The 115343-nt window shown below is 71.4% G+C and carries 99 protein-coding genes and 2 pseudogenes (2 of these 101 cut by a window edge); 59 read left to right on the top strand and 42 right to left on the bottom strand.

What is annotated here, in order from left to right; translation table 11 throughout:
- Positions 1-6 carry the 5' portion of a stealth family protein gene (locus HCK04_RS08755; RefSeq protein ID WP_142646668.1) on the bottom strand. Its footprint begins 1569 nt before the window's first position, so only the first 6 of its 1575 coding nucleotides appear in the window; the start codon lies at positions 4-6; the stop codon falls past the left edge of the window.
- 155 nt (positions 7-161) lie between these two features.
- Between HCK04_RS08755 and HCK04_RS08750 the strand changes: the two genes are divergently transcribed.
- On the top strand, positions 162-1052 hold the full coding sequence (locus HCK04_RS08750) for a CDP-alcohol phosphatidyltransferase family protein (RefSeq protein ID WP_142646667.1): 891 nt from the start codon (positions 162-164) through the stop codon (positions 1050-1052).
- Between the two features lie 122 nt (positions 1053-1174).
- Positions 1175-2215: a sulfotransferase gene (locus HCK04_RS08745; RefSeq protein WP_142646666.1), complete on the top strand. Its 1041-nt coding sequence runs from the start codon at positions 1175-1177 to the stop codon at positions 2213-2215.
- Between the two features lie 113 nt (positions 2216-2328).
- Here HCK04_RS08745 and HCK04_RS08740 read toward each other — a convergent pair whose 3' ends face one another.
- The 11 genes from HCK04_RS08740 to HCK04_RS08690 form a co-directional block, all read right to left on the bottom strand.
- Positions 2329-4971 carry an FtsX-like permease family protein gene (locus HCK04_RS08740; protein ID WP_142646665.1) on the bottom strand — a complete coding sequence of 881 codons (2643 nt, stop codon included), beginning with the start codon at positions 4969-4971 and terminating at the stop codon, positions 2329-2331.
- Entirely contained in the window at positions 4968-5651 is a 684-nt protein-coding gene (locus HCK04_RS08735; protein WP_142646754.1) for an ABC transporter ATP-binding protein, read from the bottom strand. Before HCK04_RS08735 ends, HCK04_RS08740 begins: the two co-directional genes overlap by 4 nt.
- 56 nt (positions 5652-5707) lie before the next feature.
- A complete protein-coding gene (locus tag HCK04_RS08730; RefSeq protein WP_142646664.1) occupies positions 5708-6244 on the bottom strand; it encodes a PadR family transcriptional regulator in 537 nt (178 codons plus the stop codon).
- Positions 6245-6307: 63 nt separating this feature from the next.
- Positions 6308-7189 carry a pyridoxamine 5'-phosphate oxidase family protein gene (locus HCK04_RS08725; protein ID WP_142646663.1) on the bottom strand — a complete coding sequence of 294 codons (882 nt, stop codon included), beginning with the start codon at positions 7187-7189 and terminating at the stop codon, positions 6308-6310.
- 2 nt (positions 7190-7191) lie between these two features.
- The gene (locus HCK04_RS08720; protein ID WP_142646662.1) at positions 7192-7635 is read right to left on the bottom strand and encodes a VOC family protein; all 444 of its coding nucleotides are present in this window, start codon (positions 7633-7635) and stop codon (positions 7192-7194) included.
- 279 nt (positions 7636-7914) lie between these two features.
- Positions 7915-8502: an ABATE domain-containing protein gene (locus HCK04_RS08715; protein WP_260617168.1), complete on the bottom strand. Its 588-nt coding sequence runs from the start codon at positions 8500-8502 to the stop codon at positions 7915-7917.
- A gap of 84 nt (positions 8503-8586) precedes the next feature.
- Positions 8587-8793, bottom strand: a complete 207-nt coding sequence (locus HCK04_RS08710; RefSeq protein WP_142616461.1) for a hypothetical protein — start codon at positions 8791-8793, stop codon at positions 8587-8589.
- Entirely contained in the window at positions 8783-11131 is a 2349-nt protein-coding gene (locus HCK04_RS08705; protein ID WP_142646661.1) for a PspC domain-containing protein, read from the bottom strand. The genes HCK04_RS08710 and HCK04_RS08705 overlap by 11 nt, the downstream gene beginning before the upstream one ends.
- A gap of 88 nt (positions 11132-11219) precedes the next feature.
- A complete protein-coding gene (locus HCK04_RS08700; protein ID WP_142646660.1) occupies positions 11220-12143 on the bottom strand; it encodes a hypothetical protein in 924 nt (307 codons plus the stop codon).
- A gap of 22 nt (positions 12144-12165) precedes the next feature.
- The gene (locus tag HCK04_RS44105) at positions 12166-13281 is read right to left on the bottom strand and encodes a DUF3696 domain-containing protein (RefSeq protein WP_142646659.1); all 1116 of its coding nucleotides are present in this window, start codon (positions 13279-13281) and stop codon (positions 12166-12168) included.
- Positions 13274-14452: a DUF262 domain-containing protein gene (locus HCK04_RS08690; protein ID WP_142646657.1), complete on the bottom strand. Its 1179-nt coding sequence runs from the start codon at positions 14450-14452 to the stop codon at positions 13274-13276. Before HCK04_RS08690 ends, HCK04_RS44105 begins: the two co-directional genes overlap by 8 nt.
- 251 nt (positions 14453-14703) lie before the next feature.
- Between HCK04_RS08690 and HCK04_RS08685 the strand changes: the two genes are divergently transcribed.
- The 4 genes from HCK04_RS08685 to HCK04_RS08670 all read left to right on the top strand — a co-directional run bounded on the left by HCK04_RS08685 (position 14704) and on the right by HCK04_RS08670 (position 18856).
- Positions 14704-15888 (top strand): ATP-binding protein, encoded by a 1185-nt coding sequence (locus HCK04_RS08685; RefSeq protein ID WP_142646655.1) that lies wholly within the window; start codon positions 14704-14706, stop codon positions 15886-15888.
- Positions 15885-16523 carry a response regulator transcription factor gene (locus HCK04_RS08680; RefSeq protein WP_142616464.1) on the top strand — a complete coding sequence of 213 codons (639 nt, stop codon included), beginning with the start codon at positions 15885-15887 and terminating at the stop codon, positions 16521-16523. The genes HCK04_RS08685 and HCK04_RS08680 overlap by 4 nt, the downstream gene beginning before the upstream one ends.
- 125 nt (positions 16524-16648) lie before the next feature.
- Complete coding sequence (locus HCK04_RS08675; protein ID WP_142646653.1) at positions 16649-18109, top strand: glutamate-cysteine ligase family protein; 1461 nt, start codon at positions 16649-16651, stop codon at positions 18107-18109.
- A gap of 72 nt (positions 18110-18181) precedes the next feature.
- Positions 18182-18856 carry a neutral zinc metallopeptidase gene (locus tag HCK04_RS08670; RefSeq protein ID WP_240971181.1) on the top strand — a complete coding sequence of 225 codons (675 nt, stop codon included), beginning with the start codon at positions 18182-18184 and terminating at the stop codon, positions 18854-18856.
- A gap of 81 nt (positions 18857-18937) precedes the next feature.
- On the opposite strand, the pseudogene HCK04_RS08665 reads toward HCK04_RS08670, so the two are convergent.
- A pseudogene (locus HCK04_RS08665) lies at positions 18938-19402 on the bottom strand (aldo/keto reductase); the annotation flags it as partial.
- A 14-nt stretch (positions 19403-19416) separates the two neighbouring features.
- Complete coding sequence (locus HCK04_RS08660) at positions 19417-20343, bottom strand: NAD-dependent epimerase/dehydratase family protein (protein WP_142646649.1); 927 nt, start codon at positions 20341-20343, stop codon at positions 19417-19419.
- An 80-nt stretch (positions 20344-20423) separates the two neighbouring features.
- Between HCK04_RS08660 and HCK04_RS08655 the strand changes: the two genes are divergently transcribed.
- Entirely contained in the window at positions 20424-21317 is an 894-nt protein-coding gene (locus HCK04_RS08655; protein WP_260617174.1) for a LysR family transcriptional regulator, read from the top strand.
- A complete protein-coding gene (locus tag HCK04_RS44100; RefSeq protein ID WP_142646644.1) occupies positions 21314-22069 on the top strand; it encodes a CPBP family intramembrane glutamic endopeptidase in 756 nt (251 codons plus the stop codon). Before HCK04_RS08655 ends, HCK04_RS44100 begins: the two co-directional genes overlap by 4 nt.
- Here HCK04_RS44100 and HCK04_RS08645 read toward each other — a convergent pair.
- From HCK04_RS08645 to HCK04_RS08630, 4 genes are all read right to left on the bottom strand, one after another.
- Positions 22033-22818, bottom strand: a complete 786-nt coding sequence (locus tag HCK04_RS08645; protein ID WP_142646642.1) for a response regulator transcription factor — start codon at positions 22816-22818, stop codon at positions 22033-22035. The genes HCK04_RS44100 and HCK04_RS08645 overlap by 37 nt on opposite strands.
- Positions 22815-23975, bottom strand: a complete 1161-nt coding sequence (locus HCK04_RS08640; protein WP_142646640.1) for a sensor histidine kinase — start codon at positions 23973-23975, stop codon at positions 22815-22817. Before HCK04_RS08640 ends, HCK04_RS08645 begins: the two co-directional genes overlap by 4 nt.
- A gap of 9 nt (positions 23976-23984) precedes the next feature.
- Complete coding sequence (locus tag HCK04_RS08635; RefSeq protein WP_142646638.1) at positions 23985-24473, bottom strand: hypothetical protein; 489 nt, start codon at positions 24471-24473, stop codon at positions 23985-23987.
- 355 nt (positions 24474-24828) lie between these two features.
- The gene (locus HCK04_RS08630) at positions 24829-25548 is read right to left on the bottom strand and encodes a PIG-L deacetylase family protein (RefSeq protein ID WP_142646637.1); all 720 of its coding nucleotides are present in this window, start codon (positions 25546-25548) and stop codon (positions 24829-24831) included.
- A gap of 65 nt (positions 25549-25613) precedes the next feature.
- On the opposite strand from HCK04_RS08630, the gene pcrA reads away from it, so the two are divergent.
- Positions 25614-27923 carry a DNA helicase PcrA gene (gene pcrA / locus HCK04_RS08625; RefSeq protein ID WP_142646635.1) on the top strand — a complete coding sequence of 770 codons (2310 nt, stop codon included), beginning with the start codon at positions 25614-25616 and terminating at the stop codon, positions 27921-27923.
- A gap of 353 nt (positions 27924-28276) precedes the next feature.
- Here the strand turns inward: pcrA and HCK04_RS08620 are convergent, their stop codons facing one another.
- Positions 28277-29170 (bottom strand): hypothetical protein, encoded by an 894-nt coding sequence (locus HCK04_RS08620; protein ID WP_142646633.1) that lies wholly within the window; start codon positions 29168-29170, stop codon positions 28277-28279.
- 288 nt (positions 29171-29458) lie between these two features.
- Here HCK04_RS08620 and HCK04_RS08615 point away from each other — a divergent pair, with 288 nt between their 5' ends.
- The 4 genes from HCK04_RS08615 (at position 29459) to HCK04_RS08600 (ending at position 33911) form a co-directional block, all read left to right on the top strand.
- On the top strand, positions 29459-29860 hold the full coding sequence (locus HCK04_RS08615) for a cobalamin B12-binding domain-containing protein (RefSeq protein WP_142616475.1): 402 nt from the start codon (positions 29459-29461) through the stop codon (positions 29858-29860).
- 157 nt (positions 29861-30017) lie between these two features.
- Positions 30018-31199: an ADP-forming succinate--CoA ligase subunit beta gene (gene sucC / locus HCK04_RS08610; protein ID WP_142646631.1), complete on the top strand. Its 1182-nt coding sequence runs from the start codon at positions 30018-30020 to the stop codon at positions 31197-31199.
- Positions 31199-32074, top strand: coding sequence for a succinate--CoA ligase subunit alpha (gene sucD / locus HCK04_RS08605; RefSeq protein ID WP_142616477.1), 876 nt, complete (start codon positions 31199-31201; stop codon positions 32072-32074). Before sucC ends, sucD begins: the two co-directional genes overlap by 1 nt.
- Before the next feature lie 175 nt (positions 32075-32249).
- Positions 32250-33911, top strand: a complete 1662-nt coding sequence (locus HCK04_RS08600) for a DUF6350 family protein (protein WP_142646629.1) — start codon at positions 32250-32252, stop codon at positions 33909-33911.
- Here the strand turns inward: HCK04_RS08600 and HCK04_RS08595 are convergent.
- The 3 genes from HCK04_RS08595 to HCK04_RS08585 form a co-directional block, all read right to left on the bottom strand.
- The gene (locus HCK04_RS08595; protein ID WP_142646627.1) at positions 33890-34354 is read right to left on the bottom strand and encodes a MerR family transcriptional regulator; all 465 of its coding nucleotides are present in this window, start codon (positions 34352-34354) and stop codon (positions 33890-33892) included. The genes HCK04_RS08600 and HCK04_RS08595 overlap by 22 nt on opposite strands.
- Positions 34355-34372: 18 nt before the next feature.
- Complete coding sequence (locus HCK04_RS08590) at positions 34373-35431, bottom strand: NADP-dependent oxidoreductase (RefSeq protein WP_142646625.1); 1059 nt, start codon at positions 35429-35431, stop codon at positions 34373-34375.
- Between the two features lie 236 nt (positions 35432-35667).
- Positions 35668-36072, bottom strand: coding sequence for a hypothetical protein (locus HCK04_RS08585; RefSeq protein ID WP_142646623.1), 405 nt, complete (start codon positions 36070-36072; stop codon positions 35668-35670).
- 167 nt (positions 36073-36239) lie between these two features.
- On the opposite strand from HCK04_RS08585, the gene purN reads away from it, so the two are divergent.
- The 5 genes from purN (at position 36240) to HCK04_RS08560 (ending at position 41688) form a co-directional block, all read left to right on the top strand.
- On the top strand, positions 36240-36896 hold the full coding sequence (gene purN / locus HCK04_RS08580; protein ID WP_142646621.1) for a phosphoribosylglycinamide formyltransferase: 657 nt from the start codon (positions 36240-36242) through the stop codon (positions 36894-36896).
- Positions 36893-38434 carry a bifunctional phosphoribosylaminoimidazolecarboxamide formyltransferase/IMP cyclohydrolase gene (purH, locus tag HCK04_RS08575; protein WP_142646619.1) on the top strand — a complete coding sequence of 514 codons (1542 nt, stop codon included), beginning with the start codon at positions 36893-36895 and terminating at the stop codon, positions 38432-38434. The genes purN and purH overlap by 4 nt, the downstream gene beginning before the upstream one ends.
- 127 nt (positions 38435-38561) lie before the next feature.
- Positions 38562-38729: a hypothetical protein gene (locus HCK04_RS08570; RefSeq protein WP_168065741.1), complete on the top strand. Its 168-nt coding sequence runs from the start codon at positions 38562-38564 to the stop codon at positions 38727-38729.
- 25 nt (positions 38730-38754) lie between these two features.
- Positions 38755-39600 carry a bifunctional methylenetetrahydrofolate dehydrogenase/methenyltetrahydrofolate cyclohydrolase gene (locus tag HCK04_RS08565; RefSeq protein ID WP_142646617.1) on the top strand — a complete coding sequence of 282 codons (846 nt, stop codon included), beginning with the start codon at positions 38755-38757 and terminating at the stop codon, positions 39598-39600.
- A 279-nt stretch (positions 39601-39879) separates the two neighbouring features.
- The gene (locus HCK04_RS08560; protein WP_205830013.1) at positions 39880-41688 is read left to right on the top strand and encodes a phosphatidylglycerol lysyltransferase domain-containing protein; all 1809 of its coding nucleotides are present in this window, start codon (positions 39880-39882) and stop codon (positions 41686-41688) included.
- 40 nt (positions 41689-41728) lie between these two features.
- Here the strand turns inward: HCK04_RS08560 and HCK04_RS08555 are convergent, their stop codons facing one another.
- A complete protein-coding gene (locus HCK04_RS08555) occupies positions 41729-42370 on the bottom strand; it encodes a hypothetical protein (RefSeq protein ID WP_142646615.1) in 642 nt (213 codons plus the stop codon).
- A gap of 99 nt (positions 42371-42469) precedes the next feature.
- Complete coding sequence (locus HCK04_RS08550; RefSeq protein WP_142646613.1) at positions 42470-42724, bottom strand: hypothetical protein; 255 nt, start codon at positions 42722-42724, stop codon at positions 42470-42472.
- Between the two features lie 55 nt (positions 42725-42779).
- Between HCK04_RS08550 and HCK04_RS08545 the strand changes: the two genes are divergently transcribed.
- From HCK04_RS08545 to HCK04_RS08525, 5 genes are all read left to right on the top strand, one after another.
- Complete coding sequence (locus HCK04_RS08545) at positions 42780-44150, top strand: PE-PGRS family protein (RefSeq protein ID WP_142646610.1); 1371 nt, start codon at positions 42780-42782, stop codon at positions 44148-44150.
- A 152-nt stretch (positions 44151-44302) separates the two neighbouring features.
- Positions 44303-44998, top strand: coding sequence for a hypothetical protein (locus HCK04_RS08540; RefSeq protein ID WP_142646607.1), 696 nt, complete (start codon positions 44303-44305; stop codon positions 44996-44998).
- A 6-nt stretch (positions 44999-45004) separates the two neighbouring features.
- On the top strand, positions 45005-45574 hold the full coding sequence (locus tag HCK04_RS08535) for a hypothetical protein (protein WP_142646606.1): 570 nt from the start codon (positions 45005-45007) through the stop codon (positions 45572-45574).
- Positions 45575-45720: 146 nt separating this feature from the next.
- Complete coding sequence (locus tag HCK04_RS08530) at positions 45721-46290, top strand: hypothetical protein (RefSeq protein WP_142646604.1); 570 nt, start codon at positions 45721-45723, stop codon at positions 46288-46290.
- Between the two features lie 140 nt (positions 46291-46430).
- Positions 46431-46892 (top strand): hypothetical protein, encoded by a 462-nt coding sequence (locus HCK04_RS08525; protein WP_142646603.1) that lies wholly within the window; start codon positions 46431-46433, stop codon positions 46890-46892.
- 86 nt (positions 46893-46978) lie between these two features.
- Here HCK04_RS08525 and HCK04_RS08520 read toward each other — a convergent pair whose 3' ends face one another.
- The gene (locus HCK04_RS08520; protein ID WP_142616492.1) at positions 46979-47635 is read right to left on the bottom strand and encodes an FHA domain-containing protein; all 657 of its coding nucleotides are present in this window, start codon (positions 47633-47635) and stop codon (positions 46979-46981) included.
- A gap of 181 nt (positions 47636-47816) precedes the next feature.
- On the opposite strand from HCK04_RS08520, the gene HCK04_RS08515 reads away from it, so the two are divergent.
- From HCK04_RS08515 to HCK04_RS08500, 4 genes are all read left to right on the top strand, one after another.
- The gene (locus tag HCK04_RS08515) at positions 47817-48938 is read left to right on the top strand and encodes a citrate/2-methylcitrate synthase (protein WP_142646601.1); all 1122 of its coding nucleotides are present in this window, start codon (positions 47817-47819) and stop codon (positions 48936-48938) included.
- Between the two features lie 45 nt (positions 48939-48983).
- Positions 48984-49268: a DUF3017 domain-containing protein gene (locus HCK04_RS08510; protein WP_142646599.1), complete on the top strand. Its 285-nt coding sequence runs from the start codon at positions 48984-48986 to the stop codon at positions 49266-49268.
- Between the two features lie 107 nt (positions 49269-49375).
- Entirely contained in the window at positions 49376-50593 is a 1218-nt protein-coding gene (locus tag HCK04_RS08505) for an NADP-dependent isocitrate dehydrogenase (RefSeq protein ID WP_142646597.1), read from the top strand.
- 354 nt (positions 50594-50947) lie between these two features.
- Complete coding sequence (locus HCK04_RS08500) at positions 50948-53530, top strand: transporter substrate-binding domain-containing protein (RefSeq protein WP_142646595.1); 2583 nt, start codon at positions 50948-50950, stop codon at positions 53528-53530.
- A gap of 262 nt (positions 53531-53792) precedes the next feature.
- Here the strand turns inward: HCK04_RS08500 and HCK04_RS08495 are convergent, their stop codons facing one another.
- A complete protein-coding gene (locus tag HCK04_RS08495; RefSeq protein ID WP_142646593.1) occupies positions 53793-54356 on the bottom strand; it encodes a PadR family transcriptional regulator in 564 nt (187 codons plus the stop codon).
- A gap of 55 nt (positions 54357-54411) precedes the next feature.
- Here HCK04_RS08495 and HCK04_RS08490 point away from each other — a divergent pair, with 55 nt between their 5' ends.
- Together HCK04_RS08490 and HCK04_RS08485 are read left to right on the top strand one after the other, a co-directional pair.
- Positions 54412-55842 (top strand): MDR family MFS transporter, encoded by a 1431-nt coding sequence (locus HCK04_RS08490; RefSeq protein WP_142646591.1) that lies wholly within the window; start codon positions 54412-54414, stop codon positions 55840-55842.
- A 222-nt stretch (positions 55843-56064) separates the two neighbouring features.
- A complete protein-coding gene (locus tag HCK04_RS08485; protein WP_142646589.1) occupies positions 56065-56811 on the top strand; it encodes a CARDB domain-containing protein in 747 nt (248 codons plus the stop codon).
- 28 nt (positions 56812-56839) lie between these two features.
- Here HCK04_RS08485 and galE read toward each other — a convergent pair whose 3' ends face one another.
- Complete coding sequence (gene galE / locus HCK04_RS08480) at positions 56840-57793, bottom strand: UDP-glucose 4-epimerase GalE (protein WP_142646587.1); 954 nt, start codon at positions 57791-57793, stop codon at positions 56840-56842.
- A 158-nt stretch (positions 57794-57951) separates the two neighbouring features.
- Here galE and HCK04_RS08475 point away from each other — a divergent pair, with 158 nt between their 5' ends.
- The 3 genes from HCK04_RS08475 (at position 57952) to HCK04_RS08465 (ending at position 61666) form a co-directional block, all read left to right on the top strand.
- The gene (locus HCK04_RS08475) at positions 57952-59271 is read left to right on the top strand and encodes a hemolysin family protein (protein WP_205830012.1); all 1320 of its coding nucleotides are present in this window, start codon (positions 57952-57954) and stop codon (positions 59269-59271) included.
- Between the two features lie 251 nt (positions 59272-59522).
- Positions 59523-60536: a tryptophan--tRNA ligase gene (gene trpS / locus HCK04_RS08470; protein ID WP_142646585.1), complete on the top strand. Its 1014-nt coding sequence runs from the start codon at positions 59523-59525 to the stop codon at positions 60534-60536.
- A 161-nt stretch (positions 60537-60697) separates the two neighbouring features.
- Positions 60698-61666 (top strand): YihY/virulence factor BrkB family protein, encoded by a 969-nt coding sequence (locus HCK04_RS08465; RefSeq protein WP_240971177.1) that lies wholly within the window; start codon positions 60698-60700, stop codon positions 61664-61666.
- Between the two features lie 215 nt (positions 61667-61881).
- Here the strand turns inward: HCK04_RS08465 and HCK04_RS08455 are convergent, their stop codons facing one another.
- Positions 61882-63243, bottom strand: a complete 1362-nt coding sequence (locus HCK04_RS08455) for a D-alanyl-D-alanine carboxypeptidase (protein ID WP_142646583.1) — start codon at positions 63241-63243, stop codon at positions 61882-61884.
- Positions 63244-63337: 94 nt separating this feature from the next.
- On the opposite strand from HCK04_RS08455, the gene HCK04_RS08450 reads away from it, so the two are divergent.
- From HCK04_RS08450 to HCK04_RS08400, 11 genes are all read left to right on the top strand, one after another.
- A complete protein-coding gene (locus HCK04_RS08450) occupies positions 63338-63538 on the top strand; it encodes a hypothetical protein (protein WP_205830011.1) in 201 nt (66 codons plus the stop codon).
- Between the two features lie 71 nt (positions 63539-63609).
- Positions 63610-64782 carry a glutamate--cysteine ligase gene (locus HCK04_RS08445; RefSeq protein WP_142646579.1) on the top strand — a complete coding sequence of 391 codons (1173 nt, stop codon included), beginning with the start codon at positions 63610-63612 and terminating at the stop codon, positions 64780-64782.
- A gap of 296 nt (positions 64783-65078) precedes the next feature.
- Positions 65079-66263: an amidohydrolase gene (locus tag HCK04_RS08440; protein WP_142646749.1), complete on the top strand. Its 1185-nt coding sequence runs from the start codon at positions 65079-65081 to the stop codon at positions 66261-66263.
- Positions 66264-66563: 300 nt separating this feature from the next.
- Positions 66564-68363 carry a serine/threonine-protein kinase gene (locus HCK04_RS40960; protein WP_260617173.1) on the top strand — a complete coding sequence of 600 codons (1800 nt, stop codon included), beginning with the start codon at positions 66564-66566 and terminating at the stop codon, positions 68361-68363.
- 87 nt (positions 68364-68450) lie between these two features.
- Positions 68451-69491, top strand: a complete 1041-nt coding sequence (locus tag HCK04_RS08430) for a BMP family ABC transporter substrate-binding protein (protein ID WP_205830010.1) — start codon at positions 68451-68453, stop codon at positions 69489-69491.
- Between the two features lie 207 nt (positions 69492-69698).
- On the top strand, positions 69699-70727 hold the full coding sequence (locus HCK04_RS08425) for a BMP family ABC transporter substrate-binding protein (protein WP_261986007.1): 1029 nt from the start codon (positions 69699-69701) through the stop codon (positions 70725-70727).
- A gap of 100 nt (positions 70728-70827) precedes the next feature.
- Positions 70828-72366: an ABC transporter ATP-binding protein gene (locus tag HCK04_RS08420; protein ID WP_142646578.1), complete on the top strand. Its 1539-nt coding sequence runs from the start codon at positions 70828-70830 to the stop codon at positions 72364-72366.
- Entirely contained in the window at positions 72363-73493 is a 1131-nt protein-coding gene (locus tag HCK04_RS08415) for an ABC transporter permease (RefSeq protein WP_142646576.1), read from the top strand. The genes HCK04_RS08420 and HCK04_RS08415 overlap by 4 nt, the downstream gene beginning before the upstream one ends.
- A 31-nt stretch (positions 73494-73524) precedes the next feature.
- Positions 73525-74796 carry an ABC transporter permease gene (locus HCK04_RS08410; protein ID WP_142646574.1) on the top strand — a complete coding sequence of 424 codons (1272 nt, stop codon included), beginning with the start codon at positions 73525-73527 and terminating at the stop codon, positions 74794-74796.
- Complete coding sequence (locus tag HCK04_RS08405; RefSeq protein ID WP_142646572.1) at positions 74793-75182, top strand: cytidine deaminase; 390 nt, start codon at positions 74793-74795, stop codon at positions 75180-75182. The genes HCK04_RS08410 and HCK04_RS08405 overlap by 4 nt, the downstream gene beginning before the upstream one ends.
- A 9-nt stretch (positions 75183-75191) precedes the next feature.
- Positions 75192-76478 carry a thymidine phosphorylase gene (locus tag HCK04_RS08400; RefSeq protein WP_142646570.1) on the top strand — a complete coding sequence of 429 codons (1287 nt, stop codon included), beginning with the start codon at positions 75192-75194 and terminating at the stop codon, positions 76476-76478.
- A 287-nt stretch (positions 76479-76765) separates the two neighbouring features.
- On the opposite strand, the gene HCK04_RS08395 is transcribed toward HCK04_RS08400, so the two are convergent.
- Positions 76766-77749, bottom strand: a complete 984-nt coding sequence (locus HCK04_RS08395) for a winged helix-turn-helix domain-containing protein (protein WP_142646568.1) — start codon at positions 77747-77749, stop codon at positions 76766-76768.
- A 58-nt stretch (positions 77750-77807) separates the two neighbouring features.
- Here HCK04_RS08395 and HCK04_RS08390 point away from each other — a divergent pair, with 58 nt between their 5' ends.
- On the top strand, positions 77808-79052 hold the full coding sequence (locus tag HCK04_RS08390) for an MFS transporter (RefSeq protein WP_205830008.1): 1245 nt from the start codon (positions 77808-77810) through the stop codon (positions 79050-79052).
- An 11-nt stretch (positions 79053-79063) separates the two neighbouring features.
- Positions 79064-79903 carry a VOC family protein gene (locus tag HCK04_RS44095; protein ID WP_142646566.1) on the top strand — a complete coding sequence of 280 codons (840 nt, stop codon included), beginning with the start codon at positions 79064-79066 and terminating at the stop codon, positions 79901-79903.
- A 62-nt stretch (positions 79904-79965) separates the two neighbouring features.
- Here the strand turns inward: HCK04_RS44095 and HCK04_RS08380 are convergent, their stop codons facing one another.
- Complete coding sequence (locus HCK04_RS08380) at positions 79966-80430, bottom strand: MarR family transcriptional regulator (protein WP_142646564.1); 465 nt, start codon at positions 80428-80430, stop codon at positions 79966-79968.
- A 103-nt stretch (positions 80431-80533) separates the two neighbouring features.
- Between HCK04_RS08380 and HCK04_RS08375 the strand changes: the two genes are divergently transcribed.
- Positions 80534-81952, top strand: a complete 1419-nt coding sequence (locus tag HCK04_RS08375; RefSeq protein WP_142646562.1) for an MFS transporter — start codon at positions 80534-80536, stop codon at positions 81950-81952.
- 300 nt (positions 81953-82252) lie between these two features.
- On the opposite strand, the gene HCK04_RS08370 is transcribed toward HCK04_RS08375, so the two are convergent.
- On the bottom strand, positions 82253-84679 hold the full coding sequence (locus HCK04_RS08370) for a hypothetical protein (protein WP_142646560.1): 2427 nt from the start codon (positions 84677-84679) through the stop codon (positions 82253-82255).
- A gap of 133 nt (positions 84680-84812) precedes the next feature.
- Here HCK04_RS08370 and HCK04_RS08365 point away from each other — a divergent pair, with 133 nt between their 5' ends.
- The 4 genes from HCK04_RS08365 to HCK04_RS08350 all read left to right on the top strand — a co-directional run bounded on the left by HCK04_RS08365 (position 84813) and on the right by HCK04_RS08350 (position 89214).
- The gene (locus HCK04_RS08365; protein WP_142646558.1) at positions 84813-85166 is read left to right on the top strand and encodes a cupin; all 354 of its coding nucleotides are present in this window, start codon (positions 84813-84815) and stop codon (positions 85164-85166) included.
- 49 nt (positions 85167-85215) lie between these two features.
- Complete coding sequence (locus HCK04_RS08360) at positions 85216-86304, top strand: adenosine deaminase (RefSeq protein WP_142646556.1); 1089 nt, start codon at positions 85216-85218, stop codon at positions 86302-86304.
- Positions 86301-86882, top strand: coding sequence for a PH domain-containing protein (locus HCK04_RS08355; RefSeq protein WP_142646554.1), 582 nt, complete (start codon positions 86301-86303; stop codon positions 86880-86882). Before HCK04_RS08360 ends, HCK04_RS08355 begins: the two co-directional genes overlap by 4 nt.
- 73 nt (positions 86883-86955) lie before the next feature.
- Entirely contained in the window at positions 86956-89214 is a 2259-nt protein-coding gene (locus HCK04_RS08350) for a histidine kinase (RefSeq protein ID WP_205830007.1), read from the top strand.
- A 57-nt stretch (positions 89215-89271) separates the two neighbouring features.
- Here HCK04_RS08350 and HCK04_RS08345 read toward each other — a convergent pair.
- Positions 89272-89877: pseudogene (locus tag HCK04_RS08345) on the bottom strand (response regulator transcription factor); the annotation flags it as partial.
- Positions 89878-89975: 98 nt separating this feature from the next.
- On the opposite strand from HCK04_RS08345, the gene HCK04_RS08340 reads away from it, so the two are divergent.
- The 3 genes from HCK04_RS08340 to HCK04_RS08330 are packed head-to-tail and all read left to right on the top strand — an operon-like array spanning position 89976 to position 94608.
- Positions 89976-90710, top strand: coding sequence for an ABC transporter ATP-binding protein (locus tag HCK04_RS08340; RefSeq protein ID WP_142646552.1), 735 nt, complete (start codon positions 89976-89978; stop codon positions 90708-90710).
- Positions 90707-93106 carry an ABC transporter permease gene (locus HCK04_RS08335; RefSeq protein WP_142646550.1) on the top strand — a complete coding sequence of 800 codons (2400 nt, stop codon included), beginning with the start codon at positions 90707-90709 and terminating at the stop codon, positions 93104-93106. The genes HCK04_RS08340 and HCK04_RS08335 overlap by 4 nt, the downstream gene beginning before the upstream one ends.
- A gap of 35 nt (positions 93107-93141) precedes the next feature.
- A complete protein-coding gene (locus HCK04_RS08330) occupies positions 93142-94608 on the top strand; it encodes an alpha/beta hydrolase (RefSeq protein WP_142646548.1) in 1467 nt (488 codons plus the stop codon).
- Positions 94609-94614: 6 nt separating this feature from the next.
- On the opposite strand, the gene HCK04_RS08325 is transcribed toward HCK04_RS08330, so the two are convergent.
- Genes HCK04_RS08325 through HCK04_RS08315 form a run of 3 tightly spaced genes read right to left on the bottom strand, consistent with a single transcriptional unit; the run spans position 94615 to position 97562 of the window.
- Entirely contained in the window at positions 94615-96249 is a 1635-nt protein-coding gene (locus HCK04_RS08325) for a phospho-sugar mutase (protein ID WP_142646546.1), read from the bottom strand.
- Between the two features lie 9 nt (positions 96250-96258).
- Positions 96259-97080 (bottom strand): purine-nucleoside phosphorylase, encoded by an 822-nt coding sequence (locus HCK04_RS08320; protein ID WP_142646544.1) that lies wholly within the window; start codon positions 97078-97080, stop codon positions 96259-96261.
- A 29-nt stretch (positions 97081-97109) separates the two neighbouring features.
- On the bottom strand, positions 97110-97562 hold the full coding sequence (locus tag HCK04_RS08315; protein ID WP_142646542.1) for a gamma-glutamylcyclotransferase: 453 nt from the start codon (positions 97560-97562) through the stop codon (positions 97110-97112).
- 138 nt (positions 97563-97700) lie between these two features.
- Between HCK04_RS08315 and HCK04_RS08310 the strand changes: the two genes are divergently transcribed.
- On the top strand, positions 97701-99092 hold the full coding sequence (locus tag HCK04_RS08310) for an NAD(P)H-quinone dehydrogenase (RefSeq protein WP_142646540.1): 1392 nt from the start codon (positions 97701-97703) through the stop codon (positions 99090-99092).
- Positions 99093-99109: 17 nt separating this feature from the next.
- Here the strand turns inward: HCK04_RS08310 and HCK04_RS08305 are convergent, their stop codons facing one another.
- On the bottom strand, positions 99110-100279 hold the full coding sequence (locus tag HCK04_RS08305) for an MFS transporter (RefSeq protein ID WP_142646538.1): 1170 nt from the start codon (positions 100277-100279) through the stop codon (positions 99110-99112).
- Between the two features lie 46 nt (positions 100280-100325).
- Here HCK04_RS08305 and HCK04_RS08300 point away from each other — a divergent pair, with 46 nt between their 5' ends.
- Positions 100326-101354 (top strand): ROK family transcriptional regulator, encoded by a 1029-nt coding sequence (locus HCK04_RS08300; RefSeq protein WP_142646536.1) that lies wholly within the window; start codon positions 100326-100328, stop codon positions 101352-101354.
- Positions 101355-101407: 53 nt separating this feature from the next.
- On the opposite strand, the gene HCK04_RS08295 is transcribed toward HCK04_RS08300, so the two are convergent.
- The 3 genes from HCK04_RS08295 to HCK04_RS08285 all read right to left on the bottom strand — a co-directional run bounded on the left by HCK04_RS08295 (position 101408) and on the right by HCK04_RS08285 (position 106489).
- Positions 101408-102694, bottom strand: coding sequence for a pentapeptide repeat-containing protein (locus tag HCK04_RS08295; RefSeq protein WP_142646534.1), 1287 nt, complete (start codon positions 102692-102694; stop codon positions 101408-101410).
- A 370-nt stretch (positions 102695-103064) separates the two neighbouring features.
- The gene (locus HCK04_RS08290; protein ID WP_260617172.1) at positions 103065-104459 is read right to left on the bottom strand and encodes a hypothetical protein; all 1395 of its coding nucleotides are present in this window, start codon (positions 104457-104459) and stop codon (positions 103065-103067) included.
- 248 nt (positions 104460-104707) lie between these two features.
- Positions 104708-106489: a biotin carboxylase N-terminal domain-containing protein gene (locus HCK04_RS08285; protein WP_142646530.1), complete on the bottom strand. Its 1782-nt coding sequence runs from the start codon at positions 106487-106489 to the stop codon at positions 104708-104710.
- 211 nt (positions 106490-106700) lie between these two features.
- Here HCK04_RS08285 and mycP point away from each other — a divergent pair, with 211 nt between their 5' ends.
- Both mycP and HCK04_RS08275 read left to right on the top strand, forming a co-directional pair.
- A complete protein-coding gene (mycP, locus tag HCK04_RS08280; protein WP_142646528.1) occupies positions 106701-107855 on the top strand; it encodes a type VII secretion-associated serine protease mycosin in 1155 nt (384 codons plus the stop codon).
- A 117-nt stretch (positions 107856-107972) separates the two neighbouring features.
- Complete coding sequence (locus tag HCK04_RS08275; RefSeq protein WP_168065736.1) at positions 107973-110264, top strand: serine/threonine-protein kinase; 2292 nt, start codon at positions 107973-107975, stop codon at positions 110262-110264.
- A gap of 350 nt (positions 110265-110614) precedes the next feature.
- Here HCK04_RS08275 and HCK04_RS08270 read toward each other — a convergent pair whose 3' ends face one another.
- Entirely contained in the window at positions 110615-111094 is a 480-nt protein-coding gene (locus HCK04_RS08270; protein WP_142646524.1) for a helix-turn-helix domain-containing protein, read from the bottom strand.
- Between the two features lie 291 nt (positions 111095-111385).
- On the opposite strand from HCK04_RS08270, the gene HCK04_RS08265 reads away from it, so the two are divergent.
- Entirely contained in the window at positions 111386-112843 is a 1458-nt protein-coding gene (locus HCK04_RS08265) for an MFS transporter (RefSeq protein WP_205830004.1), read from the top strand.
- 2 nt (positions 112844-112845) lie between these two features.
- Here HCK04_RS08265 and HCK04_RS08260 read toward each other — a convergent pair whose 3' ends face one another.
- A complete protein-coding gene (locus tag HCK04_RS08260) occupies positions 112846-113751 on the bottom strand; it encodes a helix-turn-helix transcriptional regulator (protein WP_142646520.1) in 906 nt (301 codons plus the stop codon).
- Positions 113752-113956: 205 nt separating this feature from the next.
- Here HCK04_RS08260 and HCK04_RS08255 point away from each other — a divergent pair, with 205 nt between their 5' ends.
- Entirely contained in the window at positions 113957-114817 is an 861-nt protein-coding gene (locus HCK04_RS08255; RefSeq protein ID WP_142646518.1) for an SDR family NAD(P)-dependent oxidoreductase, read from the top strand.
- A 56-nt stretch (positions 114818-114873) separates the two neighbouring features.
- On the opposite strand, the gene HCK04_RS08250 is transcribed toward HCK04_RS08255, so the two are convergent.
- Positions 114874-115343 carry the 3' end of a WXG100 family type VII secretion target gene (locus HCK04_RS08250; RefSeq protein ID WP_142646517.1) on the bottom strand. The gene runs 649 nt beyond the window's last position, so the window shows 470 of its 1119 coding nt (coding positions 650-1119); its start codon lies off the right edge, out of view; the stop codon is at positions 114874-114876.

Below are 115343 nucleotides of genomic sequence, written 5' to 3'. Positions count from 1 at the left end.
GGGCATGGTCTCCCCCTCGACCACGGACTGTAACCGATTGGCGACCGGATTGGCGGTTGGTTTACCCAGATGGGGGAGACGGTCAAGAAGCGGCAATGAGATGCCCTGCCTGTTACCGAAGAGCAGGCCAACGGCTACCCGTTGTAGTCATTCTTGCCTGCATGGGAGGCTTCACGCTGGACGACATACTCGCGACGCGCAAGCCGAGAGACTCGTGGTGGACCGTCTTCATGGTCGATCCGCTCGCCTGCCGGCTCGCGCTGCTCGTGGCCAATCACACCTCGATCACGCCGAACGCACTGACACGACTGTCCATGCTGATCGGCTTCGCTTCGGCGGCGGCCTTCACGGAGGGCATGCTCGTCGCCGGTGCGGTGCTGTTCTATCTGAGCTTCACGGTCGACTGCATGGACGGCAAGATCGCCAGGCTCAAGGGCACGGGGACGCCCTTCGGCCTGTGGCTCGACTACGTCGGCGACCGGGTGCGGGTGGTCTGCTGCGCCTTCGGGTGGGGATTCGGGGAGTACACCCGCACGGGCGACACCGACGTGGTGCTCGCCGCCGTCGGCGTCGTGGTGCTCGACCTGTTCCGCTACATCAACGGCCCGCAGCTCAAGCGGGTCAAGGACGCCACCCGCGCGCTGCTGGAGACACGGCTGGAGGGTCAGTACGTCCTCGCCGAGAGCGTCCTGCGCTCCCGGCCGCGAAGCGAGCTGGAGCAGGCCGCCGCGGAGTTCGAGCAGACCGCCGAGGACACCGGCGCCACGGTGGTCGACCTGCAGAAGGCGTTCCACGCGCGCTTCCCTTGGTATGACCGCTTCCGCGTCTTCCTGGTGCGGCACCGCGTGCGCACCCACGTCGTGAGCGGCATCGAGTTTCACGCCGCGGTCTTCGTCGTGGCCCCGCTGTTCGGAGCCGCGGCCCTGGTGCCGGTCGCGGCCGTGGCCGGCACGCTGCTGCTGACGTTCGAGATGTTCCTGGTCTACCGCGTCTGGCTGGCGTCCCGCCAGGTGCCCCGCACCGCCGCCGAGAGAGAGAAGATCCTCGTCTGACCGGCCTTCTCGGCCTGATGATCCACTACTTGTACGGCGTGACGCCGCCCGCGTCACGAGCCGCGCCCGGGGGGCGGGCGGCGGCGTGACGTCCGGAAATTTCACCACGGGGGATAGAACTCATGCATTCGGACAGACCTGTCTTCGTCGTCGGCTGCCCGCGCTCCGGCACCACCATGCTGCAGCTCATGCTGCACTCGCACCCGCGCATCGCGGTCCCGCCCGAGACGCGGTTCCTCGTCCCGGCCTACTTCTCCCGCAGGGCGTACGGCGACATGCGGCTGGCCGACAACAGGCGCAGGCTGGCGACCTGGATCGCCGAGGGCCGCACCACCAAGTTCCACGAGCTCGGGCTGAGCCGCCCCGAGTTCGTCCAGGCGGCCATGCTCGGCCCGGGCAGCTTCGGCTCGGTCATCGGCATGGTCTTCAAGTGCTACGCCGAGCGCTTCGGCAAGCCGCGCTGGGGCGACAAGCGGCCCAGCTACTACCGGCACGTCGAGATGCTGATGCGGATGTTCCCCGACGCGCAGTTCGTCCACCTCGTCAGGGACGGCCGCGACTGCGTGGCCTCGCTCAAGCAGATGCCCTGGTACAAGGCCGACGCCGTGCACGCGATGGCCAACTGGGCCGAGGCGATCGACTTCGGCCGCCGGCACGCGCGCAAGCTGCCCGCCGACAGCTTCTACGAGCTGCGCTACGAGGACCTCACCGCCGACCCGGAGACCGAGCTGAAGAAGCTGTGCGTGTTCCTCGGCGAGGACTACGACCCGGCGATGTGCGAGCCGCGCCACGTGGCCGAGCTCGCCGTGCCCAAGCACAAGGTGTGGCACAGCAACACGCACGAGGAGGTGACCACCGCCCACTCGGGCAAGTGGGCCTCCCGGCTGGAGCCCTGGGAGATCTCGCTGTGCGAGGAGGTGCTCGCCGATCGGCTCACGGCGTACGGCTACGAGCTGAGCGGCGCGCGCAAGGCCGACCGCGAGCACGTCGCGGCGTTCAAGGCGGCGGCGGCCAAGCGCCGCGCGGCGCGCCTGCGCAAGTACAACCGCGACCGGCTCACCCGGCTGCGCGAGCCCGGTCCGATCGCCGCGCTGCTGACGGAGGGCCAGCGGCAGCTCGCGGGTCTGCCCCAGCAGCGCTCCTACGAACTGCTCCCCCGCTGACGACCCCTCTCGACGATCTCAACCGCCCGGCGGGGGGCCGACCGGCGCACGACGAGGCGTGTGCGTCGCTCGGCCTCCCGCCAGATGCCGAGGGGCCCGCCGGGTTCGTGAGGTCAGGTCGCCCTGCGGCGGGGGAGCGGCAGGCGCGACCGGGTGAACGCGGCGCCGCCGAGTGCGGCCAGCAGGGGGAGCCCCACGACGAGCAGGCCGATGAGCGCCCAGGGGATCGCGATCGTCGGCGCCTCCGCGGGCACGATCGTCGTCACCCCGTCGGGGCGCAGGACCATGGTCGGGTGGGGGATGGGCCGCGAGGCCGCGGCGACGCCCGGGGCGAGGCCGGCGAGCACGCCCGTGACCGAGCCCAGCAGCGCGATCACCAGCGCCTGCCCGGCGACGACGGCCCGCTTCACGCGCGGCGCCGCCCCCACGGCCGACATGGTCTCCAGGTCGGGGCGCGCTTCGACGGCGGCCAGCATGGTCGCGACCGACGTCATCCCCAGCACGAGCACGGCCGCGATGATGCCCAGCACGACCAGGAGAAGCGTGTCGCCGGGCGTCTCCAGAGTCTCGAGCCGCACGGCGGCCTTGCCGGTGATCCGTTCCACCTTCGCGGCGATCCGGTCGGCCGTCGCCCGCGGAGTGCGGAAGTCCGCGGGGTCCACCACGAGCATGCAGGTGACCGCGGCATACCCGTTCTTCGCCGCCGCCTCGGGTGAGACGACCACGCGGGCCCAGCCCTGCCCGGTGGGCCGCACGCCGACGGCGGGCAGGGTGAGCGCCAGAGGCTCCCCTCCGGTCGCGGGTGTCAGCCCGATGCGCACCTCGCCCTGACGGATCACATCGGGGTTGAGCACGACCGGCTTCCCCTCGCGGAGCGCCGCCACCGCGGCGGGGTCCTCGCGCCGCAGCACGTAGCGGAGCAGGTCCTCGCCGCCCACCAGGAATCCGCCGGACCCGGTCGCGTCGAGCAGTTCCACCCGGTTGGTCCCCGAGGCGTCGTCCGGCACGAAGGCGAACAGCGGGGCGCCGGAGCGGGTCGCGAGCATCCGCGCCTCGATCAGCGGCACGCGGGCGGGCAGTTCCTCGCGCACGGCGGAGCGCACGCGGTCCCAGAGTTCTGGAGTGAGGTCCGGCCCGGTCACCTGGAGAGCCCCGGCCGGAGCCTGTGCGTAGTCCAGCACCGATCTCTGCGCGGCCACGCTGTGCCCGGCCACTCCCACCGCCACGAGCGCCACGACCGCGGTCATCACCGCCGCGACGGCGGGCGCCGTACGGCCCCTGTTGCGTACGGCGTCCCGGGCGGCGAACCGGAGCGGCAGGGGAAGCCGGGCGGCGAGCCGGGCCGTCGCCGCGAGGAGCACCGGCACCAGGGCGACCAGGCCGAGCTGGGTGACCAGGGCCGAGGTCGCGGTCCAGGCGATGTCGTGGCCCGCGCTCGCGATCGTCGCCGCCGTGCCCGCGACGACGAGCACGGCTCCCAGCAGCGGGCGGCCCGCCCGCTCTCGGCTCCGCTCGCGCCGGCCCGACAGCACGGCGACGGGGTCCGTACGGCTCGCCGCGACGGCCGGGGCGAGCGCGGCCAGCAGTCCCGCGACGACGCCTAGCACGGCGGTCGTCGCGACCTCGGCCCAGGGGACGCGGAACGGGCCGAGCAGGACCCCGGCCCACCACTCCAGCAGCGGCGTCGCGAGCCGGGACGCGACGACGCCCAGCGCCGCGCCGAGTGCGGAGGCGACCACGCCGAACAGCAGGCCGTCGGCGAGCGCGATCGTCCGCAGGTGTGCGGGGGAGCCGCCCTGGACGGCGACCAGCGCGAACTCGCGCGACCTGCGCAGCCGTCCGACGGCGAAGGCCGGCCCTGCCAGCAGGACGACCTCCAGCAGCATGATCGCGACCCACGGCACGGCCCGCACGGGGTCGGACACGCGCGAGGGCGGCTCGTCCGCCGTGAGCCGGTCGGTGACGGCCCGGCTGACGACCACGAGGCCCTGCGCGTTCAGCCGCCGCACGTCCGCCCACGTCACCGGCCGTGGAGAGTCCACGAGCCAGGCACGTGACATCAGCTCGGGGTCGGCCGGCCCGAAGGCGTCGTCCGGCAGGCTGCCGGGGAAGGTCGCGAGCGTGGGCCCGATTCCCGCCAGGGCGAACAGGGCCACGCCGACGACCCGCACCGGGCGGCGTTCGTCGCCGACGAGGAGCGTCACTCCCGGAGCCACCGCCCGCGCGTCGTCCCTCTTCAGCCGGTCGGCGGACACCACCGCCTCGCCGGGGGCAGCGGGCAGCCTGCCCTCGGTCAGCCGGAAGGTGCCCCGGGACATCGGATCGCGGAGATCGACCTGACGGATCTCTCCCGTCTCGTACCCCTGCGGGGTCAGGTAGCGGAAGGTCCCTCGCGCCACCGGGACGACCCGGCTGCCGGGCGCAAGCAGCGCCGTGACCTCGGCCTGCGTGAACGGCACGTCGCCGGGCTGTGGGGAGACGCCGTTGCCCTGTGCGTCCCGGGTGTTGCCCCATGCGTCCTGGGCGAGGCCCGCCCACCCGTGGGCGCCGGTCACCACCGCGTCGGCCTGCCCGATCGGGTAGTGCTCGCGGTCGCTTCCCGCCGCGGGGAAGAGTGCGGTCAGCGCGAGGACGGCGAGGGCGACCGGAAGCCCGATCATCGCGAGGATCAGCGCGCTGCGCCGTTTCGACCGCAGGGCGTTGCGGCGGGAGATCCGCAACGCCGCTCTCACCCCGCTCGCATGGATCGGGCTCATCGGGCGGTCTCCATCCCCGCGGCGGACGATTCGACGACCTGCCCGTCCTTGAGGAAGACGACGCGGTCGGCCCAGGCCGCATAACGGGGCTCGTGGGTGACCAGCAGCACGGCGGCCCCCGCGTCGGCCCGCTGCCGGAGCACCTGGATGATCTCGTCGCCGCCGCGGGTGTCGAGTGCGCCGGTCGGCTCGTCCGCCAGCAGCAGCCTCCGCCGGCCGACGAGGGCCCGGGCGATGGCGGCCCGCTGGCGCTGGCCGCCCGACAGGTCGTCGGGGAACCGGTCGCCGAGGTCCCCGAGGCCGACCTCCTCCAGCACCGCCGTCGCCTCCGCCCTGGCCTTCGCCGTACGGACGCCGTCCAGCTCGCGCGGGAGCGCGACGTTCTCGGCGACGGTCAGCGACGGGATGAGGTTGAGATCCTGGAAGACATATCCGGCGCTCCTGCGGCGCAGCTCCGCCAGGTGTTTCGGGGACAGATCCCGCAGCTCCCGGCCTTCGAGGACGACGGATCCCTCCGTCGGCCGGTCGAGCCCGCCCGCGAGGTTGAGCAGGGTGGACTTGCCGGACCCGGACGGGCCCATCACCGCGACCAGTTCCCCGGCGGCGACGTCCAGGCTGACGCCCCGCAGCGCGTGGACGGCACCCGTCCCCTCGCCGTGGACGCGTACGACGCCGGTCATGCGCACGACCGGCTCGCCGTCCGGCGCGGGCAACCGGTCCGGAGGTCGGGTTTCGGTCACGGGTTCTCCTCGGAGGAACGGGCGAGGACGGCCTCGCAGTGGTCGAGCCAGCGCTGCTCGGCCTCGGCATGGAAGATCATCGAGTCGATGACCAGACGCTGGGCGGCCTCGGTGGACGCGTCGAGGGTCCGCAGGGCGCGGGTGAGCTCCTGCAGGCTCCGCATGGTCGCTGAGCGCTGCGCCCGGATGACCGCCGCGACGTCCACGCCGGGGGTGGTGACCGCCATCGCGAGCTTGATGACGAGCTCGTCACGGGGCCGGTCGGCCCGGGAGACGGGTTTGGCGAACCACCGGTCGAGCTCGTCACGGCCTTCGGGGGTGATGGCGTAGCGGACCCGGCCCTGCTCGTCCTGGCCGCCCTGGTCGTCGCGGGACACCAGGCCGTCGCGTTCGAGGCGGGACAGCGTCGTGTAGACCTGCCCGATGTTCAGGGGCCAGGTCGTCGCCGTGGACGCCTCGAACTCGGCCCTGAGCTGGTAGCCGTAGCGCGGTCCCCGGCTCAGCAGGGCGAGCAGGCCGTGTCGTACTGACATGGATACTCAGTATGCATACTGAGTATGCCCTTGGCTACTCCGAGCCCCTCGGGGGCGCGTCCCTCACGCACCCCTGACGGGCGGGTTGAACCGGGAAAACTCCTCGAACGCCCAGCGCAGCGGGCTCGCGCCGCTGACCTGGAGCACCCGTTCGACGTCGAACTCCACGAGCCGCTGGGCGCCCGGCACCTCGTGCGGGTCCCAGTCGACCCGCGCCTTGCCGGTCAGGTGCAGCGCGTCGCCGGTGGCCCAGTCGAGGAAGAGCAGTCCGGCGGCGGGGTTCAGCTCCAGGTTGCCGAGGGTCATGTACATGAGGTTGCCCGCGTAGTCGGGCCAGACGAGCCGCCGGGCGTCCACCACCTCGACGAACCCGGGGTTGCCGCCCCGGTGCGAGACGTCCGAGCCGAGCCCGGGCGCGTGCGTCGCGACGAAGAAGGTGTCGGCGGCGCCGATCCACTTCTGCTGGGCCTCCGTCAGGCGGTCTCCGGACCACGACGTCCGCTCGCCGGGCTCCAGGTCATCGATGATCGTCCGCTTCTGCAGATATTTGGGGCAGTTCGAATACACCTGCTCGGTCCGTACGACCAGGCGCTCGCCGTCCCGCCGGGCCCGGCCGTTGACCCGCATCCGGCGCCGGGACCAGGGCTCGATGCCCAGCATGCCGATGTCGTGCTCCTCGTCGAACACGCCCGCGAGCGGCGCGCCGGGCACCGCGTCCACGACGATCGTGCGGTCGCCGGCCGCGGCGGCGAAGCCCGCCCGGCCGGCGAGCGGCGCGGCCCACACCCGGCGCTCGTGGTCCTCCGCGCCGATCACGATCATGCGCTGCGACTCCAGGAACCGCGCGGCGGCCTCCGGTATCTCGGCGCGTACGCGGGCCGATCCGTGCCCCTCCAGCCGGACGCCTGTACGGCGCTGGACCGCGATCTCTCCCGGGTGCCGCATCTCTAGAAGAAACCGCAGGTCGGAACGTCGGACCGGGGAGCGGGGCGGTCGTCGGCGCCGCTCGGCGCGTAGATCTCCAGCCGGATCCCGTCCGGGTCCTCGAAGAACAGGCCACCCGAGGGGCCGCCCTCGCGGTGGGGGACGATGCCGCCGTGGTGGATCGTCGCCCCGGTCTCCCGGACGACGGCCTCCGCCCTGCGTACGGCCTCGATGTCCGGCACCTGGAACGACAGGTGGTGCAGCCCCGGCAGGCCGGCGGCGAACGCGCCCTCGCTCTGCTGCCACAGCGTCAGCACCAGCGTGCCGTCCTGGGCGAGGAAGGCGTAGCGGTGCGCCTCGTCGGCCGACTCCGCGGCGAGGTCGAAGCCGAAGACCTTCCGATAGAAGCCGACCGACCTGTCGAGGTCGGAGACGTTCAGCCCGACGTGTCCCGTGGTGAAGCTCATGACCGCTCCTTCGTCCACAAATTCTAACGGGCTATTCCGTTAGAAGATGACGGCAGACTAACGGAAATCGACGTCAAAGTCCATTAGGAGATGGGTTGCTTCCGGAGCGCGGAGTGGCAGGGCGCGGGCGCGGCGATGGAGAACGGGCAGGGAGAACGGGCCCGGTGAGAGCGGGCCCGGTGAGAGCGGGTCCGGTGAGTGGGCCCGGTGAGTGGGCCCGGTGAGTGGGCCCGGTGAGAGCGGGTGGCGGTCCGAGTGGGAGGGCGGAGGCCCGGGGGTTCAGGCGTTCTTGTGCTGCCGGTAGTGACGGGCCGCGCGGGCGCGGTTTCCGCAGGCCACGGAGCACCACTCCTGGCGCGGGTGCTCCCTGACGAAATACAGCACGCACCGGGGCGCCGGGCAGGCGCGCAGGTGCTCCCGCTGCGGCCCGCCCAGCAGCTCGACGGCGGCGGACGCGAGGGCCGCCCGAAGGCGTACGGAGTCGGCGGCGGTCCGCGCGGGCAGGGTCCGGGCGCGGGGCGCCTCGCCCGGCGGCCATTCGAGCCGGGGGGCAACGGGCACCGCCGCCGCGGTGGCGTTCACGAGATCGAGGGAGGGCTCGAAGGCCGGCAGCCGGGCCGCGTCCGCGCCGCTCGCCGGCCCGGGGGCCACGGCCCGGGCGAACAGCGCGCGGATCGCCTGCCGCAGCGCCACGACCTCGTCGCGCATCTCGGCCGTGGCGACGAACGTGGCGGGGTCGATGCCGAGCTCGGACGCGTGGTCGCCGACCCAGGCGGCAAGGCCGCCGACGTCCTCCAGCGCGTCCACGAGTCCTGACCGGTTCGCCCGGACGGTGCTCACGAATTCCAGGACCAGCAGAGAGGACACCGGTTCAGTCTAACGTGACCGGCCGAGTGAATCCGTGAGACTGGAGGCCGGTCGGAGGCGTCGGCGGCGGATGTGCCGGAGGCGTCAGCGGCGGATGGCCTTGGCGAGGATGGCGACGAAGGCCGCGAACCCCAGCCCGCCGACGAGGACGGGCGCCATGACGACGGCGTCGGGCTCCGGCGCGGTGAGATAGCGGATCCCCATGCCGATGAACAGCAGGCCGCACAGCAGGGACATCCAGTTCGTACGGTGCACCCGGCGCGGACGCTCGGGTCGGGACTCAGGCGCCACGGCGCACCTCCACGTCGCCGAGCCCGGCCTTGACGTACAGCTCGATCGTCGGCAGGTCGCCCTCGACGGGCGTCTCCGGTTCGAGGACGCGGTCGAACTGCACGTCGGTGCCGTCCTCGACCTTGTGGTCGATCCTCACCTCGCCCAGCTTGGCGAAGCCGTGCACCTCCACGCGGGCGGTCGACGGCACGACCACCGTGAGCTGCCCCATCGACACCGAGGCATCGAACCTGACCCGGCCGCCCGGCTTGAGCGTCACGTCGCTCAGGTCGAGCTTGCCCTCACCGATGCCCAGTTCGTACGCGCCGGGTGTCTGGACGACGCCGACGGGATGCCAGACGAAGCTGCCGATCTTGCGGGGGATGCCGTTCACCGTCGAGCTTCCCACCAGCACGAGGGCCACGATCGTCCCCGTGGCGATCAGCCCGGCGCCCCGGCCGACCCAGGCCGCGACCAGCAGGCCCACCCCGATCGTGACGAGGACCGCCCCGCCGACGACCGGCAGGCCGACCGAGCCTGAGCCGGTCCGCTGCATGGTGACCATGATCCCTCCAACGATCAGGGCGAGGCAGATGGTGAGGCCGCCGACGAACGACCTGGGCCGCTTGGCCTTCGGCGGCCGCGGGGGCGGCGGCACGGGCGGGCCGTAGAGGCTGGGCGGAGGAGGATAGGGCGTCCCGTAGGGCTGGTGAGGCTCCCGCCGCGAATAGGGGCCGTGCGGGGCGAAGGGCTCACCGGCCCCGAAGCCGTGCCCGCCTGCGCCGTGCCCGCCTGCGCCATGCCCGACTGCTCCGTGCCCGCCTGCCCCCTGCGCCCGGGTGTCCTGTCCCCGCATGCCCTGCCCTCGCAGGCCGTGGCCGCGGGCGCCGCCGTCGCCGTACGCCCCCGCCCGCGCCTCGCGGGCCAGGTCGGACAGCCGCCGATAGCCGGCGCCGGCCGGAGGCGCGGAGACGGAGGGCCCCGGCGCGCCCGGAGCCGTTCCCGGAGCCCAGCCGGCCGGGCCGCCGGGGCCGGGGGCGTCCGGACCGGGGAGATTCGGGTCCGGGGTGTTCGTCGGGTCGGGGGTGTTCGTCGGGTCGGGGGTGTTCGTCGGGTCGGGGGTGTTCGGGTGCGGGGTGAACGTGCCGGGGGCGGGCTCGGCCGCCAGCCGGGCGAGGGGTTCGAAGGGCCGGGTCGGCGGGTCGCCGTCGGCCCGTCCCACCGGTGCCGTCGCGTCCCTGGAGACGGTCTCCTGGATGAGCGTGTCGTCCACGGACTTCGAGGGCGCCGCCACCGGGTACTGCACGATCGTGTCGTGGACCGCCGTGTCGCCCTCGGACGCGGCCGGGACCGTCCTGTCGTGGATGGCGGTCTCGTCGGCGACCTTGTCCACGGTCGTGTCCGCCGTCGTGTCCGCCGTCGTGTCCGTGGTCGTGTCCGTGGCACTGTCTGCGGATCCGTCCTCAGCCAGGCCGGGGTGTGCCGTGGTCTCCGCGCTGTCGGCAGCCGGACCGAGGTCCGTCGCACCGTCCGAGGCCGGGCGCGGAGCCCTGGAGTCCGCCGTGCTCGCCGCGTTGTCCGTGCCAAGGCCGAGGTCGGCCGTGCCCGCCGCGTTCTCCGCGGCCGGGCGAGGGGCTGCGGGGTCCGCCGTCCCGGTGGTGCCGGCGGTGCCCGCCGCGCCCATCGTGTTCGCCGTATTCGCCGTATCCGCCGTGTCCGCGTTGTCCGTCGTGTCGGCTGCGGGCCGCTGGGCCTGGGCCTGCGGCGCCGCGGTCTCCCGCAGCGGCGTCTCCGCCGCGGGCCTTCCCCCCGCGTACGGCTCCCGCGTGGGCGGCTCGGCGAAGGGCGTGAACGGCGCGAAGTTCGTGGTGGCCCGGGTCATGCCACGCCGTCCGGTCGCCCGCTCGGGCATCGACTTGGCCATCGTCAGCAGGTCGACGCCGCGTGCGTGGGCGGCCATCAGCACGATGGCCAGCAGCGTGCCGACCACGATCGTGCCGCGGTTGATCCCTCCGGACGCGACGTTGATGATCAGGCCGAACGCGAAGACGGCGGCCAGCAGCGCCAGCACGGTCTCGGCGTCGAACATCCGCCGGGTCCACTGCTCCAGATGGCCGGGGCCACCGCTCGGCTGGCGCATCAGCAGGAACGCCGCGATGTACAGCAGGACGCCGATGCCGGAGGCGAGGACGAGCACGCCGAAGCCGACCCGGAAGAGCACGGGGTCCATGCCGGTGAACCTGCCGAGGCCCGCGCAGACGCCCGTGATCATGCGCCCGTCCCTGGAGCGGCTGAGCACCTTCTCGGGCTCGGGCGTGCCGGGGGAGTCGGGAGCGGGTGTCGGTGGTGCCTCGGTCATGGTCCCATCCTGGCCTCGCGCGCCATGCCCGTGCCATCGGGGGAACCCCTGACTCGTCCCCGAGCCCTCAGGGGTGGCGTCAGGGCTCTCAGATGCCGAGCTTGCGGCCTATGTAGGCGACCCTGGCCGTACGATCCTCAGTCACCAGACGGAAGTGGAGACGACCCGCTCCCGGAGTGAATCGGGCATGCCATTCGAAGATCCTCGTCGATCCGTCGAGATCCTCGAAGTGGCACAGTTGCTCCCGGCCTTCGAACTCCTGGCTGACCTTCGTGTGCCAAAAGGGTAAGGCGGATGCGTTGGTGCCCCAGTCTGCGATGGATCGTTCCAATTTAAGCAATGCGGTGAAAACAGGTTGTATCCAGTCCTGCCGCAGGTTGTGTAGATCACCCTCGATGCGAGGAAGAAATGTGAGGTGAGGAAAGCGATCTTCTCTGATTTCCCAGATTGCGGACCCTGATGTGATGCCGTCCCGCCCGATCTCCTGGACCCAGTCTTTGTGTTCCAGAGCATGCTGGTGGGTGGTGGCGTGGCGAACCTTGACGGTGTCCTCGTGTAGTTTCACCTCACCGTGGTCGTCCTCCGCGACCATCTTCTGGTGCAGGCCGACCCAGGCGCTGTTCCAGACCGTGTCATAGGAGAGGCTGACCGCCAGACCGTCTGAAAGGTGTGCCGCTCCGAGTCCTCCAGCAAGCCGACCGCCGTGTCGATATTCGACGTCCGCGTCCGCGCCCTCGGGCAGGACGGCTTGAAAGGGGGCACGATTTCGGATCGCCTGGATCAGTCGCCAACGATCTTGGTTGGCGCCGCTGGACGCGATCCACCGCTGAACCGAGTAGCCCGGCGTGAGCTCGATGGACTTGAACGGCGTAGGAGTGACGAGGGCGAGGTCTCTACGCCAGCTATGAATGGCCCTGAGAAGGTCTACGAACTCTGCCATGACCTCGTCGGTCCGGTGGTGGGGCCCTTCCACGGCAGTGGAAAGCTCGTTGAAGAAGAGCAGGACGGTCACGGGGGGTTCCTTCCGGCGCGGGTCAATCCAGGAGACGGTCCAGTGAACGCTCCCACTCGTCGAAGAAGCCTTCGGGCCAATCAGACAGCATCCCGTCGGATCCCACGGTGGGATTCAATATCTCTATCCCGCGAGTGCTTCTGCGAAAGTAGTGCAGAAGGACGTGCTCAGCGGGGAAATGCCGCTCCTTGATGGCGAGCCGGACGCCGTTGAGCACGTGGTCACTGTGGGTTTCGACCACCACCTGAGCTCCGGCGGCCGCGGCCGCGCAGGTGAGCATGGCCATCCCGGTTTGCCCGCGAGGATGCAGGTGGGCCTCGGGGTTTTCGATGAGCAGGAGACCACCGGGCTTCGCGGTGAGGCAGGCCACCACCACTGGCAGGACGTACGTGAGTCCGAAACCGACGTTGGTCGGTCGGTATCGGTTACTGGCGGAGAGGCCGGCAGTGCCGAAACGGAAGCTCAAGCGAACCGAGTCGGTGCCCTCGATCGCGTCTGCCTGAAGGTTGACACCGGGACATATCTCCTGCATCCATGCCTCAGCCTGATCGAGCAGGCGGCGGGACTTTCCTTGAGGATGATGGAGGCGCTCATGCAGAACCGGCTCGTCCTGGAAGTGGCGCAGGAAATTGACCGCATGCTCGCCGCGCGACCCAAGGAATCCGCGCCTGACGGCGATTTCGTGGGATCGGGGGTAACTCACCGCGGGAGCGATGCGGTCGGCGCGAAGGTATTGGAAGCCTGCTCCGGACAGTGCTGGGGGGAGGACGGGGGCAGGACGATCACGCGGCTCATCCAGCCGGAGGAGATCCGCCTCACGTTCATACCGGGCGGACCAGGAGTAGTCGATGCCTTCACAGCGCAAGGCGAGCTGGATTCGTGGTTCCGCGCCGTCCGATGCGACATAGTCCTCGTGGAGAACGTCTTGCCCCACCCCAAGCTCGACCAGATCGCCGTTCAGCAGGAAGCCTCCGTCCTCCTCGTGAAGCGCGTCATGGGACTGTCTCAAGAGGGCCAGGGTTTGAAGCACCGTGCTTTTGCCGCTGGAGTTCAATCCGGAGAGCAAGGTGTAAGGACTGAGAGGGATCTGCGCGTTGGCAAACGCCTTGAAGTTCGTGATGGTGAGCCGGTCAATCACGGGCCAGCCCCTTCAGTATAGATTCAACCGCGCCGAACCGTAGCTTCACCTTCCCGATGTCGCCGGTGGCCAGGGATACGGACCGTTCGAAGGCGGGCTCCTCGAGGAGCGCGGAAAGCTGCCACAACACCTGCTCCCGTCGTTTGCGTAGAATGCCGAGTTCGTGGTCCGTTCGCCGGGCGAGACCGACGGAGACCGCTTCGAAGAGGGCCTTGTTGATTGGCCGCCGTCGGGATTCTCTCAGATTGAATTTGCGGAAGGCGTAGTCTCCGAAGATTTCATGCGCGGCATGCATGCTCCGGGCGAACTCGTTTCGCAGCCGTGATACGTCCCCCTCCCCGAGCCCGTTGACTTTGTGCATCGCATCGCGGAGGAAGTCGTCGAAGTCCTGCCGCAGGTAGTGCTCCGGCCCGGTGAGCCGGAATGCGATGAAGCGAAGCACCATTTCGCGATCATCCATGCGTTCTGGGCGAACCGAGCCAAGCGTGGCCTTCTGGTATGCCTCGGACTCTGTCAGCTCCCGTAGTAGGCCCCGTACGCGACCGGGGATCAGCGCATGCCGCAGTTCTTGGCGACTCAGGGGCCGTCCTCCCGTGTTGATCCGGGCGAAGATATTGAACATGACCGATTCTGGTGTGCCCTGCCGGATGAGGTGGACCACTACTTCGGTCTCAAGCAGCCGGGTCTGGAGCCGGCCGGGAAGGTCGGAAAATCGTTTCTCCTCGTAGTCCTTTCCCAGATACTCCAGCTTCTTCAAGGTCAGAGGCGGCATACCGATGCTGTCCGGATCGACGAAGCGGGCGATCGTGGTGAGCCGCTGCACCCCGTCAATCATGACCCAGCGCTCGTCGTCCGTCTCGGCAGCGTAGAAGGTCGGTAGCGGAATGCGCAGCAGCATGGACTCGATCAGTCGGCTCTGTGCTTGTTGGGTCCAAATACCCGCGAACCGTTGAAAATCCGGCTGTAGATCAAGGACGTTACGCCGGATCCGGGAAAGGAGTAAATCCACCGTGGGGGTCCGTGTCGTGACGTCGATCTTCTCTGGGTCGAACGGCTCCGAGGGGCCCTCCTCGTCCTCCATCTCCCGCTCGACGCCGATGCTGTGCCCGGTCGAATCCAACTCGACCGCAATTTCCGGTTCGTTCTCGCGATCCAGTGGCTCTTCGGACATGCCCCGCCGCTCCTCCAGCAGTGATACGCCATACACGCATTGGCCGCTCCACAGCCGATGGCGTGATCCAACAGTATCCGTAACCATGCGAACGCGAGTGGTTCTGCCGGGGCAAACCTCCAGGTAGAGCACACGAAATGCCGCAAGACGACGGACGCGCTCACCCCTGACTCGTCCCCGAGCCCTCAGGGGTGGCGTCAGGGCATGCCCTGATGCGCTCATGGCCAGTGACGTGTGACGATGCTTCCGAGATGTCTGAGATGCCTAACGCCCCCGCGGCGTATCCCCGGATGGTCCGGCCCGCCTCGGGCCGGGTGGTCGCGGGCGTCGCCCAGGGCGCCGCCGCCCAGCTGCGGCTCGACCCGGTCGTGTTGCGCCTCGCGTTCGTGCTGCTCACCGTCATCGACGGGCTGGGCGTCGTGGCGTACGCCGCGCTGTGGGTGTTCACCCCCAAGGAGGAGGTGAAGGGCCGCGCGCCGGCCCGTGAATGGGGCCAGCTCGCCGCGTACGGCGTGCTGTGGCTGGCGCTGGCGGGCTTCGCGTGGATGACGGGCGCCTCCAGCGGGGGGTTCGGCACGTGGCCGATCGCGGTCGGCGGCATCGGCGCGCTGATCCTGTGGCAGCAGGCCGACCCGGGACGGCGGCAGCGGTGGATGTCGGGCGCGGTCAAGCAGGTCAGCACGACCTGGGTGCGCACCGGTATCGGCGCGCTGCTGGTGGTCGTGGGCGCGATCGGCTTCCTGGCCGCGAGCGGCGAGCTGGCCAAGGCCAGGACCGGGCTCGTGTTCACGGCGGTCGTCGTCGGCGGCATGCTGATGATCGCCGCGCCCTGGCTGGCCACGCTCATGAAGGAGCTGCAGCGGGAGCGCACCGAGCGCATCAGGCAGGAGGAGCGGGCCGAGGTGGCCGCTCACGTCCATGACTCGGTGCTGCACACGCTTACCCTGATCCAGCGCAACGCCCACGACGCGCGGGAGGTCGCCAGGCTCGCCCGGTCGCAGGAGCGCGAGCTGCGCAACTGGCTCTACCAGCCCAAGCAGGACGCCGACGCCACCCTCGCGGCGGCCGTACGGCGGGTCGCGGCCGAGGAGGAGGACGCCCACGGCGTGCAGATCGAGGTGGTCTGCGTGGGCGACTGCGAGCTCGACGAGGGCCTGGTGGCACTGCTGCACGCGGCCCGGCAGGCGATGGTCAACGCGTGCAAATACAGTGGGGCTCCGGTCGTCTCCGTCTACGCCGAGGTCGAGCCCGACGAGGTGACGGTGTTCGTCCGTGACCGGGGCAAGGGCTTCGTGCTCGACGACGTCCCCGGTGACAGGATGGGCATCCGCCAGTCGATCATCGGCAGGATGGAACGCAACGGGGGAAGCGCCCGGGTCAGGACCGAGCCGGGCGACGGAACCGAGGTCATGCTGACCATGAAGAGGGAAAAATGAAGACCGTACGCGTGCTGATCGTTGACGACCACCGGCTGTTCCGGTCCGGCGTACGGGCCGAGCTGGGTCCGTCGATCCAGGTGATCGGCGAGGCCGAGGACGTGGAGTCGGCGGTGACGGCGATCGGCGAGCTGGAGCCCGATGTGGTGCTGCTCGACGTGCACATGCCGGGCGGCGGCGGCCAGGAGGTGCTGCGGCGCGTGCTCGGCTCCGGCTCCCAGGTGCGCTTCCTCGCGCTGTCGGTCTCGGACGCGGCCGAGGACGTGATCGGCGTCATCCGCGGCGGCGCCAGGGGCTACGTGACCAAGACGATCAGCGGCGCCGAGCTGACCGACGCGATCATCCGGGTGTCCGAGGGCGACGCGGTGTTCTCGCCGCGGCTGGCCGGGTTCGTGCTCGACGCGTTCGCTTCGACGGAGGCCCCGCCCATCGACCCGGAGCTCGACTCGCTCACCCAGCGGGAGCGCGAGGTGCTGCGGCTGATCGCCCGGGGTTACGCCTACAAGGAGATCGCCAAGGAGCTGTTCATCTCGGTGAAGACCGTCGAGACGCACGTGTCGAGCGTGCTGCGCAAGCTGCAGCTGTCCAACCGGCACGAGCTGTCGCGCTGGGCCACCGCACGACGTCTGGTCTGACCCCGTACGCGCGACCCGTACGCGCGACCCGTACGCGCGAAGCCGTATGCGCGAAGCCGTATGCGCGAACCCGTCCGCGCCGACCCGTCTGGTGCGATCGCCTACCGGCGTGCGACGCTCAGTGCATGGGCCGTGACGTACCCTCCGTCTCCTTCAGCCGGGAGGACCGCCGTCGCTACCGGGACAAGGTGAAGCTGTCGCTCGACGTGCTGGCCGAGATGCTGCGGGAGTCGCGGTTCGCGTTCGACCGGCCCCAGGCGGGCCTGGAGATCGAGCTGAATCTCGTCGACTCCCGGGGCGAGCCGGCGATGAAGAACGCCGAGGTGCTGGCCGCCATCGCGGAGCCCGACTGGGCGACGGAGCTGGGCCAGTTCAACGTCGAGATCAACATCCCGCCCCAGGTGCTGGCCGGCGAGGGCGGCCGCCTGCTGGAGGAGTCCGTACGGCTGCGCCTCAACCGGGCGCAGGAGCGGGCGGCGCGGGTCGGCGGGCAACTCATGCTGGTCGGCATCCTGCCGACGCTGCGCGAGAGCGACGTCCACGAGGGGACGCTGTCGGCCAACCCCCGCTACGCGCTGCTGAACGAGCAGATCTTCGCCGCCCGGGGTGAGGACCTGCACCTCGTGATCGAGGGGGTGGACCGGCTCGACACCTATGCCGACAGCATCACCCCCGAGGCGGCGTGCACGAGCGTGCAGCTCCACCTGCAGGTCAGCCCGGAGAGGTTCGCCGACCACTGGAATGCGGCACAGGCCATCGCCGGTCCGCAGGTCGCGGTCGCGGCCAACTCGCCGTTCCTGTTCGGCAAGGAGCTGTGGCGCGAGACCAGGATCAGCCTGTTCGAGCAGGCCACCGACACCCGGCCCGAGGAGCTGAAGGTCCAGGGCGTGCGGCCGCGCGTCTGGTTCGGGGAGCGGTGGATCACGTCGGTCTTCGACCTGTTCGAGGAGAACGTCCGATACTTCCCCGCGCTGCTGCCGCTGTGCGACGAGGAGGACCCGAGGCGGGTGCTCGATGACGGCGGGGTGCCCGAGCTGCACGAGCTGCGCCTGCACAACGGCACCGTCTATCGCTGGAACCGGCCCGTGTACGACGTCTCCGACGGCGTCCCCCACCTGCGCGTGGAGAACCGCGTGCTGCCCGCCGGGCCGACGGTGGCCGACATCGCCGCCAACGCCGCGTTCTATTACGGGCTCATGCGGGTGCTCCCGGCGGCCGAGCGGACGGTGTGGACGCGCATGTCCTTCGCCGCGGCCGAGGACAACCTCCGCAACGCCGCGCGGTATGGCCTCGACGCCCGCCTCTACTGGCCCGGCATGGGGGAGGTGCCCGCCGCCGAGCTGATCCTGCGCAGGCTGCTGCCCATGGCCTATCACGGGCTCGACCTGTGGGGGGTCGACCCGGTCCAGCGCGACCGGCTGCTCGGCATCATCGAGCGGCGCTGCGTGACCGGCCGTACGGGGGCGGACTGGCAGGTCAGGACGGCCCGCGCGTTCGGCGGCGACTATGAGGCGCTGCGCCGGATGACCCTGCGCTATCTGGAACACATGCACACCAACGAGCCCGTCCACACCTGGGGCATGTGAAACCTTGCAATTCGGCTACGGTGCCCACTTTTGCGGGCATTGATGGGTATTCGTATGGCAATGACTCGCCGAATGCTCGCCGCGCTTGTGCTCCTGGCGACCCTTGTCGTCTCCTGCGGCACGCTCACCGGTTCTCCGCCCGACCGGGCTGAGCCGGGAGACGTGGCGTCCCAGGGGGCGCCGTGCGAGAGCAACGGTGACGACTTTCCCGGCGACGTCATGCTCGCCCGGTGCCTGACCGAGTGGTTCTGGGCGCAACGCTTCCAGGAGAACGACACGGTATATCGCCCGATCACCCGCTTCGTGGCTTATCAGGGCACGGATGGTCCCGACTGTGGTGGGCAGGCGGCCGTGCCGGAAAACGCCTTCTATTGCCCGATCGGCCATTTCATCGCCTACGACGCGGTCTGGCTCAAGGCGATGTACGACCAGTTGGGCGACGGGGCGGTCTACGTCGTGATTCCGCATGAGCTGGGGCATGCCGTACAGGCCCAGGTCTTGGACAACTTCAGCTTCAACGTGCAGCGGGAGCTCCAGGCCGACTGCTACGCGGGCGCCGCGCTGGGCGGCCTCATCCAGGCGGGAGTGCTGAGAGCGGAGCAGGGCGACGAGGAGGAGCTGCTCATCAACCTCCAGGCGGCGGGCGACCCCACCGACGTCTGGTGGACTCCGGACGCCCACGGCACTCCGGAACAGCGCCAGCGGTCGTTCGCCCAGGGCTACAACCAGGGTTTGGTGACCTGCTGACTTCTCACGGCCGATCGAGTCACGGCCGGTCGAGTCACGGCCGGTCGAGTCACGGCCGCCTAGCTCCCGGTCGGCCTCGCGGATCTGCCGCACGCCGACGTTCGAGATCCCGGCCGTCCGGATCTTGCCTTCGTCGAGCAGGTCGCGGAGCGCGCCGACCGACTCGGCGAAGGGGACGTCCGGGTCCGTCTTGTGGAGCTGGTAGAGCCCGATCGCGTCGGTGCCGAGCCGCTTGAGCGACGCCTCGCACGCCCGCCTGATGTGGCGCGGGTCGCCGTTCACCGTCCACGAGCCGTCTCCGGGGCGGCCGCGGCCGCCCTTCGTGGCGAGGAGGACCCCGCTCACGTCGCCGCCGTAGGAGGCGAGAACGCGGGCGATCAGCCGTTCGTCGTGGCCGATCTCGCCGGCGTGCCAGTGGTAGGAGTCCGCGGTGTCGATCAGGGTGACGCCCGCGTCGAGGGCGGCGTGGATCGTGGCGATCGCCCTGGCCTCGTCGGGCCTGCCCTCGACGGAGAGCGGCATGGCGCCGAGGCCGACGGCGCTCACCGGGACGTCTCCGATCAGGCGGGTGCGCACGTCCGCTCCTCCCCGGCCGGCGTCGTCTGGACGACCGATCGGACGGCCGACTGGACGGCCGACTGGACGGCCGACGGCAGCCAGTCGGCGACGTGCGAGAAGCGGAAGCCGAGCGCCGTGGCCCGGCCGTTGTCCATGGCATAGCCGCGGTCGAAGGAGAACGGCGAGGTGTCCTCACCGACGGCGTACACGGGCTCGCCGATGGCCGCGCACAGGTCCCGTACGTCGAGGGTCCCGTGGGAGGCGGCGTTGACCGGGCCGGTGAAGTCGGCCCGCGCGGCCCAGGCGAGGAACCGCGCGATCTCCGGCTCGTGGACGAACGACGCCGGCCGGGGGTTCTCATGCACGATCACCGGAAGTCCGGCCCGGATCCTCTGGACGTAGTGCGCGAGCCGTCCGGTGAAGTCCGCGCCGCCGAGCACGTGCGCGGTGCGGACGCTGACGAAGCCGAACGCCGCGTCACGTGTGAAGACCGCCTCCGCTTGGCGCTTGCCCTCGCCGTAGCTGGCGTCGAGGAACGCCGGGTCGTCCCACGGCAGGTCCGTCGCCACCGGCCAGGTCGCGGGATCGACCACGTCTTCCGTGTGCGGCGGGCCGTCGAGGTGGGCGTACACCTCGACGGTCGAGGTCATGACGTAGCGCGTGGTCCTGCCCGCGAACGCCCGCAGCGCCACGGCCGCCTGCACCGGCGTGTAGCAGACCTGGTCGATCACCACGTCGAAGTGGCGGCCGCCCAGGACGCGGCGCAGGGCGTCCTCGTCGTCGCGGTCGGCCCGCAGATGCGTCACGCCCTCTGGTGCCGGAGCCGATCCCCGGTTGACGACCGTGACGGCCGTCCCCGCGTCGCGCAGGTTCTCGATCAGCCGCCTGCCGAAGTATCGGCTTCCGCCGATGACGCACATCTCGCTCATGACGATCAGGGTGGCCGCGTATAGTCGTCAGCGGTAGTGGCGATCTTCTTAGCCGGTCGTTAGGAAATCTGTTGATCGACGTGCATCGGCTCGGCGTGCTGCGGGAGGTCGCCCGCCACGGCAGCTTCAACCGTGCGGCCGCCGCGCTGCGGCTCACCCCTTCGGCCGTCTCGCAGCAGATCGCCGCACTCGAACGCGGCCTCGGCGTCCCCGTGGTGCGGCGCAGCACGCGCGGAGTGGTCCTCACCGAGCCGGGGCGCATGCTCGTCGACACCGCCGAGACGATCGCCGCCGAGCTGACCGACGCTCAGGAGCGCATCGACCGGCTCTCGACCGCGCGGGCCAGGTTCACCATCGCGACGTTCGCCAGCGGGGGCCGCCGTCTCCTGCCGCCGGCGCTCAGCCGCTTCGTCGCCGAGCACCCCGAGGCCGAGCTGACGATCCTCGAACGCGAACCGGAGGACAGCCTGCCCCTGGTGCGGGAGGGCCGTGCCGATCTGGCCCTCGCCTACCACTTCGACGGGCTGCCGCCGATCCGTCCGGACGACCGCTCCGGCATGACGTGGACCCCGCTGATGACCGACCCGCTCCGGGTCGTCCTTCCTCGTACGCATCCGCTGGCCGGGCGCGCCCGCCTCCAACTGGCCGAGCTCGCCGCCGAACGCTGGATCCTCGGCTGCCTGAAGACCATGGACCTCCTGCGCCGCTATGCCGAGCTGGCCGGATTCGAGCTGCGGATCTCGTGCAGCGCCACCGACTATTTCTTCGCGCAGTCCCTGGTCACCGCGGGGGTGGGCGTCGCGCTCATCCCGGAGATCTCGCTCACGCCGGGCCCGGACGTGGTCGCGATCCCCCTTGAGGCGCCCAGCCCGTCCCGGTTCATCGGCATCGCGACCTCCCTGCGTGACCGTGGGCCCGCCCAGCCGTACGTCGACGCGCTGTGCGAGCTCCTCTCGCCGGACGGTGACGGGTGAAGCCCGCGACGGCGGCGGTTCTCGGGGTGCTCGCCGCGGCGAACGTGCTCAACAACCGGGTCGCCCGGCGGTGGGCGCCGCTGACTTCGGCGGTCGCGACCGGTGCACTGGTGCTGATCGCCCGCAGGGAGGGCGTCACCTGGCGGGAGCTGGGCTTCCGCCACGCCCGTGCCGGGGCGGTGACCGGGGGCGCGCTCGCGGCCGGCGTCGCGGCCGTCTACGCGGCGGGCGTCGCCTGCCCCCGCACCCGCGCGCTCTTCCGCGACGAGCGCGCGCTCGCGCTGTCGCGCCGCCGGGTGCTGGAGGAGGCCCTGGTGCAGGTGCCCCTTGGGACCGTGCTGCTGGAGGAGGTGGGCTTCCGCGGCGCGCTGCCCGCCCTGCTCGGCCGTTCGCTGCCGCCCGGTGCGGCCGTCGCCGTCTCGGCCGCGCTGTTCGGGCTGTGGCACGTGTTGCCCGCCGTCGACATGGCCGCGGCCAACCCCGCCCTCGGCAGGCCGGCCGCCGGGGAGACCCCGGACGAGGCCGCTCCCCAGACCAAGGCGGGACGGCTCGCGGAGACGGGACGGCTGGTGGCGGGGACGGTGGCCTCCACCGCGGTCGCCGGGCTCGTGTTCCACGGCCTGCGGCACCGCGCCGGGCTGCTCGCGCCCGCGCTGCTCCACGTGGCGACGAACTCCCTCGGGTACGCCGCCGCCCGGGTGGCCCGCCGCCTCGATCAGCCCTCGCGGGGATCGGCCAGGCCGGTCCGGTAGGCGTACGCGACCGCCTGGGCCCGGTCGCGCACCCGGACCTTGGCGAAGAGGTTGTTGATGTGCGTCTTGACCGTGGTCTCGCCGATGAACAGGGTGGCGGCGATCTCGGCGTTCGACAGGCCGCGCGCGATGAGCCGCAGGACCTCCGCCTCGCGCGGAGTCAGCCCGTCGGGCGGTGTGCCGGCATCCGTGGGTGTGCCGGGCGTCCGGTCCGCGTGCCGGGCCTCGCGCGTGTGGCGCGATGCGAACCGCGACCGGTGCGGCGGTGCGGCGGCGGGGCCGGTCGTCTCGACGGGTCCCTCGGTGGTCGGCGCGGTGCCGGTGCCGCCGCCGGTGACGGTGTTCAATAGGCGGCGCTGCACGCCGGGGTCGAGCTGCGCGTCGCCGTTCATCACCGTGGTCACGGCGCGGGCGATCTCCTCGGCGTCGGCGCTCTTGGTGAGGAAGCCGCGCGCCCCGGCGCGCAGCGCGGCGAAGACCGACTCGTCGTCGGTGTAGGTCGTGAGCACGACGACCTGCGTCTCCGGGAAGCCGGTGCGGATCCTCCGGGTCGCCTCGACCCCGTCCATGCGGGGCATGCGCAGGTCCATCAGCACCACGTCGGGCCGTTCGTCCGCGACCAGGCGGAGCGCGGCCTCGCCGTCGGACGCCGACCCCACGACCTCGATGTCCGGCAGCAGACCGAGCAGCAGGACGAGCCCGTCGCGCACCACGGCCTGGTCGTCGACCACGAGCACGCGGGCGGTCACGCCGGCACCCGCAGCCTGACCCGGAAACCGTCCTCGGTCTCGCCGGCCTCCAGGGTGCCGCCCAGGAGCTCGGCGCGTTCGCGCATACCCACGAGTCCGTATCCTCCTCCGGGTGTCCCCGGTTTCTCGCTCGGGGGGTTGACCACCTCCAGCTCGCACGTACGGTCGCCGAAGCTCAGCCGTACGGTGGCGGGGGAGCCCGGGGCGTGCCGCCGCACGTTGGTGACGGCCTCCTGGGCGGTGCGGATCATCGCGAGCTCGGTCTCGGGCGGCAGGCGGCGTTCGTGCCCATGGACGACGACGTCACACGGCCTGCCGGTCGCGTCTCGGAACTCCTCGGCGAGCGTCTCCAGCGCGGCGGGCAGCGGCTGGGCGTCGTCGCGGAGCGCGGCCACGGCGCTTCGCGCCTCTTCGAGGCCCTTCTTGGCCAGCTCACGAGCGCGTTCCACCCGGTCGAGGGCCTCCTGCGACCGGTCGGCGCGCAGCAGCAGCCGGGCGCCCTCCAGATGCACGATCTGCGCCGACAGGGAGTGCGCGAGGATGTCGTGGATCTCCCTGGCGATCCGGGCGCGTTCGGCCAGCACGGCCTCGCCCGCCTGCGCGGCGGTCGCGGCCCTGCGCTGTTTGATGGCGTAGGCGACCGCGAAGACCACGAAGACCGAGACGCACAGGCCGAGGTCGCGGTCCTGCCCCTGCGGGGCGATCGGTGGCGGCAGCAGCCCCAGGACGCTCGATCCCAGGCCCGCCAGGGCCAGCAGCAGGATGGGCAGCGACCACTTCAGCGGGTGCCGTACGGCGGCGGCCCCGACGCAGAACATGAGCACGGCGACGGCCGGGCTGCTGTCGGAGACCCTGTCGAGGGCGATGCTCGCCGCGAGGGTGAGCCCGATGAGGACGGCTTCCGCCGGACCGGCGTTCCAGCGCATCGGCAGGATCGGCCGCAGCCGGATGACGACCATGAGCGTCAGCGTGACGGCGATCGCGGCGGTCAGCGTGGTGATGGCGAGCCGGTCGCCCGTCAGGCCGAATCCCGGCGGGCTGGTCGCCTGCCCGCCGACGAGCAGGGCGATCACGGCCAGCCGCAGGAACGCGCCGGCGATCGCGTTCCCGCGGCTGGACTCCCAGGCGGCCTGGACATATCCGTCACGAGTGGGCACGTCCCGACGTTAGCGGGCCGTCTGAGCGCCGGGTACGGCCGCGCCGGGGAGGGCGTTCGCCCGCCGGGCGACGACGAGGAACTGGACACCGAGGGTCACTCCGACGAACAGGAGGATGGAGTTCTGCGACGAGGCGATGCCCAGGAAGGAGGTCAGGACCATCATCGCGACCCGGACGGCGATGGAGCCCACCCAGGCGATGAGGGTCGGGACGCCGCCCTGCGACCACGCCACGCCCTGCCGGTCGCGCCACACGCGCGTCGTCATGGCCCGCAGCACGCCGAGACCGGCGGCCACGAGGAGTTCCACGACGAGCACGGCGACGCTCAGCGACATGTGATGAGCGTCGACGAGCCCGCCGCCGCTGACACCGATCAGGACCAGCACGACGGGGATGATCACCCCCTGCGGCCTGGCGACGGGCCTCGGCCTCATCTGCCGGTAGATCATGATGGCGACGACGACGAGGGCGATGAGGACGATCTGCGTGGTTTCCATGCCCACGAAAGTAGGGATGCCGGGCGCGCACCGGATCGGCGCGCGGGTGGAAAGCTGGGGTGGAAAACCGGGCGGAGCCCGGCCGTTCTCCACCCGGGGGTGGAGAACCCGTCCGCCCGGCTCACCCCGGCCCGGTCCGGCCTGCTGGGCCCGGCGCGCTCAGCCCCCTCAGCCCGGCCTGTGCCGCGCACCTCGGCTCAGCCCCCCTCAGCCCGGCCTGTACCGCCCACCTCGGCTCAGCTCGCTCAGTCCGGCCCGGTTCGGCCTGCTCAGCCCAGTCCGGCCAGCCAGCCCGCCGGCTTGGTCCGGCGCGCCCGGCTCCGCCCGGCCCGGTTCGGCCTCGCGCAGGATGATCTCAGGCGGTGACCACCCGCTGGAACGCCTCGACGTACGAGCCCTCGGGGAGGCCCGCGGCGGCGGCGTGGCTGGAGAGCATGCCCTTGACCATGCCGTCCAGGTCGGGGATGTGCGAGGTCTGGCTCTCGTGCGCGCGCAGCGCGGCGATCTTGCGATCCACGGTCAGGGTGACGTCGATGTAGTGGTTGGGGGTCATGCCGCCGGTGAGCCACACTTCGCGTACGGTCCAGGCGTCGAGGCCCTCGTCGGCGAGCAGCTCGGGAAAGGCATAGGGGTTGCGGGCGTCGGGATAGACGGCGTCGAGGGTGGCACCGCCGACCGCGCGGTGGTCAGGGTGGCTCGGGCTGATCCGCGCGTAGTTGCGTTCGGGGGTCGAGGTGATGACCAGGTCGGGCCGCACCTGGCGGATCACCCGGGCGATGTCCCGCCGCAGGCCGAGCGTCTGCTCGACCGCGCCGTCCCGATAGCCGAGGAAGCGCAGGTCGCTCACACCCACGCACTTGGCCGCGGCGGTCTGCTCGGCACGGCGCAGCGCCGCCATGCCGCCGTTGTCCACCGCACGGTCGAAACCGCCCGCGTCGCCATCCGTGACCAGGCAGTACGTCACCTCGGCCCCCGCCTCGGTGAACCGGGCGACCGTGCCCGCCGCGCCGAAGTCGATGTCGTCGGGGTGAGCGACGACCATCAGCACTTTCTTGATATCCGCCTCGTCCAGCACGAGCAGTCCTCCTCAAGGTCCGGCACATCACCTTAAACGTGACATGCCGGGCGAGTGGGCCCCGGATGTCGGTGCGCGGTCATAACCTAAGGAGAGTGTCCACCCGAGCCGCCACTCATCCATTGCTCGACGGCCTCAACCCGCAGCAGCGGGACGCCGTCACCCACCAGGGCAGTCCGCTGCTGATCGTCGCCGGGGCCGGCTCCGGAAAGACCAGGGTGCTGACGCACCGCATCGCCTATCTGCTGGCGGAGCGTGACGTCCAGCCGGGGGAGATCCTCGCGATCACCTTCACCAACAAGGCCGCCCGCGAGATGAAGGAGCGGGTCGACAAGCTCATCGGGCCGCGGTCGAGGGCCATGTGGGTCATGACGTTCCACAGCGCCTGCGTACGGATCCTGCGGCGCGAGGCGAAGCGGCTGGGCTTCTCGTCCAGCTTCTCGATCTACGACCAGGCCGATGCGCAGCGGCTCATGGCGATGGTGTGCCGCGAGCTCGACCTCGACCCCAAGCGTTATCCGCCGCGGTCCTTCTCCGCCCAGGTCAGCAACTTCAAGAACGAGCTGATCGACTACGAGACGGCGGCCGACCGGGCATCGACCCATCTGGAGCGGACGCTCGCCGAGGCCTACCGCACCTACCAGCGGCGGCTCACCGAGGCCGGCGCGATGGACTTCGACGACCTGATCATGCTGACGGTCACGCTGCTCCAGCTCTTCCCCGACGTGGCCGAGCACTACCGGCGGCGGTTCCGGCACGTGATGGTCGACGAGTATCAGGACACCAACCACGCGCAATACATGCTGATCCGCGAGCTGGTCGGGCGGCCCGAGGTGCGCACCGCCGACGGCGACGTGGTGCGGGAGGGTGTCGAGCCCTCCGAGCTCGTGGTGGTCGGCGACGCCGACCAGTCGATCTACGCCTTCCGCGGCGCGACGATCCGCAACATCCTGGAGTTCGAGCGCGACTATCCGGACGCGCGGACGATCCTGCTGGAGCAGAACTACCGCTCCACGCAGACGATCCTCAACGCCGCCAACGCGGTCATCTCCCGCAACGAGGGCCGCAAGCCGAAGAACCTGTGGTCCGACCAGGGGGCGGGCCCCAAGATCATCGGTTATGCGGCCGACAACGAGCACGACGAGGCCATGTTCGTCGCGCAGGAGGTCGACCGGCTCTGCGACGACCACGGTGTCTCCCCCGGCGACGTGGCGATCTTCTACCGCACGAACGCCGCCTCCCGTGTGTTCGAGGAGATCTTCATCCGCACCGGCCTGCCGTACAAGGTCGTGGGCGGGGTGCGGTTCTACGAGCGCAAGGAGGTCAAGGACCTGCTCGCCTACCTGCGGGTCCTGGCCAACCCCGACGACATGGTGTCGCTGCGGCGCATCCTCAACGTGCCCAAGCGCGGCATCGGCGACCGTGCCGAGGCGATGGTCGAGGCGTTCGCCAACCGGGAGCGCATCGGCTTCTGGGAGGCGCTGCGCCGGGCCGACGAGGCGCCGGGCGTGGCCACCCGCTCGCTGAACGCGATCCGCGACTTCGTCGCGATGCTCGACGAGCTGCGCGGCAAGGAGCTTCCGCTGTCCGACCTGGCGGAGGAGGTGCTGCGCGTCACCGGCTACCGGACGGAGCTGGAGACCTCGGGCGACCCGCAGGACGAGAGCCGGCTGGAGAACCTCAACGAGCTGATCGCGGTGGCCGCCGAGTTCGAGGAGGCCAACCCGGATGGCACGCTCGTCGACTTCCTGGAGCAGGTCTCGCTGGTCGCCGACGCCGACCAGATCCCGGGAGGGCCCGGAGGGGTCGTACCCCCGGGGGAGCGCGCCCCCGACGACCACGGCGGGGTGGTCACGCTGATGACCCTGCACACCGCGAAGGGCCTGGAGTTCCCCGTGGTGTTCCTCACCGGCATGGAAGACGGCGTCTTCCCCCACATGCGCTCGCTGAGCGACCCGAAGGAGCTGGAGGAGGAGCGCAGGCTGGCGTACGTCGGCATCACCCGGGCCAAGGAACGGCTCTACCTGTCCCGGGCGGCGGTCCGCTCGGCGTGGGGCGCGCCGTCGTTCAACCCCGCCTCGCGCTTCCTGTCCGAGGTGCCGGGCGACCTGATCGAGTGGCGCGGCGACCCGGGCAAGACCGCCTGGTCGGCCGCGACCTCGCGCCCGGCCGCCCGTACGGCTCCCGCGCCGAAGACCGGCGGCCGGCAGATCCCGAGCCTGTCGCCCGGCGACCGGGTCACCCACGACACGTTCGGGCTCGGCACCGTGGTGGCGGTGGACGGCCAGGCCGAGAAGACGAGAGTGAAGATCGACTTCGGCAGCGAGGGCGAGAAGACCCTGCTGCTCGCCTACGCCCCCATCGACAAGCTCTGACCTGAGCCCGGAGCCGGAGCTCGGGCCCGGGTGTGTTGTGCGGACGAGCGCGCCGAGCGCGGGTGTCGGGAGTCGGATGGTCTGCGCCGGATGTCCCGGGCGGTGGGCCATGCGAGCCCAGCCGGAGCGGTGCGTGGCCCTCTGAGCCTTGCAGGTCTCCGCGCCATGCGGGTCTCCGCGCCATGTGCGGGAGGCCGGCACGAACGGAGCGGCCGGCCGGAGCGGTGCGCGCCCGGCTGGAACGAACGAAGCGGCCGGCCCCGGGTGACGATCACCCGGAGACCGGCCGCCTTCGTCGAGCGCCGTGCGGGGGGGCTCGGCCGCGCGGTTCAGTGCCTGATCGGCCGCGCGGTTCAGTCGGGCAGGATTACGGTGCCAGACGTCTCCGGCACGTCACCGTCGAGGTCGGACAGCTTGGCGACCTTGCTCTTCGGCGGCGCCTTGACCGTGACCTTCCTGCCCCAGCCGGCGTACGTGCTGTCGGTGGACAGGTTGAAGGTGAAGGTCTCGCCCTCGGACTTCATCTTCAGGTCGACGCTGGCCGAGGCGCGGCGGACGAGCTGGTCGGGGCCGATCCACAGCTTCCAGGACACCACGTTCTTGGCGGGGTTGGACCCAATGGCGGCGAGGCTGTTCTTGACATCCGGGTTGGCCTTCATGAGCTGGCCCAGCGTGATGGTGCCGCGATAGAGCGTGGTCTTCGCGCCGTTGACCCTGCCGCCGGGACCCTTGGCCTTGGTGGTCGCGAGGACCGCCTTGAGGTTGTGCCAGTCGAGGGGGTTCAGCGGGCTCGCCGAGGCGTTCGGCCGCACCCCGGGGAGCCGCAGCCAGGTCTTGCCCTCGGGGAGCAGGCTCGTGTAGACCCCGCCGGAGAAGTAGGCGGTCGAGCCGATGACGATCATGCGGAGAGGCTTCTCCGCGTCCTTCAGGTCCTCATCCTCGTCCTTCAGCAGCTCGCTGTATTTGGACTTCTGCGTGCTGTCCGAGGCGACGACGCCGGACCGGCCGAAAGCGTAGCCGCCGTTCGAGGTGTATTTGATGGCCGTGACGCCTGCGAGGCTCAGCTTGCCCGTGGAGACGAAGCGTACGCCGTGGCCGGAGACGAACTGCTTGCGCAGCGCCGACACCGGGTCGGCGGCGGGCGCCTGCGCCTGAGTCGAGGTGTGAGCCTGCGCGGGGGCGGCGACGGCGGGCGCCACGAGCGCGGCCGTCGCGGCGCACGCCAGCGCCATGAATGCTCGCTTCAAAGTGATTCCTCCCGTAGGTGCCCTCAAGATCAGGAGGGCAGCTGGGAAATCATTGCGGCTCATGATCACGAGAGCGTCACGAAAATCAGCATTTCCTGTGAGTTTTCAATTTGTGATCCGAATTCGGAAGGTTGCATTCCGCTGCGAAAAGGCCGGGCGCGTTGCCGCCGAGCGGGCGGACGGATCACCCCATGGAGAGGGAACGGCCGACCTGCGGGGGCGTTCCGGGGCCATGCCTCGGGCGGCGGTTACGCTTCGGGCAGCGAGCACCATCTGCGGGAGGTCTTCATGGCAGGCAGGATTCGGGTCGTCATCGCGAAGCCGGGGCTCGACGGGCACGATCGCGGCGTCAAAGTGGTGGCGCGGGCGCTGCGCGACGCGGGCATGGAAGTCATCTACACAGGGCTGCACCAGACGCCGGAGCAGATCGTCCGTACGGCGATCCAGGAGGACGCGGCGGCGATCGGGCTGTCGATCCTGTCCGGTGCCCACATGACGCTGTTCGCCCGGCTCTTCGAGGTCCTGCGGGAGGAGGGCGCCGAGGACATCGTGGTGTTCGGCGGCGGCATCATCCCCGAAGCGGACATCCCCGAACTCACGAAGATGGGAGTCGCCCGGATTTTCACGCCCGGCTCCACGACCCAGGAGATCGTGGAATGGGTCCGTTCGGCGGTTCCAGCCACCGTTTAGGCATTTTGCCCAACCTTGCCGTACTCCAGGGTTGTTGGCAAGGCTCCGGCGGGACCCGACGACGCGGCCACGCTCGTACGGGGACTAGGCTTCATGCGCGGAAACGCCGGGCGGGACGACGGCGCCCGGCCTCGGACATCAAAAGGGACGGACCCTCGTGGACCTGTTCGAACATCAGGCGAAGGAGCTCTTCGCGGAGTACGGCATCCCGGTGCCGCGCGGAATCGTCGCGCACACGCCGGAGGAGGCGCGGGCGGCTGCAGAGCAGCTCACCGGACGCGTTGTCGTCAAGGCCCAGGTCAAGACCGGCGGGCGCGGCAAGGCCGGCGGCGTGAAGGTGGCCGACGACGCCGCCGACGCCCACGCGAAGGCGACGCAGATCCTCGGCATGGACATCAAGGGCCACACGGTCCACAAGGTCCTGATCGAGGAGGCCAGCCAGATCGCGGAGGAGTACTACTTCTCCTTCCTGCTCGACCGCGCCAACCGCACCTTCCTCGCCATCTGCTCCGCCTCGGGCGGCATGGACATCGAGGAGGTCGCGCACACCGCGCCGGAGAAGGTGGCGAAGGTGCCGGTCAGCCCGCTGACGGGCGTCGACCGCGCCAAGGCCCGCGAGATCGCGGTGGCGGGCGGCCTGCCGCAGCAGGCGCTGGACGGCGCCGCCGAGCTGATCGAGAAGCTCTGGGCGGTCTTCGTCGACGAGGACGCCACGCTCGTCGAGGTCAACCCGATGATCCTGTCGGCCGACGGCCAGGTGAAGGCCCTCGACGGCAAGGTCACCCTCGACGACAACGCGAACTTCCGCCAGCCGGAGCACGCGGCGTACGTCGACAAGGCCGCGGAGGACCCGCTGGAGGCCCGGGCCAAGGAGAAGCACCTCAACTACGTCAAGCTCGACGGCAACGTCGGCATCATCGGCAACGGCGCGGGCCTGGTCATGTCCACGCTCGACGTCGTGGCGTACGCGGGTGAGGAGCTCCCCGGCCAGCCCAAGCCGGCCAACTTCCTCGACATCGGCGGCGGCGCCTCGGCCGAGGTCATGGCGAACGGCCTGGAGATCATCCTGTCCGACCCGTCGGTGAAGTCGGTCTTCGTGAACGTCTTCGGCGGCATCACCGCCTGCGATGCGGTCGCGAACGGCATCGTCTCCGCCTTCGAGCTCCTGCGGAGCCGGGGCGAGGAAGTGACCCACCCGCTGGTCGTCCGCCTGGACGGCAACAACGCCGCCCTGGGGCGGCAGATCCTGGCCGACGCCGCGCTGCCGCGCGTCGAGCTGGTCGACACGATGGACGAAGCGGCCAAGCGCGCCGCCGAGCTCGCCGCGGTAGGTGCGTAATGGCTATCTGGCTCACCGAGAACAGCAAGATCATCGTTCAGGGCATGACCGGTGGTGAGGGCACGAAGCACACCCGCCGCATGCTCGCCGCCGGCGTCAAGGTCGTGGGCGGCGTGAACGCCCGCAAGGCCGGCGTCACGCACGAGGGCCTGCCGGTCTTCGGCACGGTCAAGGAGGCCATGGAGCAGACGGGCGCCGACGTGTCGGTCGTCTTCGTGCCCCCGGCCCACACCAAGGCCGCCGTCCGCGAGGCCATCGACGCCGAGATCCCGCTGTGCGTGGTCATCACCGAGGGCGTGCCGGTCCACGACACCACCGAGTTCTGGGCGTACGCCGTCTCCAAGGGCAACAAGACCCGCATCATCGGCCCGAACTGCCCCGGCATCGCCTCGCCCGGCGCGTCGAACGCCGGCATCATCCCGGCCGACATCACCACCAAGGGCCGCGTCGGCCTGGTGTCGAAGTCCGGCACGCTGACCTACCAGCTCATGTACGAGCTGCGTGACATCGGCTTCTCCACCTGCGTCGGCATCGGCGGCGACCCGGTCATCGGCACGACGCACATCGACGCCCTCCAGGCGTTCCAGGACGACCCGGAGACCGACGCGATCGTGATGATCGGCGAGATCGGCGGCGACGCCGAGGAGCGCGCGGCGGCCTACATCAACGAGCACGTGACCAAGCCGGTCGTCGCCTACGTCGCCGGGTTCACCGCGCCCGAGGGCAAGACCATGGGCCACGCGGGCGCGATCGTGTCCGGCTCCGCCGGCACCGCCCAGGCCAAGAAGGAGGCCCTGGAGAAGGTCGGCGTCCGCGTCGGCCGTACGCCCAGCGAGACCGCCCGCCTGATGCGCGAGATCATGTCCAGCCGCTGATCTCATACATCCGGCTGTCGTCCGCGACCTTGTGCTCCCACCGCCGTGGTGGTGTGAGCGCAAGGTCGCGGTCGTTTCCGGGGCCCGGCCGGTGCGCGTGCCGATGCGTCCGGATTGCGTACTCCCCGGCGTGGCGACGTGGAGCAACGCCGCCGGGCTGGGATGATGCGGTAACGTGACGGGCCTTCTCGACCAGTTCAGGACCGCTCCCCGCGCCGTGCTCGGCCGCACGGGAGCCGGGGACGACGAGGAGACCCGCCGGCCGCTCCCCGTCTCGGGCATGCTGGCCGCGGTCGGGACGCTCGGCGTCGGCCTGGCCGTGCTCACCACGCTCACCCTCATCGGCTGGATGGCCGCGCCCCGCGGGCCGTTCGGCGAGGGCCTGCCCGGCGTCTTCCGTACGGCCTGCCAGCTCTGGCTCGCCGCCCACCACGCCGGTTTCGCGATCCCCGGCGGCCGGGTGGGCCTGCTGCCCATCGGCCTGATGATCCTGCCGGGGGTGCTGCTCTATCGGGCGGGCCTGTGGATGGCGCGCGACGCCGACCTGCGGGTGCGGATGCCCGCCCGGCTGCCCAAGGGCACGCCGCGCGACGTCGAGAACGCCCGGCGCCGCGCTCAGCTCGCCCTCATCGCCCAGGCCGGCATCTCGCTGGCCGCGCCGTACGCGCTGCTCGCCGGGGTGATCGCCCTCGTCTCCGGCAACGAGATCATGGAGCCGTTCCTCGGAGAGGCGCTGGTCAGCCACCTGCTGCTGGCGTTCGTCACCGGATCGGTGGCCACCGCCCGCACGATCGGGCCGTGGCGCTCGATGCTGCGCCTGCTGCCCGAGCGGCCGCGCTCGCTCGTGGCGGGCACGGCCGTCGCGACCGCGCTGATGCTCGTGGCCGGGGCCGTGCTGGTCCTCGCGGCCGTGGTGGTCAACTTCGCCCGGATCCAGCAGATGTCGGAGGTGCTCAGCCCCGGAGTGGTCGGCGGCCTGCTGCTCCTGCTCCTGGAGGTCCTCTACTTCTTCAACGCCGTCATCTGGGGCATGGCCTACATCTCCGGGCCGGGGTTCGCGGTGGGCGCCGGGACGCTGGTCGCGCCCACCGGGGTCAAGCTGAGCGCGGTGCCCATGCTGCCGCTGCTGGGCGCCCTGCCGTCGTCCGGAGCCGCGCCCCCGTGGGTCATGAGTGTGATCGCGGTGCCGTTCGCGGCCGGTGCGGTCGCCGGCGTGGTGACGGCCCGCGTCGCGCCGACCCCTTCGATCGAGGCCGCGCCGCTGTGGGGGTTCGTCTGCGGGATCACCTCCGGGCTCGTCGCGGGAACGCTCGCCGCGCTGTCGGGCGGCCCGCTCGGCGGGGCGGGCCTGGCCGCCGTGGGGCCGTCCCCCTGGGAGGTGGCGCTGTCGGTCACACTGGAGGTCGGCGTGGCCGCCGGGATCTCGGCCGGCATCGCCAACTGGTGGCTGATCTCCCGGCGTCCTGCCACCCCGCCCGAGCCGGTGCGGAAGGCCGGAGCCGTGATCGCCAAGGCGGCCGGGCGGGTGCGGCCCACACGCGGCGCCCACCTGCCGGGCCACTGGCTGGACGCCACCGAGGCCGACACCCAGCCGATCCCGGTCATCAGGGACGACTGGACCGACGAGCACGCCGCGGCGGCGGCGGAGACCTTCGACGCCATGGACGCGCGGCGGGCCGGGGCCGCATCCCAGACCCCCGGGAAGCCGCGCAAACCGGCGCCGAAGCGCCGTGACCCGAGCCCCCCGCCGGCGCCGCGCAAGGACATCGTGGACGAGACCGACGACCGTGGGGGTCACGTCATCTACGTCGATCCCTACGCCTGGGACCGCGACTGATCCGCCCGCTCCGTACGCTCCGTACGGTCTGTGTGGTCTGTGCGCTCCGGCCCGGCGATGGCCGAGGCGAGCCGGTTCCGCAGGTCCGTCAGGCGGGCGATCTCGGCGTCCAGGGCGGCGATCCGGCGCTGCACGACCCTCCTGCCGCCGCCACTCCCGTCGCCGTTGCCGTCGCCGTTGCCGGAGCAGCCGGGGCTGCCGTACGGCGGAAGCGTGTCGCCCTCCAGCAGGTGCAGGCGGTCGGCGCAGCGGGCGACGTCCTCGATGGTCAGGCCGAGGGCGAGCAACTGCCGCACCAGGCGGATGCGGGCGATGTCCCTCGGGCCGTACTCCCGCTGGCCGGACGAGGTCCGCGCGGGCGGCGGGAGCAACCCGCGCTGCTCGTACAGGCGTAGGGCGCGTGGCGTGGTCCCGGCCGCCGCCGCGGCGTCGCCGATCCGCATGAGACCTCCCGGCTGTGGTCACATCTCGATGACGACCGTCCCCACGTGTCGTCCTTCGAACAACTCACGCAACGCCAGCGGCGCGCGTTCGATGCCCGCGATCCGCGTGTGCGGGAAGGTGACGGCGCCCGATCGCAGCCAGGCGCCGAAGCGCTCCGTCCACTCCGCGTGGACCTCGCCGTCGACGCCGACGAGGCCGCGGATGGTGATGTTCCTGGCGATGAGCTGGAAGGCGTCCAGCTCCACCGGGGCCGTCGTGCCGCCGGACGCGGGCGAGAGCTGGGTGGCCAGGGTGCCGACCACGACGAGGCGGGCGCCGGGCCGCGCCGCGGCCACCGCGGCCTGAAGCTGTTCGCCGCCCACGGTGTCGACGACCACGTCGACCCCGTCGGGCGCGGCCTCGGCCAGCCGTCCGCCGATCGGGCCGCCGTCGCGGAGCACCACCGCGTCGTAGCCGAGCTCGGCGGTCATGCGCCCGGCCTTGGCCGGGGAGCCGGTGGTGCCGATCACGCGCGCCGCGCCCAGTTGCCGGGCGATCTGCCCGGCGAGCGACCCGACGCCTCCGGCGCCCCCGGTGACGAGCACCGTCTCGCCGGCGCGCAGGCGGGCGATCCGGGCCAGGGCGGCGTACGCGGTCGCGCCGCCGGACGCGAGATGCGCGGCGGGGTCGGGCAGGGAGTCGCCCAGCGGCGCGGTGGCGGGCACCGCGGCGAACTCACGCCAGCCCTGGAAATGCGCGATCAGGTCGCCCGGCCGCAGGTCGCCGTCCGCCGGGGCCGCGACGACCTCGCCGACGGCCGGGCCGAACAGCGTGTCTCCGGGGTGGAGCGCGGGGAAGGGCGTGCCGGGCACCCCTCCGGCGATCAGCGTGCGCAGCGAGGGGAAGACCTGGAACCAGCGGTTGCGCACCAGCACCTCACCGTGCCCCGGCACGGGCAGCGGGACCTCGGCGATGGTCAGATGCTCGGGGCCGGGAAGACCACCGGACGGAACCTCGGCGAGGCGGATCTCCCGCGCGGTGCGGGGCAGGCTCGCGGTGGTGGCCAAAGTCGTGGCGCGGGGCAGGGTCGGGGGCATGGCGACTCCCACGGTGTCGGGAAAGGGACCGCTCGTACGGCCACGGCCGCACAAGCCCCGCGACGCTAACCCCTGACCCGCGCGTCAAGGGCAAGCCCGGCGAGCCGTACGCGACGCCGCGCGGCTCACCCGCCGTCGTGTCGTCAGGCGGGGGGAGGGGACTACGGCGTGTACGGCTTGCCCGTGGCCGTCAGGCGAGGGCCGGGGCTACGGCGTGTACGGCTTGCCCGTGGCCGTCAGGCGGGAGCCGGGACCCCGGAGGGCCAGGCCATGCCCATCTTCCGTTCGAACGACCGCATCAGCTGCTCGGAGCAGTCCTGCTGGGCCGCCACCGTGCCCGCGCCCTTGCGGCACTCGTTGTAGGCGTTGAGCTCGTCGGAGAAGTAGAGCTGGAATCCCGTGGTCACGATCCCCAGGACGAACGCGAGCGACGACAGCACGACGGCCCCGGTCGCGAGTCCGATCCCGCGTCGTTCGCGGCTGAGCAGGCGGAGGTCACGGATCGCGATGACGATCGCGAATATCGACAGCGCCAGCCCGGCCGCAGGCAGCATCAGCGTGAAGACCAGGGCCATGATGGCGAGCGCGAGCGCCCGGCGACCTCCGGTCGCAGGGGTCGGCGTCTGCAGGGGTGTTGTCACGGTCTCCTCGCCTCGCGTTCCGCATAACCCGTCGTCAGTCGTGATGGCCGGCGCCCGATACGCTTTAGCTGCGTCGAGGGACGGTCCTCCACGCTCGACCACTCTCTAAGGAACCATCTCCCGGCAACCACCTGCAAAACGAAGGCAGCTCACGAAGGAGTTCCGCTCTGTCCGTCCGGCTTGTCGTCCTCGTCTCGGGTTCGGGGACCAACCTGCAAGCGCTGCTGGACGCGGCGGCCGACGACGCGTTCGGCGCGGCGGTCGTCGCCGTTGGGGCCGACCGTACCGGTATCGAGGGCCTGGCCCGGGCCGAGCGCGCCGGCGTCCCCACGTTCGTCGAGAGGGTGGGCGACCACCCGACCCGGGATGAATGGGACGAGGGGCTTGCCGGGCGCATCGCCGAGCACAAGCCCGACCTGGTGGTCTCCGCCGGTTTCATGAAGATCCTCGGTCCTCGTGTGCTGGGCGCGTTTCCCGTGGTCAACACCCATCCGGCGTTGCTGCCCGCCTTTCCCGGCGCGCATGCCGTGCGCGACGCCCTCGCGTACGGCGTCCGCGTCACCGGCTGCACCGTCCACCTCGTGGACGCGGGCGTGGACACGGGCCCGGTGATCGCCCAGGAGGCGGTGCCCGTACGGGAGGGGGACGACGAGGAGTCGCTGCACGAGCGCATCAAGACCGTCGAGCGGCGTCTTCTCGTCGAGACCGTGGGCCGCATGGCCCGCGAAGGCTGGACCCTGACCGAGCGGACCGTGCGCCTCGGGACGGGACGAGTCGCAGGACAGGCCGCAGACGGCCCGACACCAGGAAGGATCACGAAGTGACCCGCATTGCCATCCGCCGTGCGCTGATCACCGTTTACGACAAGACGGGTCTCGAGGACCTGGCGCGGGGGCTTGAGGCCGCGGGCGTGGAGATCGTGTCGACCGGCGGCACCGCCGCCGCGATCGCCTCCTACGGCGTGCCGGTCACCAAGGTGGAGTCGCTCACCGGATTCCCCGAGTGCCTGGACGGGCGGGTCAAGACCCTCCACCCGCGGGTGCACGCCGGGCTGCTCGCCGACGGCGCCAACCCCTCCCACGTCAAGCAGCTGGAGGAGCTGGAGATCGAGCCGTTCCAGCTCGCGGTGGTGAACCTCTATCCGTTCGCCGCCACGGTCGCCTCCGGCGCGTCCGACGCCGAGTGCGTCGAGCAGATCGACATCGGCGGCCCCGCGATGATCCGCGCCGCCGCCAAGAACCACGGCACGGTGGCCGTGGTCGTCGACCCCGCGGTGTACGGCCAGGTGCTGGCCGCGGTCGCCGAGGGCGGCTTCACGCTGACCGAGCGCAAGAGGCTGGCCGCCACGGCGTACGCGCACACCGCCGCCTACGACGTCGCGGTCGCGTCCTGGTTCGCCAACGTGTACGCGCCCGAGGGCGACTGGCCGTCGTTCATGGGCGCGGCGTGGAAGCGCAAGACCGCCCTGCGGTACGGCGAGAACCCGCACCAGGCAGCGGCCCTCTACACCGGCGAGAAGGGCGGCCTGGCCAACGCCGAGCAGCTCCACGGCAAGGAGATGTCCTACAACAACTACGTGGACGCCGACGCCGCCTGGCGGGCCGCCTGGGACTTCGCCGAGCCGTGCGTGGCCATCATCAAGCACGCCAACCCCTGCGGCATCGCGGTGGGCGCCGACGTCGTCGAGGCGCACCGCAAGGCGCACGAGTGCGACCCGGTCTCCGCGTACGGCGGGGTGATCGCGGTCAACCGCGAGGTGACCCGCGAGCTGGCCGAGCAGATCGCGCCGATCTTCACCGAGGTCGTGGTCGCGCCGTCGTTCGCGGCGGACGCGCTCGACGTGCTCAGGGAGAAGAAGAACATCCGCCTGCTCGCCTGCCCCGAGGGCCCGTCGAACGCCGCGGAGTTCCGCCGCATCGACGGCGGCCTGCTCGTGCAGACGGTCGACCGGGTGGACGCGCCCGGCGACGACCCGTCCACGTGGGAGCTGAAGACCGGAGAGGCGGCCTCGCCCGAGGTGCTGGCCGATCTCGCCTTCGCCTGGCGGGCCTGCCGTTCGGTGAAGTCCAACGCGATCCTGCTCGCGTCCGGCGGTGCGACCGTCGGCGTCGGCATGGGCCAGGTCAACCGGGTCGACTCGGCCCGGCTGGCGGTCTCCCGGGCCGGCGAGCGCGCGGCCGGGTCGGTCGGGGCCTCCGACGCGTACTTCCCCTTCCCCGACGGCCTGCAGGTGCTGGCGGAGGCCGGGGTGAAGGCGATCGTCGAGCCGGGCGGCTCGATCCGCGACGAGCTGGTCATCGAGGCGGCCAAGGAGGCGGGCATCACGCTCTACTTCACCGGGACGCGGCACTTCTTCCACTGATCGAGAAGGCCGGACCTATCGGCATGGAGAGGTGATTGTTGGGGCGGATGGGGTGAAAGCGGCATGATCACCCCATTTGGGCGGTTAATCTGAAGCGCCTACCCCATCCTCTCCACGGAGTCTCTCCATGCCCCTTGATACGATCATGAGCTCCTTCGCGACGTTGAGCGGCGTGTGGAACAGCCCGATCGCGCTGCTGCCCGTCGCCGCGATGGCCGCCTACTTCGGCTGGCGGATCGTGGAGTTCATCCCCTTCACCCGCCGGATCATCGAGCGGCGCGAGGGGGGAAGGTAACACACCTGGAAGGACGGGAAGTGCCATGACCGCGCGGCTTCTGGACGGCAAGGCGACCGCCGCCAAGATCAAGGGTGAGCTGGCGGAACGGGTGAAGGCCCTGGCGAACCGGGGCGTCACCCCCGGCCTGGGCACGATCCTCGTCGGAGACGATCCGGGCAGCCAGATCTACGTCGCGGGCAAGCACCGCGACTGCGCCGAGGTCGGCATCACCTCCATCCGCAAGGACCTGCCGGAAAGCGCCACCCAGGCCGACGTGGAGGCGGCGGTCGACGATTTGAACGCCGACCCGGCCTGCACGGGCTACATCATCCAGCTGCCGCTGCCGCGCCACCTGGACACCCAGGCGCTCATCGAGCGCATGGACCCGGCCAAGGACGCCGACGGCCTCCACCCGGTCAACCTGGGCAGGCTCGTCCACATGGTCGACGCCCCGCTGCCGTGCACGCCGCGCGGCATCGTGGTCCTCCTCCAGGAGTACGGCGTGCCGCTCAAGGGCGCCGAGGTCGTCGTGGTCGGCCGGGGCATCACCGTGGGCCGTCCGCTGGGCCTGCTGCTCACCCGCCGCGCGGAGAACGCCACCGTCACGCTCTGCCACACCGGCACCCAGGACCTGGCGTCCCACGTGCGCAGGGCGGACATCGTGGTCGCCGCGGCCGGAGTGCCCCACCTCATCACCGCCGACATGGTCAAGCCCGGCGCTGCTGTGCTCGACGTGGGCGTCTCCCGGGTCGACGGCAAGCTCACCGGTGACGTGGCTCCCGACGTACGCGAGGTCGCGGGCTTCGTCGCCCCCAACCCCGGCGGGGTGGGGCCGATGACCCGGGCCATGCTGCTGGCCAACGTCGTCGAAGCCGCCGAGCGCGCCTGATCAACCGGGCTGCTCCGCCGGGCTGGTGCGCCTTCACCGGGCTGCTCCGCCGGGCTGGTGCGCCGGATTGGTCTGCCGGTTTTCTCGGGCGGTGCGTGACGTCACCGGATATTTCCGGCGCGCGTGCTTCACTGTGTTCGCCCGGCCCCGATCCTTCCGCGGCCGCTCGCCCTCTTGGCGTACCTGCGGGGGCGGTGGCCGTTGGTCCTTGTCAAGCCCGGTCCAAGAATCGGGCTCGAGGCCGCCGACCCGACAAATCATGACTTATCGTCACTGTGTGTGAGCAGTCGGACGCTAGCGTATGACCTGCGGTCTCGGGTCCCGGGGCTGGCGGCCGGGGCCGCGCTGCTGATCGGCATCCTGGACATCGTCAGGGGCCTGGTGCCGAGCCTGCGCGCGAGCCGGATCGGCGAGATCGCGAGCGTCCTGCCGGGTGCCGTCACGACGCTCGCCGAGACGGCGTCGCTCCTGGTCGGCATCCTGCTGATCATGCTCGCCCACGCCCTCAGACGGCGTAAGGCGCGGGCTTGGCGCGCGGTCGTGGTGCTGCTCCCGGTGGACGCCGTGCTCGAAGGTCTGCACCGGCATCCGGTCGCCGCGTCGGTCTCGCTGCTCCTGTGGGTGGTGCTGCTGGCCGGTAGAGGGGAGTTCTACGCCCTGTCGGACCCACGTTCGCGCTGGCGGGCGCTGTGGAACCTGCTGGTGCTCGGCGCGTTCGACATCGTGATCGGGTGGATCCTCGTCGCCGCACATCACCGTACGGTCGCGGGTGACCCCGGCTTCGGCGACCAGGTGTGGCACGTCGTGCTCGGCCTGGTGGGCCTGGAGGGGCCGGTCGTGTTCACGTCCGAGCGCACCGGCGACCTGGTCTACTTCTCGCTCGCCGGGCTCGGCGCGCTCACCGCCGTCACCACGATCTACCTCGCCCTCCGGCCGGAACGGCCGGTCGCGGCGCTGGACGAGGACGACGAGCGGCGGCTGCGGGCCCTGCTCGACCGTTATGGCCGGCAGGACTCGCTCGGATACTTCGCGCTCCGCCGGGACAAGAGCGTGATCTTCTCGCCCAGCGGCAAGGCCGCCGTGGCCTACCGCGTCGTCGCAGGGGTGATGCTGGCCAGCGGCGACCCCATCGGCGACCCGGAGGCGTGGCCCGGGGCGATCAGGCGGTTCCTTGAGGAGGCCAGGCGGCACGCGTGGGTCCCGGCCGTCATCGGCTGCGGCGAGACCAGCGGCGAGGTGTGGGCCAGGGAGGGCGGCCTCGACGCACTGGAGATCGGCGACGAGGCCGTCGTCGACGTGGCCGGCTTCACCCTGGAAGGCCGGGCCCTGCGCAACGTACGTCAGATGGTCAGGCGGGTGGAGCGCCTCGGCTACACCTGCCGGGTGCGGCGTACGGGAGACCTGAGCGAGGCGGAGCGCCGGCGCATCGCCGACCTGGCCGACCGGTGGCGCGGCACCGAGACCGAGCGGGGCTTCTCGATGGCGCTCGGCCGGTTCGGCGACCCGGCCGACGCCGGCTGCCTGGTGGTCACGGCCCACCGGGCCACGTCCGAGGGCGAGGAGGCACCGGGCGGGGACATCCAGGCCGTCCTGCACTTCGTGCCCTGGGGGGCCGACGGCATCTCTCTCGACCTCATGCGGCGCGACCGCGAGGCCGACCCCGGGCTCAACGAGCTGCTGATCGTGTGGGCCCTGCAGGCCACGCCGGACTTCGGCGTGACCAGGGTCTCGCTGAACTTCGCGATGTTCCGCTCCGCGCTGGCCCGGGGTGAGCGGCTGGGGGCGGGGCCGGTGCTGCGGGCCTGGCGCGGTGTCCTCGTCTTCCTGTCCCGCTGGTTCCAGATCGAGTCGCTGTATCGCTTCAACGCCAAGTTCCGGCCCTCGTGGGAGCCGCGGTTCCTGCTCTATCCCGCCGCCCGCGATCTGCCACGTATCGGCATCGCCGCGCTGCGGGCAGAGGCGTTCCTCACGCCCCTGCGTCTCCGCTGGGGCCTGCTCCGCCGCCGGCGACCGGCTCCCGTTCCCCGTCTCCTCCCCGGTGCCGTCGTCGGCGGCGACAGCGGCCCGGAGACCCGCAGAACGGCCTGACCGTCCGCACGGGAAGCCGGTCGGTGTACGGCAGCCGGGTCTACCCGCAGACGCCGGGGAGGCCGCAGAGCTTGGCGGCCATCGTGCGCGCGTCCTTGATCAGCGGGCGGAACTGGGAGATCGGAAGGCTCTTGGTGACCAGGCCGGTCCTGACGTAGACCGCGATCGCGCTGCCTTGGCGGACGACGACCGAGCGGGAACGGTTCTCGAAGAAGAAGCCGCCGATCCGGAGGGCCTCGTCGCCGACCCCGGTGCTCTTCCAGCGGTATGAGTAGCGTTCGTGGCCGCGGCCCCCCGAGCCGCATTCGGCCAGGTCGGCGCGTACGGACCGCATCGCCGCCTTCGCGGCCCGCGCGGACGGGTAGAGCACGACCTGCTCGCTGCGATAGACGGTCTCCGCCAGATAGGTGAACGTACGGCTCGCGCTGCGGCCGTCGCGGGCGGTCCTGCGGCCGCACGGGTTCACCTCAAGGGGCTTCTTCAAGCTGTTGCTGAGCTTCAAGTGCTCCCACGGCCTGCGCGGGCCGTTCATCTTGGGCTCGTTCAGCAGGAACCCCCTGGGCAGCTTCGCCGTGGCCTGAACCGCGCTCGCCACCTCGGCCGTCACCTGCGCCGCCTGTGCCGTCGCGGCCTGACCCGTGCCCAGCGCCGTAGCCGTCACGGTCACCATGGCTGCCGCCACCGCTGACGTCATAACCCCGCGCATCGCCCGCTCCCTCGTCGATCGGCCCGCATTCCCGTTTCGACGGAACACTCGCCGCTTTTGTTCAGCACGTCTCTGTCAGTTCCTGTTCACCAGGTCGCGGGCCTCGCGCTGCAGTCGATCGGCCTCGTCGAGAAGCTGGGCCGCCACGGTGCGGCAGCGCGTCCTCCAGGTGCCGATCTGGCCGCGTATCCGGTCGGTCAACGGGCCCGACCACTCCATGGTGGCCGCCATGCCGTTCACTCCATCGACCAGCTTCTCCACGTCGTTGGCTAATTCCCGAAGTTTGGCGGCCCTGTTCTCGAGTTCCTGCACTTCGGGTGGAGATGGCACGTTTTCTCCTCTCAGCGCTTTATTCGAGGATAAGTTACAGGTAGGCTCCCGCCGCATGGGGGAAGGCGTGACGCGGAGCTTCAGGCCTGAAGACCTCGAACGCTTGGCCGGCCTTATGGACGACCTGAACAGGTCAGCGGATGAGGTTTTTAAACGCGCCTGGCCATTACAGGCATCCCAAATCGTCGCACCACTGCGGGAATTGCCTGCCTGGGGAAGCGACACGGCCAAGGACCTGAGGCAGCGGGCCGCAATCGGCCGGCTGCAGACCGGCGACCCGTTCGCCGGGCTGGTGTGGGCGGGTTTTCCGCCGCTGGAAATCGTTGCGAATGGCAACAAGATCGACCCGGCGACTCTCATCTCCGTCAACTCGGTCGCGGACTGGGCGAACAAAACTGGAAATAAGGATTTCCATCGCAAGCCCGGCGAGTCGCTGGACGACTACCTCACGCGGTTGAAGGCCGCCGCCATCTCGCACGCCATCCCTGCCCTCGAACCGCACGAGGCGACGGTCGCCAACATCCTCAAGATCGTGAGCGATGTCAAAGGGGTCACCGCCACCGCCCCGATCGTCACCACCCAGGCCGTATCCCTCAGCCGCGTGCTGTTCAACAATCAGATCCTGAAGCCGGCGCTCACAAAACTGATCGACACAGCCGTGCAGGGTAAGGCGAACGCCCTGGCGAAAAAGCTGATACCGCGCACCAGATCTGTCGCTGCTCCAGGCACCGGTCTCGCCGGTCTCACTCGGCAGCTTTTCATGAAGAGCAAGCTCTACCGCGACTACGTGTCCCTGCTGCCTCATCAGCTGGAGATGGACGGCGCCGCCAAGGCGGTTACAACGGGCAGAGCGCTCGCTGGGGCCCGGGTGAACAACTTTCTCAATCGCGTCTTCGGCGACAACCGGCTCGCCGAGCTGCTGGGTGGCAAGACACATGCCGGGGTAGATGTGCGAGCTGCCGGAGAGGCGAACCTGCTCAAGGTCTGGTCGGCCACCGCGGACCCGAAAAAGATGGAGGCTGCCGCCGCGATCCTAAAGGTCGAGCCCACCGCCCTTACCCGGCTAGGAGTGGTGGCCCGTACGGCTGGGGCCTTCCGGTCGCTAGGCATTGTGGGCGCGGTCGCCAACACCGGCTACAGTGCGGCGAACGTTATCTCACAGGGCAACCCGATCGACGCGTTCAAGCGCAATGGCGCCGGATATGTCGCGGATATCGCCGAGGTTACTTTCAACGCCTCCCTAACCGCCGCGATGATCTGCCCCAGTCCCGTCGCCCTCGGAGCTACCGTCATTACGGGTGCCGTTTACGTCGGCGCGAAGGTCATCGAACACTGGGATGACATCGAGGCCGGTGCGAAGAAGGTGGGCGAGGCGATCGGCGAGGGGGCGAGAAAGGTCTTCAGCAGCCTCAACCCGTTCGACTAGTGCAGGGAGATTGAGTAATGCCGTCCTTCGACAGCGCACGTGGCCGGTTCCGGCTTGGCCCGGCCCATTTGGGGGTCCTGGGCTGTCTTTACGAGGGGAGGGCGGTCACGGCTGACCTGGTGACTGCCCGGAACGAGTTGAGGGCCGTCGGTTTGATCAATGACGATGACGCCGTCGTCCCCGAGCTCGCTGACCTGACGGATGCCCTCGCCGAACCGATCGTGCTCGTCCAGATCGAGATGACCGGGGGCCAGGGCATGACGAACCACGGCGCGGTCGTCGGCAACGAGGCCTGTTACGTGTACGAGGGCTGGCCCGGCGAGCCGGAGCCGGAGTATGTCCCCACCGAACTCAGCACCCTCGTATGGTCACTCGCGCGAGCGGTGGGTCTGCGTGAGAGGGACGCCAAGCCACCGGCAGCCCCGATCATCACCACGACGATCGGTGTCATGGACGCCGGCTTCGTGGCGCTCGCCGAAGCGGACACCGACGACGTGGAGGAGACCGTCGCGCGGTTGCGCGCGGCGCTCGCCGCCGAGGGCGGGCTCACCGATCCCGAACTGACGGTCTTCACCCACCTGCTGCTTCAGCTCAACGGCAACTGGCGGATGACCGCAGCGTGGAACAACCGCGAGGGCAGGGGCACCGACATCCGAGGGATCACCGTGCTCGACTGCGGTCCCCTGGGCTACTGGCTACGGGAACGTCCCGCCGAGCCGGTCATGCCGGGGACGGTGACGCCCGACAGCGAGCTAAGGCTGGTTTTCACACAGACGCCGCGCGTCTGGGAGCTGATCACCGAGCTCCTCCCCAGCCTCGATCAACTTGCTGCCCCGGTGGGACGGTGATGTGCGATGTCGGATTTCACCTTCGAGCTTGTGCCGCAGAAGCCTTCTCGATCCGAGCGGAGGACCACCTTCCTGCTTCTGACCGGCACGGCGGGGCCGTATGGGGAGGTGTCTTTGAAAATCACCACCTATCCCGAAGAAGCCACGCTCCTTGCGGAGGGGCTGCCAGACGGCTCCATCTCTCATCCTGCTAATCCCGCAGAAGGGCTCATCGCTGTCGATGCCCGGACGCGACTGGCTGTCGGCGGAGTGACCGCCACTGTCACTCAAAACCGGCGCGCCTTGCGTAAGGAAGGACGTGGTCTTGGCATCAGCCTGGGTGATCGCCGATACACCTACCTCCGCCTGGACTCTGGAGAGGAGGAGCTACGGGACAGCGAACGAGGTGCGGTCACGCGGCGGCGCGGCCCCTTCCGCGGATCGAGGACCGTTATGGTCGTCCTGCCACCAGCCGATGGCACCGACCTGGCCCTTGCCCTGCTTTTGCTGGCTGCCGACACCACCCAGCTGACCGTGCCAGGGATGATCGTGTCCGGCATCATGTCGGTCTTCAACAATGGGCAAGGCAACATCTAGCGCCGCTGCGAAGATGGCGCTCTCAGCAGATGCCGGAAAAGCCCCAGCGCTTGCCGGCCGTCGAGACGCCGCGCGTCTGGGAGCTGATCACCGAGCTCCTCCCAGGCCTCGATCAACTGCCCGCTTCTGTTGGACGGTGAGGTACGGTGTCCGGTTTCTCTTTTGATCTTGTCGAGCGAGTGCCTGAACGCCGTCGTGAACGGAAGGTCACCTTTCTGCACCTGGTCGGCACGGCGGGTCCATACGGGGAGGTCTCTCTCCAAATTCCCAACTACCCCCGAGAGGCCACGCTGGTCGGGGATGGGCTGCCGGATGCGACGATCTCTAATCCGCTCGGCGCTTCTGGATACATCACCATCGATGAGCACACGCAGTTGACCGTGGGCGGGATCACCGCTCGTCTCTCCCGGAATCGGCGTGCTCTGCGTGCGGAGGACAGGGGCATCAGCGTCGTGCTGGGGGATCGCCACTACACCTACCTGTGCGGTCCAACAGGGCGGGAGGAACTGCGCGACAGCGAACGCGGTCCAGTGGTGTGCAGGGGGGCCCTTCGTTCCGGCGCGGCAAGAACCATGGTGGTCCTGCCGGACGCCGATGCCACCGATCTCGCGCTGGCCCTTGTCATGCAAGGCGCCGACACGAATGTGCTGACCGTCGGCGGAGTGATCCTCTCCGGCGCCATGTCGCTCCTGAACGGTTCGCGTCGTCACATATGACGCCCGTGTACGGCGGGAATCGTGCGTTGCTCATCTGCGGATACGCGACCTCATCGCCGGGCCTGGCATGCCCCGCGTCGGCTGGAGGTCGCCTGCCGGCTGCCGGCCGAATCGGTCGCTGATCATCTGAAGGGAGTCACTTGTCCGACACCGAGATCGTCTACCAGGAGCGGCCCGGAAAGCCGAAGTTGTGGCTCGGAGTGCCCTGGACACTGTGCGCCGTGCTGCTGATCTGGTCCTTCGGGGAAGCCTGGGTGCAGGATCACGAGCTCCCGATCGATGCCATGCTCGTCCTGACTCCGCTGTTCTTCGGCATCGCCTCGATCCCCGGGCTGGTCTCGCTGAGCAAGCGCCGTTACAACGCCATCACCCTGACGCCCCGGACGCTACGCGTGGGCCGTCACACGCTTCCCGTCGCCGACATCACGCTCCACCCGCCGGCCACGAGCCGTGCAGCTCGTCTGCTGGGCGGCGGGTACGACGTCCCGGTGGGCATGCATGCCGTCGAGCTCGGCGGGCGAGGTGGCGAGCGCTACGTGGTGGCGGTGATGAACCCGCAGGCGTTTCTCGCCGCGCTGACCCAGGTGATCGCCAAGGCGTGACGGCGAGCGCTAGTGGGCAGTGGGAACGCTCCATTGGCCGCCGGGGGTGGATGGCTTCCGCTCCCGGCGGCCGGTGTGCGGCTGGTTCAGGACGCCCGGCGGCCCGCGCTGGGGCGGGGCTGCGGCTCCGGCTCGGCCGGTCCGGTGGCCCGCTGCGGCGGCACGACCGGTGTGGGCCGCACCAGGCCGAGGGCGACGACCTCGTTGGCGAGCCGGGTGCGCCGGTTGGTGCCCTCCGGGATGCGGAACTTCTGGTAAAGCCGCAGCAGATGCTGCTTGACCGCCGCCTCGGTCACCACCAGGTCGTCGGCGATCTCCCGGGCCGTGGCGGGTGCCACGAACGCCTCGTCGGACAGCGCCGGACGGCACAGCGAGGTGAGGACGTCGACCTCCCGGCGGGTGAGCTCCGGCGCGGCGGCGCGGCGCAGCTCGACCTCGGGGGCGAGGTCCTCCCTCGGGATCCCGCCGACCCGGGCCCGGGCGGCTCCGAAGGAGACGACGTCGCCGTCGTCAAGCACCCTCCTGGCGATCGGCCTGCCGTTCACCCGGGTGCCGTTGCGGGACAGGCCCAGGTCCACGACGTACAGGTAGGGCCCGCGACGGACGAATTCGGCGTGCAGCCGTGACACGCTCGGATCCGTCAGCCGGATGTCCACGCCTCGGCCGCGGCCGATCGTGGTGACGTCGGGGCGCAGCGGCACCACCTCGCCGCTGTCCTCGATCCGTATGAACGGCCCCTCCACGGCAGTTCCTCCCCAGGTAGCCCGCCGTTACTTTCCCTATAGCTGCGGCTTACCCACCCGTGGCGAGGGGGAATCGCCTTTGCCAGGAGCAGAATCAATCCTGAAATTGGTCTGGACCTTTGAGGGGCGCTTTACCTGCTCACGGGTAGACTTCGGGCGGAGATAAGCGGAGGAAACACTTATGGCGGACAAGCCCACCAAAGGCCTCGCCGATGTCGTCGCCGCGTCCACAGCGCTCAGCGACATCGACGGCACGGCCGGCCGTCTCTTCTACCGTGGCTACGACATCCACGACCTGGCCGGCCACGCCACCTTCGAAGAGGTGGCCCACCTGCTCCAGCGCGGCACGCTGCCGACCCGCAAGCAGCTCGCGGACTACGGCGCGGAGCTGGCGGAGGGCCACACCCTGGGCTCGCTCGTCGAGAGCAACATCGCCGAAATCGCCGGGAAACAGGCGCCCATGGAGGCGCTGCGCACCCTCGTCTCGCTGGCCGGGGCCGACGACCCGGACAAGGACTCCAACGCCCCCGACGCCAACCTCCGCAAGGCCGCCAGGCTCACGGCGCAGCAGCCGATCCTCGTCGCCCGCTATCACGCGGCCAGGACGGGAGCCGACATCCCGGCGCCCGACCCCGAGCTGAGCACCGCCGCCAACTTCCTCCTGCAGATCACCGGCCGCCGTCCCGGGCAGCGCGAGGTCGAAATCTTCGACACCTGCCTGGTGCTGCACGCCGACCACACGATGAACGCCTCCACGTTCGCCGCCCGCGTGTGCGCCGCGACCCTGTCCGACATGCACTCGGCGATCGTCGCCGCCATCGGCACGCTCAAAGGCCCCCTCCACGGTGGGGCGAACGAGCAGGTCATGCGTACGCTGGAAGCGCTGGACCCGCGCGGCGTCGCGCAGGCCGTACGGGACAAGCTGGCGGCGGGCGAGAAGATCATGGGTTTCGGGCACCGCGTCTACAAGACCGAGGACCCCCGGGCGACGCACCTGCGGCGGATGTCGCAGGAGCTGGCCGAGGCCTCGGGCGACGACACCTACTATCGGATGTCGCGGGAGATGGAAGAGGTCGTCTTCGCGGAGAAGCACCTCTATCCGAACGTGGACTTCTACGCGGCGACCGTCTACCACTACCTCGGCATCCCCACGGACCTGTTCACGCCCGTGTTCTCGGTCAGCCGGATGTCCGGGTGGACCGCCCACGTGATCGAGCAGCACGCCGACAACCGGCTGATCCGGCCGGACAGCGAGTACATCGGAGAGCGCGACCAGAAGTGGGTGCCCATCGACGAGCGGTGACAGCGAGGAAGCGCCGAGGACCGCAGTTGCAGGCATGGGAGAGACGTGAGAACGAGCGAGCGTACGGCCTGGGGGCCGTACCTGCTGGTGGCGACGGGCGCGGCCGCCGGGCTGTGCGCGATCGGCGTGGGTGCGCCGGTGCCCACGGGTGGTGCGATCATGGGATGTGGCTTCCTCGCCGGATCCCTGGTCCGGGTGGCGGTCTCCGAACGGCGGGCGGGCGCGCTCGCGATCCGCGGCAAACGGGTGGACGCGCTCACGCTGGCGGCGTTCGGCGCGGCGCTCGTCATCGGCTCGCTGCTCATGCTGTTGCGGCTGCACGACTCGTAGGAACACGACCTCGTCGCGGGCTTACCACACCCGTCCGATAGCCTCAACGGCCAGTGAGCCTCAAAAAGGACGTGCTGGCCAGTTAATTCAGAAGGGGAACCCCACGCATGCCCAAGATCAAGGTAGCGGGTCCAGTCGTCGAGCTCGACGGCGACGAGATGACCCGGATCATCTGGAAGTTCATCAAGGACCAGCTGATCCTTCCCTACCTCGACGTCGACCTGAAGTACTACGACCTCGGTATTGAGAACCGCGACGCCACCGACGACCAGGTCACGATCGACGCCGCCAACGCCATCAAGCAGTACGGCGTGGGCGTGAAGTGCGCGACGATCACGCCGGACGAGGCCCGCGTCGAGGAGTTCGGCCTGAAGAAGATGTGGAAGTCCCCGAACGGGACGATCCGCAACATCCTCGGCGGTGTCATCTTCCGCGAGCCGATCATCATGTCGAACATCCCGCGGCTCGTCCCCGGCTGGACCAAGCCGATCGTCGTCGGCCGTCACGCCTTCGGCGACCAGTACCGCGCCACCGACCTGAAGATTCCCGGCGAGGGCACGCTGACGCTGACGTTCACGCCCAAGGACGGCAGCGAGCCGATCGAGCTCAACGTCTTCGACTTCCCCGGCGCCGGCGTCGCCCTGGCGATGTACAACCTGGACGAGTCGATCCGCGACTTCGCCCGCGCCTCCATGCGGTACGGCCTCGACCGCGGCTACCCGGTCTACCTGTCGACCAAGAACACCATCCTCAAGGCGTACGACGGCCGGTTCAAGGACATCTTCGCCGAGGTCTACGAGACCGAGTTCAAGGCCGACTTCGAGGCCGCCGGGATCACCTACGAGCACCGCCTGATCGACGACATGGTGGCCGCCTCCCTCAAGTGGGAGGGCGGGTACGTCTGGGCCTGCAAGAACTACGACGGCGACGTCCAGTCGGACACGGTGGCGCAGGGCTTCGGCTCGCTCGGCCTCATGACCAGCGTGCTCATGACCCCCGACGGCCGCACCGTCGAGGCCGAGGCGGCGCACGGCACGGTGACCCGTCACTACCGCCAGCACCAGCAGGGCAAGCCGACCTCCACCAACCCGATCGCCTCGATCTTCGCGTGGACCCGCGGCCTGCAGCACCGCGGCAAGCTCGACAACCAGCCCGAGGTCATCGACTTCGCCGAGAAGCTGGAGCAGGTCTGCATCGAGACCGTCGAGGGCGGCCAGATGACCAAGGACCTCGCGCTCCTGGTCGGCGGCGACGCCGAGTGGCTGACCACGCAGGACTTCCTCGCGGCTCTCGACGAGAACCTCAAGAAGAAGATGGCGCAGTAACGAGAGCGCGCTTGGCGGCGTGCCTCGGAACACGCCCTGAAACGTGCCCTGTAACGGGCCTGGAAACGGGCCTCTGCCTGCGGTTCTCCACCGCCGGGCAGAGGCCCGTTCGCTTTACGGACCGGCTGCCGGCCGAGCGGCCGCCTGGACGGCGCGGAAGGCGGCGCGGGCGCCGTACGGCCGGGCGGTCACACCCCGGGCCGTCCGAAACTTTCCGGGCGGCCCGTTTCCGTCACTCGGAGGTAGGGGCCGCTCGCCGCATTGTCACGGTTTCCTGACGTCACGGCGCGGTATCGAGCCGCGGAACCGTCGCACCGGGGCCGTAAAGTTCTGGTGCCGGTAGTTTGCCGAATCGTGGGGAACGGAATGCCGCAGATCGCGCCGTTGCAACCGGGGGATCCGACCAATCTCGGTCCCTTCGTGCTGTCCGGCCGTCTCGGCGAGGGCGGGCAGGGCGTGGTCTACTTCGGCCAGGACGAGGCCGGAGAGCGGGCCGCGGTCAAGCTGCTGCACGTCAAGTTCTCCGGTGACGCGACGGCCAGGTCCCGCTTCGCGCGGGAGCTGCGCGCCGCCCAGCGCGTGGCGAGCTTCTGCACCGCCCGGGTCCTGGCGGCCGACCTGGAGGGCGACACGCCCTACATCGCGAGCGAGTTCATCGACGGGCGTTCGCTGCGCGAGACCGTCGAGGAGGACGGGCCGCTGACCGGTTCGAGCCTGGAACGGCTGGCGGTCGGCACGGCCACCGCGCTCACCGCGATCCACCAGGCGGGCATCGTCCACCGCGACTTCAAGCCCGACAACGTGCTGCTGGCCGTGGACGGCCCGCGGGTGGTGGACTTCGGCATCGCCCGCATCCTCGACTCGACCGCCACGATCACCAGCCGGGCGATCGGCACGCCCGCCTACATGGCGCCCGAGCAGATCTCCGGCGGCACGGTCGGGCCCCCTGCCGACGTGTTCTCCTGGGCCTCCACGATCGCGTTCGCCGCGACCGGCGACGTCGTGTTCGGAGGCAACTCGATCGCGGTCGTGCTCAACCGCATTCTCAACCACGACATCGACACTGGGATGCTGCCCGAGCCGCTCGGCGGAGTGGTCCGCGCGTGCCTGCGCAAGTCGCCGGACGAGCGCCCGGCGGCCGACCAGATCCTGCTGCGCCTGCTGGGCCGCGCGGTGTCGGGCGACGCGTCGGCTGTCGTGCTGTCCGAGGGCGCCGCGCACGCCGCCGACCCCGACGCTCTCGCGCGTACGGGGCCGGTCCGCGCCCCGGCGACGGGCGGCGCCGGTCGGCTGCCCACGGGTGGCGCACGGACCGGAACCGGTGCGGGGGCCGGGAGCGGCCCGGCGGTCGGGAGCGGCCCAGGAGCCGGGAGCGGCGTATGGACCGGCACAGGCGACCACGCCGGTCATGCTGGGAACGCCGGTCAGGCCGGTCACGCCGCGAACGCCGGTCAGGCCGGTCACGCCGCGAACGCCGGTCGGGCTCGGAACGTGGGTCATGCCGGGAACGTCAGCCAGGGTGGTCACGGCGGAAACGCCGGTCAGGCCGGTCACGCCGGGAACGCCGGCCAGGGCGGTCACGCCGCGAACGCCGGTCGGGCTCGGAACGCGGGTCATGCTGGGAACGTCAGCCAGGGTGGTCACGGCGGAGACGCCGGTCAGGCCGGGAACGACGCGTCGACCGGGGCGTCTCAGTCCGCCTCGTTGTCCGGCCCCACCAACCCCAGGTTCGGCGCTGTCCCACGCGAGGGCACGGGGGGCCTCGGTGGTCACGCCACCGTATGGCCTGTTGTGGCGGCTTTCGACGCGGCGGGGCCCGTACCGGCCAGGCCCCTGCCAGGCGGAACGGGATCTGCTGGCACCGGGCCGGCTGAGACGGGGCCGGGCGATGCCGGGGCATACGGCGTGCCGGACGCGACCGGGACGTACGGGATGGAGCCGGGCGGGACCGGACCGGGTGGCACAGGGCCCAGCGGCACAGGGCCCAGCGGCACAGGGCCCGGCGACACAGGGCCGGGTGGTGGGGCACGACGTCGCCGGAGGGGCCTCTTCGGCGCGCTCGCGGCCGTGCTCGCCGTCGTGGCCGCCGGTACCGCGATCTTGGCCGCCAAGACCGGCTTCGCGTTCGGTGACGCGAGCGAGGACGGCGCCACCGGCGCCGTGGTCACGCCGCGGCCGAAGCCGGCGTACGGCTCGGTTTATGACAAGGCGCGGCAGACCAAGCGGCTGACGATCGGTGTGCGGTGGGACGTGCCCGGGGTCGGTCTGGAGCAGGCGAGCGGGTTCAGCGGGTTCGACGTGGACGTCGCGACGGCCATCGCCAGGCGCCTGAACGTCCCCGCGAACGGGATCACCTTCCGCAGGCTCGGCGTCGGCGACCGGGTGCGCGCGCTGACCGACGGCACGGTGGACATGGTCGTGGCGACCTACTCCTACGACGACAACCGCAACGACGCGGTCACGTTCGCCGGGCCGTACTACACGGCCCACACCGACCTGCTGGTGCTCTCCGGCTCGCGCATCAAGAAGCTGGCGGACCTGGCCGGGCGTCGGATGTGCGCGCCCGTCGGCAGCGTCAGCGCCCGGCTCGTCGCCGACAAGGTGGGCGTCGAGCAGGTCCCGGTGAACGACTACGCCGAGTGCATGAACCTGCTGACGCGAGGCGAGGTCGACGCCGTCCCGGGGGACGACCTCATCATCGCCGGTTTCGCCAACCGCGTGGCGAGCCTGAAGCTGTCGGTGCTCGGCGTGCGGCTGACCGACCAGCGCTACGCCGTCGGCCTGCCGAAGAGGGACCTGCGCACCTGCCGCGCCGTGGAGGACGCGATCAGCGGCATGTACGGCGACGGCACGATGCGTGACCTGCTGCGCAAGCACTTCGGCAACGTCGACTTCGCTCCTGAGCAGGACGTCCCGCCCAAGCTCGCCTGCCGCTGACCCCGCACTCCGGCCGGCCGGGCTGTGGTGCGTCATGAGCGCGCCCCTGCCGGCCGAGCGCTCACACCTCGGCTCGCCGAGCCGGCACTCTGATCGGCTGAGCCCCGCGCCACGGCTGCCCGAGCCCGCGCCCTGGCTCCGCTGGGCCCGCACTCCGGTCCGCCGGGTGTGCGGCGCCTCATGTCCGTACTCCGGCCGGCCGGGCGGGCGGGGTCCAGGCCCTAGGCCCGGTCGCCCGTCGGGGCTCAGGAGGCGTCCGGGCTCAGGAGGGGGCCGCGCCCTCCTCCGTGGAGGTCTGGCGGCCGATTTGGGCGATGGCGTCGTCGGCCCACTGCAGGGAGGTGCGGACCTGCCGGAGGCCGAGGTCCAGGGCGAGGTCGCCGAACCTGACCCCGGATGTCCTCTCCGGGGTGGAGGCGGCCTGCTTGGACGCCCGCAGGGCCTCCAGCTCGGCCAGCTTGTGCTCCATGTGGCTCTTCAGCCGTTCCAGCACGTCGAGCGCCTCGCGTGGTTCGAGTAGCGGGAGCAGGAACGCCTGCAGCGCGACCTCGCTGCGCGTCGGACCGGTGGGGTCGTGCCCGATCAGCCAGGCGCGCAGCTCCGCGCGGCCTTCCGGCGTGATCGAGTAGATCTTCCGCCCCCGTGCGCCCTCCGCCTCCACCGTGACCAGCCCGTCGGCGGTCATCTTCGCCAGCTCGGGATAGATCTGGCTGTGCCCCGCCTGCCAGACGTGGGCCACCGACCTCTCGAACCCCTTGGTCAGGTCGTAGCCGCTGGCCGAGCCGTACGCCGTCAGCAGACCGAGAAGGGCGATGCGCAGGGACATGCCCCCACTATACCTAAGGATTGACATGTAAGCTCTTACATGTCACCTTCGACATATGCGATCCAGAAACGGACTCCTCCTTTTCGCCGTGCTCGGCGGCATGTTCCTGGCGATGCTCGACCAGACGATCGTCGGCACCGCGCTGCCGAGGATCACCACCGAGCTGGGCGGCACCGACCTCTACACCTGGGTGGTGACCGCCTATCTCCTCACCTCGACCGTCACGGTCCCGCTGTACGGCCGGCTCTCCGACGCGTACGGGCGAAAGCCGCTCCTGCTGATCGGGGTGGTGTTGTTCCTGCTCGGCTCGATCCTGTCCGGGGCGGCGCAGACCATGGGGCAGCTCATCGCCTTCCGGGGCGTGCAGGGGCTCGGCGCGGGCGCGCTCCTGCCGCTGTCGCTGGCGCTGGCGCTGGACTCGTTCCCGCCGGAGCGCAGCGGGCGGGTGCAGGGCGCCGTGGGCGCCGTCATGGCGCTGAGCTACATCGCCGGGCCGTTCCTCGGCGGCCTGTTCACCGACCACGCGAGCTGGCGCTGGGCCTTCTACGTCAACGTCCCGATCGGGGCCGTCCTCGTGGCCATCATCGTGTGGCGGCTGCCGCACCGTCCCGGGCACGGTGGGGCGCGGCCCGACTATCTCGGCATCGCCGTGTTCAGCGCCGCGATCAGCGCCCTGCTCGTCGGCCTTACCGAGAAGGGGATCGACGGCCACACCTGGACGAGCGGGCCGGTGGCCGGGCCGATCGGCGCGGCGCTCGCGCTGCTCGTGGTGTTCGTCCTCGTCGAACGGCGGGTCGCGGAGCCGATCGTGCCGCTCCACCTGTTCGCGAACGGCACATACTCGCTGGTCAACGTGGCGTCCTTCTTCACGGCGTTCTGCCTGTACGCCGGGGTGGTCTTCCTGCCGCGCTACTTCCAGGAGGCGCACGGCCTGAGCGCGACCTCCTCGGGGCTGCACATCTATCCGCTGATGCTGGCGATGGTCGTGGGCAGCGCCGGCACCGGCGCCCTGATCGCGCGTACCCGCCGCTACAAGCCCTGGCTGGTGATCGCGCCGGTCTTCCTCGTCGCGGGCACGGCGCTGTGCGCGAACCTCGAAGTCGGCACCTCGACTCCGCTGCTCGTCGTGTGGATGGCGCTGATCGGGCTCGGCATGGGGCCCATGCTGTCGGGCCTCACCGTGGCGATCCAGACCTCCGTGCCGGCCCGCTACATCGGCACGGCCAGCGCGAACCTGACGTTCTTCCGGCAGATCGGCGGCTCGGTGGCGCTGGCCGTCGCGGGCACGGCGTACACGTCCGTGGTGACGCGGGAGGCGCCGATGCACGGCCTGCCCGCGGCCCACGCCGCCGCGACCGCGACCGTCATCCCCTGGCTGGGGGTCGTGGGCGCGGTCGTCGCCCTCCTCGCGCTCGCCCTGCTGCCTCGGGGCGGCGTGCCGCTCGACAGGCGCGCGCCGCGGCAGGAGGACCTCGTCGCGGCGTGAGAAGGCACGTCAGCGGCGCTTCGAGCGGCGTGTCGGACGGTGCGCGGGGCCCGTCCGACACGGTTGAATTGATCGCAAGCGTTCGGGGGAGCGGCAGTGGGTCGTAGGGTCGTCACGGGTTTCACGGGTTTGGTCTGTGTGTTCGCCGCCGGAGCGCCTCATCCGGCGCTCGCCGTCACCGGGGAGCCACCCCGGCCGGCACCGGTGAAGGATCAGTGGGGCATGGCAGACCTCACGGTCGGCATCACCGCCACGCCGAAGGTGGCGCAGCCGGGGCAGCCGTTGACCTATCACGTCACCGTGCACAACAAGGGCCCGGGTGACGCCGTGCTGCCGACGCTGCGGGTCGCCCTGCCGAAGGACTTCCAGATCGTCAACGTGGGCGTCGCCGAGTGCGAGCCCGGCAAGGCGCGCAACCGGGTCGTCTGCCATTCGTCCGACGACGTCCTGCCCGGCGGCTCGGGCGACATGACGATCACCGGAGTGATCGCGCCGGGCGCGCACGGACCGCTGCGGGCGCGGGCCGATCTGACCTCCGAGGTGCTCGACAAGGACGAGACCGACAACAGGGCCGAGGTGGTGACCCGGGTCGACGAGGGGGCCGACCTGTCGATGCGGTTCCGCTCCTCGGCCAGGTTCGTCCGCCCGGGTCACTGGTTCTCCGTACGGGCCGAGGTGCGCAACCGGGGGCCGCGCGTCGTGCGGGACGCCTACGTGTTCTTCCAGCCGCGCCGGGCCCGGCTGCTGTCCGCGCGCGGCGGGCGCTGCCGGGGGAACCGCCAGTTCGTGGGGTGCTCGCTGCCGCCGATAAGGTCGGGGTCGCGGGGGCTGATCGAACTCGTGTTCCGGGTGCCGTCCCGGGCCTCGCACGCCGTGGCGACGATGGCCACCGTCTATTCGCGCCGGTACGGCGACCGCCGCCCGGCCAACAACAAGGCGAGCGTACGGGTGGCCCTGCGCCGAGCGTGACCCGGCGGCGTCGATGCGGGCGCCGGGCTCAGGCGGTCTTGGTGGAGGCGGTCCAGGCGTCGGTGACCATGTCGCGAAGCGACGCGTGGGCCGGCTTCCAGCCCAGCTCGTGCTGGATCTTCTCCGACGACGCCACCAGCACGGCCGGATCGCCGGGACGGCGCGCCGCGACGGTGGTCGGGATGGGGTGCCCGGTCACCTCGCGGCAGACGTCCACGACCTCCTTGACCGAGAAGCCCGTGCCGCTGCCGAGGTTGTAGATCCGGTGCTCGCCGGGCGTGCAGGCGTCCAGGGCGAGCAGGTGAGCGCGGGCGAGGTCGGCGACGTGGACGTAGTCGCGGATGCAGGTGCCGTCCGGAGTGGGGTAGTCGGTGCCGAAGACGCTGACCGACTCGCGCTCGCCGAGGGCGACCTTGAGGATGTTGGGGATCAGGTGGGTCTCGACCGTGTGCCGCTCGCGGAACTCGCCGTACGCACCGGCCACGTTGAAGTAGCGCAGGCTGACCGCGCCCAGGCCGTACATCCCGGCGAAGGCGGTCAGCGCGGTGTCAACGGCGAGCTTCGACGCACCGTAGGGGTTGCCAGGGCGGGTCGGGTCGGTCTCCAGGATGGGCGTGCGCTCGGGCTCGCCGTACGTGGCGGCGGTGGAGGAGAACACGATCCGGTTCACCCCGGCCTGCCGCATGGCGTCGAGCAGCGCGAGCGTGCCGCCGAGATTGTTCGACCAGTACAGCCCCGGCTTCTCCACCGACTCGCCCACCAGGGACTTGGCCGCGAAGTGGAGCACGGCGTCGAACCCTTCGGACAGCACGCCGCCCGCCTCGGTGATCGACGCCTGCACGAACGCGGCTCCCGCCGGAACGGCGTCGGCGTGCCCCGTCGACAGGTCGTCGAGCACCGTGACCTCGTGCCCCTCCTCCAGGAGTTGCGCCGCCACGACGCTGCCGATGTACCCGGCTCCACCAGTAACCAGCAGCTTCACTGTTCGCTCCTGTTCAGAAGTGTTGGATTATGTACGTCCGGGGCCTAGCTTACGCGGTTCCCATGAGGAGCGGGTTAAATGCCTCCAGTACCGCAATCCCAGCAAGTCGCAGGGGATCGCGACGACCGGCCCGGCCTGCCTGACACCCGAACGGACTGATGACGTTGAGCAACGTCGCGGTGACCATCACCCTGGTCCTGATATTCATCCTGATCGGCGGGTTCTTCGCCGCGGCCGAGATGGCGATGGTCTCGCTGCGGGAGAGCCAGATCCGCCGCCTGAGCCGCGAGGAGGGACGCCGCGGCGCGCGGGTGCAGAAGCTCGCCCGCGACCCCAACCGCTTCCTGTCCGCCATCCAGGTCGGGGTGACCGTGGCGACCGTGCTGTCGGCCGCGCTCGGCGCCGACGCGCTCGGCCCGCGCTTCGCCCCGGTCCTGGAGCAGTGGGGCCTGCGGCCGAGCGTGGCCGCGCCCGTCGCGTTCGTGGCCGTCACGCTGGCCATCTCGTACGTCACCCTGGTGCTCGGCGAACTGGCGCCCAAGCGGCTCGGCCGGCAGCGGGCGGAGAGCCTGTCGCTCGTCACCGCCCCGCTGCTCGACCGGATCGCCATGCTGTCGAGGCCGGTGATCTGGCTGCTGTCCAAGTCGACCAACGGCGTCGTACGGCTGCTCGGGGGCAACCCGTCCGCCGACAGGGCGGCCATGACCACCGAGGAACTGCGCGACATGGTCGTGGGCCACACGGAGCTCACCCAGGACGAGCGCGACGTGATCGCCGAGGTGTTCGCGGCGGGCAAACGGCAGCTCAGGGAGGTCATGCTGCCCCGCACGGAGGTCGAGTTCATGGCGGCCGACACCCCGCTCGCCGAGGCGGCCGTGCTCGCCGCGGCCATGCCGCACTCGCGGTTTCCCGTCTATCGCGACTCCTACGACGACGTGATCGGGTTCGTGCACGTGCGCGACCTGCTCGACCCGGTGCGCACCGGGCGGCTGGAGCCGATCAGCGAGCTGGTGCCGATCCGCCCGGTCAAGTTCGTGCCCGCGAGCAAGCGGGTCCTCGTCACGCTCGCGGAGATGCGCGACGAGGGCCACCACCTCGCCATCGTGGTGGACGAGTACGGCGGCACCGACGGCATCGTGACGCTGGAGGACCTGGTCGAGGAGCTCGTGGGCGACATCCGCGACGAGTACGACGAGAGCGGCGACGCCGTACGCGTGATCGCCGGGGATGTCGAGGTCGAGGGGCTCGTCAACCTGGATGAGTTCCACACGCAGACGGGCGTGCGGTTGCCCCACGGGCCGTACGAGACCCTGGGCGGCTACGTCATGGCCTTCCTCGGCCACCTGCCCCAGCGCGGCGAGGTCGCCGAGGCGCCGGGCGTGAAGCTGACCGTGACGGAGATGGACGGCCGCCGCGTCTCCCGCGTCCGCGTCACCCGTACGCCCCCGGAAGACCCGGCGCCGGCGGCGACCGGCTGAGCGGCGGGCGGGGCATCGGCGCGGGGCCGGGGAAGTGTTCCACGCTCGGCGCCCGAGGGAGGCGTCCTCCCCACAGGCGCGGGGCCGGGGAAGTGTTCCACGCCCGGCGCCCGAGGGAGGCGTCCTCCCCACAGGCGCGGCCCCACCGCGAGCTGTGGCGATCCTGTCGGCTCAGGGACCTCGGCGGCGGGAGCGTCCGCCACGGGCCGCGTCTGTCGCGGGCAGCCCGCGACTGCTGACAGAATTGCCGTATGGCTCTTGCTCGCGTCCTGTCCGGTATCCAGCCGACCGCCGACTCGTTCCACCTGGGCAACTATCTCGGCGCCATCCGTCAGTACGTCGCGCTGCAGGACACTCATGAGGCCTTCTTCTTCATCGCCGACCTGCACGCGCTGACCGTCGCGCCCAAGCCCGAGGAGCTGCGCCGGCGCACCAGGATCGCCGCCGCCCAGCTGTTCGGCGCGGGGCTCGACCCGGAGCGCGCCGCGGTCTTCGCACAGAGCCACGTGCGTGAGCACAGTGAGCTCGCCTGGTATCTGATCTGCCAGACCGGCATGGGCGAGGCCGGCCGGATGACGCAGTTCAAGGACAAGTCCGCGCGCTATGGCGAGAGCTCGGCCAGCGTGGGCCTGTTCACCTATCCGATCCTCCAGGCGGCCGACATCCTGATCTACCAGGCCGACCAGGTGCCGGTCGGGGTGGACCAGAAGCAGCACCTGGAGCTCAGCCGCGACCTCGCGCAGCGCTTCAACAGCCGCTACGGCCAGACGTTCAAGGTGCCGAGCCCCTACATCCTCAAGGAGGTCGAGAAGATCACCGACCTCCAGGACCCGACCGCCAAGATGTCCAAGTCGTCGTCGAGCCCGCAGGGCATCCTCGACGTGCTGGAGGAGCCGAACGTCCTGCGCAAGAAGGTCATGCGCGCGGTGACCGACACCGGCAGCGAGGTCGTCGCCGACGAGGAGAACAAGCCGGGCGTCACCAACCTGCTGCGCATCCTGTCCGCGCTGACCGGCACGCCGATCCCCGACCTGGAGACCCGGTTCGCCGGGCAGGGATACGGCGCGTTCAAGAAGGAGGTCGCCGAGGCCGTCGTCGAGACGTTCTCGCCGATCCGGGAGCGTACGGAGAAGCTGCTGGCCGACGAGGCCGAGCTCGACCGGCTGCTGATCGCGGGCGCCGCCCGGGCCCGCAAGGTGGCCCGCGAGACGATGGAGCAGGTCCGCGAGCGCCTCGGCCTGCTTCCCACGCCGCGCTTCGAGTGAGCCCGTGCCCACGCCGCACTTCGTGTGAGCGCGCCCAGGCCGCTCTTCGAGTGAGCCGCGTTCGCTTCGTCCTTCGAGCGACCCGCGTCTGAGACCGCGGCCCCGCCCCGGGCCGCGGTCGCCGTACGCATCGAGACGCCTTCTCCGGGTACACAAGGGCGATGGGAATGGCGTTGGTCGACCGGGTCACGCGGCGGATCGATGAGGTCAGGGCATGGGGCCGCATGCGGATCGAGCGTGACCGGATCCGCTTCCCCTGGTTCGATCACCTCATCCGGACCGTGCAGCGCTACCAGGTGCAGTCGGGAGACCGGCTTGCGGGCGCCATCACCTACTTCGCGTTCCTGTCGTTCTTCCCGCTGATCGCGTTGGCGTTCGCCCTGTTCGGCTACATCGTGACGATCCGCCCGGACGCGCTCGCCACGCTCACCGAGGCGATCAACAAGCAGCTTCCCGGGCTCGCGGACCAGCTCCACATCGACCAGCTGGCCGGGGCCCGCGCCCGGGCCGGGGTCATCGGTCTGCTCGGTCTGCTGTACGCCGGGCTGGGCGCCATGGACGCCCTGCGCGGGGCCCTGCGCACCATCTGGATGACCTGCGAGCCGCCGCTCAACTACTTCGTCGGCAAGCTCCGCGACCTCGTCGCGCTCGTGCTGATGGGCCTGGCCATGCTGGTCTCGGTGATCGCGAGTGGGTTCGCCACCGGGGCCACGAGCACGGTCGCGGGATGGCTCGGCCTGGGCTCCTCGCCACTGGCCGGCTTCGGGATCTGGCTCGCCGGGATCGGCGCGAGCCTCGTCGCCGACCTGCTGCTCTTCCTGGTCATCCTCGGCTGGCTGGCCAAGCCGCCGCAGCCGTTCCTCGTCGTGCTCAAGGGCGCGCTGCTGGGGGCGGTCGGCTTCGGCGTGCTGAAGCAGCTCGCGGCGCTGATCCTGGCCGGCACCCTGCGCAACCCGGTGTACGGCACGTTCGCCGTGGTCGTGGGGCTGCTGCTGTGGATCAACCTGTCGGCCCGGGTGATCCTCTACGCCGCCGCGTGGACGGCGACGGCCACTCTTGGCCCGCCGCCCCAGCCCACCCCGCTGCCGTCGCCCGCGACCACGCCCACGACCGGCCGTGGCCCGACCTGACGGGGGCGCAGCCCGAGGGGTCGGTGGGCACCGATCCCCGGCCGGCCGCCGAGGCCGTGCTGAAGCTCGTCGGCAGCGACGAGCCGCCGCTACGGCTGCTGCTGGGCGGCATGGCCTACGACCTGGCCTTCGACGTCTCCCGTCAGCGCATGAAGACGCGGGCCCGATGGGAGGAGGTCAGCCGCGCCGCCGAGCACGCCGTCCCCGCCCGCGAGTTAGCCGGTGGCATCGCCGGGCGTCCTGCGGCGCCGGCGCAGGGCGTACGCGCCGAGGGCGAGGACCACGACGGCGCCGCCGCCGATCACCAGGGGAGTGGTCGAGCCCGCGCCGTTGGAGGCGGGGTCCTCTCCACGTGCCCTGGCCGCGCCCACGTCGGCCCCGCCCGGCGTCGGAGAGGCCCGTACGGCCAGGGGGGAGGAGGCGGGCTTGGGGTCGGGCGCGGGGGCGACCAACTGGCCCACGGGGGCCGCCTTGCCCCTCGCGGCGAAGCCCCAGTCGAGCAGCTTGGCGACCTCGTCCCAGAAAGAACCGGGGTGATGCATGATCACGACGAGGATCGTGTGGCCGTCACGCTTGGCCGCGCCCACGAAGCTGCCCAGGGCCTTGGACGTCCAGCCGTTCTTGACGCCGAGCATGCCCTTGTAACGGCCCAGCAGCCGGTTGTGGTTGGCCATCTCGTAGTAAGCGGGCGCGGGAGACTCGCTGGCCTCGGCGTCGTCGCGGCGCTTCTTCTTCTTTTTCTTCTTGGGGTCTTCCTTGGGCGCGGGGAACTTGGCGACCTTCGTGCTGATGTATTCGCGGAAGTCCGGGAGCGCCAGCCCGGCCCGCGCGATCAAGGCGAGGTCGTACGCCGAGCTGCGCTGGCCCGGGGCGTCGAGGCCGTTCGGCGTCTTGGCCACCGTGTCGTACGCCTGGAGCTTGCGCGCCTCCTTGTTCATGTCGGCGAGCGTCTTCTTCACGCCGCCGTTGGCCTCGGCCAGCGCGACGGCCGCGTCGTTGCCGGAGACCATGAGCAGCGCCCGGAAGAGGTCGTCGACCTTGTAGATCGGCTCGGGGACGATGCCGACGGCGCTGCCCTCCACATTGCAGGCTTCCTCGCTCGGCTTGATCTTGCGGTTCTTGTCGAGCCGGGGGATCAGCGTCACGGCCGTCAGCGTCTTGAGCGTGCTCGCGGGCAGGTAGTGCCCGTGCGGGTCCTTGGCCGCGAGCACCGCGCCGGTGTCGGCGTCGGCGATGACGTACGCGCTGGCCTCGGTCTTGGGCGGGGGCTTGATCCCGGCGGGCCGGATGATCCCGCGGCCGGCGAGCCGGTCTCCGCCGATGGCGCCGTTAGCCTTGCCTGTTCCAGAGACGGCCGTTCCAGAGACGGTCGCTCCGGTGACAGCGGTTCCCGTCACTGTGGTTCCGGCCACTGTGGTTCCGGTGACTGCGGTGCCGAGCGTGGCCGTGCCGGTCTGCCGCGGCGCCAGGTCTGGCACGGCCCGTGCGTTCGCGGTGGGAGGGGCGCAGAGCAGCGCCGTCGTCAGCACCCCCGTCGTCGTCACGGTCGCGGCGAGGGCCCGCAGGTTCGTCCCCATAGGTCGCTCAGCCTAGCCTCGACTGCCTTCGCATGAAGCGACATATGCCCCAAATGCCACAGGGCCACGCTGGGGGCGGCCCGATACTGTGGACATGACGAGACGTGTATCGATCTTCCTTGTGGCACTCGGTGTTTTCACGATCTTCGAATGGATCAACCTCGGCTTCAACCTCGCCGACGGGCACGAGACGTCCTTCTATGTCATCCACGGCGTGCTCATCGCGGTGAACATCATCCTGGGGCTGGCGCTCGGGGCGGTCGGCGTGCGGGGATGGATGAAGGGTAGGGCCTGAGCCTGGAACGACCTCGTCCGCTGTGACCTGACCTGAGGGTCGGCAGGGACCGAACGTGATGGAGGCAAGCTTTGGCGATCGACTTCAACCCCTCACGTGGCGCGACGCTCGGCGTGGAATGGGAGCTTCAGCTCGTCGACCGGCTGACGCGTCATCTCCGCCAGGACGCCAAGGAGGTGCTCGCCGCGGTTCCCGACCTCAGTGAGGGGCAACGGCCCAAGGCCATGCACGAGCTCATGCAGTCGCAGGTCGAGATCGTCACCGACGTCTGTCACACCGTCGCCGAGGCGGTGCAGGATCTGAAGAAGAGCATCGGCCGGCTGGCCGAGACCGTCGAGCCGCGCGGCATCGGGCTCGCCTGCACCGGGACCCACGCGATCAGCGACTGGCGCGACGCGGTCTACGCGCCGAGCCAGCGCTACGTGGAGCTGATCGAGGACCTGCAATGGCTCGCCTGGCGGATCCAGACGTTCGGCGTGCACGTCCACGTGGGCGTCAAGGAGCGGGACAAGGTCATCCCGATCGTCAACGCCCTCGCGGCGTACCTGCCGCACTTCCTCGCGCTCACCTCCTCCAGCCCCTTCTGGGGCGGGCAGGACACCGGGCTGGCGTCCAGCAGGGCCATCGTCTTCGGCTCGCTGCCCACGGCCGGGCCGCCGCACCTGCTGGCCGACTGGGCCGAGTTCGAGGAGTACATGGACACGCTGCTGCGGGCGGGCACGATCCGCAGCATCAAGGAGGTGTGGTGGGACATCCGGCCGCACCCCGACTTCGGCACGATCGAGATCCGGATGTTCGACGGCATCCCGACGCCGCGCGAGGTCGGCATGGTGGCCGCGCTGTCCCAGTGCCTCGTGCAGCAGTTCGATCAGCAGCTCGACCGGGGATACACGCTGCCGCATCCCGCGGCGTGGGTGGTGCGCGACAACAAGTGGCGCGCCACGCGCTACGGCCTCGACATGGACGTCATCACCGACGACCATGGCGCCACGGCGCCGATGCGCGACGTATTGTATGAACTTCAGCGTGAACTCGAACCCGTCGCCGAGCGGCTCGGCTGTGCCGACGAGCTGGCGGTCGTGACCGAGGTGCTGGAGCAGGGGAGCTCATCCGAGCGCCAGCGAGCGATCCTCGCCGACGGCGGAACCCTCCAGGACGTGGTCGACGCCACGGTAATCGAGCTCGCCGAGGACAGGTTCGTCACCGCGAACCCCAACCGCGAGATCGGACAATCAGCCACCTGACGGGGTAGGCCTGATATGTCCGTCAACAGTGCCTAGTTCTGACAACGTGCGGCGCCCGGTGTAAATACTGGGCAATCCGCCGTATCGGAGGGTCGCGGCATGGAAGGATTGTGAATGAAGGGTCGGTGGAGGCGAGACACGCCCGCTCGACCCTTTTGGGCTTTTTCGTGACTTTTCATGATCATATTGGACGATCCGGCAATCCGTGGCGGGACGGCTCGCCGGAGAAGGGAAGACCCGTGGCCACCTCATCGAAGCTCGCAACGCCGGACGCGGCCGTGCCGGGAAGTAACGACCTGGCCGGGCAGCTGGCGGAATTCCTTCGCGAGCACAACGATGAGCTGATCGAGTTCCGGCGAGACGTACACGCGCACCCGGAGATCGCCTTCAGCGAGCATCGCACGACAGAGAAGATCGCTGAGCGGCTGACGGACGCCGGGCTCACCCCGCACCCGCTGTCGCGCGGCACCGGCCTGTGGGTGGACCTCGGACGCGGCGAGGGCCCCACGGTCGCACTGCGCGCCGACATCGACGCGCTGCCGATGGAGGACGAGAAGGACGTCCCCTATCGCTCCACGAACCCCAACGCGTGTCACGCCTGCGGCCACGACGTGCACACCTCGATCGTCCTCGGCGCGGGGTTGTTCCTGGCGTCGCAGGCCGACGCGGGAGCGCTCCCCGGCCGGGTGCGGCTGATCTTCCAGCCGGCCGAGGAGGTCGCGGGCGGCGCGCTCGAGGTCATGCGCGACGGCGGCCTCAACGAGGTCGACCGCATCTTCGCGCTGCACTGCGACCCGCGCCTCGACGTCGGTCACATCGGCCTGCGGACCGGCCCGATCACCGGGTCCTGCGACAGTTTGCGGATCCGTGTCGCGGGCCCGGGCGGGCACACCGCCCGCCCGCACCTGACCGTCGACCTCGTCTACGCGCTCAGCAAGATCGTCACCGAGCTGCCGGCCGCGCTGTCGCGCCGCGTCGACCCGCGCTCCAGCCTCAGCCTCGTGTGGGGCCAGATCTCCGCGGGTTCCGTGGCCAACGCGATCCCGGACTTCGGGGTGGCCCAGGGCACGGTCAGGTCGCTCGACGAGGACGCCTGGCACCAGGCTCCCGACATGGTCAAGGCCCTGCTCGACTCGGTCGCGGGCGCGTACGGCGTGGACGCCGAGATCGACTACCGGCGCGGCACGCCGCCCACGGTGAACGAGGCCACCAGCATCCAGATGCTGAACGACGCGGTCACCCAGGTCATCGGCGAGGGCGCGGCCGTGCCCACGCCGCAGAGCCTCGGCGGCGAGGACTTCTCCTGGTATCTCGAGTCGGTGCCCGGCGCGCTCGCCCGGCTGGGCACCCGGGCGCCGGGGACCGTCGACGAGGTCGACATCCACCGGCCGCTGTTCGATGTGGACGAGCGCGCGATCGGGATCGGGGTCAAGGTTCTGGCCGCCACCGCGCTGACCGCGCTGTGGGGCGGTGCCCGCTGAACCGAGCCCAGGTGAATTCGCGCCCGTCGGATCCGCGCCCGTTGAATCCGCAGCCGTCGGATCCGCGCCTGTTGAGCCGGCGCCCGTGGGACGCGCGTTTCTCGGACCCGCGCCTGTCGGACCCGCGCCTGTCGGACCCGCGCCTGTCGAACCCGCGTCTGTTAAGTGCGCGCCCGTTGAATCCGCAGCCGTCGGATCCGCGTCTGTTGAGCCGGCGCCCGTGGGACGCGCGCTTCCCGGACGCGCGCTTCCCGGACCGCGCTCACCCGACCGGCCGAGCCCGCTGAGCCGTACGCCGCCGTGCCCGACGTCTCCCTCCTGCGTCCCGAGGACCCCCGGCATCTCGGGAACTACCGTCTCGACGGCCGCCTCGGCGCGGGCGGCCAGGGCGTCGTCTTCCGAGGCACCGCCCCGTCGGGCGTGCCGGTGGCCGTGAAGCTCCTGCACGCCCGGCTCGACGGCACCGCCGCCCGGCGCGCCTTCGCCCGTGAGATCGAGGCGGTGCGCCGGGTCGCGCCGTTCTGCACCGCCCAGGTCCTCGACGCCGACCTCGACGGCGACCGGCCGTACGTCGTGAGCGAGTACGTCGACGGGCCGTCGCTGCGCGAGCACGTGACGGCGGCGGGACCGCGGACGGGCGGCGATCTCGACCGGGTCGCCGTGGGGACGGCGACCGCGCTGGCCGCGATCCACCGGGCGGGAATCGTCCACCGCGACTTCAAGCCGGGCAACGTGCTCCTCGGCTCGGACGGGCTGCGGGTCGTCGACTTCGGCATCTCGCGGCTCGCCGACGCCACCGCGACGACCGGGAATCTCGTCGGCACCCCGGCCTACATGGCGCCGGAGCAGCTCCAGGGCCGGTCTGCCGCTCCGGCGGCGGACGTGTTCTGCTGGGCGCTCACGCTCGTCTACGCGGCGAGCGGGCGGCACGCCTACACCGGTGACACGCACGCGGCCGTCATGGCCCGCATCCTGTACGGCATGCCGGACCTCGGGCCGCTCGCCGGCCTGCTGAAAGACCTCGTCGTGGCGTGCCTGGCCGCGGACCCGGCCGACCGGCCGGACGCCGGACAGGTGCTCAGCGCCCTGCTCGACCGGCCCTCCCCAGGCCGGCCCGGACCCCCGAAGCGGGCGGGGCAGGGCATGACCGCACCGGGGCCCGGCGGCTCCGCAGCGTCCTTCTTTGCGGCGTCCGGCTCTGCGGTGTCCGGGTCTACGGCACCGCCACGACAGGAGCCGGGGGCTACGTCGCCCGGGGCGCGGGCCGACACCGGCCAGATCGACACAAGCCAGACCGACACAAGCCAGGCCGACACAGGCCAAGCCGACACAGGCCAGGCCGACACAGGCCGGACCGATGTTGACGAGTCCGACACCGAGCCGACCGGCCGAGAACCCGCAGACACCGAGCCGGCCAGCCTGGATCCGACCGGCTCGTATCCGACCGGCCTGGGCCCGACCAGCCCGACGCCGACCGGCCCGACGCCGACCGGCTCGGCTCCGATCAGCCGGACGCCGACCAGCCCGGAGCGGACCAGTACGGAGCGGACCAGTACGGAGCGGACCAGTACGGAGCGGACCGGCACGGAGCCCGGGGGAGCCGAGGGCGTCCTGGTGGACCGGCCTACGGAGCTCGCCAGACCCGGCGGGCGTGGTCGCGGGCGGGCGCGTGCGGTGATCGCCTCGCTCGTCCTCCTCGTCGCGGTCGTCGTCGCAGCGGGTGTCGCGTGGGTCCTGACGAACGGCGAACCCGGCCGCGAATCCGCCCACCAGCCAGCCCGCCTGGCCGGGCGCCTCGACGGGACGTGGACGGGCGTCGCCCGCTATCCCTCGGCCGGCCGGATCTTCCCGGTCGAGATCCGCCTGACCACCCCGGCACGGATGAGGTGGGGTGCCGACCTCCACTGCTCCGGCCGTCTCACCCCCGCGCGCGAATCGGGCGAGACGCTCGTGCTGACCCTCGACCAGGTGAAGGGCGACGCGTGTTATCCCGGAAGCGTTTCGATCACCTGGCGGGGCGACACCGCGGCCGACTTCGCGGTGACACGCGAAGGAGAACGGGACGCCCGATACTCGGGGTCTCTTTCGCATACGAATTGACTCAAATGGGATAAATCTGTCAGGGACTTTGTGTCCCACGTTCTCCTGGACGCCCAGCGGGTATCGCGAGGTTGGGACAATTCCGGGATGGAGGTCCGATTGCGGGCGTTCCGGGCGGTGATGGCGGGCGCCGTCGCCGCCGCCGTGACCGCCGTCGCGGGATGCGGCGGCGAGGTGAGCACGGCGACCCCGCGTACACGTCCGCTGCAGGTCGGGCTCGTGTACGACATCGGCGGACGGGGCGACCAGTCGTACAACGACGCCGCGGCCGCCGGAGTCGACGAGGCCAAGCGCAACCTGAAGGGCATGCGGGTGCGTGAGGTCGAGGCCGCGCCGGGCGAGCCCGCCACCCGCAAGGTGGAGCGGGTGCGGGCACTCGCCGCGGCGGGATACGACCCGATCATCGCGGTCGGATACTCGTACGCACCGGCGCTGGCGCGGATCGCCCCGAGGTTTCCCAGGACGCGGTTCGCGATCGTCGACGAGCCCACGGTGAAGGGCCCCAACATCACGAACCTGCTGTTCGCCTCGGAGCAGGGGTCGTTCCTGATGGGCGCGGCGGCGGCGATGAAGTCGCGCACCGGCGACGTCGGCTTCGTCGGGGGCAACCCGTCGCCGCTGGTCAGGAAGTTCGAGGTCGGCTACGTCCAGGGCGTGAAGCACGTGAACCCGCGGGTGCGGATCAGGATCGCCTACCTCACGGGCCCGCACGACCTGAACGGCTTCTACCGGCCCGACAAGGCGGAGAAGGTCGCACGGCGCATGTACCGGGCCGGCGCCGACGTGGTCTACCAGGTCGCCGGGGCCTCGGGGGCCGGGGTGTTCCGCGCGGCGAACGACGCCGGGGCGTGGGCCATCGGCGTCGACTACGACCAGGCCAAGAGCGCCGACCCGGCCGTGCGCCACGTGATCATGACCTCGATGATCAAAAGGATCGACGTCGCGGTCTACGACTACCTCGCCGGCGTCGCCGACCACACCGTGACCAGCGGCCCGGTCGTGTACGACCTGAGGCGCGGCGGCGTCGACTACAGCCTCACCGGCGGCCACATCGACGACATCCAGCCGCGTCTGGAGCTGCTCAAGCAGGAGATCATCCACGGCCGGGTCAAGGTTTCCCCAGGCTGACGCCCTGGTCACGGTGTGGACTGCGCTGCATAACGGACATGTTGCGGACTGCGGTGCGGGTTTGGTCGATGCAGGTCAAACAACTATCTTCCGTGCAGGGTTGCCGTGCGTTCCTGCGTGCGTGCGACGAGAGTCAGACGGGCGGGGAACGGAAGGGGAGTCACGACCTTGCTCCGCAATCGAGTTAGCAGACTGGCCGCCGCCACGGTGAGCGGCGCCTTGCTCATGGCCGCCGCCGCCTGTGGGGGTAGCGACGACACCACCACGACCGGAGCTTCGGCCGACGCGTCCAGCGCGCCTGCCGCCTCCCAGGTCAAGGTGGGCCTGGCATACGACATCGGTGGCCGTGGCGACGGCTCCTTCAACGACGCGGCCGCGGCCGGCCTGGACAAGGCCGAGGCGGAGCTTCACGTCGAGAAGAAGGAGCTGGAGGCCACCCAGGGCGAGACCGACGCCCAGAAGGAGGAGCGGCTGCGCCTGCTCGCGTCCGGGGGTTACAACCCGGTCATCGCGGTGGGCTTCGCCTACTCCGGCTCCGTGGCGAAGGTCGCCAAGGAGTTCCCCGACGTCAAGTTCGCCATCGTGGACGACGACGCGGCCAAGGGCGACAACATCACGAACCTGATGTTCGCCGAGGAGCAGGGGTCGTTCCTCGTGGGCGTCGCGGCGGCGCTGAAGTCCGAGAAGGGCAACATCGGCTTCGTGGGTGGCGTCGACGTGCCGCTGATCCACAAGTTCGAGGCGGGCTACGAGGCCGGCGCGAAGGCCGTCAAGCCGGACATCAAGATCCAGACCAAGTACCTCACCCAGCCCCCGGACTTCGGCGGCTTCGGTGACCCGGCCAAGGGCAAGACGGCCGCCGAGGGCATGTACGACGCCGGTGCGGACGTGGTCTACCAGGCGGCCGGCGGTTCGGGCGCGGGCGTCTTCGAGGCGGCCAAGGCCGCGAACGCGATGGCGATCGGCGTCGACTCCGACCAGGCGGCGCTCCCGGCGTACGCCGACTTCAAGGATGTGATCATCACCTCGATGATCAAGAAGGTCGACGTGGCCGTCTTCGACTTCCTCAAGAAGTACATCGACGGCACGGTCACGTCCGGCCCCTCGGTCTACGACCTCAAGGCGGGCGGCGTGGACTACTCCACGACCGGCGGCAAGATCGACGACATCAAGTCGAAGATCGACGAGTACAAGCAGAAGATCGTCGGCGGCGAGATCACGGTCCCGACGTCCTGACCTGCGCATTCGAGGGGCCCGGAGGCACCCGCCCCGGGCCCTTTGCTCTACTCTCACTATCACTTGACCGCACCGGGCACTCCGCGAAGAGGAGGCCGACATTACCGCCGCGACCGCCACGGAACCCGCAGTAGAACTCACCGGGATCACCAAGAGGTTCCCGGGAGTCGTCGCCAACAGCGACATCCACCTCCGCGTCGCCAAGGGGCACATCCACGCCCTCGTAGGCGAGAACGGCGCGGGGAAGTCCACGCTGATGAAGATCCTGTACGGGATGCAGCGCCCAGACGAGGGCGAGATCCGCGTCAACGGGGCACCCGTGGGCTTCCACACCCCCGCCGACGCCATCGCCGTGGGCATCGGCATGGTCCACCAGCACTTCATGCTGGCCGACAACCTGACCGTCCTGGAGAACGTGGTCCTGGGCAGCGAGCCGCGCCGCGGCGGCCTCGCCCTGGACTTCGCCGCCGCACGCAAGAAGATCAAGGAGATCTCCGACGCGTACGGCCTGGGCGTGCAGCCGGACGTGCCGGTCGAGGACCTGGGTGTCGGCGACCGCCAGCGGGTGGAGATCCTCAAGGTGCTCTATCGGGGCGCCCGCATCCTGATCCTGGACGAGCCGACCGCCGTGCTCGTGCCCCACGAGGTGGACGAGCTGTTCGACAACCTGCGCGGCCTGGTCCGCGAGGGGCTGACGATCCTGTTCATCTCCCACAAGCTGGACGAGGTCCTCCGGGTGGCCGACGAGATCACCGTCATCCGGCGCGGCACCACCGTGGCGACCGTGAACCCCAAGGACGTGACCTCCCGCAAGCTCGCCGAGCTCATGGTCGGCAGCGAGCTGCCCAGCCCCGAGACCCGCGAGTCGACCGTCACCGACGTCGTCGCCCTGTCCGTACGCGACCTGACCGTGCGCACCGGCGACGGGCGGCCGGTGGTCGACAACGTGAGCTTCGACATCCACAAGGGCGAGGTGCTCGGCATCGCGGGCGTCGAGGGCAACGGCCAGGCGGAACTCGTCGAGGCGATCATGGGTATGCGCCCCTGCGAGGCGGGCGCGCTCACGCTCGCCGGCGCCGACATCTCCCAGTGGTCCACGCTGAAGCGGCGCGCGGGCGGCATCGGCTACATCCCCGAGGACCGCCACCGCCACGGCCTGCTGCTCGAATCGCCGCTCTGGGAGAACCGCATCCTCGGCCACCAGACCCGCCGGCCCAACGTCAAGGGCCCGTGGATCGACCGCGCCGGCGCCCGGGCCGACACGCGGCGCATCGTCGAGGAGTACGACGTGCGCACCCCCGGCATCGACGTGGACGCGGCCACGCTGTCCGGCGGCAACCAGCAGAAACTGATCGTCGGGCGGGAGATGAGCGGCGATCCCGTGCTGCTCATCGCCAGCCACCCCACCCGGGGTGTGGACATCGGAGCGCAGGCCGCCATCTGGGACCACCTGCGCACCGCGCGCGCCGCCGGGCTGGCCGTGCTGCTGATCTCCGCGGACCTCGACGAGCTGATCGGGTTGTCCGACACGCTCAAGGTGATCCTGCGCGGCAGGATCGTCGCCGACGTCGATCCCGCGAACGTGACCCCCGAGCAACTGGGCTCGGCGATGACCGGCGCCGGGGAGGAGACGGTATGAACGGGTTCCTCGACCGGGTGCTCGGCCGGGTGAAGCTGAGCGGCTGGCTCGCCGTCGTCGCACCCCTCATCGCGGTCGTCGTCGCCGTGCTGATCACGTCGGTGGTCCTGGTCGCCGCGGGCAAGGACCCGGTGCTGGCGTTCACCACCCTCGCGGAGTACGGCACCCAGCCGCGGTCGATGGCCATGATCCTCAACACCGGGGTCATGTACTACATCTCCGCGCTCGCGGTGGCCGTCGGCTTCCGGATGAACCTCTTCAACATCGGCGTGGACGGCCAGTATCGGCTCGCGGCCGTGATCGCCGCCGGGCTCGGCGGCGCCGCCGTGGTGCCGGGCGTGCTCAACATCGTCCTCGTGATCGTCGTGGCGGTGGTCGTCGGCGCGCTGTGGGCCGCGATCGCCGGTCTGCTCCGGGTCTACCGGGGCGTGAGCGAGGTCATCTCGACCATCATGCTGAACGCGATCGCCACCGGCCTCGGCTCGTGGCTGGTCAGCGAGCACTTCGGTGTGCTGACCGGCAACGACCTCGGCACCAGGCCCATCCCCGACGACGCGCACATGCCCGGCATCCCGCTCATCGCGGGCACGCCGGTGCTCGTCAACGGGTTCATCGTGGTCGCGGTCCTGCTCGGCATCGCCTACTGGGTGGTGCTCAACCGCACGCGGTTCGGCTTCGAGCTGCGGGCGACCGGCAAGTCCGAGTCCGCGGCGGTGGCCAGCGGTGTCAGCGTGAAGAAGATGATCGTCGTCACGATGGTCATGTCGGGGGCGGTCGCCGGCCTGATCGGCATGCCGGAGCTGCTCGGCGCCTCCTACAAGTACAGCAACAACTTCCCGGCCGGTCTCGGCTTCACGGGCATCGCGATCGCCCTGCTCGGCCGCAACAACCCGGTCGGCATGGCGGTCGGCGCGCTGCTGTGGAGCTTCCTGGACAACTCGTCCAACCAGCTCCAGCTGCTCGACATCTCCAAGGAGATCGTCCAGATCATGCAGGGCGTCGTCGTGCTCTCCGTGATCATCGCGTACGAGCTGGTCCACCGCTACCGCATCGTCGCGGAGCAGCGCAGGGTCAGCCGCGAGCTCGCCGCGCCGCAGGAGGCGCCGAAGGCGGAGGCGACGGCATGACAACCAGGCCGGACGGAATCGAGGAGACGGCATGACGGCGACGGACCTCCCGGTCGAACGCCCGGTCGAGGCGGCCCCGGTGCGGCGCTTCCGGCTGTCGGGCCCGGTGCTCCTGCTCGGCCTGACCGGGCTCGTGGTGCTGCTGTCGATCGCGCGGCTGGTGACCGGGGCGAACGACATCACCTCGGCGGGCACGGTCAGCGCCGCGCTCGGCCTCGCCGTGCCGATCGGGCTCGCCGGTCTCGGCGGCCTGTGGTCGGAACGGGCCGGCGTGGTCAACATCGGCCTCGAAGGCATGATGGTGCTCGGCACCTGGTTCGGCGCCTGGGGTGCCATCCAGTTCCACAGCCCCTGGGCGGGTGTGGTCGCCGGCGCCGTCGGCGGGGCGCTGGGCGCGGCCATCCACGCCGTCGCGACCGTGACCTTCGGCGTCGACCACATCATCTCCGGAGTGGCGATCAACATCGTCGGCGTCGGCTTCACCCAGTATCTGTCCCAGCTCGTCTTCGACGGCATGCCTGGTGGCGGCACGAAGAACTCGCCGCCGCTGCCCAAGATGGGCACGGTGAGCCTGGGCTTCCTCAACGACCCGCTGCGGACCGTCGAGGCCAAGCACTGGTTCGTCCTGTCGGACTTCGCGGGCGTGCTGCGGGGCATCACCCAGGACGTGTCGTGGTTCACGATCCTGGCGATCCTGCTGGTGCCGCTGTCGTTCTACATCCTGTGGCGCACGCCGTTCGGCCTGCGCCTGCGGGCGTGCGGCGAGCGTCCGGTCGCGGCGGAGTCGCTGGGTGTCAACGTCTACCTGTACAAGTGGGCCGCCGTGCTGGTCTCCGGTGTGCTCGCCGGGCTCGGCGGCGCGTTCCTGTCGCTGGTGGCGGCGGGGATCTACCGCGACGGGCAGACGGGCGGACGCGGCTACATCGGCCTCGCCGCCATGATCTTCGGCAACTGGCGTCCCGGCGGGCTCGCCGGCGGCGCGGCGCTGTTCGGCTACACCGACGCGCTCCAGCTCCGGCAGGGCGGCATCTCGGTGCACGCGCTGCTGCTCGTCGTCGCGCTGCTGCTCGTCGCCGTGGCGGTCTACCAGCTCGTACGGCAGCGGCGCGGGCGCGCGGCCCTGATCACCGGGGTCGTGGCGATCGCGGTGTTCGTGGTGTTCGCCGTGACCGACACCGTGCCGGAGCAGTTCACCTCGTTCACCCCCCACCTGACCACGCTGCTGGTCCTGTCGCTGGCCTCGCAACGGCTGCGCATGCCGGCGGCCGACGGTGTCCCGTATCGAAGGGGGCAGGCGAAATGAGCATCGACTGGGAGGCGCTGCGGGTCGCGGCCCGCGAGGCCATGACCCACGCGTACGCGCCGTATTCGAAGTTTCCCGTGGGGGCGGCGGCGCTCGTCGACGACGGCCGGATCGTGACCGGCTGCAACGTCGAGAACGCGTCGTACGGCCTGGGGCTGTGCGCCGAGTGCGGGCTCGTCTCCGCGCTGCACGCGAGCGGCGGCGGCAGGCTGGTGGCCTTCACCTGCGTGGACGGCCACGGCGAGCTGCTGATGCCGTGCGGCCGCTGCCGCCAGCTGCTGTTCGAGCACGGCGGGCGCGACCTGCTGGTGGAGACGCCCGACGGGCCGATGCGGATGGACGGCTTCCTGCCGTTCGCCTTCGGCCCGGATGATTTGTCGCGATAAGGGGGAAACGTGGGGTTCGACGCGATCGAGGTCATCACCGTCAAGCGCGACCGGGGCGAGCTGTCGACCGCCCAGATCGACTGGGTGATCGACGCGTACACGCGGGGCGAGGTGGCCGACGAGCAGATGTCGGCGCTGCTGATGGCGATCCTGCTCAACGGCATGAACCGCAGGGAGATCGCGGACTGGACCCAGGCCATGATCAGGTCGGGGGAGCGGATGGACTGGTCCTCCCTCGACCGGCCCACGGCCGACAAGCACTCCACCGGCGGGGTCGGCGACAAGATCACCCTGCCGCTGGCCCCGCTGGTCGCCGCCTGCGGCGCGTACGTGCCGCAGCTGTCCGGGCGGGGCCTCGGCCACACCGGCGGCACGCTGGACAAGCTGGAGTCGATCCGCGGCTGGCGGGCGTCGCTGTCGAACGACGAGATGCTCGGCGTGATCCGCTCGGCCGGTGCGGTCGTCTGCGCGGCGGGCGCGGGCCTCGCGCCGGCCGACAAGAAGCTCTACGCGCTGCGCGACGTCACCGGCACGGTCGAGTCGATCCCGCTGATCGCGTCCTCGATCATGTCCAAGAAGATCGCCGAGGGCACGGGATCGCTCGTGCTCGACGTGAAGGCCGGCTCGGGCGCGTTCATGAAGAACGTGGACGACGCCCGCGAGCTGGCCCGGACGATGGTCGAGCTGGGCACCGACGCCGGGGTGCGCACGGTCGCCCTGCTCACCGCGATGGACCGCCCGCTGGGCCTGAAGGTGGGCAACGCGCTGGAGGTCGAGGAGTCCGTCGAGGTGCTCGCCGGAGGCGGCCCCGCCGACGTGGTCGAGCTCACCGTACGGCTGGCCAGGGAGATGCTGGAGGCCGCCGCCGTCCCGGGCGCCAAGGACCCGGAGGAGGCGCTCAAGGACGGCTCGGCGATGGACGCCTGGCGGCGCATGATCATCGCCCAGGGCGGCGACCCGGACGCGCCGCTGCCGAAGGCCGCCGAGTCGGCCGTTGTCACCGCCCCCGCCTCGGGCACGCTGCGCACGCTCGACGCGCTCAAGGTCGGCGTGGCGGCCTGGCGGCTCGGGGCCGGACGGGCTCGCAAGGAGGACCCGGTCTCCGCCGGCGCGGGCATCGTGCTGCACGCCAAGCCCGGCGAGACGGTCCGCGCCGGGGCTCCGCTGATGACCCTGTACGCCGACGAGGCCGCCAGGTTCGACCGGGCGCTCCAGGCGCTCGAGGGCGCGTACGAGATCGGCCAGGACGGCGGCGCGGACCTGCTGCCGCTGGTGATCGACCGCATCACCGCCTGAGCGTCGCAGTCTTCGCGTCAGCGTGGGATCAGCAGCGCGCCCATGCACGCCCATGCCGACGAACAGGCCGCCGGTGAGCATGTCGAGCCGCTTCTTCAGCCGCCGGTAGCCCCTGGTGATCCACGGGCTGCCGGCCAGGAAGGCGACGGCGGAGAACCAGGCGAACGCCACGGTCGGCATCGCGCCGAGGGTGGCCGCCCGCATGACGAGGTCCGTACGGTGCGGGAGCAGGCTGGCGAACAGGACGCCGAAGAAGACCACAGGGCCTTGGGGTTGGCGAGGTTGGTTCACTCCATCGAACGACCATCCGTGTCACCCGCCACGAGGGCGTCGCCGAGGGGCGTGCGGTAGTAGAGCACCGACCGCCCGGCCCGGCGCCGCCGTACGAGACCGGAGTCGAGGAGCACCTTGAGGTGGCGGCCCACCGAGCCCAGGCCCTGGCCGCTCAGCGCCACGAGGTGCGTCGTGCTCTTCGGTGCGGCGAGCAGCACGAGCACCCGCGCCCGTGCCGGGCCGAGGAGCCTGCCGAGCGCCTCTGGCACCGGCGCCCGGCCGGGCTCGGCCAGCGTCCCCGAGCAGGGGTAGACCAGGGCGTAGTGGCGGCCCACGGTCCAGGCGGCCCATGCCTGGCGGGGAGTGACCGGGACGAACATCAGCCGCGCCCCGCCGATCCGCCTCGGCGGATAGTCGTAGGTGTTGATCTGCAGCCGGTCGCCGCCGAGCCAGCGCATCCCCTTGCGCATGTCGTTCAGCGCGGCGGCCCAGCCGCCCTGGCTGATGAGGCCCACGCGGGCGACGACGTCGGCCTCCATGATCCGCCGGCGGCGCGGCCAGTCGGGCAGCACGGTGTGCGTCCACACCCACTCCAGCAGATCCGCCGCGCGGTCGGCCAGGTCGGTGCGGCGCAGCGGCCCCGGCAACGGACCGCGCAGCGCCACCTCGATGTCGGCGTACGCGGTCTCGGGCGGGGTCGCGCGGACCCGGGCCAGTTCCTCCTCGAAGGCGGGCTCGCCCTCGCCGGTCGGAGCGGGAGTGAGGAAGTCGGCGGTCCAGTTGCGGCCCCGCGCGGCCCTCAGCAGCAGCGCCGTGATCGGGTCGCCGGCCAGGCGGGAGCGGAAGGCGGGCAGATGGGTGTCGAGCCACTCCCGCTCGCCGGGATGCGCCGCCGACGCCCTCTCCAGGGTGAACAGGCAGGCGGTGGCCTCGGCCAGGGGAGAGATCACGAACCGGCTCTCCGCGAGGGTGTCGGAGTCGACCAGCCACCAGCCCATGTTTCGCCTCCCCGCGAAACAATAACGGCGGTGCGCGGCGGTGATCGAGGCTCCCGTCATGCGTACCTATCGGGAACTGTTCCGCACGCCTGAATACACACCCCTGTTCACCGCCGCGTCCGCGCAGGTGGCGGCCTCGACCGTGAGCGGCCTGGCCCTCGGCACGCTCGTCTACGGGGCGACGGGGTCGCCGCTGCTGTCGGCCCTGAGCATGTTCGGCTCGTCCTTCGCACAGGTGCTCGGGGCGACGGTGCTGCTGTCGGCCGCCGACCGGCTGCCCCCGCGTGCCGCGATGACGGCGCTGGCGCTCGTCCACTGCGCCGGCACGGCCGCGCTCGCCGTTCCCGGTCTGCCGCTGTGGGCGGTGTTCGCCGTCGTCCTGGGCATGGGGCTCGCCGCCTCCCTCGGCGGCGGGGTCCGGTTCGGGCTGCTCAACGAGATCCTGCCCAGGGACGGCTACCTGCTCGGCCGTTCGGTGCTCAGCATGTCGGTCGGCGTGCAGCAGATCGTCGGCTTCGTCGCCGGAGGCGTGCTCGTGACCGCGCTGTCCCCGCGCGGCACGCTGCTCGCCGGGGCGGGGCTGTACCTCGTCGCGGCGGCCGTCGCCCGGTGGGGGCTCACCGGCCGCCCGCCCCGCGCGCAGGGACGGCCCTCTCCGGCGGAGACGTGGCGGGTCAACCGCGTGCTCTGGTCGTCGGGGCTGCGCCGCCGGCTCTATCTGGCCCTGTGGGTGCCGAACGGCCTGATCGTGGGCTGCGAGTCGCTGTACGTCGCCTACGATCCCCCGCACGCCGGGCTGCTGTTCGCCTGCGCCGCCGCCGGGATGCTCGCCGGTGACACGCTGCTGGGGCGGTTCGTCCCCTCGTGGTGGCGCGAGCGGCTGAGCGCTCCGCTGCGGCTGCTGCTCGCCGCGCCCTACCTGGTCTTCCTGCTCCGCCCGTCCCTGCCGGTCGCGCTGGCCGCCGTCATGCTCGCCTCGGCCGGATATTCGGCGAGCCTGCTGCTCCAGGAACGCCTCATGTCCGTCACCCCGGAGGAGATGAGCGGGCAGGCGCTCGGGCTGCAGTCGTCGGGCGTGCTGACCATGCAGGGGGTCGGCGCGGCGATCGCGGGGGCGGTGGCTCAGACCACCTCGGCCCCGGCCGCGATGGGCGCGATGGCGGTGGCCTCCGTCGTGGTCACCCTCGCACTGGCTCCCGGCCTGCGGCCCGGCCCGGCCGCCGAGGTCCGCCCCGGCACGGTCACCGGCGTCGGCGGGCTTCGCCGTACGGGACCGCTCGGGACGCGGAGGGGCCGGGGGTAGGTTGGGGAGCCGTGTCAGATCACGAAGGCATCCGTCATGTCGAGATCGGCGTCGCCGATCTGGTCCGCTCGCTCGACTTCTACCGCGACCTGCTGGATCTCGCTCCAGCGGAGGGCCCGGCCGCGGCGCCCGGCGTCGCGTGGCTCTCGGCCGGGCCCGCACTGCTGAAACTGGTCGAGACGACGGAAGGCGATCTCGGCGGCTGGGTGAACGACGACCTCCAGCGCGGCATCCGGCACATCGGCTTCAAGGTCGGCGACGTCGATCTGCGGGCCGAGCGCGTCCGCGACGCCGGGGTGCCCTTCACGCTGCCACCTCTCGACGCGGTCGGCGGCGTGCGGATCGCGTTCTTCCAGGACCCGGACGGCACCCATCTGGAGATCACGTCCGGCTACCTCCGGTATCACCGGGTCGCCTCGCCGGACCTGGCCGAGCGGGAACGGCTGGCCGCCCTGAGCAGGCCGCGTACGGCGCCGCCGGTCTTCGACCACGTGGCGGTCACGTCCGCCGACCTCGACGCCGCGCTCGCCGTCTATCGGGACAGGCTCGGTTATGAGGTCATCGGCCAGATATCGCAGGACCAGGACCCGCGCGGCTTCCTGATCACATATCTGCTGGCCGGGGAGGCGGTCCTGGAGGTCTTCACGTTCACCGCTCCCACGACCGCGAGCCCGTGGACTCCCGATCCGTGTCGGCGGGGTTTCCGGCACGTCGCCATCGCCGCCGACGACCCGGAGGAGGCGGCTTTCCGGCTCATCGAGGCGGGCGCGCAGGTGACAGGAGACGGCGCGCTGGTGGACGCGAACGGCGCGCTCGTCGACGTGGACGGCGTGCCGCTCCTGATCGCCTGAGCCCGCCGGTTCCGCGCCTGCCCGCGTGCTCAGCGGGCCGGCTCTCTTCGTCACATGAGGGCTCAGACGGGGCGGGGGGCCTCGTCCGGGACGGATGGCGCGTAGCCGGCGTTCACGAGGTGGGGGAACAGGTGCTCGGCCAGGACGGCCCGATGCGTGGGGGTCGCCTCCGCGTGCCGTCGCCGTCCCTCCTCGGTGAGCTGCACGAAGACCCCGCGCCGGTCCGCCTCGCACAGCGCGCGGCCGACCAGGCCCTCGCGTTCCAGCCGGGCGATGAGGCGTGACAGCGCGCTCTGGCTCAGGTGAACCTGGCCGGCGAGCTCCTGCACGCGGAACTTGGCCCCGTCCGGCCCGTCGCAGAGAGAGGACCGGTCCGCCTCCACGAGGCGCTCAAGCACCTCGAACTCGCTCACGCCGAGCCCGTGCTTGTCGCTCAGCTCACGCTCCAGCGCGCACGACACCTCCGCGTGCCGGGCGAGCAGCTCGCGCCAGGCCATCACCACAAAGCCGGTGTCGATGTCGTTCATGCGAGACCGCCTTTCTCGGCGCGACCATACCATGCACACACATTAGATGCAAACGCATTATTTGCTTGTGCATTGAATGCGTGTGCATGTAAGTTCCCCTGTCATGACTTCCTCCACTAGGGACGAGCGCTGGGGGGCCCGCCTGTGGGGTGCCCTCACCGTTCTCTGCGCCGTCGTGTTCCTCGATGCTCTTGACGTGTCGATGGTCGGGGTGGCGCTCCCGTCCATCCAGGCCGATCTCGGGATGTCCACCTCGTCACTGCAGTGGGTGGTGAGCGGTTACGTGCTGGGATACGGCGGTCTGCTGCTGCTCGGGGGCCGGACCGCCGACCTGCTCGGCCGCCGCAGGGTGTTCCTGACCGCCCTCGTCGTCTTCGCCGCCGCCTCGCTGCTCGGCGGGCTGATGACCGACGGAACCCTGCTGATCGCGGCCCGCTTCGTGAAGGGCGTCAGCGCCGCGTTCACCGCGCCCGCCGCGTTGTCCATCATCACCACGACATTCGCCGAAGGGCCCGCACGCAACCGGGCCCTGAGCATCTTCACCGCCTGCGGCGCCAGCGGCTTCTCGCTCGGGCTGGTCCTGTCCGGCCTGCTCACCGAGATCGGATGGCGCTGGACGTTCTTCATGCCGGTGCCCGTCGCGATCATCGCCCTCATCGCCGGAACGCGGCTGCTCCAGCGGGGCGAGGAACGCGGTGAAGGCGGCCACGACCTCCTCGGGGCCGCGACCATCACGGCGGCCATGCTGCTCCTGGTCTTCGCCGTCGTGGAGGCGCCCAAGGTGAGCGCGGTGCGCACCGTGCTGTCCCTCGCCGGGGCCGCCGCCCTGATCGGGCTGTTCGTCTGGCTGGAGCGCCGGGTGCGGCACCCGCTGGTCCGGCTCGGCATCCTGCGCTCCGCGCCACTCGTCCGGGCCAACATCGGCCTGGTCATCCTGTTCGGGTCGTACGTCGGCTTCCAGTTCGTGGCGATGCAGTACTTCCAGAACCTGCTGGGCTGGAGCGCGTTGCAGACCGCCCTCGCGTTCCTGCCTGCGGGACTGCTGGTCGCGCTCACCTCCACCACGATGGGCGGGTTCGCCGACCGCTTCGGCACCGCGCGGCTGATCGTGGTGGGCTCGGTGGCGCTGCTCGCGGGGTACGCGGTGTTCCTGCGGGTGGATCTTCACCCCAGCCTGCTCGCGATGGTGCTGCCGGGCATGGTCCTGCTGGGCATCGCCTTCGCGCTGTCGTTCCCGTCGCTCAACATCCAGGCGACCGCCGGGGTCGACGACGAGGAGCAGGGACTCGCCTCGGGCCTGCTGAACACCTCAGGCCAGGTGGGCGGAGCCGTGGTGCTGGCGATCGTCACCGCCGTCCTGACCTCGGGGGCGGACGGCGGCGACCCGATCGGCCACTTCCGCGCCGCGATCCTGGTCTCGGCCGGGTTCGCCCTTGTCGGCCTGGCCATCGCCCTCACCGGGCTCCGGTCCCGGCGGCGGCCGGCCGAGGCGCGGGAGGAGGCGGTGCTGGAGACGGTCTGACCCGCCCTACGTTTCCCACCGCCGTCAGAGGAAGGGGCGTCCCGGTCGCGCCGGGGCGCCCCTTCCCGCACGCCCGGCCGCCACCTTCCTGGTCAGGGCGGCTGAGCCGGTGCGCATCCGGGGACACCATGTCCGGGCGCGCCGGGGCCACCGCGTGTCCGGGCCAGTGCGTGCCGAGGGGGGTGTATGTCGGGGCCAGTGCGTGTCGAGGGCGGTGCGCATCCGGGGACACCATGTCCGGGCGCGCCGGGGCCACCGCGTGATCGGGCCAGTGCGTGTCGAGGGCGGTGCGCGTCCGGGTCAGCGCATCGTGCCGGGGACCCAGAGGGCGGGCACACCGCCCGCCTCGTCCAGCTCTATCGGCCGCGCGGCTCCGGTGCGCACGTCGATGGCGTAGACCGAATATTCCGCGTCGTCCTCGTCGTCGTCGCTGATCCGCTCCGCCTCCACGATCACCTCGTGCTCGTCCGCCCAGCCGCGTACGGCGAAGATGTGCGTGTCCTCGGGGAGGGCCGCCTCACGCCGGGTGAGCACCTTGCCGGTGACGGAGTCGATCGTGACCAACTGGCCGTGGTCGCCCTCGGCCGGGTGGGCGCGCTCGGCCGCCACGGCGACGGCGCGTCCGTCCGGGGAGACCGCGGTGCCTGCCTCGAACAGCGCGGAGTCGATCGGCGTACGGCTCAGCATGCGCCCGTCGGGCCGCATCCGCAGCAGGACGGTCGTGGTGAGCCGCCCGGGAACCGTGTCGGTGTCCCATGCGGCCGTGCCCGTCACCGTGCCGTTGTCCGAGACGGCCAGGACCCGCATCCGGCGGGGCAACGTCCGGACGTGATAGTTCGTGAGGTTCTGCACCCGTGGATGGAGCGCCCCCGCGGCCGGGCCGAAGTCGGCGGCCATCCACCGCCCGCTGGGCGAGATGACGACGTGGGTCTCCTCCGGCGAGACCTCCTCGGCGAGCGGGACCAGGTCGGTCCTCCTCGTCGTGGTGTCGCGCCGGTCGATCATGACGAAGTCGGACGAGGCCGCGCTGAAGTAGACCAGGCGGTTGCCGTCCCCGCTGATCGCGAGGAGGGGCTGCCATCCGTCGCTGAGGGCGGGGGACACGTCCGCCACACGCCACTGACCGCCCGTGGTCGCCACAACTCGCCATTGGGCGCAGCCGTTTTCCGCGAACTCCTGGGTGAACGCGTCCCAGTCGTCCGCTGTGCAGAACCCCCGGTAGGCGAAGCGTACGGGGGCGGGCAGGGACGGCGGGAGCGTGGGAGCCGCGTCGCTCTCGTCCAGCACGCCGGGGGAGGCGCCGTCCGTGCTGTGCGCGGCGCGCCCGAGCAGGCCGGCCGCGCCGAAGGCGAGGGGGACGATGACCAGAGCGGAGAGCGTGACGCTCATGGTGGTGACCAGGGCGCGCCGTCGCGTGCCCTGCCGCCGCCCGGTCCGTGCGGCCTCGGCGGTGAGAGGGACGGGATCGAGCGCGGGCATCTGCGCGGACAGGACGGCCAGTTCCCTGCGCAGCGCCGCTTCCCACGGACCGTCGCCGCGGTCGCCGGGACCGCTGCTCCCCGGCGGTACGGCAGGGGTGGCGGGCGGGGCGAACGGCGTCGCGGAAGGCGTGTTCCCCCCGGACCAGGTCTCCGGGGGCGCGCCGTAGGACGCGGGCCCGGCGGGCGGCCCGGCGGCGTGGCCCGGCTGCCACGGCGAGCTCCAAGGTGTGGACGCGGAGCCGGACGCCTGAGAGGGCGACGCCCATGAGGTTGGAGTGGCGCTGGATGCCTGGGACGGTGACGTCCATGGGGTCGGTGTGGGGGTGGGTGCCTGGGACGGTGACGTCCATGGGGTCGGTGTGGGGGTGGGTGCCTGGGACGGTGACGTCCATGGGGTCGGTGTGGGGGTGGGTGCCTGGGACGGCGACGCCCACGAGGTCGGCGACGGGCCGGGGGCCGTGCCACGCGCGCCGCCACCGGTCTCCGCATCGTCGTCCGGCGCGGTGTGGCACCGGTCCGCCTCCGGCGGCATCTGCTGGGAAGCGGCATTCTCTGAAACGGCCCTCTCCAGAGCGGAGCCCTCGCAAGCGGAGTCCGCGAAAGTGGAGTCCGCGAAAGCGGAGCCTTCTGAAGTGGGGCTCTCCGATGCGCGGGCCTCCGATGCGCGGGCCTCCGATGCGGGCGCTTCTGGGGGCGGGGCGCTTACGGCGGGTTTCGAGGGCGTCTCGTCGGGGGCAGTCTCCATCGCCCGCTCCGCCGCTGCGGGATCCGCCGGCTTCGGCGGGCTTACCTCCACGAAGGAGGCGGGAAGGCGACTGCGCAGCTCGGCGACGGCGAGCACGGTCTCGGTGTTGGCCGTCCGGGCGTCCATGCGGCACAGATTCGCCGCCTGCCAGGTGGTGTCCCCGTCGTGGAAGCACGCCACGACAAGGGCGCGGCGGCGCGGTGTCAGCGCGGTCAGCGCCTCCGCGAGGGCCGCCGCGTCCGAGCCGGGATCGAGGCGCCCGGTCCCGGGTGCGGCTTTCCGGGCACGCGGACGCTTCAGATAGGCCGCGTACAGCGCCTCACGGGCGGCGTGGGCGGGAAACGACCAGCGTACGGTGCGCCATCTGGCCGCCACGACCGAGAGCGCGGTCACCACGAGGGCGCGGGCGGCCTCCGGGTCACCCGTCAGCGACAGGGCCGTACGGGCGAGCGGCTGGGCCTGGTCCGCCGCGAAGGCGTCGAATCCCGGCAGATCTCTCACCGCGGCTCCTCGTCCGTACGGCTTCACGTTCGCACTCCCGGCCCGGCGGTCTCGTCCGCCTCTGCAGCCGCTCAAGCGTAGTGCGGATGGGCCTATATGACGCTATTTCGGATCTACTGACACACTGGGCGGCATGGTCAGGAGGATCGACGGCCCCACCCGCATTCCGGTGCCGGGCGGCAAGGTCATTGACGAATACGTGGGCCGCGTCAACGGCGGCGACGAGCAGCTCTCCATCGCGCACATGGTCGCCCCGCCCGGCTGGGAGGAGCCCGCGCAGACCCCGGAGTTCGCCGAGTACACGCTCGTGCTCAAGGGGTCGGTCATCGTGGAGCACGCGGGCGGCACCACCGTGGTCGAGGCGGGCCAGGCGTTCGTCAGCGAGCCCGGCGAGAAGATCCGCTACAGCTCCGGGCCGTCCGGCGCGGAGTACGTCGCCGTCTGCCTGCCCGCGTTCTCCCCGGACACCGCCAACCGCGACGAGTAGGACGGCCAGCTTAGGATTGCCGGAAGAACGACGGCGGCGAGGAGGGGGCATGACCAGGCTGCCCACGCTGGAGGAGATTCGCAGGGCGCCCAAGGTGCTCCTGCACGACCATCTCGACGGCGGGCTGCGTCCGGGGACGATCATCGACCTCGCCCGTGACTGCGGCCACACCCTGCCGACGTACGACCCCGGCGAGCTGGCGGCCTGGTTCAGGGACGCCGCCGACTCCGGGTCGCTGGAGCGCTACCTGGAGACGTTCTCGCACACGGTCGGCGTGATGCAGACCCGCGAGGGGCTGGTCAGGGTGGCCGCGGAGTGCGCCGAGGACCTGGCGGACGACGGCGTGATGTACGCCGAGGTCCGGTATGCCCCGGAGCAGCACACCTCGCGGGGGCTGTCGCTCGACCAGGTCGTGGAGGCCGTGCTCGAAGGCTTCCGGCTCGGCTCGGCCGGGCCCGACGGCAAGCCGCGGATCCGGGTGGGCACCCTGCTGACGGCGATGCGCCACCAGGCCCGCTCGATGGAGATCGCCGAGCTCGCCGTACGTTACCGGGACCTCGGCGTGGTCGGGTTCGACATCGCCGGGGCCGAGGCCGGCTATCCGCCCACACGGCATCTGGACGCGTTCGAGTATCTCCAGCGGGAGAACGCCCACTTCACGATCCACGCGGGGGAGGGCTTCGGGCTCCCGTCGATCTGGCAGGCCATCCAGTGGTGCGGCGCCGACCGGCTCGGCCACGGGGTGCGGATCATCGACGACATCACGGTGCCGGAGGACGGCGAGGCCAAGCTCGGCAGGCTGGCGGCGTACGTCCGCGACAAGCGGATCCCGCTGGAGATGTGCCCGACGTCGAACCTGCAGACCGGGGCCGCCCCGTCGATCGCCGAGCATCCGATCGGCCTGCTGCGCCGCCTGTACTTCCGGGTGACGGTCAACACCGACAACCGGCTGATGAGCGATACGAGCCTGTCGCAGGAGTTCGCGAAGCTCGTGGACGCCTTCGGCTACGACTGGGACGACCTGCAGTGGTTCACGGTCAACGCGATGAAGTCGGCCTTCATCCCGTTCGACGAACGGCTCGCGCTGATCAACGGCGTGATCAAGCCCGGCTACGCGCAGATGAAGTGGCACGCGTGAAGCCGCAGGTCTACCGATCGAAAGCGGCCTGGCTCCTCGGCTGGCTCTGGATGCTGTTCGCCGCGTGGAACGTGTGGGACCTGACGGCCCACGGCCACCTGCCGAGCGCGCTGATCGCGGGCGCGGTGCTCGGCGTCATCACGGCGCTGGTCTTCGTGATGGCGCTGCGGCCCGCCGTCATCGTGGAGGAGGGCGGTGTCCGCGTGCGCAACGTGCTGCGGAACGCCTACGTCCCCTGGAGCGGCGTGGACGACGTGTCCGTGACCAACGCCATCGTGATCGAGTCGGGCGACACCACCGTGCGCTGCTGGACGCCCCAGGCGACGGCCCGTGAGCGGGTCAGGGCCGCCGGGCGGGCCGCCAAGGCGGCCAAGTCGGCGAACAAGGCCGAGCGGGCGGCGGCCGAGGCCGTCGGCGCCCGCACCCACGCCGACTGGGTGGCCGACCAGCTCACCGAGATGAGCCGGTCCCGCCGCGAGAGCTCGTCCGGCGAGACCCGTGTCACCTGGTCGCCGTCCGCCGTGGCGGCCATCGCCGCCGCGATCGTCCTGGTCGTGGCCGCCTTCGTCGTCTCCTGATCACGTAGCCGGACCGGGAGCAAAGGCCGCCCGTGCGACGCCGGGGCGGCAATCGTCTGCCGGAGGGGTCTGAGTGCGTCTGGAACGAGTGATCGTCGTCGTTGTGCTCGCCGCGCTCGCGAGCGTCTACGTGATCGCCGGCGCTCCGATCGCGCTGGCGGTGCTCGGCGTGCAGGTCCTCTATCTGCTGAAGGTCAGGACGTGGTGGCTGCTCGCCGTGCAGGCCGTCCTCGTCTACACGGCGACCGTCGCGGGCGGGGTCTCGACCGGGATCCTCGGCTTCCTGGCCGGTGCGCTGCTGCTGACCCGTGCCCATCGCGATACCGCGCGCGTGCTCGCGTCGTTCGTGGTGGCGAGCGCGGCGCTGATCGACGCCGCCCGCGGCGGGGCGACGGCCGACGCGACGATCACCGTGGTGCTGATCTCGCTGGTCGTCTTCGGCCTCACCCGGCTCGTGGAGCGCGCGGGCGAGATGCACGCCGCCCGGCTCTCGCTGGCCGCCGCGGCCGTGGCTACCGAGCGGCTGCGTCTCGCGGCCGAGCTGAACGACGGCCTCGGGCGGAGCCTTGAGGTGATCGTCGAGGGCGGCCGCCGCGCGCTTGCGGAGCCGGACGGCGCGGCCGAGGCGCTGGCCTCGGTGACCGCCACCGCGCGTGCGGCGCTGACCGACGCCCGCGCCGCCTCCGCGAACTACCGCGCCACCTCCCTCGCGCCCGAGCTGGTCACGGCCCGGGCGATGCTCGACGCCGCGGGGATCGCCGTCGAGGTGCGCGTCGGCCACACCGAACCCCTCGGTCCCGGTGGCGCGCTGCTGGCGAGCGTGCTGCGCGAGGCCGTCACCGACGTCGTACGGCGGGGCAGCGCCCGGCTGTGCGTCATCGAGACGAGCGAGCAGGGAGACGAGCAGGGCGCCACCGAGGCGAGCGAGCAGCGAGACAAGCCAGGGAACACCGAGGCGAGCGGGCAGCGAGACAAGCCAGGGAACACCGAGGCGAGCAGGCAGCGAGACAAGCCAGGGAACACGGTGCGGCTGCGCGTCGTCGACGACGGCCACCGCACCGCCGATAGCCCCGACTTCGCCGGACTCCCTCTGGAGGAGGCGGGCGGCACCCTCGTCGCCGGTCTGTCCCCCGACGGACGCTTCGTGGTGGAGGCGACCGTTCTCCGTGGCCCTTCCCCGGCGGCGGTGCCCGGTGGGGAGGGCACGGGCGACGCCGGTGCTCCGATATCCCCGGCGGGCGGGTGGCGGCGACGGCTCCTGCCGAGGCTCACGCACGAGTCGTCGTACGCGGTGTCGGTGGCGGTGCTCGCGGCCGTCCTCGTGGGCTTCAGCGTCAAGGCGTTGCTCCAGATCCCCGGCGCCCTCGTGATCCCGGCCACGGCGTGCCTCGCCGTGATCGTCGTCATGCAGCTCCGCTCCGTCGACGGGCGTCACATGGTGGCGCTGGGGGTGATGGCGGTGCTCACGTACGCGCCCCTCCCGGTCTTCGGGCCCGTCTGGCTGGGAGTGTCGGGCTTCCTCGCCGGGCCGGTCCTGCTCGCGTTCCCCTGGCGGGCGGCGTGGCCGATGACGGCGGCGATCGTGGGTGGCGTCGCCGTGGCCGGGATGCTGTTCGGCCTGCCTGCCCCTGTCCTCGCCAACAGCACGGTCAGCACGCTCGTCACCGGGCTGGTGGTCTACGCCCTGCTCCGCCTGGCCCAGATCGTGAAGGAGCTCCAGGCCGCGAGGGAGAGCCTGGCCCGCTCCGCGATCGTCGAGGAACGCCTGCGCGCCGCCCGCGACCTGCACGACCTGCTCGGACACTCGCTGGCCGCGATCCTTCTCACCTGTGAGCTGGCCCGCCGCCTGAAGTCCCCGCCGGAGCGGATCGAGGAGATCGTCGCGATGGTGGAGGGCGCGCGGGCCGACCTGCGCTCGGTGTCGGGCGAGCAGCGGGAGCTGTCCCTGGCGGCGGAGGTGGAGTCGGCGCGGACGGTGCTGTCGGCCGCCGGGATCCGGGTGACCGTGGAGCCGGCCGAGCTCGACCTGCCCGCCGAGGTCGAGACCGTGCTGGGCGCCGTGCTCAGGGAGGCCGTGACCAACGTGCTCAGGCACAGCGAGGCCCGCCACTGCGCGATCACGATGCGGGCCGGCGAGAGCGGGCTGCTGCTGCGGGTGCGCAACGACGGCGTCCGGCCGGGGGAGAGGCGGCGGGGGTCGTCCGGCATCGGCAACCTGACCACTCGCCTCGCCGCCCTGGACGGCCGGCTGACCGCGCACGTCGCCGGCGACCGGTTCACGCTCGACGCCTGCGTGCCGCACCGCGCGCCGGTGCCCGCCCGGATCCGGTGACTTCCGGATCCAGCCGGCCCCTGGATCCAGCCGGCCCCTGGATCCAGGCGGCCCCTGGATCCAGCCGGCCTCGGTGGCGATGCGCACGGCGTCGGTCCGGTTGCGGGCGTTGAGCTTGGTGACGATCCCGGTGAGGTAGTTGCGTACGGTGCCCGCCGCCAGGTGGAGCCGCGCGGCGATGTCCGCGGCGTCCGCGCCGGAGGCGGCGAGGCGGAGCACGTCCGCCTCGCGCGGGGTGAGCGGGTTGTCCACCAGGTCCCAGGCGGTGACCGCGAGCGAGGGGTCGAGCACCCGTTCACCGGCCGCGACCCTGCGGATGGCGGCCACGAGCTCGTCCGGCGGCGCCGTCTTCAGCACGAAACCGGCGACACCGGCGCCGAGGGCACGGCGCAGGTGCCCCGGCTTGCCGTACGCCGTCAGCATCAGCGCACGGCAGGCGGGCAGGCGCGTACGGAGCTCGGCCGCCGCGGCCAGACCGTCCAGCCTGCCGGGCATGTCGATGTCGAGGACGGCGACGTCGGGGCGGTGGACCAGCGCGGCTGCCAGGGCGGCCTCTCCGGACTCCGCGGTCGCGACGACCTCCAGGTCCTCCTCCAGCCCGAGCAGGGCGGCGAGTGCGCTCCTGATGACGTGCTGGTCCTCGGCGAGGAGTACGCGAATCACGCCCATATGTCTACCAGTGTCCGGATCATGATGAGGTCATGGTCAGGAGGTGAGGCCGTCTCTGGGCCGCATGATCGTCGATCGGCAGGCTTGAGCACATGACAGAGGTGCTTCGCCTTGACGCGGTGAGCAAGGTGTACGGCAAGGGACAGGGCGCGGTGGCCGCCCTGCGTGAGGTCTCGGTGACCATCCCCGGCGGGAGCTTCACCGCCGTGATGGGACCGTCGGGCTCGGGCAAGAGCACGTTCCTGCACTGCGCGGCGGGGCTGGACACGCCCTCCTCCGGCTCGGTGCGGCTGGGCGGCACGGAGCTGTCCGGCATGGACGAGACCCGGTTGACGGAGCTGCGCAGGCGGCGGGTCGGCTTCGTGTTCCAGGCGTTCAACCTGGTCTCGTCCCTGACCGTGCTGGAGAACATCACGCTGCCGCTGCGGCTGGCCGGGACGCGGGCCGACCGGGCGTGGCTCGGCGAGATCGTCCGGCGGGTGGGGCTGGCGGGCCGCACCGGGCACCGCCCCGCCCAGCTGTCCGGCGGGCAGCAGCAGCGGGTGGCCATCGCGAGGGCGCTGGTGACCCGGCCGCAGGTGGTCTTCGGCGACGAGCCGACCGGCGCGCTCGACACGATGACGGCCCGTGACGTGCTCCGGCTGCTGCGGGAGGTGGTGGACGGCCTCGGCCAGACCGTGGTGATGGTCACCCACGACCCGGTGGCCGCCTCCTACGCCGACACCGTCCTGTTCCTCGCCGACGGCCGGATCGTGGACGCGATGGCCGCGCCGAGCTCCGAGCAGATCGCCGAGCGGATGACCAGGATGGGGGCGTACGCGGCATGATCACGGGACTCGCGCTGAAGACCCTGCGGCACCGCAGGGCGGCGTTCGCGGGGGCGTTCGTGGCGCTGGTGTGCGCCGCCGCGCTGGTCTGCGCGTGCCTGATGCTGCTGGAGACCGGCCTGCGGGGCGGGGTCGCGCCGGAGCGCTACGCGGGGGCGCCGCTGATCGTCGCCGGCGACCAGAACGTCCACGCGACCGTGACCAAGTCCTCCGGGAAGGTCAAGACGAAGGCCAAGCCGCTCTCGGAGCGGGTCTGGATCCCCGAGGCGACGGCCGCGAAGCTGCGCGCCCTGCCGGGCGTCTCGAAGGTGCTGACCGAGGTGACGTTCCCCGTGAACGGGCACGCTCTCGGGCACGGGTGGGAGTCGGCCGGGCTCACGCCGTTCACGATCGCGAGGGGACGCCCGCCGCGTGCGGACGGCGAGGTGGTCGTGGACGCCCGCTCGGGCCTGTCCGTGGGCGCCGCTCTCGACGTCCGGGGGACGGCGCACCGGGTCGTGGGGGTCACCGCGCAGGCGCTGCCGAGCCAGGACACGGTGTTCTTCTCGACGGACGAGGCCCGTCGGCTGGCCGGGCGTCCGGGGCTGGTGACCGCGATCGGCGTGTTCCCCCGCGTGGACGTCTCGCGGGCGCTGACCGGTCGTCTCGTGGCCCACACCGGCGACGAGCGCGGGGCGGTGGAGTTCCTCGACGCGGAGCAGGCGCGGGTGCGGCTGATCAGCATGGGCGGCGCGCTGGGCGGCACGTCGCTGCTGGTCGCGATCCTCGTCGTGACGGGCACCTCCGCCCTGGCGGTCCAGCAGCGGCGGCGCGAGATCGCCCTCCTCCGCGCGGTCGCCGCCACACCCGGGCAGGTGCGCAGGCTGCTGGGCGGCGAGGCGCTGCTGGTCGGCCTGGCGGCCGGCGTCATCGGATCGGCGGCCGGTGTCGGCCTCGGGTTCTGGCTGCGCGGCCGGTTCGTCGAGCTGGGCGCCATGCCGCCGAACCTGCGCCTTGTGGTCAGCCCGTTCCCGGCGGTGGCCGCTCTGCTGGCGGCCGTGGCGGCGGCCTGGGCCGCGACCCGCCTCTCGGTCCGCCGCACCGCGCGGATCCGCCCCGTCGAGGCCCTCGGCGAGGCCGCCCTGGGAGGGGACCGCCTGCCCCTCGGCCGGTCGATCGCGGGCGTGCTGTGCGTCGCCGGTGGGATCACGCTGACGCTGGTGCTGTCGGGACTCGAGACCGAGGCGGCGTCGAGCCCGGTGACGATGCTGACCGCGCTCGTCTGGACGGTGGCCGTCACCCTGCTCGGGCCGGTGCTCGCCCGCGTCGCGACCGCCCTGCTCGGTGTCGCGCTGCGCGCCTCCCGCGCCGGATATCTGGCGGCGCGCAACCTGCGGACGGGCCCGGGACGGATGGCCTCGGTGATGGCGCCGCTGACCCTTCTGGTGGCCATGACCTGCACCATCCTGTTCAGCCAGACCACGATGGGGCACGCGTCGGCCGCGCAGGCCGCCGCGGGCACCCACGCCGACTACGTGGTGGGCGGCGCGACGGCGGACTCCGCCGAGGCCGTGCGCCGGGTGCCGGGCGTGAAGGCCGTCACGTCGGTGGTGCGCACCTCGGTGCGCGTGGGGCTGGACAAGTACGGCGCGCAGGGCGTCGACGGCGGCGGGCGGCCGATCGGGCAGGCCGTGGACCTCGGGGTCGTGTCCGGCTCGCTCGACGGATTCGGAGCCGGGTCGGCCGCGCTGAGCGAGTCGGCGGCCTCCAGGCTCGGGCTGTCGGTCGGCGAGCCTCTCAAGCTCACCCTGGGCGACGGGACCCCTGCGGAGCTGAAGGTCGTGGCGGTCTACTCCCGCGGCCTCGGCTTCGGCGACCTGACCCTGCCGTACGCGCTGGTCGCCGGGCATGTCGACGATCCGTCGGGCACCCTGCTGGTCGAGGCCCCCTCGGTCTCGCGTGCGGCCCTGGCCGACGTGGCGCCGATCGTGGCGCCGATGGAAGGGGCCGGGGCGGAGACCCCGAACGCCGAGGTCAACTATGTGGCCATGGGCCTGATCATCGCGTTCAGCGCGATCGCCGTGGTCAACACGCTGGCGATGTCCACCACGGACCGGTCGCGGGAGCTCGCCCTGCTCCGCCTGGTCGGCGCGACCCGGCGGCAGGTGCTGCGCATGCTCCGCCTGGAGACCCTGACCGCGCTGATCGTCTCCGTGTTCGCCGGGACCGGCATCGCGCTGATCACGCTGTCGGCCTTCGGCAGGGGGATGACCGGGTCGGCCCTGCCGTACGTCCCCCCGGCCGGCTATGCGCTGGTGATCGCCGCGGTGGCCGCGCTCGCCCTGGTCGCCACGAGCCTCCCCGCGCGTCTCGCCCTGCGCGCCCGCCCGGCCGAGGCCGTCGGCGCCCGCCAGTGAACCCTCTTTCCCCGACAAGCTCGAAAGCCGCAATCATGAACCGCATCGCATCGGCAGCCGCCGTCATCTCCCTGTCCGCCACTCTCGTCGCGACCGGAGCCCCGGCCGCGGCCCACGCCGCCACGACCTGGACCTCCTGCGGCAGCGCCCCTGGGCTGGACCCCCGCCAGGAATGCACGACGCTCCAGGTCCCTCTCACGTACGGCAAGCCGGGCGGGGGAACGATCTCCCTCACCGTCTCCCGGATCCGTACGGCCCGGCCGGGACTGCGCAGAGGGGTGCTGCTGCTCATCCCGGGAGGACCGGGCAGCCCGGGCCTGCGTCGGCCGAGCGACATGGTGAAGCGCCTGCCGAAGGCCGTGCTCGACCGCTACGACCTGGTTGGTTTCGACCCGCGGGGCGTCGGCCGGAGCTCGCCCGTCTCCTGCGGGCTCGCGCACGAGGACCTGGCGCCCACCCTGCTCAAGCCCTACCCGTCCGCCGACGGGGACATCAAGCGGAACGCCACGTGGTCACGCAGGATCGCCGACGCCTGCGCCCGCAACGGCGGCCCTGTGCTGCGCAGCATCAGCACGCGCACCGAGGCCAGGGACATCGACGCCATCCGCCGGGCTCTCGGCGAGCAGCGCCTGTCCTACTGGGGTGTCTCCTACGGCACGTACGCCGGCGCCGTCTACGCCACGATGTTCCCCGGCCGGACCGACAGAGTGGTCCTGGACAGCAACGACGACCCCGACCCGCGCAGGGTGACCCGCGCCTGGCTGGCCAACTACTCGGTGGGCATCGAGGACCGCTTCCCCGACTTCGCGGCCTGGGCCGCCGCGCGTGACGACGAGCTGGGCCTGGGAGCCGACGCCGCAGCGGTCCGCCGTACCTTCCTGGACCTCGCCGGGCGCCTGGACCGCGCTCCGATCCCGTGGCCGGGAGCCAACCCGGCGAGGCTCGACGGTGCGGTCCTGCGCGAGACCATGCTGAACGCGCTGTATTCCGACGCAGGGTTCCCCGCCCTGGCCGCGCTCATGCGGGCGGCGCTCGGCCCGGGTCCCCTCCCGGCGCCCTCCACCGCCCCGGACGAGGCGATGCAGAACGCCGCCGCCTCGGCGGCCGCGACCCTGTGCAACGACGTCGAGTGGCCGAGCTCGCTCGGCATGCACCGGCAGCTGGTGGCCCGCGACCGGGCGGCCCACCCGCTGACCGCCGGCATGCCCGTCAACATCGGTCCCTGCGCCTACTGGCCCTACCGGCCGGCCGAGGCGCCGGTGCGGGTCGGGGCGCAGGGCCCGTCCAATGTCCTGCTCGTGCAGAACCTGCGCGACCCGGCGACGCCGTACAGCGGGGCCCTGCGGATGCGTGAGGCGTTGGGGAGCCGGGCGCGCATGGTCGCCGTCGACTCGGGCGGGCACGGATCCTACCTGGTCAACGGCAATGCCTGTGGTGACGACACCGTCACCACGTTCCTGGTCACCGGCAGGCGACCGGCCAGGGACACGATCTGCCGGTAGGCACGCTCACAGACCGAGGGCGAGGGCGAGGTCCTTCTTCAGGTCCTCCAGGTCCCGCGCGGCCCGCGCCCGGGCGGCTGCGACGTCGTCGCCCTCGACCGGCACGACGACCTCCAGGTAGCACTTGAGCTTGGGCTCGGTGCCGCTGGGCCGTACGACGATCCGGGCGTCGCCCGACAGGCGGTAGCGCAGGCCCTCGGTCGGCGGCAGCCCCGCCACCCCCTGGGACAGGTCCTCGGCCGACTCCACCGTACGGCCCGCCAGCCGCACCGGCGGGTGCGTACGGAGGCGCTCGATGGCCTTGGCGATCAGCGACAGGTCCTCGACCCGGACGGAAAGCTGGGTGGTCGCGTGGAGGCCATAGCGGCGGGCCTGGTCGTCCAGCAGGTCGAGCAGCGACCTGCCGTCGCGTTTGGCCATGGCGGCCATCCCGGCCACGGTGAGGGCGGCGCCCACGCCGTCCTTGTCGTGGACCGGCAGCCCGGCGTCCGAGCCCACGCTGTAGCCCAGCGCCTCCTCGTAGCCGAAGACCAGCCCCGGGCCCGACTTCATGATCCACTTGAAGCCGGTCAGCGTCTCGGCGTGCCGCACGCCGTGGGCGGCGGCGATCTTGGCGAGCAGCGACGACGACACGATCGACGTGGCGACCAGCCGGTCGCCGCCCGAGGTGTGCCGCAGCACGTGCTCGGCCAGCAGGCCGCCCACCTCGTCGCCGGTCAGCATGCGATAACCGCCGTCCGGCAGCGGCGTGCCCACGGCGCAGCGGTCCGCGTCCGGGTCGTTGGCGATCACCAGGTCGGCGTGGGTCGCGGCGGCGAGTTCGAGCACGAGGTCCATGGCGCCCGGTTCCTCCGGGTTGGGGAACGCCACGGTGGGGAAGTCGGGGTCGGGCATCGCCTGCCGGCTCACCATGACCGGCACCTCGAAGCCCGCCACGCGGAACGCCTCGGACACGGTCGCGCCGCCGACGCCGTGCAGCGGCGTGTACGCGACCGAGATCTCGCGGGCGTCGCCGATCGGGAGCGTGGTCAGGGCCCGCAGGTAGGGCACGACGATGTCGTCGTGCCCGAGGGTCTGCCAGCCGTCGCCCAGCGGCAGTGCGTCCACCCGGCCGACCGCGTCGATGGCCTCGGAGATCTCCCGGTCGATCGGCGGCACGATCTGCGCGCCGTCGCCCCAGTAGACCTTGTAGCCGTTGTCCTGGGGAGGGTTGTGCGAGGCGGTGACCATGACGCCCGCGTCCGCGCCCAGGTGGCGTACGGCGAACGCCAGCACAGGGGTGGGCCACTTGCCGGCCATGACCGAGGCGCGCAGGCCCGCCCCGGTCAGCACGCGGGCAGTATCGGCGGCGAACACGTCGGACTTGTGCCGCCCGTCGTAGCCGATCACCACGTGGCGTCCCGGCCCGAGGACGCGGGCCAGGCCGGCGGCCGCCCGCATCACGGTGACCCGGTTCATCCGGTTGGGCCCGGCTCCGAGCGCGCCGCGCAGGCCCGCCGTGCCGAACTCCAGCTTCGCGCCGAAGCGGGCCTCCAGCTCGGCCCGATCGTCACGTTCCAGGATCGCGTCGAGCTCGGCCCGCGTCTCGGGGTCGGGGTCCTGGTCGCGCCACTCTTCGGCGAGCCGTACGAGATCGGACATGGATACCCCCTACAGCTTGTCGACGACCTGGGCGAGCAGGACGCCCATGCGGGCGGCCGTGGCCCGGCCGACCTCCAGGACCTCCTCGTGGTTGAGCGGCTCGCCCACCAGGCCCGCGCCGGGGTTGGTGACCAGGGAGATCCCGAGCACCTCGGCCCCGGCCTCCCGGGCGGCGATCGCCTCCAGCACGGTGGACATGCCCACCAGGTCGCCGCCGAGCGTGCGCAGCATGCGGATCTCGGCGGGCGTCTCGTACGTCGGGCCGCGGAAGGCGACGTACACGCCCTCGGACAGCGTGGGGTCGACCGCGCGGGCGAGGTCGCGCAGGCGCTTGGAGTAGACCTCGGTGAGGTCGATGAACGTCGCACCCGTGATCGGGTTGCTGCCGGTGAGGTTGATGTGGTCGCTGATCAGGACCGGGTCGCCGACCTTCTGGGTCTCCGGCCGCAGCCCGCCCGCCGCGTTGGTCAGCACCACCGTGCGCACCCCGGCCGCGACGGCCGTGCGCACCCCGTGGACCACCGGCTCCACCCCGCGGCCCTCATAGAGGTGCGTACGCCCGAGGAAGATCAGGGCGTTGAGCCCGGCGGCGGTGCGCACCGCGCGGACCGTTCCGGCGTGACCGGCGACCGCGGGAGGCGAGAACCCGGGCAGTTTCGTCACCGCGAGCTCGATGACCGTCTCGCCGATCGCGTCCGCGGCCGGGACCCAGCCCGAGCCCATGACGAGGGCGACGTCGAAGGAAGGGATGCCGGTCAGGTTCCTCAGCGTGGTCGCGGCCTCGGCCGCCAGGTCATATGGGGTCACTTTGCTGAGGGTACAGAAGTGCATGAACCCGGCGGATAAGTGCCGGGCTCGTGTCAGTCGCCGAGCTTCTTGCAGGGGCGGGTGCGCAGCCACGCGACGTAGTCGTCGGGTGCGCCCGCCTTCTCGGCGGCGTCGGCCAGGATGCCGATGTATCGCGCCGACGGCAGCCCGCCCTCGTAGGAGTCCAGCACGTACGACCAGGCGAGCACGTCGCCCTCCAGGGTCGCGACCCGGAGCCGGAGCTTGCGGTAGAGGCCGAGGTCGGTGCCCATCCACCGGTCGAGGGACGCCTCGTCCCACTCCGGCACGTCGTACAGGACGACGAATACCTGCTCGTCGGCGTCCTCGACTATCGTGGCGAGGGCGCCCTCCCAGCTGACGTCCTCGCCGCCGAAGGTGAGCCGCCAGCCCGAGAGCCAGCCCGTTCCTCGCATGGGCGAGTGGGGAGCCCACTCCGCCATCTGCTTGGGGTCCATGTTGCTGCCGTAGGCCGCATAAACAGGCACGGCTCACAAGCCTAAACCAAGATCCCGAAAGTTGGACGGGTACGCGCGCACGGGGATGCGGCGAGAAAATCCGCGTAGTCGGCCCGTTACGCGTACCTCGCCGGGAATACGTAATCAGGATGCGGGACAATGGAGCACGTGACAAGGATCGTGATCATCGGTGGCGGCCCCGGCGGATACGAGGCGGCTCTGGTCGCCGCGCAACTGGGCGCCCAGGTCACCGTCGTGGAGGAGGAAGGCCCCGGCGGGGCGTGCGTGCTCACCGACTGCGTGCCGTCCAAGACCCTGATCGCCTCCTCCGTCCGCAAGCAGGCGCTTCTCGACGCGTCGTCGCTGGGTGTCCGATTCGACGGCGGCTCCGGCCACGAGACCGGCGGCGTCCACGTGGACATGATCGACGTGAACAAGCGCGTCAAGGAGCTCGCGCTCGCCCAGTCGAACGACATCGCCGCCCGGCTGGCCGCCGAGGGCGTCGAGGTCATCCGCGCCCGGGGCCGGCTGGTCGATCCCCAGGTGGTGCGCGCGGGGGACCGTACGATCCGGGCCGACGTGGTCATCGTGGCGACCGGCGCCCACCCGCGCGTGCTGCCCGGGGCCGAGCCCGACGGCGAGCGCATCCTGAGCTGGCGCCAGCTGTACGACCTGGAGGAGCTGCCCGAGCACCTGATCGTGGTCGGCTCCGGCGTCACCGGCGCCGAGTTCGCCGGCGCCTACCGGTCGCTCGGGTCGGAGGTCACGCTGGTCTCCTCGCGCGACCGGATGATGCCCAACGAGGACGCCGACGCGGCCGAGGTGCTCGAAGGGGTCTACCGGCGCCGCGGCATGAACGTCATGGGCCGTTCGCGCGCCGCCTCGGTCAAGCGCACCGAGCACGGCGTCGTCGTGACCCTGGAGGACGGCCGTACGGCCGAGGGCAGCCACTGCCTCATGACCGTAGGCATGGTGCCCAACACCTCCGGGCTCGGGCTCGAGGACAACGGCGTGCGGCTCGACCGCAACGGCTTCATCGAGGTCGACAAGGTGTCGCGGACCTCCGCGCCCGGCGTGTACGCCGCGGGAGACTGCACCGGCGTCCTGATGCTCGCCTCCGTCGCCGCCATGCAGGGCAGGATCGCGGTCTGGCACGCGCTCGGCGAGGCCGTGCAGCCGATCCGGCTGGCCACCGTCGCCGCCAACATCTTCACCGACCCGGAGATCGCCGCCGTGGGCGTGTCGCAGCGGCAGATCGAGGCGGGCGAGATCGAGGCGAACGTCGTCAAGCTGCCGCTGGCCACCAACGCCCGGGCCAAGATGCAGGGCTTCAACGACGGTTTCGTGAAGCTGTTCTGCCGCCCGAACACCGGCATCGTGCTCGGCGGCGTGGTGGTCGCGCCCCGGGCGTCGGAGCTGATCCTGGCCGTGTCGGTGGCCGTGCAGCACCGCCTGACCGTGGACCAGCTCGCCCACACCTTCGCCGTCTATCCGTCGCTGTCGGGCTCGATCACCGAGGCGGCCCGCCGTCTCATGTCCCCGCAGACCGCCGGCATCTGACCTCTGTCGAGGCCGGATCAGTCGGCGCATGCCGCGCCCTCGGGGACGCGGGCGGCGGCAGGGCGCGGGCGCAGCGCGCGCGCCGGCCGGATCATCGCCCCGACCATGCACGTCACCAGGGCGAAGGCGAACGGGAAGGCGAACGTGGCCGCCAGCCAGCCGATGACGGAGGGTGCCACGAGCCCCGACATCCAGGTGATCGTGGCGACCCCCGCGACGCCCTCCGCAGGCGTACGGGCGACCTGGCCCGCCGCCGCGAACACCAGCGGGACGACGACGGCGAGACCGGCGCCGAACAACGCGAACCCCACGATCACCGGCGCGGGCGTGCGGAACGCGACCACGATCACCCCACCGATCACGGCGGTGACCGCCCCGGCGCGTACGGTCAGGACCGGCCCGAGCCTGCGCACCACGAAGTCTCCGCCGAGCCGCACGGTGACCATGCACGCGGTGAACACGGCGTAGCCGGTCGCGGCGAGGCCCGCGCCCGCCCCCGCGACGTTCGTGAGGTAGATCGCCGCCCACTGGCCGCTGGCCCGCTCGGCGAAGGTGCCGAAGAAGCCGATCAGGCCGATCAGCAGGACGGCCCTCGGCGGCAGCGCGAATCGCTTCGGCGGCTTCTCGTCCGGCGCGGGCTCGTCGTCGAGGAGCGCGCGGCTGCCCACCACGCCCAGGACGACCAGCGCCGCCGCCATGAGGGCGAGGTGCGCCCGCGCGTCCAGGCCCGACTGCGCCGCCACGGCCCCGATGCCCGCGCCGGCCAGGTTGCCGACGCTCCACATGCCGTGCAGGCCGGACATGACCGACCTGCCCAGCCGCCGTTCGACGAGCACGCCCTGGGCGTTCATGGCCAGGTCGGACATCCCGGCGGCGGCGCCGGACGTGAGGAACACGGGGATCAGCCACAGCGGGCCCGGCGCCAGCACGGGGAGGGCCAGGGAGGCGCACCACAGGGCGAGCAGGACCCGGGTCGTCGCCCTGGGCCCGAACCGGTAGGCCAGCCGGGCCGTCACCGGCATCGTGAGGAACGAGCCGATCGGCGGGCAGAGCAGGACGAGCCCGAGAGCGGCCGTGCCCAGGCCGAAGTGGTCCTGAAGCCAGGGCATGCGGGTGGCGATGGTGCCCGCCACCGCGCCGTGAACGGCGAAGACGAGGGCGGTGGCCCGTTGATGTCTGTCTCGCATACGGCTAAATTAACAGGCAGGGTTCCTGATAAAAAGAGGTTTTTCCGTGAAGACCGCGACACCCCAGCTCGCGCGGGCCATCAACGACCGGCTCGCGCTCGATCTGCTCCTGGAACGGGGCCCGCTGACGGCGCCCCAGCTTCGCGCGCTCACCGGCCTGTCCCGCCCGACCGTGTCGGACCTGATCGAACGCCTGCAGGTCAACGGGCTGATCCGGGTCACCGGGGAGAGCGGCGGCGACCGGCGCGGCCCCAACGCCCGCCTCTACGGGATCGTCGCCGACCGGGCCTTCGTGGGCGGGGTGGACGTGCGGCGCGACGTGGTCCACGTCACGGTCGCCGACATCACCGGCGCCACCGTGGGCACGGCGACGCGGCCCGTGGGGGAGAACCTCCCCGGGCTGGTCGCGGAGGCGCTCACCGAGGCGGCCGGCTCACGCCCGCTGCACGCCGTCGTCATCGGCGCGCCCGGGATGGTCGACCCGCAGACCGGAGACCTCGCGGCCGGGAACGTCGAGCCCGCGTGGCGGCCCGGGCTTCTCCCGGCCCTGCGCACACTGGTCGACGCGCCGGTCACCGTGGAGAACGAGGTCAACCTGGCCGCCGTCGCCGAGCACGCCACCGGCGCGGCCGCCGGGCGGGACGACTTCGTCCTGCTCTGGCTGGACGACGGCGTCGGCGCGGCCGTCGTGCTGGACGGCAGGCTCCGCCGGGGAGCCTCCGGAGGAGCCGGGGAGATCGGCTTCCTCGGCCGGCTCGACATCGAGGTGTGCGCCCTGCTGGGCACCGATGCCGTACGCGGACTGGACCTCCCGGCCCTGGCGGACCGGGTCACGACGGCCGCTTTCACGCTCGTGGCCGTGCTCGACCCCGGCCTCGTCGTCCTCGGCGGCGCCACCAGCATGGCGGGCGGCGAGCCGCTGGCGGCCCTGGTCACCGAGCGGCTGGCCGAGGTCTCGCCCGTGCCCGTACACGTCCGCGTGAGCGGCATCCCGGACAACCCCGTGCTGCGGGGCGCGGTCTCCACCGCCCTCTCGATCGCCCGCGACGCCGTCTTCGGCCAGGGCCGCCCGTGACGGCGCCGTGGTCAGCGGGTGCCGCCCGTGAGCCGCTCGTGAACCTGCCGAGGTCAGTGGCTGCCGCCCGTGGCGGACAGCCGTGACCTGACCTCATGCAGGGCCTGCCGCCCCCGCCCGATGGCCATGGCCGCCGCCTGCAGGTCGTACGGCGTCTGGGCGACGTGCAACGCCTGCTTGGCCGCCTCGTACGCGTCGAGCGCCGCCCGCCACTCGTGCGTGGGCCCGCTGACCTGGTTGATCTTCATCTCGAAGTCGAGGGCGTCGATCTCCTCGCCGAAGCGGGTCACGTCCTCCTCGGCGGCGTGCCGGGCCACCGCCATCTCGGCCACGAAACGCTCCCTGCGCCGGTGTGCGACGCCCCACATGATCAGCGTCAGGCTCAGGCCGAGACCGGACACGATGACGAGGATGAGCGCGGGCGACGGGCCCTTCGGGCGTACGGCGTTCGGGGGCACGTCCTGGTCCCAGGTGGACGGCGAGGCGTCATCGACCGGTTCCTCCCCGGCGGAGCCGGGTGCGACGGCGTCGTCCGGCAGGTCCTTCGGCGTGCCCTTCGCCCCGGTCAGGTTCACGTCGTCGGCCTGGATGAAGGAGGCCTTGTCGACGTTCGCCCCGTGGAAGTCCGCGCCGTCGAGCTCGGCCTGGGTGAACTCGGCCTCGGACAGGTCGGCGTCCCGCAGCACGGCGTGCTCCAGGTGGGCCTGGCCGAGCTTGGCCTCGCCGAGCTTGGCCCGGGTGAAGTCGGCCGTACGGCCCTTGATCTGCCCGAGCGTGGCGTCCTTCAGGTCGGCGTCCACGAGTTTCGCGTCGGTGAGGTTGGCCTGGGTGAGCACGGCCCGGGTGAGGACCGCGCCGGTCAGGTCGGAGTGCGGAAACTCGGCCTGTACGGCGTCCGCGTCGGTGAGGATCGCCCCGCGCAGGTTCGCCTGCTTGGCCTGCATCTGGCCCAGGTCGGCCTCGCTGAAGTCGGCGCCGCGCAGGTCGGCATAGTCGAGACGCGCCTGACCGAGATCGGCCTCCTTCAGCGAGGCCTTGCGCAGGATGGCTCCGGTGAGGTCCTTGCCCGTGAGGTCCACCCCGTCGAGCTTCGCGCCGGTCAGGTCGGCGCACCGCATGGCGTACGGAAGCGTGGCGCTGGTGAGGTCCTTGCCGCGAAGCTTGACGCCGCTGCCCGGCTTGCAGGGAGCGGAGGCCGCGTGCACGGCGGTCGCGGGGAGTGCCACGAACGCGAGTGACACAGACGCGAGCAACGTGAGCGACAGGAGCCGCGACAGGGACCGCGACGAGAACCGTGACAAGGGCAGCGCGGCGGCGGGCAGGGGGGTGAAGCGACGCACGGGGGGCCTCCTGAGGGGAACGCTCCCGAGTCTCCCACGCGGTCTTTAATCCCACTTGCAATCCGCTGACCTGCCATCATCCCGGTATTTCCCGGGATGGTGCACCACCCGGCCGAGCCCGCATACGACGAAGGGGCGGACCATCAGGTCCGCCCCTCGTCTGTGTCCACCGCAAGCGCTCAAGCGCTTCTGCGCCATCGAAAGCGCTCGGGTGCTGTGCCGGAGGCGCTGAGGAGATGTGCCGACACAGAGGTGCCCGGGCGCTTCCGTGTCCGTCGCGGTGGCGCTCACACGCTTCTGCGGTGGCTGGGAGCGCTGCGGTGCTTCTGCGCCGTGCCGGAAGCCACGCTGTGCCGGAGGCGCTGAGGCGTTACCAGTCGCCGCCGCCGAAGTCCCCTCCGCCGAAGTCGCCGCCGCCCCAATCGCCACCGCCGCCGCCACCCCAGTCGCCGCCGCCGAAGCCGCCACCGCCCCAGTCGCCGCCGCCGGCCTCCACGCCCGCGGCGTAGCCGGAGTCGTACCCGGCGCCGTATCCGCCGTGGCCCCAGCCGCCGAACGCGTTGCCGAGCATGGTGCCGACGAGCATGCCGGTCAGCAGGTCGCCGCCGCCGAAGCCGCCGTAGTAGCCGTACGCGTAGGGCTGGTAGGCGGGACCGGCGTCCCAGTAGGGCCTGCGCTGGCCGTCCACCATGACCTCGCGCATCTGCGGGTCGAAGCCGCGCTCCACCGCCTCGGCGTCCGCCGCGCAGGCGGGGACGTCGCGCACCGCGCCGCCGGGGGGCGCCCACCGGACGTTGCGCACCGACGGGCCGTGCTGCGGGTTGAAGAAGCACGGGGGCAGCCGCTCGGGCAGCGGCTGGTTGTTCACGCGCGCCTTGACGCAGGCCAGCGCGTAGCGGCCGTCCTCCAGCGTGGAGGTCACCGTGCGCAGGTCCTCCGGGCGCTTGATCGCGGCGAGCTCGACCTTGGCCCGCTCGTAGGAGTCGAGGGCCCGCTGCCAGTCGGTGGTCGTCTCGCTCTGCGGGAGCATCCTGACGTCCATGTCGAGCGCGGTGATCTCCTCACCGAACTTCGTGACGTCCTCCTCGACCGTCTGCTTGACGGCGGCGAGCTCGGCGGCCTCGCGCTCCTCGCGCTTGCGCTTGTTGCGGCGTCCGACGATCCACAAACCGGCACCTCCGACAACCGCGATGCCCAGAATGCCCAGCAGCACACCCGAACCGCCACCGCCGCCGACCGTGCTGCCCTTGGCACGGGCGCCATTGACGTCGCCCTCGCGCACCAGGTTCACCCGGTTGATGAAGTCCTTCATGCCGGTGACCACGTCGTTGTTGGCGCTGGTGGACAGCCGGGCCAGCACGCCCGGAGCGTTCCTGGGCAGCTCGGTCGACCCCGCGAAGAGGCTGTTGCCGTCGAGGAGGGCCACGGTCGCGCTCGACCGGCCCGCCTTGTCGAGCTCGGACAGCAACTGCGGGATGTAGGTGCTCACCTGGCTCGTGCTCACGGTGCCGTCGGGCATGGCGACCACGTAGATCTTGGACTTCGAGTCCTTCAGCGCCTGGCGGATCTCGCTCTGCTGACTCGACGAGAGCGGAGACCCACTCTGGACGAACAGCGGGTCTTTGGCGTTCTTCCAGGACGACAGGACCGTGGCGGGGTCCGGGGGAGCAGCCGCCATGGCGGACGGCGCGAGAGCGAGCAGAGTGATGAGCCCGGCGAGCAGCGCCGCAAGGGCGGCCCCCACCCGGCCGAGCGGTGTCTTCATGGTCACGGCTTCAAGCCTCCTTCGCCCTACAGGACGAACGGCAGGGCGTGATGGTTCCTCCACAAAAACCTATCGTTCCGCACCCGGCTGCCGGCATGCGTCTTCTTGCCGGTGAATGACGGCGGCGTCGGCCGCCGAACCGTCCGCCGTGACCGCGTTCGCCCGATGAGATCGCTGTCGGCGGGGCACCAAGATCACCCTCGGTGAGCCCCCGCCAGGGGAGACCGCCGGCCTCCAGGGCCGGCGGCTCAGGCGTCCTTGATCTCGCAGAGGACGGCCCCGGCGGTGACCGTCTGGCCGACGGCGGCCGCGAGGCCGGTGATCGTGCCGCCCTTGTGTGCGGTCAGCGGCTGCTCCATCTTCATGGCTTCCAGGACGACGATCGTGTCGCCGGGCTCGACGGCGTCGCCGTCGGCGACGACGACCTTCACGATCGTGCCCTGCATCGGGCTGACGAGGGAGTCGCCGCTCGCCGCGGCCTTCTTGGCACCGCCGCCGGACCGCCGAGGCGCGGCCTTCCTGGCCGGGCCGGAGCCGGTCGCGCCCGACCCCGATCCCCAGGAGCCCGATCCAGACGGGCCCAGCCCGGCGGGCAGGACGACCTCCAGGCGCTTGCCGCCGACCTCGACGGTGATCCGTTCACGCTCGGCGGGCTCGGCCGCCTCCACGGCACCCTCGTACGGCGTGATCGTGTTGTCGAACTCGGTCTCGATCCACCGGGTGTGCACGGAGAACGGCTCGCCGGCGAAGGCGGGGTCGTTCACCACGGCCCGGTGGAACGGCACCACGGTCGGCATTCCGCCGATCTCGAACTCGGCCAGGGCCCGGCGCGACCTCTCCAGCGCCTGCTTACGCGTCGCGCCGGTGACGATCAGCTTGGCCACGAGCGAGTCGAACGCCTGCGGCACGCTCATCCCGGCCTCGTACCCCGCGTCCAGCCGTACGCCGGGGCCGGACGGGACGCGCATCGAGGTGATCGTTCCCGGCGCGGGCAGGAAGCCCCGGCCCGCGTCTTCGGCGTTGATCCGGAACTCGATGGAGTGGCCGCGCAGCTCCGGGTCGTCGTAGCCCAGGGCCTCGCCGTCGGCGATGCGGAACATCTCGCGCACCAGATCGATGCCCGCGACCTCCTCGCTGACCGGGTGCTCGACCTGCAGCCGGGTGTTGACCTCGAGGAAGGAGATCGTGCCGTCCTGGCCGACGAGGAACTCGCACGTGCCCGCGCCGACGTAGCCCGCCTCGCGCAGGATCGCCTTGGAAGAGGAGTAGAGGAGTTCGAGCTGCTCGCCGGTCAGGAACGGGGCCGGGGCCTCCTCCACCAGCTTCTGGTGGCGGCGCTGGAGAGAGCAGTCGCGGGTGGAGACCACGACGACGTTGCCGTGGGAGTCGGCCAGGCACTGGGTCTCGACGTGCCGGGGCTTGTCGAGGTAGCGCTCGACGAAGCACTCGCCGCGCCCGAAGGCGGTGACGGCCTCGCGCACGGCCGACTCGTACAGGTCGGGGATCTCCTCCATGGTGCGGGCCACCTTGAGCCCGCGCCCGCCGCCGCCGAACGCCGCCTTGATGGCGATCGGCAGGCCGTGCTGCCGCGCGAAGGCGACGACCTCGTCCACCCCGGAGACGGGATCGGGGGTTCCGGCCACGAGCGGGGCGCCCACGCGCTGCGCGATGTGCCGGGCCTGGACCTTGTCGCCCAGCGCGGTGATCGCCGCCGGCGGCGGGCCGATCCAGATCAGGCCGGCGTCGAGCACGGCCTGGGCGAAGCCGGCGTTCTCGGCGAGGAAGCCATATCCGGGATGGACGGCGTCCGCGCCGGTCTTCCGGGCGACGGAAAGGAGTTTGTCGATGTCGAGGTAGGTCTCGGCCGGGCTCTGCCCGCCGAGTGCGTGCGCCTCGTCGGCCACCCGCACGTGCAGCGCGTCCAGATCCTGGTCCGCGTAGACCGCGACGCTGGACAGCCCGGCGTCTGCGCAGGCCCGGGCGATCCGTACGGCGATCTCACCGCGATTGGCGATCAGGACCTTGTGCACCGCGTGCATCCTTCCCTCGGGCCCCCTGGGTTATGAGCTGTGGTGGATTTTATGCACCTGCCGGCTCTGGACGGCGTCCGGCCCCTTACTGAGTGGGATCGCCGCCGTGCCTCGTCTCCCTGCACTTCCCTGCCCCATCGCCGGTATGTCCGGGTTGAAGCGGCATATTGTGAAGTGGCACCACCGGTCGGGTTCGTTAGGCTGATCGCTTATGCGGGGACCCGGCCTTCTGGCGACCGTGCTGGCTCTGCTTCTCGTGGCGCCGCCCGCGCCGCCCGCCGAGGCGCGCGTCGCGCCGGCTCGGTGCGCGCCGCGCAAGGGCAGCATGCAGGTGGCCGAGCCGTGGGCGCAGCGCAGGCTCGACCCCAAGCGGGTGTGGCCGCTCACCAGGGGCGAGGGCGTCACGGTCGCGATCATCGACAGCGGCGTGGACCTGACGCACCCGCAGATCCGGGTGGCCAAAGAGGTGGACTACACCGGCACGGGCCACCGTGACTGCGTCGGGCACGGCACGGCGGTCGCCGGGATCATCGCCGCCCAGTATCTGAAGGGCGTCCCCTTCCATGGTGTCGCGCCCGGCGTACGGCTGATCTCGCTCAAGCAGACGAACGAGGAGCGCGGCGACCCGGACACGCTGGCCAGGGCCATCGTGGACGCGGCCGACTTCGGCGCCGACGTGATCAACGTGTCGATCGACGCCCGCGACGATCCGAAGCTCAGGCAGGCCGTCGCGTACGCGGTCGGCAAGGACGCGGTGATCGTGGCGGCGGCCGGCAACACGACCGCGGAGGACGGCACGCCGGAGGCCTCCTATCCCGCCGCGTATCCGGATGTGCTCGCCGTGGGGTCGGCCACCCCGGACGGCCGGCGTGCCGACTTCTCCAACACGGTCACTCCCGTCTCCGTCCTGGGTCCGGGCCAGGACATCACCTCCACCTGGCCAGGGCGGTCGTACATGAGCGGGCTCGAAGGCACGAGCTTCGCCACGCCGTACGTCGCGGGGGTGGCGGCGCTGGTGCGTGCCCGCCATCCGGAGCTGAACCAGGAGCAGGTGCGCGGGCGCATCACCGCCACGGCGGACGGCGGACTGGGGACGGGCACGGGAGCCGGGATGGTCAACCCGATGCTTGCCGTCACCGCGATCCTGCCGATGGAGGTCGGCGGCGCTCCCGTCATCGCGCCGCCGGCGCCTGCCCCCTTGTCGCAGGACGCGGTGAGCAAACCGGCTCCGGTGGACCAGGAGGCGATCGACCTGGCGCTGACGATCGCGGCGGCGGCGTTGTGCGCGGTGGGGCTGATCGTGGCCGTACGGGTGTTCGTGCCGATGGGCAGACGGAGAAGGTGGCGTCCCGGCCGTGAAGGTTGACTCTTCGGCTTTGGGTAATTGACGTTTCAATGTTTTGTGCCTGCCGGAAACTGATGCTTTGCCCCATGTCCTCTTGGTTGAATGATCCTTATCAGGTCACTTCCAGAAAGGACTGAGATGCACCCTTTACGGCCGGGTGATCCCGAGCAGATAGGCGAGTACGCCATCCAGGGACGGCTGGACGAGGGGCCCCGCGGCGACGTCTATGTCGGCAAGGAGACCGGCGACGACGCCCCTGTGCGGATGATCAAGCTCTTGGCCGCGGAGCCGGGTTCGGGGCAGGCCGTCCTCGACCGGCTCACTGTGGCCACGCGTGTGTCCAGCTCATATGTGGCCCGCACCATCACGGCGGGCCTATTCGGGGATCGACCCTACGTCGTCAGGGAACACGTCGAGGGACGCAGCCTGGCCGCCGTCGTGGCGGCCGAGGGCCCGCTCTCGGGGGAGGCGCTCGAACGCGTCGCGGTGGGCGTGCTCACCGCGCTGACGGCCGTGCACCTCGCCGACCTCGTGCATGGTTCGCTCACCCCGCACAACGTCATCGTCGCGGACGACGGCGTCAAGCTGACCGACGTCGCGGTCGGCCCACCGGTGGGCGAGCTCGCCTACCGGGCTCCGGAGCAGATCAGGGGCGAGCGCTACGACGCGTACGCGGACATGTTCGCCTGGGCCGCCACGGTGGTCTTCGCCGCGACCGGACGTCCGCCGTTCCCGCAGGAGCCGCAGGCCGTGCTCAACGCGCAGCCCGACCTCGGCGGCCTGGACGAACGGCTGCGCCAGGTCGTGCTGCCCGCGCTCGCCAAGGAGCCGGGGCAGCGGCCCACCGCGTACACCGCGATGCTGCAACTGCTCGGCGGCGCCGCAGGGGCACAACCGGCGCCGGCCCCCGGCGCGACGGTCGTGCTGCCCCCGCAGCCGGCGGTCGGGGGAGTCCCCGTTCCGCCGGCGCCTGCTCCCCAGCAGGGGCCGGTTCCGCAGCAGGCTCCTGTTCCTCAGGCCCCGGTGCCTGGGCAGACCTGGGGCCCGCCGCCCGTCCCTCAGCAGGCGTCCACCGCCTCTTGGCAGCCGCCCGCCATGCCGCAGGAGCAGCCCCAGCAGCAGACGTGGGGGCCGCCGACCACCCAGGGCCAGGTCGAGACGGCCAAGCGCAGGCCGTTCCCGGTCGGGCTCGCAGCGGCGGTCGGCGCCGTGGTCCTGCTCTCCGGAGTGGGGCTGTGGGGCGCCGGTCACTACTCCCAGGTCCAGTTGTCACCTGCCGCCGCGGAGGGCTCCGCGGGCGGGCACGGGAACGGCGGACGTGCGCTCGCGGACGGTGGAAACGCGGGCGGCGGAGGGACCACGGGAGGCGGCGGCACCACGGCGGGAGGCGCGACCGGGGGCGGCGGATCGGCCCCGACGGCGGCGCCGCAGGTGACGGTGCCGTGGGCGCTGTCGTCCGACGACCCCGACTCGCCGGTGCAGCCGCTGGTGCTGCCGAGCGAGTGGCCGACGGACTCTCCGGTGACGCCGGAGCTCACGTCGGCGCCGACCCCCGGCCCGCTCGTGCCGATGCCGAGCCAGCCGGTGGTCCCGCCGCCGCAGCAGCCGACCTGGTCGACGACGCAGCCGACGGCCCGGGTGACGACCACCGCCACGGTCACCGCGCTGCCGAGCCCGGTGCCGACGCAGCCGACTCCCGAGCCCCCGCCCACGCAGTCGCCGAGCCCGGTGCCCACGGAGCAGCAGGAGCAGGTGCCGAGCCCGCGGCCCACCGCGCCGACCGAGGGGCCGACCGAGGGGCCAACAGAGGGGCCCACCGAGAAGCCCGTCGAGAGGCCCAGCTGGGTTCCCTCCTGGGTACCGACCGAGAGGCCCGGGCGGAGGCACGCCCGGAAGCCCACCGGGGAGCCGACGGCGTCCGCGCAGCCGAGCACCCCGACCCCGACCCCGATCCCGACCCCGACCCCGACCACGGTGGCGCCCAACCCCACTCCGACGGTGAAGCCGACTACGGTGGCGCCCAAGCCCACTCCGACGGCGAAGCCCACGACGGTGGCCCCCAGGCCCACCACTCCGACTCCGGAGCCGACGACCGCGGCGCCGGTCCGGAACCCCTTCGGCCCCACCCAGGCCTGCGGTCCGGGCTTCTCCGTCCAGCGCAGCAGTGCCCTGGCGGGGGGCACCGTCTATCAGCTGTACAACCCCGGCACGGGGGAGAACTGCGTCGTCACGATCAAGACGGCCGACGTCGGCAAGGAAACTCCGGTCTCCGCGACGCTGGAAGTCCAGGGCGGCGGTTCCAAGACCGACAGCGGTAACTACAAGTACTACGCCGGCCCGGTGAAGCTGCAGGCCAAGGGCAAGTGCGTCAGGTATTCCGGCAGCGTCGGCGCGTCCAGCGCCGGCGGCGACTGGGACAACTGCCGCTGACGCTGCGACCGGCACCACAGCCGCACTGTGACTGGCACCCCCGGCTGGCACCCCCGGCTGGCACTTCCGGCCGACAGTGCCGGCTGACAGCCGGCTGACCGGTTCACACGAAGGCCGGGCGGACATCCGCCCGGCCTTCCATCTGCGCGGCCCGTCTGTGCGGCCCGTCTGCGCGGCCCGTCCGCGTGGCTCTGCCGGTGCCACTCTGGGGAGGCGATCCCGGCTCGATCTCAGGCCGGGATCAGGCCGCGCCTCCGGCCGGCTCGGGACCGTGCCGCCCTGCCTGGATCACCGTGCCCGGATCGCTGCGCCCGGGACGCGCTCGGGGACGAGCTCGCGCGGCTCGCTCGTTACGCTGAGCCGTTGATCTGCAGCAGGTTGTCGAAGTCCCCGGGGCCGGCGACGGGCCACACGTTCTCTGCCGCGAGGGACTCTCCGCAGTGGGAGCAGGTCATGGTCGCCTCGACCGTCTCCCCGCAGCCCTTGTGCACCATCTGGAGCGGCGGCCCGTCGGGGGCGGCGTGCCGGTCCCCCCACTGCCTCATGGCGGTGACCACCGCCCACAGGTCACGGCCCTTGTCCGTGAGGCGGTACTCGTATCGCGCCGGACGGTCACTGTAGGGGACCTTCCGCATGACGCCGTGCTCGATCAGGTGGCCGAGCCGCTGGTTGAGGATGTTGCGGGAGATGCCCAGGCGCTGCTGGAACTCGTCGAACCGGGTGACGCCCAGGAAGGCGTCACGCACGATCAGCATCGTCCACCACTCACCGACCACCTCAAGGCACTGGGCCACCGAGCAGTGCATGTCGGCGAAGCTTTTGCGTTCCACACACCCAAGACTACAAGTTGCGTCATAGAACTGACCAGCATTAGCGTGCGTTCTATGACGCAACTCAGGGGGGATTCGTCCGAATCACAGGACCCATCCCAGAAGTCACACGAGGGAACCGCGCTCACGGGCGCAACGGAGCTACCGCCGTCGGCGCCGGCCACGACCGGAACCGCGACCGGAACCGCGACCGGAACCGCGACCGCGGTTGGGACCACGACTGGGACTGGGATTGGGACCGGGATTGGGACCGGGCGGCCGTGGCTCGCGCTGGCCGCGGCCTGCCTCGGGATGATGATGACCTTCATCAACATCACCGCGACGATCGGGTCTCTCGGCTTCATCCAGTCGGGACTGCATACGTCCACCACGACCCTGGTATGGGTCAGCAGCGCGTACACCCTGGCGGTGGCAGGTCTGACGCTGTCCGCCGGCACTCTCGGCGATCTCGCCGGCCGGCGCACCGTCTTCCTCATCGGCACCGTCGTCATGGGCGTGGGCAGTCTTGTCGCGTTCGGCGCGGGCGACGGCGGGACGCTGATCGCCGCCGAGGCGGTGATGGGCGTCGGCGGCGCGATGATCCTGCCCAACAGCCTGACCATCGTCAGCCACATCTTCCCGGACCCCCGCAAGCGCACCGAGGCGATCAGCATCTGGGCGGGCTGCTCGGGCGTCGGCCTGGCCGGAGGTCCTCTGGTGGCCGGCGTGCTGCTCAACCACTTCTCCTGGCACAGCGTGTTCCTCGTCAACGCCGCGATGTCGCTGGTCGTCCTGGCCGTCACGCCGATCCTGGTGAAGAACAGCCGTCACCTCGGCCGTCGTATCGACATCCCCGGCCTCGTGCTGACCACCGTGTCCCTGCTGGCCCTGACGTACGGCGTGATCGAGGGCGGGCACGTCGGGTACGGCGATATGCGCATCCTGGTCGCGTTCCTCGTCTTCCTCGTCACCCTTGTCCTGTTTGTCCGTGTGGAACTTCGCAGCGCGGACCCGATGCTCAACCTGACGCTGTTCCGTTCGGCGTCGTTCAGCACCGTCATGGGCGTGGCCCTGGTGATGATGTTCGGATTCGGCGGGGTGCCCCTGCTGATGGTGCTGTATTTCCAGCGCGTCCAGCACGCGTCGGCCCTGGACACCGGATGGCGCCTGCTGCCGATGTTCGCCGTCTATGTGGCCGTCAGCGCGGTGGCGGGACGCCTGATCCGCCGATTCGGCACCCGATCGATGCTCACGGCCGGGCTCGTCATCGCGGCGGCCGGGACGGAGCTGCTCATGGCGTCGCCGCCGGACGACTCCTACGCCTGGGTGTGGCCCGGAATGGTGCTGTTCGGTCTCGGTGCCGGCTTCGTGCTGGCACCGAGCACCGCCGCCTCCATCTCCAGCGTCCCCCACGAAGCCGCAGGCATGGCCAGCGCGTCCGTGAACATGTTCCGCCAGCTCGGAAACGTGCTGGGCGCCAGCGTGCTGGGCACCATCCTGACCGCGCACTTCTCGGCGGTGCTTCCCGAGCGTCTGGCCGGGGCCGGAGTGCCCTCCGGTGTCGCCGCCCAGGTCGAGAGCGCGGTCGCGCACGGCGGCCACGCGCCGGCGGGCGCCGGGGCGATGGGCGCCACGATCGCACGCGGTGTCGCGGGCGCTTTCACCGATTCTCTGCGGCCCGGGTTGATCGTCACGGTGTGCGCTCTCGTGCTCGCCGCCGTCCTGACGTTCGTCCTCTTCGCCGAGAAGTCGGCGGGCCACCGGAAGTGACATCAGCGGGCACGGTCGTCGGTGCCGGTACGCAGGTCGTATGGCGAGGCGCCGTCGGCGCCCGGGCCGGAGAGGGTCCAGCTCGCGAGAAGGTCCAGGGCGAGTTTCGAGCACGAGCCGGCTTCCGCGGTGTAGAGGAAGAGCGTCACGTCGGGGTCACCGGGCAGGCAGAGCGTCTCGAACTCGACGGTCAGCTCACCGACGAGCGGGTGGCGCAGCCGCTTGGAGCCGTGGGTGCGCTGGTGGACGCGGTGCTGCTCCCACCAGTGGGCGAACTGGCGGCTGTGCTCGCGCAGCTCGGCGATGAGGGCGGCGGTGGCATGGTCGTCCGGGTCGCGACCGGCGTCGAGCCGCAGGCTCTCGACCGCGGCCCGCGCCTGGACCTCCCAGTCGACGAACAGCGATCGGGCGGCGTCGTCGAGGAACATCCACCGCGCGTAGTTGCGCTGCCGGGGCGGCATCCGTTCGAAGTCGGCGAACAGCGCCTTCGCCATCCGGTTGGCGGCGAGCACGTCGGTGCGGCGGCCGAGTACGAGGGCGGGCTCGCCGTCGAAGGCGTCGAGGAGCTGGTAGAGCCCGGGGCGTACGCGCTGGACGCCGCGGGTGCGCCGCCGTACGGGCATCGTGGTCACGCCGGTGAGGTCGTGCAGATGCACGCGTCCCGCGTCGTCGAGGCCGAGGGCGCGGCCGATGGCCTCGACGACCGACGGCGACGGGGTGATGCGCCGGCCCTGTTCGAGGCGGGCGTAGTAGTCGGCCGAGACTCCGGCCAGGAAGGCGACCTCCTCGCGACGCAGGCCGGGGACCCGCCGGACGCGGCCGTCGGGGGGCAGACCGGCCCGTGACGGGTCCACCTGGCTCCGGGCGCGTCGCAGGAAATCGGCGAGTTCGCGGTTGGTCTCTGCCATGCCCTCCAGTGTCTCTCTTGCCGTTCGAATCCTGCCTGGTCCTATTACTCCTAGGTTGCCCGGTGCGCGGTCGCACAGGGCGCGATATGGGCCTCCGCAGCGGGTCGAGGCGACCGATGCTGGTGCTGTGCCGGTCTCCGGGACCTCCGGGCCGGCGCCACCGCCGAATCCGGCAAGCACCGCCTTCTACCCGCAGAGGATGATCATGAGCTTTCCCGCCAGCCGACCGGCCGTATGGTTCGTGACCGGCACCTCCCGGGGCCTGGGCCTCGAACTGGTCAAGCAGCTGCTCGATCGCGGTGACCGCGTCGCCGCGACGACCCGGTCGTCCGAGCGGCTGCTCGCCGCGCTCGGCGACGAGACCGACGTCTCGCGCCTTCTCGCACTCACCGTCGACCTGCGCGACGAGGCGGAGGTCGCGTGGGCCGTTCAGGAGGCCACCGAACGCTTGGGCGGCCTGGACGTCGTCGTGAACAACGCGGGCTACGGCTTCCTGGCCGCGGTGGAGGAGACCGGCGACCGCGAGGTCCGCGACATGCTCGACGTCCAGGTCGTGGGCGTGTGGAACGTGCTGCGCGCCGCCCTGCCCGTCCTCCGCGAGCGGCGCGGGGGCCACATCGTCAACGTGTCCTCGATCCTCGGCCTGACCGCCGTGCCGGGCTGGGCGCTCTACTGCGCCGGGAAGTTCGCGCTGGAAGGGCTGAGCGAGGCCCTCGCCGCCGAGGTGGCGGACTTCGGCATCGGGGTCACGATCGTGGAGCCCGGCTACTTCCGCACCGATTTCCTGACCGAGGACTCGCTCGCCCTGCCCGCCGAGACGACCGCGCACTACCCGGGCATCCGCGAGATGGTGCGCGATCACCTCAAGCTCCAGGGCGGCCAGCTCGGCGACCCGGTCAAGGGCGCCCGTGCGATCATCGACCGGGTCGTGACCGGGAAGGGCCCGTTGCGGCTGCTGCTCGGATCCGACGCCCACTCCTACGCCACGGTCAAGGTCGAGGCCCTGCGGGCGAACGTCGAGGCCGCCGCGCTCACCGCGCCCGCCACCGACTTTCCCGCCGCCTGAACGGCCGCCCTTCCCCGCCGCCGCGAAAGCACGTCGTTCAGATATGGGCTGCCGGGTCAGTATCCGCGATATCCGGTGCCGGTCTTCATGCCCACCACGCCGGGGACGGCCGAGACCGACCCGTAGCGCGCGATGGCGTAGCGGACGCCCGCGATGATGTTGTCCACCGGGTTCCAGATGTCCTTGTGCCCGGGCAGCGACCAGCGGTCGAACGTCGGGTCGATGGTCTGCATCAGGCCCTTCGACGGGGTTCCGGCGGCCGCGTTCGAGTCCCAGTTGTTGATCGCGTGAGGGTTGCCGCCCGACTCGTGCCGGATGATCATCCAGATGTCGTCCCGGTTCATCTTGTCGGCGGGGTAGCCCTGGGCCCTGAGGATCGCGATGGCCTGGTCGATCCAGTCCTTGACCTGTCCCGTGGGCGCGGGCCCGCCGCCGGCCGGCGGCGGGCCGCTGGTGCCGTAGCCGCCGAAGCCGCCGCCCGTGCCGTTCGCGCCGCTCAGGTTCGTCGGGTTGTACGAGGCGAGCG

The sequence above is a fragment of the Microbispora sp. CL1-1 genome (assembly GCF_012034195.1).
In the GTDB taxonomy this organism is placed as follows: domain Bacteria; phylum Actinomycetota; class Actinomycetes; order Streptosporangiales; family Streptosporangiaceae; genus Microbispora.
This window is presented reverse-complemented; position numbering and strand designations above follow the sequence as displayed.

Excerpts from the sequence above, each read along its gene's own strand:
- HCK04_RS08750 (WP_142646667.1), top strand. The coding sequence starts at position 162 with ATGGGAGGCTTCACGCTGGACGACATACTCGCGACGCGCAAGCCGAGA.
- HCK04_RS08745 (WP_142646666.1), top strand. The coding sequence starts at position 1,175 with ATGCATTCGGACAGACCTGTCTTCGTCGTCGGCTGCCCGCGCTCCGGC.
- HCK04_RS08740 (WP_142646665.1), bottom strand. The coding sequence starts at position 4,971 with ATGAGCCCGATCCATGCGAGCGGGGTGAGAGCGGCGTTGCGGATCTCC.
- HCK04_RS08735 (WP_142646754.1), bottom strand. The coding sequence starts at position 5,651 with ATGACCGGCGTCGTACGCGTCCACGGCGAGGGGACGGGTGCCGTCCAC.
- HCK04_RS08730 (WP_142646664.1), bottom strand. The coding sequence starts at position 6,244 with ATGTCAGTACGACACGGCCTGCTCGCCCTGCTGAGCCGGGGACCGCGC.
- HCK04_RS08725 (WP_142646663.1), bottom strand. The coding sequence starts at position 7,189 with ATGCGGCACCCGGGAGAGATCGCGGTCCAGCGCCGTACAGGCGTCCGG.
- HCK04_RS08720 (WP_142646662.1), bottom strand. The coding sequence starts at position 7,635 with ATGAGCTTCACCACGGGACACGTCGGGCTGAACGTCTCCGACCTCGAC.
- HCK04_RS08705 (WP_142646661.1), bottom strand. The coding sequence starts at position 11,131 with ATGACCGAGGCACCACCGACACCCGCTCCCGACTCCCCCGGCACGCCC.
- HCK04_RS08690 (WP_142646657.1), bottom strand. The coding sequence starts at position 14,452 with ATGTCCGAAGAGCCACTGGATCGCGAGAACGAACCGGAAATTGCGGTC.
- HCK04_RS08685 (WP_142646655.1), top strand. The coding sequence starts at position 14,704 with ATGTCTGAGATGCCTAACGCCCCCGCGGCGTATCCCCGGATGGTCCGG.
- HCK04_RS08680 (WP_142616464.1), top strand. The coding sequence starts at position 15,885 with ATGAAGACCGTACGCGTGCTGATCGTTGACGACCACCGGCTGTTCCGG.
- HCK04_RS08675 (WP_142646653.1), top strand. The coding sequence starts at position 16,649 with ATGGGCCGTGACGTACCCTCCGTCTCCTTCAGCCGGGAGGACCGCCGT.
- HCK04_RS08670 (WP_240971181.1), top strand. The coding sequence starts at position 18,182 with ATGCTCGCCGCGCTTGTGCTCCTGGCGACCCTTGTCGTCTCCTGCGGC.
- HCK04_RS08660 (WP_142646649.1), bottom strand. The coding sequence starts at position 20,343 with ATGAGCGAGATGTGCGTCATCGGCGGAAGCCGATACTTCGGCAGGCGG.
- HCK04_RS08635 (WP_142646638.1), bottom strand. The coding sequence starts at position 24,473 with ATGGAAACCACGCAGATCGTCCTCATCGCCCTCGTCGTCGTCGCCATC.
- pcrA (WP_142646635.1), top strand. The coding sequence starts at position 25,614 with ATGTCGGTGCGCGGTCATAACCTAAGGAGAGTGTCCACCCGAGCCGCC.
- HCK04_RS08615 (WP_142616475.1), top strand. The coding sequence starts at position 29,459 with ATGGCAGGCAGGATTCGGGTCGTCATCGCGAAGCCGGGGCTCGACGGG.
- sucD (WP_142616477.1), top strand. The coding sequence starts at position 31,199 with ATGGCTATCTGGCTCACCGAGAACAGCAAGATCATCGTTCAGGGCATG.
- HCK04_RS08595 (WP_142646627.1), bottom strand. The coding sequence starts at position 34,354 with ATGCGGATCGGCGACGCCGCGGCGGCGGCCGGGACCACGCCACGCGCC.
- HCK04_RS08590 (WP_142646625.1), bottom strand. The coding sequence starts at position 35,431 with ATGCCCCCGACCCTGCCCCGCGCCACGACTTTGGCCACCACCGCGAGC.
- HCK04_RS08570 (WP_168065741.1), top strand. The coding sequence starts at position 38,562 with ATGCCCCTTGATACGATCATGAGCTCCTTCGCGACGTTGAGCGGCGTG.
- HCK04_RS08565 (WP_142646617.1), top strand. The coding sequence starts at position 38,755 with ATGACCGCGCGGCTTCTGGACGGCAAGGCGACCGCCGCCAAGATCAAG.
- HCK04_RS08545 (WP_142646610.1), top strand. The coding sequence starts at position 42,780 with ATGGGGGAAGGCGTGACGCGGAGCTTCAGGCCTGAAGACCTCGAACGC.
- HCK04_RS08535 (WP_142646606.1), top strand. The coding sequence starts at position 45,005 with ATGTCGGATTTCACCTTCGAGCTTGTGCCGCAGAAGCCTTCTCGATCC.
- HCK04_RS08515 (WP_142646601.1), top strand. The coding sequence starts at position 47,817 with ATGGCGGACAAGCCCACCAAAGGCCTCGCCGATGTCGTCGCCGCGTCC.
- HCK04_RS08505 (WP_142646597.1), top strand. The coding sequence starts at position 49,376 with ATGCCCAAGATCAAGGTAGCGGGTCCAGTCGTCGAGCTCGACGGCGAC.
- HCK04_RS08495 (WP_142646593.1), bottom strand. The coding sequence starts at position 54,356 with ATGTCCCTGCGCATCGCCCTTCTCGGTCTGCTGACGGCGTACGGCTCG.
- HCK04_RS08490 (WP_142646591.1), top strand. The coding sequence starts at position 54,412 with ATGCGATCCAGAAACGGACTCCTCCTTTTCGCCGTGCTCGGCGGCATG.
- HCK04_RS08485 (WP_142646589.1), top strand. The coding sequence starts at position 56,065 with ATGGCAGACCTCACGGTCGGCATCACCGCCACGCCGAAGGTGGCGCAG.
- HCK04_RS08475 (WP_205830012.1), top strand. The coding sequence starts at position 57,952 with ATGACGTTGAGCAACGTCGCGGTGACCATCACCCTGGTCCTGATATTC.
- trpS (WP_142646585.1), top strand. The coding sequence starts at position 59,523 with ATGGCTCTTGCTCGCGTCCTGTCCGGTATCCAGCCGACCGCCGACTCG.
- HCK04_RS08465 (WP_240971177.1), top strand. The coding sequence starts at position 60,698 with ATGGGAATGGCGTTGGTCGACCGGGTCACGCGGCGGATCGATGAGGTC.
- HCK04_RS08455 (WP_142646583.1), bottom strand. The coding sequence starts at position 63,243 with ATGGGGACGAACCTGCGGGCCCTCGCCGCGACCGTGACGACGACGGGG.
- HCK04_RS08450 (WP_205830011.1), top strand. The coding sequence starts at position 63,338 with ATGACGAGACGTGTATCGATCTTCCTTGTGGCACTCGGTGTTTTCACG.
- HCK04_RS08430 (WP_205830010.1), top strand. The coding sequence starts at position 68,451 with ATGGAGGTCCGATTGCGGGCGTTCCGGGCGGTGATGGCGGGCGCCGTC.
- HCK04_RS08415 (WP_142646576.1), top strand. The coding sequence starts at position 72,363 with ATGAACGGGTTCCTCGACCGGGTGCTCGGCCGGGTGAAGCTGAGCGGC.
- HCK04_RS08410 (WP_142646574.1), top strand. The coding sequence starts at position 73,525 with ATGACGGCGACGGACCTCCCGGTCGAACGCCCGGTCGAGGCGGCCCCG.
- HCK04_RS08405 (WP_142646572.1), top strand. The coding sequence starts at position 74,793 with ATGAGCATCGACTGGGAGGCGCTGCGGGTCGCGGCCCGCGAGGCCATG.
- HCK04_RS08395 (WP_142646568.1), bottom strand. The coding sequence starts at position 77,749 with ATGGGCTGGTGGCTGGTCGACTCCGACACCCTCGCGGAGAGCCGGTTC.
- HCK04_RS08390 (WP_205830008.1), top strand. The coding sequence starts at position 77,808 with ATGCGTACCTATCGGGAACTGTTCCGCACGCCTGAATACACACCCCTG.
- HCK04_RS08380 (WP_142646564.1), bottom strand. The coding sequence starts at position 80,430 with ATGAACGACATCGACACCGGCTTTGTGGTGATGGCCTGGCGCGAGCTG.
- HCK04_RS08375 (WP_142646562.1), top strand. The coding sequence starts at position 80,534 with ATGACTTCCTCCACTAGGGACGAGCGCTGGGGGGCCCGCCTGTGGGGT.
- HCK04_RS08365 (WP_142646558.1), top strand. The coding sequence starts at position 84,813 with ATGGTCAGGAGGATCGACGGCCCCACCCGCATTCCGGTGCCGGGCGGC.
- HCK04_RS08360 (WP_142646556.1), top strand. The coding sequence starts at position 85,216 with ATGACCAGGCTGCCCACGCTGGAGGAGATTCGCAGGGCGCCCAAGGTG.
- HCK04_RS08340 (WP_142646552.1), top strand. The coding sequence starts at position 89,976 with ATGACAGAGGTGCTTCGCCTTGACGCGGTGAGCAAGGTGTACGGCAAG.
- HCK04_RS08335 (WP_142646550.1), top strand. The coding sequence starts at position 90,707 with ATGATCACGGGACTCGCGCTGAAGACCCTGCGGCACCGCAGGGCGGCG.
- HCK04_RS08330 (WP_142646548.1), top strand. The coding sequence starts at position 93,142 with ATGAACCGCATCGCATCGGCAGCCGCCGTCATCTCCCTGTCCGCCACT.
- HCK04_RS08325 (WP_142646546.1), bottom strand. The coding sequence starts at position 96,249 with ATGTCCGATCTCGTACGGCTCGCCGAAGAGTGGCGCGACCAGGACCCC.
- HCK04_RS08320 (WP_142646544.1), bottom strand. The coding sequence starts at position 97,080 with ATGCACTTCTGTACCCTCAGCAAAGTGACCCCATATGACCTGGCGGCC.
- HCK04_RS08305 (WP_142646538.1), bottom strand. The coding sequence starts at position 100,279 with ATGCGAGACAGACATCAACGGGCCACCGCCCTCGTCTTCGCCGTTCAC.
- HCK04_RS08290 (WP_260617172.1), bottom strand. The coding sequence starts at position 104,459 with ATGAAGACACCGCTCGGCCGGGTGGGGGCCGCCCTTGCGGCGCTGCTC.
- mycP (WP_142646528.1), top strand. The coding sequence starts at position 106,701 with ATGCGGGGACCCGGCCTTCTGGCGACCGTGCTGGCTCTGCTTCTCGTG.
- HCK04_RS08275 (WP_168065736.1), top strand. The coding sequence starts at position 107,973 with ATGCACCCTTTACGGCCGGGTGATCCCGAGCAGATAGGCGAGTACGCC.
- HCK04_RS08265 (WP_205830004.1), top strand. The coding sequence starts at position 111,386 with ATGATGATGACCTTCATCAACATCACCGCGACGATCGGGTCTCTCGGC.
- HCK04_RS08260 (WP_142646520.1), bottom strand. The coding sequence starts at position 113,751 with ATGGCAGAGACCAACCGCGAACTCGCCGATTTCCTGCGACGCGCCCGG.
- HCK04_RS08255 (WP_142646518.1), top strand. The coding sequence starts at position 113,957 with ATGAGCTTTCCCGCCAGCCGACCGGCCGTATGGTTCGTGACCGGCACC.